We start from the raw sequence: 112490 nt of genomic DNA, 5'->3' as shown, positions 1-112490 counted from the left end.
GACATGGGCCGGCGTGAGCTGTGGAGCGGTGAGCCCGCACCGTGGGTGGGCCTGAAGCAGTTCACCAACATCCTCGGCGACGACGAGTTCTGGTGGGTCACCTTCCGCACCGTGGTCTTCATGGCCATCTGCGTGACCCTGACCATGGCTCTCGGCCTCCTCATCTCCCTGCTGATGCGCCGGCTGTCCACCTGGGTCAGGCTCGTGCTGACCTTCTGCCTGATCGCCGCCTGGTCCATGCCGCTGATGGTCGCGGCGTCGATCTTCCGCTTCATGGCCGACTCCGACTACGGCCTGATCAACACCATGATCGCCAAGGTCGTCGGCGAGGACTTCCTCGGCCACAACTGGTACCTGGACCCGATCCAGGGCTTCACGATCATCGCCATCCTGGTCGTGTGGGGTGCCATCCCCTTCGTCGTCGTCACCCTGTACGCCGCGCTCACCCAGGTCCCCAAGGAACTGGAGGAGGCCGCCTCGCTCGACGGCGCCTCCGGCTACGGCGTCTACAAGTACGTCACCTGGCCGGTCATCAAGCCGGTCTTCACCATGGTGGCCACGCTCTCGGTGATCTGGGACTTCAACGTCTTCGGCCAGATCTGGCTGCTGCGCGGCAACAAGCCCGAGCCGGAGTACGAGACCCTCGGCCTCTACTCCTACTCCAAGGCGTTCGAGTCCACTTCCTTCAGTCAGGGCACCGCGATCGCCCTGATCACGGTGCTGCTGCTGTCCGGCGTGGCCGTGTACTACCTGCGCCAGCTCATGAAGACGGGAGAGGTCGAATGAGCACCACGACCGACACACAGACCCTGCGCCCGGACCGCAAGCAGAGCAGGATCGGCTTCGACATCCTGGGCCTGGGCATCGCCCTGGTCATGGTCTTCCCGGTCTACTGGCTGGTCATCAGCGCCCTGCGGCCCAACCGCGAGATCCGCTCGTACGACCAGACGCTGTGGCCCTCGTCGATCACGTTCGACAACTTCGTACGGGCCACCGAGCAGCCGAACTTCGGCACCGCGATCCAGTCGAGCCTCATCGTCTCGATCACCGCCGTGGTCGGCGGCATGATCATCGCGACCCTGGCGGCACTGGCCATCGGCCGCTTCCGCTTCTTCGGCCGCAAGGCCCTGGTCCTGATCATGATCCTGGTCCAGATGCTGCCGCCGACGGCGATGCTCATCCCGATCTACGCCCAGCTCAACGCCATGGGCGGGATCGACGAGTACTGGGGCCTCATCGTCGTCTACCTGGTCTCCACGCTGCCCTTCGCGACGATCATGATCCGCGGCTTCGTGGTGAACATCCCCGTGGAGCTCGAAGAGTCCGCGATGGTGGACGGCTGCACCCGCTTCGGCGCGTTCCGCCGCGTGATCTTCCCGCTGCTCGCCCCCGGCCTCGCCGCCGCGTCGATCTTCGCGCTGGTCAACGCCTGGAACGAGTACCTCTTCGCGTACATCCTGATCAACGACAACTCCAAGTACACGCTGAACGTCTGGCTGATGACGTTCACGACCGAGCGCGGGACCGACTACGGCGCGCTGATGGCGGCGTCGACCATGATCGCCCTGCCGGTCGTCGTGTTCTTCATGTTCATCCAGCGGAAGATGGCCGCTGGCCTCACTTCCGGCGCCGTGAAGGGATAGTGCGGGCCCCATGACCACCCTCGTTTCCACTACGGACACGCTGACGCGCGACGCGCTCGCCGTCCTCCAGCCCGGGTTCACCGGCACCACCGCCCCGGACTGGGTCCTGCGCCGGGTCGGTGAAGGGCTCGCCGCCGTCGCGCTGTTCGGCCGCAACATCCGGACGCCCGAGCAGGTCGCCGCCCTCACCGCCCAGCTGCGGGCCGAGCGCGAGGACATCCTCGTCGCGATCGACGAGGAGGGTGGTGACGTCACCCGGCTGGAGGTCCGGCAGGGCTCCTCGTTCCCCGGCAACCTCGCCCTCGGCGCGGTCGACGATGTGCACCTGACCCGGGACGTGGCCCAGGAGCTCGGCCGCCGGCTCGCCGAGTGCGGCGTCAACCTCAACTGGGCGCCGTCCGCCGACGCCAACTCCGACCCGGGCAACCCGGTCATCGGCGTCCGCTCCTTCGGGGCCGACCCCCGCCTCGTCGCCCGGCACACGGCCGCGTACATCGAGGGCCTCCAGGCCGCCGGTGTCGCCGCCTGCACCAAGCACTTCCCCGGGCACGGCGACACGGCGGTCGACTCGCACCACGCGATGCCCCGCATCGACGTGGACCTCGAAACGCTGCACGCCCGTGAGCTGGTGCCCTTCCGGGCGGCCATCGCGGCGGGCTCCAAGTCCGTGATGACGGCGCACATCCTGCTGGCCGCGCTCGACGCCGAGCGTCCCGCGACCATCAGCCCGCAGATCCTCACCGGTCTGCTGCGCGAGGAGCTCGGCTACGACGGCCTGATCGTCACCGACGCCGTGGAGATGCAGGCCATCGCCTCGACGTACGGGATAGCCCGCGGCTCCGTCCTCGCGATAGCCGCGGGTGCCGACGCCCTGTGCGTCGGCGGCGGGCTGGAGGACGAGCCCACGGTCCTGCTGCTGCGCGACGCGCTGGTCGAGGCGGTACGCAGCGGTGAACTGCCCGAGGAGCGGCTCGCCGACGCCGCGGCCCGGGTACGCGCACTCGCGTCCTGGACGCGGAGTGCGCGGGGGGCTGTACCGGGGCCGGGCGCGGCAGCGCAGGAGGGGACCGCGCCCGGCACCGGAGTCAGCACCGACATCGGGCTGGTGGCGGCCCGCCGCGCCGTCCAGGTGACGGGCACGGCCGAGCGGCTCACCGGACCGGCCTATGTGGCCGAGTTCAACCCGGCGCCCAACATCGCCGTCGGCAACGAGACCCCGTGGGGCCTCGCCGGCGACCTGGGCCGGCTGCTGCCCGGTACCGAGAGCGGTACCTACGGCAGCGACAGCACGACGGCGGCGGCCGATGTGCTGGCCGCGGCGGGGGAGCGGCGCATCGTCGCCGTCGTCCGCGACGCCCACCGGCACGCCTGGATGGCCGACGCGCTGGACGCGCTGGTGGCGGCACGTCCCGACACGATCGTGGTCGAGATGGGCCTTCCCCAGTCGGAGCCGAGGGGATCGCTGTACGTGGCCACCCACGGTGCCGCACGGGTCTGCGGCCTGGCGGCGGCGGAGGCCATCACCGCCTGACCGCACCACCGGATCCGGCCCGTCCGGCGATCGAGGACCTCACCTCTCGCCGGACGGGCGGCGTACGACGGAGGGCCGGACACCCTGGGGTGTCCGGCCCTCCGTCGTACGTGCGGGTCCTAGATGCCCTGCCACTGCGGCTTCGCCGCGAACGTGGCGCGGAAGTAGTCCGCGAGCTTCAGCTTCGACGCGGCGGCCTCGTCGACCACCACCGTCGCGTGCGGGTGCAGCTGGAGCGCGGAGGCGGGCACGATCGAGGCGACCGGTCCCTCCACCGTCTGCGCGATGGCCTCGGCCTTGCCCTCGCCGGTGGCCAGCAGGATCGGGTGCCGGGAGTCCAGGATGGTGCCGATGCCCTGGGTGATCACGTGGTGCGGCACCTGGGAGATGTCGTTGTCGAAGAAGCGCGCGTTGTCGATGCGGGTCTGCTCGGTCAGCGTCTTGATCCGGGTGCGGGAGGCCAGCGAGGAGCACGGCTCGTTGAAGCCGATGTGGCCGTCGGTGCCGATGCCGAGCAGCTGGAGGTCGACCCCGCCGGCCGCCGCCAGCGCCTTGTCGTACGTCTCGCAGGCGGCCTGGACGTCCTCGGCGGAGCCGTCGGGGCCCATGAAGGACGCCTCGGAGAGCCCGAGCGGCTCGACGACCTCGCGCAGCACCACGGAGCGGTACGACTCCGGGTGGCCCGCGGGCAGGCCGACGTACTCGTCCAGCTGGCAGATGCGGGCACGCGAGGCGTCGACCGCACCGGAGCGGACCCTGGCCGCCAGCGCCTGGTAGATGGGCAGCGGGGTGGAGCCGGTGGCAACGCCGAGCAGGGCGTCGGGCTTGCGGCTCAGCAGGGCGCCGATGGCCTCCGCGATGAGTTCGCCGCCTGCCTTGGCATCCGGGACGATGACAACTTCCACGCTGTGCCTGCCGATCTGAAGTGGTGGAGTCATGTGGTATAGACCAATCAACGTCCCAATCTAGCAGAACCCGGCAACTATCAGGTGAACCGTTCATCCCTTGGTCCTCCCGCCGGTACGGCCGGCGGTCCGCTGGCGGGTCCCCCCGGCGCCGTGGTCGACTTGTCCGAAAGGACGACACCGCAGGGAGGCACCCATGTCCGCCACCTTCCCGGCCGGGCGGAACGGCCGCGGCGAACAGCCCGGCCGGATCATGTCCGGCGAAATGGCCGAGCAGCCCGGGATGCTGCGGCGCATCCTCGACCGTGGGGACGGGATCCGTGAGGTGGCCGCGGAGATCGCCGCCAGGAAGCCCCGCTTCGTCCTGCTCACGGCGCGCGGCACGTCCGACAACGCGGCGCTGTACGCGAAGTACCTGCTGGAGATCCGGCTCGGCCTGCCCTGCGGTCTGACGTCGATGTCCACCACGACGGCGTACGGGGCCAGGCCCGACCTCACCGACGTCCTGGTGATCACCATCAGCCAGTCGGGCGGCTCGCCCGACCTGATGGCCTCCACGAAGGCGGCCCGGGAGGCGGGGGCGCTCACCCTCGCCGTCACCAACAACCCGGACTCCGCGCTGGCCGCGGTCTCCGAGTACCACATCGACATCCTCGCGGGCCCGGAGAAGGCCCTCCCGGCCACGAAGACGTACACCGCCTCCCTGCTGTCCCTCTATCTCTTCGTGGAGGGTCTGCGCGGCGGTGACGGCTCCGCCGCCGCCGTCCTGCCCGAGCTCGCCGAGGCGGTCCTGGGGCGCGGGGACGAGGTCAGGTCACTGGCCGCGCGCTACCGCTTCGCCGAGCGCATGGTCATCACCTCGCGCGGCTACGGCTACCCGACGGCCAAGGAGGCGGCCCTGAAGCTGATGGAGACCAGTTACATCCCCGCGCTCTCCTACTCCGGCGCCGATCTCCTGCACGGTCCGCTCGCGATGGTCGACAACATCTCCCCGGTGATCGCGGTCGTCACCGACGGACGCGGCGGCAAGGCCCTCCAGCCGGTCCTGGACCGGCTGCGCGGACGCGGCGCCGACCTCTTCGTGGTGGGCCCGAAGGCGCAGGTGAACGCGGCCTCGGCGGGCTTCGTGCTGCCGACGGCGGGGGTGGCGGAGGAGCTCCAGCCGATCCTGGAGATCCTGCCGCTCCAGATGCTCGCGTACGAGGTGACCATCGCCCGCGGCCAGGACCCGGACGCGCCACGCGCCCTGGCCAAGGTCACCGAGACCCACTGACGGGGCGCGAGGGCCGCCGGCGGGGGAGGGGCGGGCCGCCGGGGGCGGCGTCCGCCCCCGGGAACACCCGCGGGCCGCGGCGCCGGGACGGGACCCTCAGCCCGTCCGGCACCGCAGCCCGGAGCTGTCTGGCCGGCGGTGTGCGGTGCCTCCGGCCACTGGAGGCACCGGCGCAGTCAGGGCAGAGAGCGCCGGGTGCCTCGTTCCGCTCTCCTGTGCGGGGAGAGCGGAGGACTTGTTGTGAGCATTGTGGACTAGACCAATTGCTTGTGTCTATCCGTAGGACAGACATTTTCCGGCCACACTTCCCCGCCGCATCTCCCTCCCACGGTGGCACGGAGCGGGGGCCGGATCGGTTCGGTGCCTCTCGGTATCCACAGGTACGCTCGCACCCGTGCCCTCCATGAACGACCTCGTCCGCCAGCACACAGCCCTGAGTGACACCGACCTCGAGTGGCTGCATCTGCTGGTCTCGGAGTGGCAGCTGCTCTCCGATCTGTCCTTCGCCGACCTCGTCCTGTGGGTTCCGACCCGCGACGGGACCCGCTATGTCTCCGTGGCGCAGATGCGGCCCAACACCGGCCCCACCTCCTACCAGGACGACATGGTCGGCCATCTGGTGCCGCGCGGGCGCCGTCCGCTGCTGGACGCCGCCCTGGACGAGGGCCGGATCGTGCGCGAGGGTGACCCGGAGTGGCGCGAGGAGGTGCCGGTACGGGTCGAGTCCATCCCCGTACGCCGTGAGGGCCGGGTCCTCGGCGTCATCGCGCGCAACACCAATCTCCTCACCGTCCGCACGCCCTCCCGGCTGGAGCTCACCTACCTCCAGTCCGCCTCCGACCTGGCCCAGATGATCGCCGCCGGGGCCTTCCCCTTCCCCGGCCAGCAGGTCGACATGGACGCGTCCCCGCGCGTCGGTGACGGCCTGATCAGGCTCGACGCCGACGGGGTCGTGCAGTACGCCAGTCCCAACGGCCTTTCCGCTTACCACCGTCTGGGGCTCGCCTCCGACCTCGTCGGCCACCACCTCGGTACCACCACGGCCGAGCTCGCCCCGTCCCGGGGGCCGGTGGACGAGGCCCTGGTCAAGGTGGCCAGCGGCTATGCGCCCCGTGAGTTCGAGGTCGAGTGCGCCGGCGGTGTCATCCAGCTGCGGGCCATTCCGCTCAAACCCAAGGGCGTGCGCATCGGTTCGCTGGTCCTGCTGCGGGACGTCACCGAACTGCGCCGCCGCGAGCGCGAGTTGATCACCAAGGACGCCACCATCCGGGAGATCCACCACCGGGTGAAGAACAACCTCCAGACCGTGGCCGCCCTGTTGCGTCTCCAGGCCCGCCGGATGGACTCGGAGCAGGGCCGCGAGGCGCTCAACGAAGCGGTGCGGAGGGTCGGTTCGATCGCGATCGTCCATGAGACGCTGTCCCAGAATCTGGACGAGCGGGTCGAGTTCGACGAGATCGCCGACCGGGTCATCGCGATGGTCGCCGAGATCTCCCCGGGCAAGGTCACCTGCCGCCGGACGGGGCGCTTCGGCATCCTCGATGCGGAAGTGGCCACTCCGCTCTCGATGGTCCTCACCGAGGTGCTGCAGAACGCCCTGGAGCACGCCTTCGCGGTGGCCGAGCGAGGCACGGTGGAAGTCTCCGCCGTACGGGGCGGATCGCCCACGGAGGGGAGGCTGCTGATCACGGTCACCGACGACGGGCGCGGCCTGCCCGAGGGGTTCGACCCGCAGCGGGCCGGGAATCTGGGACTCCAGATCGTACGGACCCTGGTGGAGGGCGAGTTGGGCGGAACCTTCGGGATGGTTCCGGGGCCCGAGCGCGGCACCCGGGTGGTGCTGGACCTTCCGGTCCGCAACGAGAAGTAGGCGGGCGGGGAGCGGCAGCCGGGGCGACGGACCGGCTGCGCGCCGCCGGCACAGCACAGCGGGCCCGGACCGTGGTAACGGTCCGGGCCCACTGTGTAGTGCTCACGTTGCGATGCGCTTCGGGGGTACTGCGCGCTGCGACTCGAAGGCGGGGCTGTGCGTACGCTCTGTACGCGCCGCCGGGCTGGGGCTCGTCGCGGGGGGTCGGTCAGGCGCTGGCGTTACGCGCCCGGTTGCGAGCGGCGCGGCGCTTCATCGCGCGGCGCTCGTCCTCGCTGAGGCCACCCCAGACGCCGGAGTCCTGGCCGGACTCAAGCGCCCACTGCAGGCACTGCTCCATGACGGGGCAGCGACGGCAGACGGCCTTGGCTTCCTCGATCTGCAGCAGCGCAGGACCGGTGTTGCCGATGGGGAAGAACAGCTCGGGGTCTTCCTCACGACAAACGGCGTTGTGACGCCAGTCCATGGCTGCTACCTCTCCTTGGTATTACATGCTGGTGCTTGTGAATGTGAACGCTTTCACGAATCCCCCCGCAGATGACGGGCCGACCCCCAGGAGAACTGGGTGTGGTCTGTGAGGTGAGGAGGGGTTCTGGCTCTCAGGGAGGCCGGTGTTGCGGGCCGTCCCGATCGCCATGTAGAGATTCGCAAACCTCGGCGACGGATACAACCCCTTCTGGAAAGTTTTTTTTGATTCCTCGGTGTCGGCTAGGTCACAGCCGTACTTCTTAGGGGTGGGGGCCAGCCCAAACGTTCGAGTTAAAGGACTTTAGGCCCTTCCACTCACACAATCACACGCAGTGCACGGCGTACGCCTGTGAACGTCACGCTCGTACGCAGTCCCAGGTGGTCGCCGTCCATCTGGAAGGGCAGTGGCACCTTTGAATGCAAGGTGAAGTCCGTGAGGTCATGCAGTGAAACCGCGTGCTTTCCGTGGGGGCCTTTTTCGGGGCTCGACGTGAGCAGCTGGGTGGCATAGCGGGTGACCGCCGGGGTGGACAGCCGCTTCAGTCCGAGAATGTCCAGGGCGGTGTCGAAGGACGCCTTGGGAGAGGCGTACATCGGGCGATTGCCCAGGTAGGTCCAGGGGGCGGTGTTGCAGATTATGGAGAGGGCGAGGTCGGTGACCGGGTCCTGGCCGGGTACTTCCAGCGTGATCATCCCGTGCCGCCGGTGCGGCTCCTCCAGGAATTGCCGGACCACCTGGCGTACGTACAGCGCATGCGTCGACCGTCTGCCGCGCTCGCGCTGCTGTTCGACCCGGCCGATGACCCCCGCGTCGAATCCGAGTCCGGCGCAGAAGGTGAACCAGCGGTCCGGAACCGACTCGTCCGCCGTGCCAGGAGTGCCGGCCGCCAGACCGAGACCGACCGTCCGCTCGCTGCGCTGCTCCAGCGCGTCCAGAATCGCGCCGGTCGCCTCCACGGCGTCGTTGGGCAGTCCCAGCGCGCGGGCGAAGACATTGGTGGAGCCGCCGGGAACCACCGCGAGCTTCGGCAGGCTGTCCACATCGGGGCCGTTGTGCAGCAGCCCGTTCACGACCTCGTTGACCGTGCCGTCGCCGCCGAGGGCGACCACCAGGTCGATGTCGTCGCTGTCCGCGGCCCTGCGTCCCAGGTCCCGGGCGTGCCCGCGGTACTCGGTGGTCACCGCTTCCAGCTTCATCTCGCTCGCCAGGGCGTGAATGAGCACGTCACGGGTCCGCGCACTGGTGGTGGTAGCAGCTGGATTGACCACGAGGAGTGCGCGCATGTCCGCCAGACTACCTACCGGGCCGTACCGCCCAGTAGTCCTGATCCCCTGCGTCCGCGCCCGGTGACGGAGCGTGAACGGCTGCCGCCATGGCCCCGCCCCGCCGCTCCGTACTCCCGTCTCCCGCGCCGCGTACCCCGCCCCCGTACCCCGGCTTCGCTTTCGCCGCCGGAGGATGCCAGTCTGAGAGGCGTGAGTACTCAGCAGAACACGCCCTCCCCGTCCACCGCGGACGGAGGGGAAGCGCCGGAGCCGAAGAAGCCGGGCAGGATCGCCGTCCTCGCCGGGGTCAACGCCCTGGAAGGGGCGGCACTGGTCATCGGCGGGCTCTACATGCTGGTGATGGGGCTGGTCGGGCGGCCCGAGAGCCCCCAGCAGGCGGAGACGGGCGGGGCCACCCTCATCGCGCTCGGCCTGATTCCGCTGTTCGCGGCCCGCGGGCTGCTGCTGCGCCGCAGCTGGAGCCGGGGACCCGCGCTCATCACCCAGCTGATGGCACTGCCGGTGGCCTGGACCCTGCTGCGGTCGCAGGGCGCGCTGATCCCCGCCGGGATCGTTCTCGCCGTGGTGGCCGTGACCGGTCTTGTGCTGGTCATGAACCCGGCGACCACCCGTGAGCTGGGCATCCGCCGGGGGCCGCGGACCACCCCCGACGCCTGACCCGGCCGTCTCCGGGACCCGGCCCGTCGCTTCTGCTCCGGGCCGGTGTCCGGTGACCGCCCGCTACTCCTCCACGAGCAGCCGCTCGCGCAGCTGGGCGAGCGTGCGGGCCAGCAGCCGCGAGACGTGCATCTGCGAGATGCCGACCTCCTGCGCGATCTGCGACTGGGTCATGTTCCCGAAGAAGCGCAGCAGCAGAATGCGCTTCTCGCGCGGCGGCAGGTCCTCCAGCAGCGGTTTCAGCGACTCCCGGTACTCGACACCCTCCAGCGCCTCGTCCTCGGAGCCGAGCGTGTCCGCGACCGCGGGCGACTCGTCGTCCGTGTCCGGGACGTCCAGGGAGAGCGTGCTGTACGCGTTGGCCGATTCCAGCCCCTCCAGGACCTCTTCCTCGGAGATGCCCAGCCGCTCCGCCAGCTCGTGCACGGTCGGCGAGCGGCCGTGCTGCTGGGAGAGCTCCGCGGTGGCCGTGGTCAGCGAGAGCCGCAGCTCCTGAAGGCGGCGCGGGACCCGCACCGCCCAGCCCTTGTCGCGGAAATGGCGCTTGATCTCGCCGACGACCGTGGGGGTCGCGTACGTCGAGAACTCCACGCCCCGGTCCGGATCGAACCGGTCCACCGACTTGATCAGGCCGATCGTGGCGACCTGGGTCAGGTCGTCCAGCGGCTCGCCGCGGTTGCGGAAGCGGCGCGCCAGATGCTCCACGAGCGGCAGATGCATCCGCACCAGCCGGTTGCGCAGCTCCGCCTTCTCGGGCGAGCCGTCGGGCAGCTCCCGAAGCTCGATGAAGAGTGCGCGCGCCCCGCTGCGGTCATGTGGATCGTGGTGCCCGTGCTCGCTCATCTGGACCGTCCGCTCTGCCTGCGACTGCTCCACCGCGACCGTACGGCTCTCGGGCCCGTCCGCTCCGTCCACCGGATGCGGCCGGGCCTGTTGCTCCGGGATGGCTGCTGGGCGCACCACCCCGGGTCGGATCGTCTCGTCCCGCACAGGACCGTCCCCGTTCCCCTCGCTCACGCCGGCCCGGGGCCCGCGCCGCGTTGCTTGTAGAGGCTGATGCTGACCGTACGGTCGTCGGCGACCGTGGAGTCGACCTTGCCCGCCAGTGCGGAGAGCACCGTCCAGGCGAAGGTGTCACGTTCGGGCGCGCGGCCGTCCGTCGTGGGGGCCGACACCGTCACCTCTAGAGAGTCGTCGACGAGACGGAACACGCAGCTGAGGACGGAGCCGGGCACGGCCTGCTGAAGCAGGATCGCGCAGGCCTCGTCGACCGCGATGCGAAGGTCCTCGATCTCGTCGAGAGTGAAGTCCAAACGCGCTGCGAGACCGGCCGTGGCCGTTCGCAGCACCGACAGGTAGGCACCCGCAGCGGGCAGCCGGACCTCTACGAAGTCCTGATTCCCGGGCTCGCCTGCGATCTGGGACACCCTCACCTCCAAGGTGGCACAAACTCTTTCGAGGTTCCGGGAGAAGTGGCCCGGAGCCATGTGGTCCGTCGTCGGTTCCTGGCTCGGCGACGCTATCGCGACCCATGATGCCGTGTCGCCGGGGCCCCTCGCCCCGGCCATCACTCATGGTAGATCCCCGTGCACGGACAGTGGCTAGAGGTCTGCGGCGGCCAATTGCGAAGAACCGGCGCCGCATTGACGTACCCAGACGTCAGACGATCGAACCGTCCTGGAAGCACCAGCGCCAGCTCTCGCCCGGCTCGAAGCTCCGCATCACGGGATGACCGGACTCCCGGTAGTGCGCCGCGGCATGCCGCAGCGGCGACGAGTCGCAGCAGCCGACATGCCCGCAGGCCAGGCACAGCCGCAGCTGCACGGGGTGGCTGCCCGCCGCCAGGCATTCAGGACAGGTGTCGCTGAGCGGGGCGGGCTCGGGGCGCGGCAGTTCGAGAACATGCGGGCACTCACTCATGATTGCCAGATTACGACGGATGCGAGGACCGTGAGATGGACGCATTGCCGCTGGTGGCCCTGATCGCGGCCAGTGCGGCGGTCGCGGGGGCGGCACGCCGGACCCCGGTGCCCCCGCCGCTGCTGCTGGTCGCCGTGGGCCTGGTGGCCGCGTACCTGCCCGGGGTGCCGTCGTACACCCTGGACGCGCACATCGTGCTGCCGCTGCTGCTCCCGCCGCTGCTCTACACGGCGGCGGTCGACAGCTCGTACCTCGATCTGCGGGCCAACGCGCGGCCGATCGCGCTGCTCTCCGTGGGGTACGTGCTCTTCGCGACCGTGGCGGTGGGCTGGCTGGCCTATCTGCTGGTGCCCGACCTGCCGCTCACCGCGGCGCTGGTCCTCGGGGCGGTGATCGCCCCGCCGGACGCGGTGACGGCCGCCGCCATCGCCCGCCGGGTCGGGCTGCCCGCCCGGGTCACCACGATCCTCCAGGGCGAGTCCCTGGTGAACGACGCCACCGCCATCACCGCCTTCAAGGTGGCGCTGGCCGCCGCGGTCGGTGAGGGGATGAGCTGGGGCGCCGGGATCGGCGAGTTCCTGCTGGCGGCGTTCGGCGGGGTGGGCGTCGGCCTGCTGCTGATGGTGCCGCTGCACTGGCTGCGCACCCACCTCAAGGAACCGCTCCTCCAGAACACGCTGTCCCTCCTCATCCCGTTCGTGGCGTACGCGGCGGCCGAACGGGTGCATGCCTCCGGGGTGCTCGCCGTCGTGGTCGTCGCGCTCTATCTGGGGCACCGCTCCTGGCAGGTCGACTTCGCGACCCGGCTCCAGGAGGCGGCGGTGTGGAAGATGGTCGCCTTCGTCCTGGAGTCCACGGTGTTCGCCCTCATCGGGCTCCAGCTGCCCTTCGTACTGAAGGGGCTCGGCGCGTACGGGGTGGGGGAGGCGCTCGGCTACGCGGTCGCGGTGTTCCTCGCGGTCGTCGTGGTGCGGTTCGTCTGGGTCTACCCGGCCACCTATCTGCCCCGGTGGCTCTCCCGGCGGATCCGGGAACGCGAGCCGGGTACCGACTGGACCGCGCCGCTGATCGTCGGGTGGGCGGGGATGCGCGGCGTCGTCTCGCTCGCCATCGCGTTCTCGATCCCGCTGGTCACGCATGCCGGAGAGGACTTCCCGGCCCGGAACCTGGTGCTGTTCCTGACCTTCACCACGGTCATCGGCACGCTGGTGATCCAGGGCCTGACCCTGCCCCTGCTGGTGCGGGTGCTGAAGCTCCCCGGGCGCGACGCGCAGGCCGAGACGCTGGCCGAGGCGCAGGCGCAGAGCGAGGCGTCCACGGCCGCCGAGGAGCGTCTGGAGGAGCTGCTGTCCCACGAGCACAACAGCCTGCCCCCGCCGCTGGCCGACCGGCTGCGCACCGTGATGGAGCGGCGGCGCAACGCCGTGTGGGAGCGGCTGGGCGCCGCCGACCCGGTCACCGGGGAGTCGGCGGACGACACCTACCGCCGCCTCGCCCGGGAGATGATCGAGGCGGAGCGCGAGGTCTTCGTGCGGCTGCGCGACGAGCGGCGGATCGACGACGAGATGATGCGGACCCTGCTGCGGCGGCTGGACCTGGAGGAGGCGGCGGCCTACCGGGAGTCCGACGACTCGTAGGGCGGCCCGGTCACCACGGCGGTCACCGTCGTCCCCGGCGCGAAGGCGCCCTCCTCGGTGAGGGCCGTCAGCGCGTACAGCATTTTCGCGACGTACATCCGCTCGACGGGCAGCCCGTGCCGGTCCTCGAAGTCCTCGGCGAAGGCGTGCAGCTCCGGCGGTGTACGGGCGTAGCCGCCGAAGTGGAAGCGGTCGTCCAGGGACCACCGTCCGGCGCGACGGCCGAAGGCCTCCTGCTGGAGCCGGGCCACCTCGCCCGCCAGGAAGCCGCCGCGCAGGACCGGGACGCCCAGGGCGCGCTGGCCCGGATCCAGGCCCGCGGCGAGGCCGGCCAGGGTGCCCCCCGTCCCGCAGGCCACGGCGGCCACGTCGGTGCGCCCGCGCAACTCCCGCCCCAGCGCTGTACAGCCCTGTGCGGCCAGGGCGTTGCTGCCGCCCTCCGGGATGACACGGACCTCCCCGAAGAGGCTCAGCAGCCCCTCCAGGACCTCTGGACCGGTCTTCGCCCGGTACGTCGCGCGGTCCACGAAGTGCAGACGCATGCCGTCGGCCGCGCAACGGGCCAGTGAGGGGTTGAGCGGACGGTGGGCCAGTTCGTCGCCGCGTACGACGCCGATCGTGGGGAACCCGAACAGCCGCCCGGCGGCCGCGGTGGCCCGCAGATGGTTGGAGTAGGCGCCACCGAAGGTGAGCAGGGGCGCTCCGGCGGCGGCCGCGAGGTTGAGCGAGAGCTTGCGCCACTTGTTGCCCGGCAGGTCCGGGTGGATCAGGTCGTCGCGCTTGAGCAGCAGCGTGACGCCGTGCCGGGCGAACCGCTCGTCCTCGGCCGGCCGCAGCGGCGAGGGGAGGCGGGGCCGCGGGGCGGGAGCGGGCGCTTCGTGGTGCATGCGCCCATTGTCGCCGCGGGGCGGCCCCGCAGGGTGGCCGCGGGTCAGGCGGCGGCGAGCCAGAGGTCCGGGCCGAACACCTCGTAGTGGATGTCGGACGCCCGGACCCCCGCGGTCAGCAGCTGGGCGCGGACGGCGCGCATGAACGGCAGCGGGCCGCAGAGGTAGGCGTGCGTCCCGGGCGCGACGGTGAGGCCGGTCAGATCGACCGTCCCGGTGCGGCCGGCGGGGTGGCCGGGCTCCGGGTCCTCGTACCAGAAGTGGGCCTCGGCTCCGGGGAGTTTGCCGGTGAGCAGCGTGTGTTCGGCGCGCAGGGCGTGTGCGGCGGGCGAGCGGTCGCCGTGCACGACGGTGACGGGGGTGCGGTGGCCGGTGTCCACCAGGTGCTCCAGCATCGAGAGCATCGGGGTGCAGCCGATGCCCGCGGAGGCGAGCAGCAGGGGCGCGTCCATGTGGTCGAGCACCAGGTCCCCGTAGGGGACGGAGACGCGCAGCCGGTCGCCGGCCCGGGTGTGCTCGTGCAGCTGCCGGGACACCTCGCCGTCCGGAGTCCCCTCCCCGCGGACCCGCTTGACGGTGATCGAGCGCAGCGGGGACCCGGGGGAGCGGGAAAGGCTGTACTGGCGTATCTGCCGGGCCCCGTCGGGCAGTTCCAGCTGTACGGAGACGTACTGGCCGGGCCGGAAGGAGGGAGCGGGGGTTCCGTCCACCGGGCGCAGCCGGAAGGTGGCGACGTCCTCGGTCTCCTCGGTCCGGTCCACCACCTCCCACTCGCGCCACACATCACCGGCGACGACGCCCCGCTGGGCGTACAGGCGCTCCTCGATGGAGATCAGCGCGCCCGCCATCAGCCAGTAGACCTCGTCCCAGGCGGCGGCGACCTCCGGGGTGACGGCGTCGCCCAGCACCTCGGCGATGGCGGCGAACAGATGGGTGTGCACCACCTCGTACTGTCCGGCCGTGATCCCGAGCGAGGCGTGCTTGTGGGCGATGCGGCCGAGCATCACGTCGGGGCGGGTGTCCGGGTGCTCGACCAGCTGCGTCGCGAAGGCGGCGATGGAACCGGCGAGGGCCTGGCGCTGGGCGCCGGAGGCCTGGTTGCCGCGGTTGAAGAGGTCGCGCAGCAGCTCGGGGTGGGCGTCGAAGAGCTTGCGGTAGAAGAGATCCGCTATTTCCCCGATCGCCGCGCCCACGGCGGGGAGGGTGGCACGGACGGTGGCGGTCGACGTCTCGGAGAGCATCGGTGGACTCCTCAGGCTGGTTGACGGCGTAATTAATTGGTATGGGGGATGCGTATTTTTGGCCGCGACGGACCGCTCCGTGCGCTGACCCGCGTGCGGAGCGCGGGGCGACGGAGTGCCGGAACGGGGGTGCGGGGGAGTGCGGCCCGGTGGGTCAGCCCGGTGCGGGGCGGGCGCTGATGCCTACCAGCAGCGGGCCGGTGGGGGAGGCGACGAGTTCGGCGACGGTGACCGGGTCGAGGGTGGCGTAGAAGGCCTCCTCGGCCAGCCGCAGGGCGCCGCGCAGGCGGCAGGCGGAGCGCAGCGGGCACGGAGTGTCGCCCTCGCACTCGACCACCTCGCCCGTACCCTCCAGTTCACGGACGAGCTTGCCGACCGAGGCGCGGTGACCCGCCTCCGTGAGGGTGAGTCCGCCGCCGCGGCCGCGGCGCGCGTCGACCAGGCCGAGGTGCTGGAGCCGGGCGACGACCTTGGCGGTGTGGGTGTACGGCACCCGCATCGTGGCCGCCACCTCCCGGGTGGTCGGCGGATCCTCGTCCCGCGCGACGGCCAGTCGCATGAGCACGCGCAGTGCCACGTCGGTGAATCTCGTCAGCCGCATGGGCGTCAGACTAGATAAGTTGCATCCAGGATGCAACTTAAGCGGAGCGCCGGGCGACGCTGAACACTGTGCCCCGACTTGGGCCCGGTTAGTCACACTCATTTGTGTAATGGCGCTGCGACTCATCGTACTGAAAGGCTTCTTCGCGCAGGTCAGTCCATGATCGAAAGGACGTCAGATGTCCGTTGGTGAAGAGGTTCGCGACACGCAGGGCCCGCCGCAGCAGAGTCTCGGCACGGCCGCTGCGCGGAACCTCGCGACGACCACCAAATCCGCGCCGCAGATGCAGGAGATCACCTCGCGGTGGCTGCTGCGCATGCTGCCGTGGGTGCAGGTGCAGGGCGGTACGTACCGGGTGAACCGTCGGCTCAGCCATGCCGTCGGCGACGGCCGGGTGACCTTTGTGCAGACCGGTGACCAGGTCGCCGTCATCCCCGCCGAGCTCGGGGAACTGCCCGCACTGCGGGACTTCGGCGACCAGGAGGTCCTCGCCGAGCTGGCCCGCCGGTGCGAACAGCGGGAAGTCGCCGCGGGAGAGGTGATCGCCACCGCGGGGGACGCGGCGGACCGGGTCCACCTGCTGGCGCACGGCAAGGTGGAGAAGGTCGGCTCCGGTCCGTACGGGGACGAGGCGGTGCTCGGAGTCCTCGCCGACGGCTCGTACTTCGGCGACCGCAGTCTGGTCGACGGTGACGCCGCCTGGGAGTACACCACCCGCGCCCTCGCCCCCTGCACGCTCCTGACCCTGCGCCGTGCGGACGTGCTCAACCTCGCGGACCGCGCCGATTCGCTCCGGGACCACCTCGCCGGTGTGCTCTCCATCCCGCAGCAGCGGACCAACAACTACGGCGAGGCGGCGATCGATCTCTCCGCGGGACACGTGGGAGAAACGGTTGTCCCGCACACCTTCGTCGACTACGACGCGGCGCCGCGCGAGTACGAACTGAGCGTGGCCCAGACCGTGCTGAAGGTGCACAGCCGGGTCGCCGATCTCTACAACCAGCCGATGAACCAGACCGAGCAGCAGTTGCGGCTCACGGTCGAGGCGCTGCGCGAGCGCCAGGAGCACGAGCTGATCAACAACCGTGAGTTCGGGCTGCTGAACAACTGCGACTACGGGCAGCGGATCCAGCCGCACGACGGGGTTCCCAGCCCCGACGACATGGACGAACTGCTCTCGCGCAGGCGGGGTTCGAAGCTGTTCCTCGCCCATCCGAAGGCCATCGCCGCCTTCGGCCGCGAGTGCAACCGGCGCGGTCTGGTGCCCGAGAGCGTGGACATCGGCGGCCACCATGTGCCGGCCTGGCGCGGGGTGCCGATCTTCCCGTCCAACAAGATCCCGGTCAGCGACACCCGCACCACCTCGATCATCTGCATGAGGACCGGCGAGGCCGAACAGGGCGTCGTCGGACTCCAGCAGAGCGGCATCCCGGACGAGATCGAGCCGAGCCTCTCGGTCCGCTTCATGGGCATCGACGAGCAGGCGATCATCTCCTACCTCGTGACCGCGTACTACTCCGCCGCGATCCTCGTCCCGGACGCTCTCGGCGTACTGGAGAACGTCGAGGTGGGCCGCTGGCACTGACCCCTGCGGCGGGCCGGGCGGCGCGGGCCGCCCGGCCCGCCGCCCCACCCGTATCCACCGCACCCACAGGGGGAGTCCCATGACCATGACGAGTACGGACGCCACGACGGAAGGGCACGAGGCCGCGGTGCTCCTGGAGCGCACCCGGGACCTCGTCGACCCGCACCTGCGAGCGGCGGTGGAATCGCTGCCCGGCGGGATGCGCCGTGTCGCGATGTACCACTTCGGCTGGGAGAACGCGGACGGCACCCCGGCCGACGGGCAGGCCGGCAAGGCCATCAGACCCGCGCTGGTACTGGCCGCCGCCAGGGCGCTGGGTGGTGACCCGGACCAGGCCCTGCGGGCCGCCGTCGCGGTGGAGCTGGCGCACAACTTCACGCTGCTCCACGACGACGTCATCGACGAGGACACCACCCGCAGGCACCGGCCCACGGCCTGGGCGGTCTTCGGCATCCCGGACGCCGTCATCGCGGGTGACGCCCTGCTCGCCCTCGCCCAGCGGCTGCTGGCGGAGGACCCGCACCCGGCGGCCGCCCGCGCCTCGGCGCGGCTCGCCTCGTGCGTGATCGAGCTGTGCGCCGGGCAGCAGGCCGACTGCGCCTTCGAGGAGCGGGGCCCCGAGGAGGTCTCGCTGGACGAGTGCCTCGCCATGGCGACCGCCAAGACCGGCGCCCTGCTCGGCTGCGCGTGCGCGCTGGGCGCGCTCTACGCCGGGGCGGACGAACGGGCGGTCGGCTCGATGGACGGCTTCGGGCGCGAGGCGGGTCTCTCCTTCCAGCTCATCGACGACCTGATCGGCATCTGGGGCGACCCGGCCCGCACGGGCAAGCCGGTCGGGGCGGATCTGGCCGCCCACAAGAAGTCCCTGCCGGTGGTGGCGGCGCTCACCTCCCGTACCCCCGCAGCCGCCGAACTCGCCGTGCTCTACCAGGGGGCCATGAACACCCGCGGCGAAGTGGAGCGGGCCGCCGACGCCGTCGAACTGGCCGGTGGCCGGGACTGGGCGCAGGCCTGCGCGGCCGACCGGATGGCACGCGCGGTGCACCACCTGTCCCGGGCGGTGCCCGACCCCGCCGCGGCGGGCGATCTGCTGTCGCTGGCCGAATTCGTCACGCGCCGGACCCACTGACCGACCTCCCGCGACCGGTTCCCCGGCCCCAACTCTAGGATTCCACGCGTCGGTTGAGGTCGCACGGGAGAAGGGGCGGGAGCCGGTCATGGGTGTACGGACACGACGGGCGGACGCACGGGACAGGGACCTGGTCGTCTCGGTCCTGGAAGAGGCGTTCCATCACGACCCGGTCAGCAGCTGGGTCTTCCCCGAGGAGGAGCACAGGCGCGCGGTGCACGGGAGGTTCCTCGGCGTCTTCGTCGATGTCACGCTCACCGAGGGCCGTATCGACGTGCTGGAGGACGGCACGGCCGTGGCCCTGTGGCTGCCGGTGCCCGCGGGGGAGCCCGAGGAGGAGGACCCCACACCCGCGCTGATGCGGCGGACCGCGGACCCCGGCAACGAACGGTGCGAACTCGTGGGCCGGCTCACCGGCGCCATCCACCCGCACGACCGGGCCCATGAGTATCTGCTCATGATCGGTGTCTCCCCCGGACACCAGGGGGAGGGTCTGGGGGCGGCCCTGATCGGGGAGGTCCTGGAGCGCTGCGACCGCGACGGCGTCCCGGCCTATCTGGAGGCGAGCAGCCCCCGCAGCCGCACCCTCTACGAACGGCTGGGATTCACCTTCATGGGCACCACCGTCGAGCTCCCGGACGGCCCCTCGATGTGGCCGATGTGGCGTGAACCGAACGCGGGTTGAAGCGCAGGTGGAGGGCGCCACGGCGACCCGGCCGGGTACGGGCTACAGTCCCTGCTCATGACAGATGAGTCGTGGGCAGGCTGGTACCGGGACCGCGAGGGTTCCGAGGCCGTCGTACTCACCACGGACGGACGGCAACTCCGCATCCGGATCAGGGGCGTCGACTTCGAGGGCGAAAGCTTCGACGGCCTCGGACCGGTGTCCGGCACACCTCCGGAGACCGACAGTTTCGTCCTGGCGGACGGCATGCTCACCGACTGCGTACTGGAGTGGGATCTGCCGATCCCGGTCCTCTCCGCGGGCACGGTGCGCCAGGCCACGCTCAGTTGCCTGCTGTCGCTGCGCCGCAGCGACCCCGACCTGTACCTCGCCCTGCATCTGGACGGCGCGGTCTACGAATCGGCCCGCGCCGAACGGGACTTCGCGTCGGCGATGGCCACGATCCAGCGCATCCTGCCCTCCGGCACGCAGGTGCAGACGTGCATCGCCTGTGCCTTCTCCGACTACTTCCCGGCCCCCGTCCGCGGCCTCTCCGGCGCGCTCGCCTGCTTCCGCGGGGCGAAGGACGCCTACCGGGGCGCCGCGGGCGAGGGCGATGTGCTGGACCTGTGGGACCGGCGGACGGGATTCGTCCAGGAGATCTGGAGCTGCCGCGAGTTCGAGGCCCGCCCCGCCGAGGGTGCCGGGACCGGCCACCGGGGAGCGTTCCCGCTGGAACTCGCCTGACAGTCGCCTCCGAGTGGGCGGAGGGCCCGGCACCGATGGTGCCGGGCCCTCCGCCGTGCCGCGCGCATCTCCTGCCGGAGCCGCCGGGGCGCAGGGCCGCCGACACCCCCCGGGCCCTGCCGGAGCCGCTGACGTACCCGGCCCTGCGCGGAGCCGCTGACGTACCCGCGCCCGCTGATCCGGGGGCCCGGCCCGCGCCCACTGCCCGTTGCTGTGCGCGTATTGTTCTACTAACATGCGAACAACGGAGGTTTTCATGAGACGTAAGAACCCTGGCCGCGTCACCCTCGTGGCCCTGCCCTTTCTGATCGCCCTGCTGGCCGACCTGATCCTGTTCGCTGTTCTCAGTGACCGGCTGCCCGACCGGCTGGCGAGCCACTTCGACGCCGCCGGGGACGCCGACGGCCACATCGGGCGTACCTGGTACGCCCTCGCCATCGTGCTGGTGCTCGGTCCGCTCGGCGCGCTGTGGACCTGGACGGTGGCGAAGGGCACGTTCCACGGCCCGTCCCACCGCCGGATCATCGCCGGGGGATACGCCCTGGCCGCGTTCTTCGGCTATGTGCTCGCGGCGGTGCTGTTCGTCAACCTCGACGCCACCGAGGGCGGTCCGGCCGACGGATTCCCGCTGTGGCAGCTCGCCGCGGCGCTGGGGGCCGGTGTCCTCGGCGGTGGGCTGGGGCTGCTGCTCGCCCGGCTCGTCCCGGCGCCGCAGGACCCGCGAACGGGCCCGGAGGCGCTGCCCGGTGAGCGGATCGCGCTCGCCGACGGGGAGATCGCCGGCTGGGCGCGCTCCACCGGTTCCTGGTGGCTTCCGCTGTCCACGTTCGCGCTCCTGGCCGCGGCGGTCGCCCTCCTGTTCGCCGTCGGGTGGCTCGCCGCCGTGCCGCTGCTGCTCATCGGCCTGGCCGTGCTGACCTTCTCCCGGCCCTCCGTCACCGTGGACCGGCGCGGCCTCACCGTCACCGGGCTGCTGCCCTGGCCGCGCGTCCGCGTGCCCCTGGAGCGCATCGAGTCGGCCGACAGCCGGGAGGTCAACGCCCTGGCCGAGTACGGCGGCTGGGGCTACCGGATGCGTCCCGGCCGGAGCGGGGTCATCATGCGCTCGGGCGAGGCCATCGTGGCCAGACTGGCGGGCGGCCGCGAATTCGCCGTCACAGTCGACGACTCGGCGACCGGGGCCGCGCTGCTGAACACCCTCGCCGACCGGCAGCGGGCGGGGCGCTGACCATGCTCTTCCGGGTCGATCCCACATCCACCGTGCCACTCGGCGATCAGATCGCCGCGTCGGTCCGCCGTGCCGTCGCCGACGGCGCGGTGACCCAGGGGGAACGGCTGCCCGCCGCCCGGGTGCTGGCCGAATCACTGGGCGTCAACGTCCACACGGTGCTCCGCGGCTATCAGCGGCTCCGCGAGGAGGGGCTGATCGAGCTGCGCCGGGGCCGCGGGGCGGTCGTCACGGGCGGAGCCTCGCCGCACCGGGCGCGGCTGCTGGAGCGCGTACGGGAAGTGGTCTCGGACGCACGGGAGCTGGGCATGACGGAGGACGAGCTGCTGGCTCTCGTCCGTACCGAACTGGGCGGGGCCGCCCGGTAGGGCCGAGTGCCCCGGCCCTCGCGGCCGTTCGGCCCACAAGGGGCCACCCCGCGGTGCGGGGTGGCCCCTTGTGGCATGGGGGAACCGGCGGCCGGTGTGCGGCGTTGCCGCCGGGAGCGGTGGCGCCGGGTGCCGTACCCGCCCGTGCGGGTCGCGTCAGGAGGTGGCGCGGGCCAGCGCGGCCGCGAAACCGTTCTGCCACAGGTAGTTCACCTGCGACTTCTCGTTCGCGTTCGGGTAGGGGTTGGTGCAGGACGTGCCGGGGCCGCCGCCCGACATCAGCTCGCTGCACGGACCGGAGTAGTGGTCCGGCAGGCCGAGCACGTGTCCGGTCTCGTGTGCCGTGACCCGGGTCGAGTTGTACTGCTGGTTCTGCGCGTAGTCGAGGAAGATGTACCCGTTGCCGTGCCCGTCGGTGCTCGCGTACGAGCCTCGCGAGTCATTGCCCTCGTAGTAGGTGAAGTCGGCGTTGGAGCCCTGCTGAAGCTTGACGTTGGAGACCGAGCTGTTCCAGATCTGCGCGCTGCTGGCTATCTGGCTGCTGAAGCTCGGGGCGTTGGAGGCGTTGTAGATGACGGTGACCGCCTGCGTGCCCGGGTTGGCGGCACGCTTCTCGGCGACGGACTTCACCACCGCGTCGAAGAACGCCCGGTTGGCCGCGGCGTTCTCGCTGGACCCTTCGTACGCGGCGAAGCTCGCCTGGGTGCCGGCCGCGGAGCCGGTGGGTGCCGGAGCCGAGGCGAGCGCAGGTGCGGTGCCCAGTGCGGCGACGAGCCCGAGGCCGATGCCGGCGACGGCCGAGGCGAAGGCGGTCCTGGAGTGTCTCATGGGGGGTTTCTCCTACTTGTCCGATGAACCCGTGCCGCGGGGGTGTCCGGTGACCGGACTCGGTACGGGTGCGGTACGGGGAGAGTGTGGGGGAGCACCGGTCCCGCGCGGATGATGTCAATCCGCGATAGCGCCGCCCTATCGCCCGGCCGGGCCGCGCTCGGGGTCCGGCCGCGCGCCCCGTGCCGCACGCACCGGAACAGCACGGCATCAGCACGTTTCTGTCGCCCCAACACCCGCTGAATTGACGCCCTTTGGTGGGGTTGCGGCGTCTGGTGCCCGGTGTGCGGGCCGCCATACTCTCGGCTGCATGGAGCTTGAGGTGAGACACCTCAGGGCGCTCTGCGCCATCGCCGAAACGGGAAGCCTGCACCAAGCGGCCCGGCGTCTCGGCGTCAGCCAGCCCTCCCTGACCACCCAGCTGAAGCGGATCGAGAACTCCCTCGGCGCCGAACTGTTCCAGCGTGAACGGACCGGATGCCGGCCGACCCTGCTGGGCCGGGCCGTTCTCAGCAGGGCCCGCCCGCTCGTCGACGGGATGAGCGCACTGGTCACCGACGCGCTGGCGGAGGCCGAGGCGGCCCGCCCGCGCGGGGCGCGGCTGCGCATCGGATCGACCGCGAGCCGCGTCCTCGGCAGCTGGCTGCGCAGGCTGCGGGTCCGGCTGCCCGGCACCGACATCTCGCTGCGGGTCGATGTGTCGGCCCACGCGCTGCTGCGCACCGTCGAGGCGGGCCGCCTCGACGTCGCCTTCGTGCACGAGGTGGAGGGCAGCCCGCTGTCCATACCGGACGGCCTGGAGCAGCGGGTGCTCCTCGACCGTGAACCGCAGTTCATCTCGCTCGCCCGGGACCATCCGGCGGCGGCCCGCTCCGTGGTGGAGCTCGGTGATCTGGCCGGGGACCGGTGGATGGTGGACCCGACGGTGGACGGCGAGTGGGACGGGGTGCGCCGTGTGCTCGGTGCCGCCGGACTCGACCCGCCCGTGCTGCACGGCGACTACCTCACCGCCGCCTCCCTGGTCGTGCTGGGTGAGGCGGTCGCCCCCTGCCAGCCCACCTCGGGGCCGCGCGACGACATGGCGATCCGCCCGCTGCGCGACGACCCGCTCGCCGTGCGGCTGCTGCTGGTCTCGCGCCCGGAGGCCGATACGGAGGCGGTGTACGGGGAGTTGGAGGCCGCCTACATGGAGGCCGCCCGGCAGGTGACCGGCTACCACGCCTGGCTGCTGCGCCACCGCAGCCCGCTGGCGCGCGCACTCTGACACCCGGCACCGGCTTCCCCGCCCGGCCGCGGCTTCCCGGTACGGGGTACGGCCGCGGGTTCCCGGTTCTGCTGACAGCGTGGGTGTGTTCCCGGCCGGGCGTCCGGCGGGCAGAGTGATCACCATGAAGGTACTGATGCTGGGCGGTACGGAGTTCGTCGGACGCGCCGTCACGGAGGCGGCCCTGGCCCGGGACTGGGAGGTCACCGTCTTCCACCGCGGTCACCACGCGCCGCCACCGGGCGTGAGTGCGCTGACCGGCGACCGGACGGGCGGCGCGGGCGGCCTGGCGGCCCTGTCCGAGGGCTCCTGGGACCTGGTCGTCGACACCTGGAGCGGCGCGCCCTCGGCGGTCCGGGACGCCGCCCGGACGCTCACGGGGAGAGCGGGGCACTACACATACGTTTCCAGCCGTTCCGTGTACGAGTACCCGGCCCCGGCCGGACTCGGCGAGGACGGCCCACCGGTTTCCGGTGCCTCCCCCGACGCGGGCGGTGACGTCCCCTACGCCCTGGCCAAACGCGGCGGCGAGCTGGCGGCGCTCGACGCGTTCGGCCACCGTGCGCTGCTGGCCCGCGCGGGCCTGATCATCGGCCCAGGCGAGAACATCGGCAGACTGCCCTGGTGGCTCGGCCGGACGGCCCGCGGCGGACCGGTCATCGCCCCGGGCCCCCGGGACGCGGCGCTCCAGTACATCGACGCCCGCGACCTGGCGAGCTGGCTCCTGGACGCCGCCGCGAGCGGGCTGAACGGCGCGTACAACACGGTCAGCCGCCCCGGTCACAGCACGATGGGCGAGCTGCTGGACTCCTGTGTCCGGGTCACCGGATCCGTCGCGGAACTGCGCTGGACCGACCCCGGGAAACTGCTCGCGGCAGGCGTCGAGCCCTGGAGCGACCTGCCGATGTGGCTGCCCGCCGGGGAGCTCCACGACACGCTCTACGAGGGCGGCCACACCAAGGCGTACGCCGCCGGGCTGCGCTGCCGGCCGGTCGGGGAGACGGTCGCCGACACCTGGACCTGGCTGTGCGGGCGGGGCGGTGTCGCGCCGCAGCGTCCGGACCGGCCCCCGGTCGGCCTCGATCCGCAGGTCGAGGAGAAGCTGCTGGCCGCCTGAGCCCCCGGCGTACCGCTCCCCGGGAGCCCCGTGGTTGAGGGCCCTGTATCCGACGGCTCCCGCACCCAGCCCCGAGGCCCCGTATTCCATGAAACCGGCCATATCCGGCGTGTCATACGGGGTGAATAAGCAGTAAAGCTGCATATTGCCCGGCATGGGAGAACAGGCATACAGGCACGGCAGGCGGATCAGGGCGGCGACCACGGTGGCGACGGCGGTGGCCATGGTGGGCGTGTTCGCGTCCGCCGCGGCGGCGGACCCGCTGCCCGGTGGGCTGGGGCCCTGTCTCGGCAGTGACTGCCCGTCCACCTGGAACGACCCGAACAACGGACCGGTCACCGGGTTCGACAGCAACATCAGCATCTACGTCGGCGGCGACTTCCTGGTCAGGGAGGCCGCCGCCGAGGCCGAGGGGAAGACCGTCACCCTCGGTGTCTTCGACATGGACAAGCGTCCGGGCGCCTCACAGATCTACAACGTCGGTGTGGCCGGGGTCGGTTCGCGCGTGCCGCCGCCGGACGGATCCGACTACCTGACGGTGGGCGGCGAGGTGACCATCGCCCCGGGCGAGCGGCTGCTCGCCGAAGAGGGCTCCCACTCCGGCAGAGTCGCCCACGGCAGCGGCCTCACCGGCACGGTCAGCCCCGCCGGCGCCCCGCACTTCGTCCGGGACGCCACCGCACCGTACGAGGCACTGCGCGCCCGGCTGACCGGGGCGAGCCACTGCTACGCCTACGAGGGCGAGGCCCACCGCGGGGCGACCGGCACCTGGCGTACGACGGGCGACACCACCACCTTCACCGGAGACGGCACCTCGGCCATCCAGATCTTCGACGTGGACGCGGATCTGGTGTCCGCCGCGGGCGGCGACACCGGCTTCGTCTTCGCCGGCATCCCGGCCGGAGCCACGGTCCTGGTCAATGTCTACGGCGGCACCCGCAGGGTCGGCACGCTCATGGACACCCTGCCCGATCCGGGGCTGCGCGAGCACCTGCTGTGGAACTTCCCGGACGCCATCGACCTCACGCTGTCCGGCGCGGGCCAGTTCCAGGGCAGCGTCCTGGCCGGCCGGCCCACCGGCACGACGACGCTCACGATGAGCGGGACCAACGGGCGTTTCTACACAGCCGGTTCGCTCACCCACACCTCGGCCGGTGAATCGGGCGGCCAGGAACTGCACGCGTACCCCTTCGACGGAGACCTTCCGGCCTGCGGCACGGAACCCACGCCGACCCCGACCCCGACGGAACCGACCCCCACCCCGACGGAGCCCACCCCGACCCCGACCGGCCCCACCCCGACCCCGACGGAACCGACTCCCACGCCCACCGAGCCCACGCCCACCGAGCCCACACCCACCCCGGCCGAGCCGACTCCGGCCCCCTCGGAGAGCAGCCCCGACCCCTCGCACGTGCCGGGGCATCCCGGCGGCGAACTCCCGCACACCGGCTCCCGGGGCGGCGAATGGATCATCGGCGGCATCGCCGCGGCACTCGTCGCGGCCGGTGGAGCGGCCCTGGTGGCCGCGCGCAGGGCACGCCGCCGCAACGGCTGATAGCGGCGCGCGGGTCCAGCCCTTAGCGTGGCCGGATGACCGAACCGCTTCTGCACATCACGGAGGCACCCCTGTGGGAGGCGGCGCGCGGGAAGGGCAGGTACGAGATGTCCACCCGCGGCCGCACCCTCACGGAGGAAGGCTTCATCCACTGCTCGCTGCCCCACCAGCTCGCCGGTGTGGCACACATGCTGTACGGGGCCGATGACCAGGGCCTGGTGGTCCTGGTCATCGATCCCGGCCGGCTCACGGACCCCGTGCGGTACGAGGCCCTGAAGCCGGGCGGAGAGAAGTTCCCGCACCTGTACGGACCGCTTCCGGTGGACGCGGTCGTGGAGGTACGGCCCTGGCAACGAGAGGAAGACGAAACCCAGTGATCGGCCCCCTCACCGCGGTGACCGGAGCGAGCGGCGCGGTCGGCGGCCGGGTCGCCCGGCGGCTCGCGCGCACCGGCGTCCCCGTCCGCCTGCTCGGCCGCGACCCGTCCCGGCTGCCGGACCTGCCCGGCGCGGTCCACGCGCCCCCGGCCCCCTACGGCGACGCGGAAGCGATGCGCCGTGCCCTGGACGGGGCACACACCCTGTTCCTGGTCTCCGCGCACGAGAGCCCCGACCGGGTGCGCCAGCACACCACGGTGGTGGACGCGGCCGTCGCCGTGGGCGTCGAGCGGATCGTGTACGTGTCGTTCCTCGGCGCCGCACCGGACGCGACGTTCACCTTCGCCCGCGACCACTGGCACACCGAGGCACACATCCGCACCAGCGGGCTGCGGTACACCTTTCTCCGCGACAGCCTGTACCTCGCCGGTATCCCGGCGATGACCGGCGCCGACGGCATCCTGCGCGGGCCGGGAGGCGACGGCAGGGTCGCGGCCGTCGCGCACGAGGACATCGCCGACTCCGCCACCGCCGTCCTGCTCGACGAGAGCACCGGCCATGACGGCCGGGTGTACGACCTCACCGGACCCGAGGCGTTCACCCTGGCCGAAGCCGCGGAGGAGCTGAGCCGCCGCACCGGACGGACGGTCCGCTACGTCCCCGAGACCCGGGAGGAGGCCTACGCCTCCCGCGCCGGGTACGGAGCCGAGGACTGGGAGGTGGCCGGCTGGGTCACCTCGTACGAGGCCATCGCGACCGGTGAGATGGCAGCCGTCTCGGACGCCGTGCCGGCCCTCACCGGGCATCCGGCCATGAGTCTCGCCACCTATCTGGAGGAGAACCCGGACAGCTTCCGGCACCTGCTCACCGGCTCCTGACGGCACGGGGCCGCCGGTCCGGGACGCCGCCGGCTCCGGCTCAGGACACCGCCGCCCTCAGCGCCACGGAATGTGGCGCCAGGGACTGCCCTCGCTCTCCGCCAGAAGGCGGTGGGCGAGGACGTTCTGCTCGTAGAACGGTCCGTACTCCTCGTCGTCGAAGCGCAGCACCCGGCCCAGCGCGTACGCAGCCGAGAACTCCTCCCACGAGCGGTAGGCCGACTTGCTCAGTGCCCCGGCGTACACGATCGCCTGCTCCGCCTCCGCCTGGGTGCAGTAGCGGGCCGACAGCCCCCAGCGCGCCAGGTTCACGGCGCGCCCGTAGTCGTAGGCGACCGCGGTGCGGATCCGGCCGTCCGGCGGCAGCAGACCGTCCGCCCGGAACCGGGCCTCGTACCGGATGATCCTGCGCACCAGTTCCTCGATGCCCCGCACGTCGTCGGGGGCCGCCCCGATGTCCTGGGCGTGACCCGCGGCGGTCTCCCGCCACAGATCGGCCGAGGGCGGCTCACCGTGCACGACCCGCAGCTGCTCCCGGGCGCGGAGCGCGAAGTCCGGCTCCGGCGGGCTGTTACGGGCGTCCAGCAGGGCGTTCAGCTGCTTCTGCCAGCCCGCGTGATCGGTGATCCCCCAGGAGTCGCGGAGCTGTCCGCGCTCCTGCGTGTAGGCGCGGAAGACCGTGCCGATCTCGTTCCACGGCACCCCGTTACCGATCGCCAGATGCACCCCGCAGGCCAGCCCGTAGGCCAGCGGCCCGTGCAGCGCGCCGTGCCGCAGCGCGAGCAGTCTGCCTCCGTCGGGGCGGTCGTTCTCCGCGTAGCAGCGCAGCCACACGGCCCGGTGCGGGGGTGTGGTGGGCAGCAGGAGCTGGGCGGGCGTACCGACGTTGACGCCGAGCAGCTCCCGGGGGTCCGGCCAGGCGAACTCGGCGATCCACCGCAGCGAGACCCCCCGGAACACCCAGTCCGGATGCCACGGCGGCAGCATCCCGCGGGTGAGCACCGGCATGCAGATCCGTCCCGACGGGTCCTTGTGCGGACGCCAGGTGATCACCCTGGGATCGGCGTCGACCTCGGCCTTCGGCGCGGGGATGTACAGCTCCGCGCCTGCCAGCACCCGCAGTTGGGCCTCCGTGTCACCCCGCAGCCCGGCCTCGTACAGCAGTTGCTCGGTCTCGGACGGCGGGTACCAGGGAGCCGGGTGCGCGGCCGGCGGGTGCGGGTTCATGACCAAGGGATGTTCCGGTAGGGGCTCGTGGGGTCCTGAGTGAGGATGCGGTGCTGGGCCAGCGACTCCTGGACCGTGCGGCCCGTCCTCTCGTCCTCGTCGAAGTGGATCAGCCGGGTCAGGCAGTAGCCGAGCGAGAAGTCCGCCCAGGAGCCGTACGCCTCCCGGGCCGCGACGCCGATCCGCAGGACCGCCCGCTCGGCCTCGGCCGGCTCGCAGAGACGGGCCCCCAGGGCGAGCCGCACCACGTTGACGGCGCGCCCGTGGTCGAAGGCGGCCAGGGTGTCGACGCGCCCGTCCGGCGCGAGGAAGCCCTCGGCCCGGAACAGGTCCTCGTAGCGCACGATCCGCCGCAGCGCTTCGCGTGCCTCCGCGGGATCCTCCGCGTCGGCGCGGAGTGCGGCCGGCGCGCCGGTCACGGCTTCGGACCACTCCTCGTGGGAAGGCGTCCGGCCGAGCCGGGTGGCGAGGGCGGACCGGGTCCGCAGGACGGACTCGTGGACCCGGCCCACCAGCCGGGTCCGTATCAGGGAGTCGAGACGCTCCCGGTAGTCGGCGCGGTGGTGGATGCCCCAGGGGCTGCGCAGCCGGGCCTTGTCCGTCGGGTAGTCCTCGTACACGGCGCCGAGCTGGTTCCAGACGAGGCCGTTGTGCAGGGCGAGATGGGCGCCGAGCGCCAGCCCGTGCGCGAGCGGCCCGTGCAGAGGCCCGCCGCCATGGGTGAGCAGCCGGCCCGCCGCCGGCCCGTCGGACCGCGCGTCGGCCTTCAGCCATGCCCGGTGGTGCCGGGTCCGGGCCTCGACGAGGGCGGCGTACGGAGTGCCGTGGTTGACCGAGAGCCACCGGTGGTCCCGCGGCCAGGCGAGGGCGAGTTCGGCGAGCCGGGTCCGGCGGAACACCCAGTCCGGATGCCAGGGCGGCAGCATGCCCGGGGTCAGCACGGGGACACAGATCCGGCCGGTCGCGGGATCGCGGAACGAGGGGAGCGGGGCGGTGAAGCCGGGGGTGTCGGCGTGCAGCCGGGGGACGAGCACATACAGCCGGGTACGGGCGAGGGCGTCCAGGACGGCGTCCGCGCCGCCGTGTGCCGCGGCCTCGTACAACTGCCGTTCGATGTCCGTGGGCGGCGGTGCGCCGGTCCCGGCCTGCGGTCCCGCCTGCCCCGCGGCGCCGCCGTACGCGTGCGGCCCCGGCCACGCCCCTGTATCCGCCCCGTTCCCCGTGATCACGGGGCGATCCTACGAAACGGGCGCCGGCCCGCGGCGCGGGGGCGGCCGGTCCCGGCCGTTCGCCGCGGGCCGGGCCGGGCCGGTCCCGGCTCCGGCCCGGGAACGGGCGTCCCCGTCAGGCGGCGCAGCTTTTCCAGCCGGTGGCCGTCGTCGCCGGGCCCGTTCCGGCCGGGTGCGCGTCCGCCCAGTGGGGCAGTCCGGCGGGTACGGGTGCGGTGATGACACCGGACGCGAGGGCCTTGGCCACCGCGTCGAGCCGGGAGACGGCGTCCAACTTGCGGAAGGCCGCGTGCAGATGGCGCTTGACGGTACCGGTCGTGATCCCGAGGCGGCGGGCGATCTGCTGGTTGGTCATGGCGGCGGCGGCGCCCCGCACCACCTGTATCTCACGCGGCGAGAGCGGGGTGGCCTCCGGGTCGGCGGAGCCCCCTTCGGGGCGGAGGGCGAGGGCGCGTACGGCGGCGACCAGCGCGTCCCTGCCCGCGTCGAGCGGCAGGCCGGCATGGGCCCCGGCGGCCCGGAGCGCGGCGCGGTCGGCCGAGCCGTAGGGGGGTGCGGCCAGCACCGAGGTCGCGGGGACCGTACGGCGCAGGGCGCGTACGGTGCGGACCGCGGCCCCCGGCGTCTGCATCGGCTCCAGGACGACGACATGGGGTCGCAGCCGGAGGGCCAGCCGCTGGGTCTCGTTCGCATCGGACGCCAGCCCGAGGACGGTGAGGTCCTGCTGGGCGTGGAGGAGGCCCGCGAGGGCGTCCCTGAGCAGTGGGTGCTCGCCTGCGACGATGATGCGGACGGGGGGCATGGTCACCTTCCACCGGTCGAGCGGTACGGGACGGCCCTCGGAGGGACTTTACGGCCTTGCCGAAGATAACAAACGGCATTGCGTGACTGTCAATGCTTTTCTGCAAACGGGAAACGTTAATTCGGATGCCAAAGGGAGAATGTACTTTTCTTTTTGGCTGAAATGAATCGGTGGGTGCGTGGCCGGTATTTATCTCATTTTTAACCGGGGGGAAACCGGACCGCCCATTTGCTTTGTGGCGTGCGTCACCACGGGACGGGGCCGAAATTTCCGACGAAGCCGCCCGTGGGGCTCCCGGCTCCCGCCGTCGCCGTCCGCACGATGATCTCGGCGCCCTCCTCGACCGTCTGGACCCCGGTGTGGCCGTTCAGGTCGGTGGCCGTCCAGCCGGGGTCCACCGCGTTGAAGCGGATCGCCGGGTACGACAGGGCGTACTGCGCGGTGAGCATGTTCAGGGCGGCCTTGGAGGAGTTGTAGCCCAGGCTCGGGTAATAGACGGGCAGGAGAGGGCGGTATCGCTCGGGTGCGGCGGCGATGGCGAGCGAGCCGAGCCCGCTGCTGACGTTCACCACGGCCGGGGAATCGCCGGCCTCCAGGAGCGGCAGGAACGCCTGGGTCACGCGGACGACTCCGAGGACATTGGTCTCGTAGACGGTGAGAACGTCGTCGGCCGTCATCTCGCCGGGCTCCTTGAGGGGGCCCGTGATGCCCGCGTTGTTCACGAGGACGTCGAGGCACCCGCTCCGCTCGCGGACGGCCGCCGCGGCGGCGCGAACCGAGTCGTCGCTGGTCACATCGAGGAGCACGGGGTGCGCGCCGATGGCGGCGGCGACCTCACGCCCGAGGCCGGGGTCCCGCGCGCCCAGATGGACGGTGTGGCCCGCCTCGACCAGGCGCCGGGCCGTTTCCAGCCCCAGTCCCCTGGTGGCACCGGTGATGAGCGTCGTCGTCATGGTCACGCCCTCCCGGCGGAGCGGGCGTCGACGCCGGCGCCGGCCGGCCCGGAGCCGGACGCGGTCCCGCCGTCGCCGGCCTCGGCCGCGGGGGCCGTGGCGTAGGCGTGCAGGAACGTGCTGACCGCCGCCTGTGTCACGTCGCGCAGCTCATCGTCCGGCACCTGCCGGGTACCGAGCCGGGAGCGCGTCTCCACCGGCCCCGTGAGCAGGGCGAGGAACTGCTCCGCCGCCAGGTCCGGGTCGCGGGTCCGCAGCCGTCCGGAGAGCGTCAGCCGCGCCAGCCGGTCCGCGAGGGTGTCCTTGACGCGTTGCGCCCCCTCGCGCTGTACGGCGTCGAGCAGTTCGGGAAATCTGGTGGCCTCGGCGTGCAGGAGCCGGCGCAGGGCCCATGACTCTTCGGTGGAGTACGAGCGCACGAGCCGGTGACCCGTGAGCTCCAGCGCTTCGCGTACATCGTGTCCCGGTTCGCGCAGTCCCTCCAGCGCGGCGAGGTTCTGGCCGGCCACGCGGGCGGCGACGGTCTCCATCGCTTCGCGGAACAGGGATTCCTTGTCGCGGAGGTGGTTGTAGATGGTGGGCTTGGCGACGCCGGCCTCGGCCGCGATCTCCTGCACGCAGGACTGCCCGTACCCCTCACGGGCGAAGACCCGGAAGGCGGCGTCGAGGATCGCCCTCCGCTTGTCGATGCGTCCGCGCGAGGTGTCTCGCCGGGGCGCGGGAGAGGTTCTGGGTTCAGTCACCACTCCATCGTACCGTCGCAGCTCGAATATTGAACCGACAGGTACAACTTCCTGGGCGTCTTGGTTGCGTGGCTACAGCGGCGACCGTTATGTTGAACCGACGGGTTCAAGCGATGTTCCATGTTATTCCCGATGGAGTTGCGACTATGTCCAAAGCGCAGGATGACCGCCTGGATCCCAGGCTGCTGCAACTGATCGGCGTGGTCCTGCTGGGCGGGATCATGGGGATCCTCGACAGCACGATGGTCGCCGTCGCGGCCGAGACGCTCTCCCAGGAGTTCAAGACCTCGCTGACGTCGATCAGCTGGGCCTCGACCGCCTATCTGCTCACGCTGACGGTCACCATCCCGGTCACCAGCTGGGCGATCGGCAGGTTCGGGGCCAAGCGGCTGTGGCTGTTCGGGCTGGTGCTGTTCCTGGTGGGCTCGCTGGCGTCCGCACTGGCCTGGAACCTGAGCAGCCTGATCGCCTTCCGGGTCGTGCAGGGCTTCGGGTCCGGTGTGCTCGATCCGCTCGTCCTGGTGATCCTGGCCCGGGCGGCGGGTCCGAGCCGGGCCGGACGTGTCATGGGCATGATGGGTGTGGTGCTGTCGCTCGGCCCGGTCCTGGGCCCGGTGCTCGGCGGGGTGGTGCTCGAATCCCTGGACTGGCGCTGGATGTTCTACATCAACCTGCCGATCGGGATCGTGGCCTTCCTGCTCGCGATGCGGGTCATTCCGGCCGACCCGGCCGGCGCGCGGTCCGACGCCCGGCTGGATGTCACCGGCTTCGCGCTGATGGCCCCCGGCTTCGCCGCCATGGTGCTCGGCCTGACCCAGGCCGGCGAACACGGCGGATTCGCGGCGCCGTCCGTGCTCGTCCCGCTGGCCATCGGCCTCGTCCTGCTCATCGGTTACGTACTCCACGCGCTGCGCGCCCGCCGCGTCCCGCCGCTGATCGATGTCCGGCTGTTCAGCAGCCGCAGCTTCGCCGCGAGCGTCACCGTCCAGGGGCTCGTCGGACTCGCCACCTACGCGGGCCTGTTCGCACTGCCGCTCTACTACCAGCTGCTGCACGGGCACGGGGCCCGCACGGCCGGGCTGCTCGTGGCACCGCTGGGTCTGGGCTCCGCGCTCGCCATGCCGCTCGCGGGACGCCTCAGCGACCGGATGGGGGCCCGCAGTCTCGCCCAGGGCGGTGCGTTCCTCGCGGCGCTCGGCGCGTTCGGGCTCACCCGCATCGGCGGCGACAGCGGTGAGGTCTGGTCGGCGCTGGGCGCCTTCGCGATCGGCCTCGGCCTAGGTGCCGTCGGTGCGCCCACCATGGGCGCGCTCTACCGGACGCTGCCCCCGGAGAAGGTGCCGCAGGGCAGCTCGGTGCTCTACAACCTCAACCAGCTCGGTGGCGCGCTCGGCGTCGCGCTCGTCACCCTGATCCTCGCGACGGCGGGGGCGGACAACGGGAGCCGGGCCGACGCGGTCAGCGGATTCCAGAACGCCTACTGGTTCGTGACCGCGGTGTGTGTGGTCATCCTGATCGCCACACCACTGCTGCCCGGGAAGCCCGAGCCCCTGCCCGCCGCGGCGGCGGAGCCCGGGGGAACCCCCGCCAAGGAGTCCGTCGGCGGCGCGTGAGAACGGTCCGGGGACGGTCCGGCCGGCCGGAAGCCGGTCCGGCCGGGGGCGGCACGGACCGGACCGGCTCGCTCCGCTCGCAGCGGTAGCACAGTGCCCCGGAACACCGGCCGGGGGCGGGGGGACGACCCCGCCCCCGGCCGGCGCGTCGAGGGCGTGGACGCCCCGGCGGACCGGGGCCCGGCGCCGCTGGCGGGCCGCCGTCCAGCGCACCACGGGCTGTTCCACCACGGTGCGCAGCAGCCACGCCAGTACCAGCGAGACCACGAAGTCGGCCAGGATCACCGCGACGGCCACCGGCGCCGGCCGGCCCTCCCCGGCACCGAGCAGCCGGTGGCCGTACAGCAGGACGAGGCCGTGCACCATGTAGAAGCCGAAGGAGACCTCGCCCAGCCACACCGGGACGCGGGCGCGGAGCCCGCCGCCGCGCGCGGGCCCCGCCAGATCGGCCTGGGTCACGGCCGCCACGAGCAGCGCCAGCGGAACGGCCGGCAGGGCCACCAGGCTGAAGAGATACGGCACCCGGCAGGCCGGCCAGTAGGCGGCCAGCACCAGGGCGGCGGCCGGGAGGACCCGGACGCGGACGAGCAGCCCCTCGCGGACGATGCGCGCGGCCAGGATGCCGAGGACGAACTCCAGGATGCGGGTCGGGGGCAGGACGTACACGAACCAGAACTGCTGGGCACCGGCCGTTCCGTCCGGCATCGCCACCCGCGGCCCGGCCGGCAGCGACTGGGCGAGCAGCGGTACGCACCAGATGGCCAGGGCGGTCGCCGCGGCGCACGCCCACAGCGACGCGGGCCCGATGCGTGACAGGAAGCGCCACAGCAGCGGGAACGCCAGATAGAACAGCAGCTCGCACGCCAGGGACCAGCTCACCGGGTTGCCGCTGAGGAAGATCTCGACCCTGGGGTACCAGGCGTGGACGAGCAGCAGATTGGGCACCGCGCCCGGCAGGGCGAGCGCGCCGCTCACCCCCGCGGCGGCGGTGAGCGCCACGACGGCGGTGACGAGGTGGTTCGGGTAGATCTTGGCCAGGCGCCGCTGCCAGAATCTGCGGGCGGTGTCGTCCGGGCGGGCCGTCCACGCGAGCACGAAGCCGCTCAGCACGAAGAAGAACGAGACTCCGATCCACCCCGCTTTCCGGAAGAGAGCCGCGAATCCGCTCTGGATTCCGGCATCGGAGAAGAACCCTTCGACGGACGCGTGAAAAGCGAAGACCAGCGCGGCTGCGACGAATCGCAGCCCCGTCAGCCTTTCCAGCCGGGCCGCCCCGGTCGTCGCACCGGTTCCTTGTAAAAGCGTCATGGACATCCTCGTGAGGTATTCCGGGTCACCGGTGGGGCCGCGGAGCGAATGGCTGCCGCGCCGGAAAGCGCGGTGACGCGGACAGCGCGCGTGGCCGGGAACCACGCTGTCCCCGGGATGCGCGCGCGGTTCCGGCCGGCCCGAGGGCTGTCCGAAATCCCTGGTGGGCGCGTTGATTCCGCACCGGGCGCGCTGAAGTGGCCGAGTGTCGCAGCCGGTGTTCAAAGAACGGTAAACGTGCCGTTCGGACAGGCGCTTTTCGGCCCGGAAGCGTTCGGTCCGGGTCTGCCGAGGGCCTTGGACGGACTTTGACCGTTCCTTGGTCGGGTACTGCGACGCTCAACCGGAACCCACGCCCCGCCCGGATTCCCCGCGGGCCGGGCAAACCCCTGAGATGTCCCTGGAGGCGCCGCGCATGAACGACCAACACCCCCCAGTGCCGGAAGAACCCTCGGTCGGCCAGGTCATGGGGATCCTGAGCGGCTACTGGCAGACGAAACTGCTGTTCACCGCCGTGGAGTCGGACGTCTTCACCCGGCTGTCGGGAGCCCCGGCCACCGCAGAGGACCTTGCCCGGAGCCTCGGATACCGCATGCCCGGAGCCCGCGACTTCCTGCTCGCCCTCGCGGGCATCGGACTGCTCGACGCGGCGGACGACGGTACGTTCCGCAACTCACCCGCCGCCGAACGCTATCTGGTGAGCGGGCGCCCCGAATTCGTCGGTGGCTATCTGAAGTTCTGCGAGAGCGAACTCAATCCCGCCTGGGAAGGCCTGTCCGCCTCATTGCGTACGGGAGAGCCCCAGAACACCGCCGCACGCGCCGGGAATCCTTACTACTCGCTGTACGAGGACAGGGAGGTGACGCATTCGTTCCTGGAGAGCATGGATATGTTCAACACCCCGCTCTCGCAACGGGTGAGCGACCTGGCCTGGGGAGAACGCCATTCGTTCGTGGACGTCGGCGGAGCCCGGGGGAACCTCGCCCACCATCTGGTGACCACCCACCCCCATCTCAAGGGCGCGGTCTTCGACCTGCCGCAGCTGGAGCAGCCCTTCACCGCGTACATGAAGACGCTCGGTGACCAGGGAGCGGTCTCCTTCCACGGCGGTGACTTCTTCACGGACCCGCTGCCGGAGGCCGATGTCCTCATCTTCGGGCACGTCCTCCACAACTGGGGTGCCGAGGACCGCGTCACGCTGCTGCGCCAGGCGCACCGGGCGATCCGCCCCGGCGGCGCGGTCCTCGTCTACGACCCCATGGTCAGCAACAGCAGGCCGCCGCTCTACGCGACGCTGGCGAGCCTCAGCATGCTGGTCTGGTCGGCGGGCGGCGGCGAGTACTCCGTCGGCGAATGCCACGCCTGGCTGAAGGAAGCCGGCTTCCGCCCCGAGACGATCGGCCCCGAGGACACCCCGGACGACGTCTTCGTGATCGGACACGTGGACCGCTGAGCCCGCCGCGCCGCAACCGGACCGCTGTCGCCGGAGGGCTGCCGCCGCGCACGGCGACGCGCGTGTGCGGGCGTGAGGACATGAGGAGAGGGACATGGACGCTTCAGTCATAGTCGTGGGAGCGGGACCGGCGGGACTCATGCTCGCCGGAGAGCTGCGCCTGGCCGGTACGGACGTGCTGCTCCTGGAGAAACTGCCGCGGCGCACCGGTGAATCCCGCGGCATCGGATTCACCCCCCGTACGAGAGAAGTCTTCGACCAGCGCGGCCTGTTGTACCGCTTCGGCGAGGTGGAGACCAGCGGGCAGGGGCACTTCGGGGGCATCCCGCTGGACTTCGCCGTGCTGGGCGGCGGCGTCCTGGCCGCCCGGTCCGTTCCGCAGTCCGCCACCGAAGCGGTCCTGGAGACCTGGGTCCGCGAACTCGGGGCCGGCATCCGGCGCGACCACGAGTTCCTCGGGCTGACGGACGACGGGGACGGCGTCGACGTGCGGGTGCGGGGACCGGAGGGCGAGAGCGTCCTGCGCACCCGCTATCTGATCGGGTGCGACGGCGGCCGGAGCGCCGTGCGCAAGGCCGCCGGGTTCGACTTCCCCGGCACCGAGGCCACCACCGAACTGTTCCTCGCCGACATCCGCGGTGTCGAACTGGAGCCGCGCATGGTGGCCGACCGGGTCACCGACGGCATGGTCATGGTCGGCCGTCTCGGCGACGGCATCCACCGCATCATCGTCGGTGAACGCGGCGCGCCGCCCCGGCGCAGGAACGGGCCGCCCCCCTTCTCGGAGGTCGCGGACACCTGGAAACGGCTCACCGGCATCGACATATCGACCGCCGAACCGGTGTGGGTCAGCTCCTTCGGCGACGCGACGCGGCAGGCCACCGAGTACCGGCGGGGCCGGGTGCTGCTGGCGGGGGACTCGGCCCACATCCACCTGCCGGCCGGCGGCCAGGGCATGAACACCAGCGTCCAGGACTCCGTGAACCTGGGCTGGAAACTGGGGGCCGTCCTGCGCGGCACGGCGCCCCCCGCGCTGCTGGACACCTATCACGCGGAGCGCCACGAGGTCGGACGGCGCCTGCTCGCCAACACCCGCGCCCAGAGCCTGCTCCTGCTCGGCGGCGAAGAGGTGCAGCCGCTGCGCGAGACGCTGGCCGAACTCGCCCGGTACGACGAGGCGTCCCGCCATCTCGCGGCCAAGGCCGCCGGTCTCGACATCCACTACGACGTCGGCCGCGGCACCCATCCCCTCCTGGGGCTGCGGCTGCCACGGGTGGAACTGCGCCATCGGGGCCGCTCCACCAGCACGGCCGAGCTGCTGAGGTCCGGCCGGGGCGTACTGCTCGACCTGGACGACAACGCGGCGCTCCGGCACCGCGCGGCGCCGTGGCGCGACCGCGTCGACCTCGTCACCCCCGACGCACCGGGGGCCGCCCCGGCCGGTCCGCTGGACGGCACGTACGCGGCCCTGCTGCGCCCCGACGGCCATGTCGCCTGGGCCGCGCCCGGCAGCCATCACGACCTGCCCATGGCCCTGGAGCGCTGGTTCGGTCCCGGCCGGTAGTCCCGGGGGAGACCCCGGGCGATCCCCGGACCGCGGACATCACCCTTCGTACGCACGCGCAGAGAGAAGGAAAGATGCACAGCACCCTGATCGTCGCCCGGATGGAGATCGGCTCCGCCGACGACGTCGCCCGTGTCTTCGGCGATTTCGACGGCACCGACATGCCCCATCTGATGGGGACGCGGCGCAGGCAGCTCTTCTCCTACCGGGGCCTGTACTTCCACCTCCAGGACTTCGACACCGAGGACGGCGGATCGCGGATCGAGGAGGCCAAGGCGGACCCGCGCTTCATCCGGGTCAGCGAGGACCTGAAGCCGTTCATCGGGGCCTACGACCCCGCCACCTGGCGCTCGCCCGCCGACGCGATGGCGCGGCGCTTCTACCACTGGACCAGCCGATGAGCCGCGCGGGCGGCCGCAGGGTGGTGATCACCGGCATCGGTGTCACCGCACCCGGCGGGCCGGGCACGAAGAGCTTCTGGCAGCTGCTGACCGACGGACGCACGGCCACCCGGCGGATCTCGCTGTTCGACCCCTCGGCCTTCCGGTCCCAGACGGCCGCCGAGGTGGACTTCGACGCCGCAGCGCTCGGTCTCGGCCCGCAGGAGATCCGGCGCATGGACCGCGCGGCCCAGTTCGCGGTGGTCACCGCACGCGAGGCGGCCGTCGACAGCGGGCTGGAGTTCCACGCGGTGGATCCCGGCCGGATGGGCGTGACCCTCGGTACAGCCGTGGGGGCCACCATGGGGCTGGACGAGGAGTACCGCACGGTCAGCGACGGCGGACGGCTCGAACTCGTCGACCACACCTACGCCGTGCCCCACCTCTACCGCTATATGGTCCCCAGCTCCTTCGCCGCCGAGGTCGCCTGGGCGGTCGGGGCCGAGGGCCCCGCCACCGTCGTCTCGACCGGCTGCACGTCCGGACTCGACGCGGTGGGCTACGCCTCCGAGGTCATCCGGGAAGGCTCGGCCGACGTCATGATCGCGGGCGCGGCCGAGGCACCGATCTCGCCCATCACCGTGGCCTGCTTCGACGCCATCAAGGCGACCACACCCCGCAACGACGACCCGGAACACGCCTCGCGCCCCTTCGACGCCAGCCGCAACGGCTTCGTCCTCGGCGAGGGTTCGGCGGTGTTCGTCCTGGAGGAGCGGGAGAGCGCCCGTCGGCGCGGCGCCCATGTCTACGCGGAGGTGGCGGGCTACGCGACCCGGTCCAACGCCTTCCACATGACCGGACTGCGCCCGGACGGGCAGGAGATGGCGGAGGCGATACGGGTGGCCATGGCCGAGGCCCGGGTGAACGCCTAGGACATCGACTACATCAACGCGCACGGCTCCGGCACCAAGCAGAACGACCGCCACGAGACCGCGGCCTTCAAGCGGAGCCTGGGCGAGCGGGCCTACCGGGCCCCCATCAGCTCGATCAAGTCGATGATCGGCCACTCGCTGGGCGCCGTGGGCTCCATCGAACTCGCCGCGTCGGCCCTGGCCATGGAGCACGGTGTCGTACCGCCCACCGCCAATCTGCACACGCCCGACCCCGAGTGCGACCTCGACTACACCCCGCTGACCGCTCGCGAACAGCGGACGGACACCGTGCTGTCCTTGGGCAGCGGGTTCGGCGGCTTCCAGAGCGCGGTGGTGCTGGCCCGCCCGGACAGGAGCGAACGGTGAGCGCCAGGACGGTGGTGACGGGTCTGGGCATCGCGGCACCCAACGGGCTCGGCATCGAGGAGTACTGGTCCGCCACCCTCGCGGGGCGCGGGGCGATCGGCCCGGTCACCCGGTTCGACGCCTCCGCCTACCCGGCGCGGCTGGCGGGCGAGATCCGCGGATTCACGGCCGGGGAGCACCTGCCCGGCAGGCTGCTGCCGCAGACCGACCGCATGACCCGGCTCGCCCTGGTCAGTGCCGGCTGGGCGCTGGACGACGCCGGGGTCGTACCGCAGGAGCTGCCCCCGTACGACATGGGAGTGATCACGGCCAGCCACGCGGGCGGCTTCGAGTTCGGCCAGAACGAACTGAAGGCGCTGTGGAGCAAGGGCGGCAAGTACGTCAGCGCGTACCAGTCCTTCGCGTGGTTCTACGCCGTCAACAGCGGCCAGATATCCATCCGCAACGGCATGCGCGGCCCGAGCGGTGTCGTCGTCAGCGATCAGGCCGGTGGTCTGGACGCGGTCGCCCAGGCCCGCCGCCAGATCCGCAAGGGCACCCCCTTGATCGTCTCGGGCGCCGTCGACGCCTCCATCTGCACCTGGGGCTGGGTGGCCCAGCTCGCGGGCGGCCGGCTCAGCCGGAGCGACGACCCCGGCCACGCCTATGTGCCCTTCGACGACGCGGCCGTCGGCCATGTGCCGGGCGAGGGCGGGGCGTTGCTGATCCTGGAGGACGCCGAGCACGCCGCGTCCCGCGGCGCCCGGCAGGTCTACGGCGAGATCTCCGGACACGCCTCCACCTTCGACCCGCCGCCGTGGAGCGGCCGGGGCCCCGCTGTGCAGCGGGTCATCGAAGAGGCACTGGCCGACGCGGGCACCGTCCCCGACGAGGTGGACGTCGTCTTCGCGGACGCGGCCGCGCTGCCCGAGCTCGACCGGATCGAGGCCGCCGCGATCACCAAGGTCTTCGGGCCGCACGCGGTGCCGGTCACCGCGCCCAAGACCATGACCGGCCGGCTCTACTCGGGTGCCGCGCCGCTCGACGTGGCCGCCGCGTGCCTCGCCATCCGGGACGGGCTGATCCCGCCGACGATCCACAGCTCGCTCTCCGGCCGGTACGAGATCGACCTGGTGACCGGTGCCCCACGCACCGCCCCGGTACGCACCGCGCTGGTGCTGGCCCGCGGCCACGGCGGATTCAACTCCGCGGTGGTGCTGCGCGCCCCGCGCGACTGACAGCGCGCGACTGACAGCGCGCGACCGGCACCGGGCGGCCCGGCCCGGTGAACCTCCCTCCTGTGCAGCTCCGTTGTGACGTATCCAGGAATGGACAGCCATGTCCATCGACACCTCCTTCACCATCGACGACCTCAAGCACATCCTGCGCGAGGGCGCCGGAGCCGACGAGAGCGTGGACCTCGACGGCGACATCCTCGACGCGGGCTTCGACGCCCTGGGCTACGAGTCCCTCGCGATGCTGGAGACCGCCGGCCGTATCGAGCGCGAGTTCGGGATCAGCCTCGACGAGGAGGCGTTCAGCGCCGCCGCCACGCCCCGTGCCCTGATCGAGCTGGTCAACACCCATCTGTCGGCGGCCGAGACCGTCTGACGTCCCGGCCGGCCGGCATCCGCCGGGGCCGTGTCCGCAGTACAGGAGAGGCACACATGACGCACGACGTATCCAGGGTCGCCCTCGTCACCGGCGGGACCAGCGGCATCGGTCTGGCGGTCACCCGGCTGCTGGCCCGGCAGGGCCACCAGGTCTTCCTCTGCGCACGGAGCGCGGACTCCGTGGCCCGCACGGTCAAGGAACTCCGGGCCGAGGGCCTGGACGTGGACGGGACCGCCGCGGACGTGGGGTCCAGGGACGATGTCGTCACGTTCGTGGAGGCGGCCGTCGCCCGCTACGGCACCGTGGACGTCCTCGTGAACAACGCGGGCCGCAGCGGCGGCGGGGTGACCGCCGACATCGCCGACGAGCTGTGGCTGGACGTGATCAACACCAACCTCAACAGCGTCTTCTTCATGACCCGGGAGGTACTCACCACCGGGGGCATGCGGGAGAAGGACCGCGGCCGGATCATCAGCATCGCCTCCACCGCGGGCAAACAGGGCGTCGTCCTGGGCGCCCCGTACTCGGCCTCCAAGCACGGGGTCGTCGGCTTCACCAAGGCGCTCGGCAATGAGCTCGCGCCCTCCGGTATCACCGTCAACGCGGTCTGCCCCGGCTATGTGGAGACCCCGATGGCCCAACGGGTGCGCCAGGGGTACGCCGCCGCGTACGACACCGGCGAGGAGCAGATCATGCAGAAGTTCACGGCCAAGATCCCGCTCGGCCGCTACTCCACCCCCGAGGAGGTCGCCGGGCTCGTCGGCTATCTGGCCTCCGACACCGCGGCCTCCATCACCGCCCAGGCGCTGAACGTCTGCGGCGGCCTGGGCAACTTCTGAGCCCGGCCGCCCCAGTGCGGCAGCCCGGCCGCCCCACCCGAGGAAGAGGAGAGGGACAGAGATGACGCAGCAGGCGCCCCGCGAGGTCGAACACGAGATCACCGTGGCGGCACCCGCCACGGAGGTGTACCGCCTCCTGGCGGAGGTGGAGAACTGGCCCAGGCTCTTCCCGCCGTCGGTGTACGTCGACTACGCGGAGAGGAACGGCAACGAGGAACGCATCCGGATCTGGGCCACCGCCAACGGCGAGGCCAAGAACTGGACATCACGCCGCACCCTCGACCCGGAGGGCCTGCGCATCACCTTCCGGCAGGAGGTCTCCGCCCCGCCGGTGGCCGAGATGAGCGGCACCTGGATCATCGAGTCGCTCGGGGCGGCCGGGACACGGGTCCGCCTGCTGCACACCTACCGGGCCATCGACGACGATCCGGAGGGCCTGGACTGGATCGACAAGGCGGTGGACCGCAACAGCAGGGCCGAACTCCCGGCGCTGAAGGAGAACCTGGAGCTGGCCACCGAGTCCGCCGGGCTCACGCTCTCCTTCGAGGACAGCGTCCGGATCGACGGCTCGGCCAAGGACGTCTTCGACTTCGTCAACGAGGCCCAGCTGTGGACGGAGCGGCTGCCGCACGTCCACGAGGTGCGCCTGAGCGAGGACAGCCCCGGCGTCCAGACCCTGCGGATGGACACCGTCGCCAAGGACGGCTCCACGCACACCACGGAGTCGGTCAGGATCTGCTTCCCGCACCACCGGATCGCGTACAAGCAGACCACCCTTCCGGCCCTGATGACCCTGCACACCGGCTACTGGCAGTTCGACGAGCAGGAAGACGGAAGCACCGTCGCGACCTCCCAGCACACCGTGGTGGTCAACACCGCGAACATCACGGCGGTCCTCGGCCCGGACGCCGGTGTCTCCGAGGCCCGCACGTTCCTGCGGGAGGCTCTGGGCACCAACAGCCGGGCCACCCTGGGCCATGCCAAGGCGTTCGCGGAAGCGCGGCGCTGAGGCGATGGGCGGCGAGCCGGAGGTGGAAGAGGCGGTGGACGTGGTCGTCGTCGGCGCCGGTCCCGTGGGCCTGCTGCTCGCGGGTGAACTCGCCGGGGGCGGCGCCCGGGTGTCCGTACTGGAGCGGCTGGAGCGGCCGACCGCCGAGTCCCGGGCCTCCATCCTGCACACCAGGACCATGGAGATCTTCGCGGACCGGGGCATCCTCGACCGGCTGGGACCCCTGCCGGACGGCGGGCGCGGCCACTTCGGCGGGATGCCGCTCGACCCCGCTGCCGCGGACCCGGCCCACCCGTACGCCGGCCAGTGGGAGTGCCTGCAGAGCCGCCTCGAACCCGTGCTCCAGCGCTGGGCCGAGGACCTGGGTGCCCAGGTGCGCCGAGGCCTCACCGTCACCGGCCTGACCGTCACCGGGCCGGACGGGCCGGCGGACGGGGTACGGGTGGAAGCGGCCGGTCCCGATGGGCGCAGGCACACCCTCACGGCCTCCTACGTCGTCGGATGCGACGGCGAGCACAGCTCCGTACGGCGGCTCGCCGGGTTCGGAACCGAGGGCCGGGAAGCCACCCGGGAGATGCTCCGGGCCGATGTGCTGGACATCTCCGTCCCGGACCGGCGGCTGCGGCGCTACCCGAACGGCACCGCCACCGCCTACCGCAGGGCCGACGGCAGCACCCGCCTGATGGTCCACGACCGCACCCGCGCGCCCGGCGGGCACACCGGTGAGCCGGAGTTCGAGGAGGTCGTGGCGGCCTGGGCGCGGGTGGCCGGCGAGGACATCGGCCACGGCCGGCCCCGCTGGCTCAACCGGTTCGACAACACCCGCCTCCAGGCGACCCGTTACCGGTCGGGCCGCGTCCTGCTGGCGGGCGACGCGGCACATGTCCAGATGCCCGTCGGCGGCCAGGCGCTCAACCTGGGGCTCCAGGACGCGGCCGCCCTGGGCCCCGGGCTCGCCGCGCTGGTCACCGGCCGGGCCGGTGAGGAGGTGCTGGACGCCTACGACGCGGAGCGCCGCCACGCCGGAGCCCGCACTCTGACCAGCATCCAGGCCCAGGCGCTGCTGCTGTTCGGCGGCCCGGAGGCGGACGGCGCCCGGGAGGTGTTCGCCGGACTGCTGGGGCAGGACGCCGTACGCCGTCACCTCGCCCGGTCCATCAGCGGCCTGGACACCCCGCGGACCCCCAGGACCCCGCCGCCGGCGCGGACCTCCCGCGCACACAACCCCACCCCCTCCATCGGGAAAAGGAGTTCACCCATGAGCAGGCTCACGGGAAAGACCGCGCTCGTCACCGGTTCCAGCCGGGGCATCGGCCGCGCCACCGCTGTGCGACTGGCCAGGGAAGGCGCGCTGGTCGCCGTGCACTACGCGAGCAACGGGGAAGCGGCGCGGGAGACGGTCACCCGCATCGAGAAGGAGGGCGGCAGGGCCTTCCCCGTACGGGCGGAACTCGGCGTCCCCGGCGATGTGCACGAGCTCTTCCTCGGCCTGGAACAGGGCCTCAAGGAGCGCACCGGCGAGACCACCCTCGACATCCTCGTGAACAACGCGGCCGTCACCGGCAACGACGGGATCCAGCCCGAGGACGTCACCGCGGAAGACCTCGACCGGTACTTCGCGGTGAACGCCAGGGCGCCGTTCCTCCTCGCGCAGCGCGCCGTACGGAACATGCCGGAAGGCGGCCGGATCATCAACATCTCCTCCGGCCTCACCCGGTGCGCGGTGCCCGAGCAGATCGCCTACTCGATGACCAAGGGCGCCCTGGAACAGATCACCCTGCACCTCGCCAGGCACCTGGCCCCCCGCGGCATCACCGTGAACAGCGTGGCTCCCGGCATCACCAACAACGGCGCGCCCGTCTTCGACATCCCGGAGGCGGTGGAGCAGATGGCACAGACCTCCGCCTTCAACCGGGTCGGTGAGGCGGCCGACATCGCGGACGTCGTGGCCTTCGTCGCGAGCGAGGAGTCCCGGTGGATCACCGGCTCCTGCATCGACGCCAGCGGCGGGACCCTGCTCGGATGAGCGCCACCGGTGTGTGGGTGGCGCTGGTCACCGGCGTGAACAAGGGCATCGGACGAGCCGTGGCCCGTCGCCTCGGCGAGCTGGGCATGTGCGTGTACCTGGGCGCCCGCGACGAGGCGCGCGGCCGCGCCGCCGAGCGTGAGCTGCGCGCGGACGGCCTCGACATCCGATGCGTACGACTCGATGTGACGGACGAGGACTTCGTGACGCTCGCCGCCAAGCGCGTCGGGGCCGAGTGGGGCCACCTGGACGTCCTGGTGAACAACGCGGGCACCGGCGGCCCGGTGGGCGCCCCCAGCGAGACGCCGCTCGCCGAGGTCCGCAGGACCTACGAGACCAACGTCTTCGGCGTCATCACGGTGACCAACGCGATGATCCCGCTGCTGCGCCGCTCCACCGCCGCACGCATCGTGAACGTCAGCAGCGTGCTCGGGTCCCTGACCCACGCGGCGCGCCGGCACGACCCCTCCGGGGTCTTCCCGGCGGGCGTCTTCCCCGCGGTGCTGGACTACAACACCTCCAAAGCGGCGCTGAACGCCCTCACCGTCACCTACGCCAATGAGCTGCGGGAGGAGGGGATCCTGGTCAACGCGGTCTCGCCCGGATTCGTGGCGACCGACATCAACGGCCACCGCGGGGACCTCACACCGGAGCAGGGGGCGCGGATCCCCGTACTGCTGGCCACCCTCGGCGCGGACGGCCCGACGGCCTCCTTCGTCGGCGAGGACGGCACCCCGACCGGTCAGGAACTCTCCTGGTGAGCGCCGCGAAGCGGACGGACACGCGGGACACCCGGGCAGAGCTGGCCGCGCTGAGGGAACTGGCCCTCGGCGGACCGGACCCCGCGGCCACCGAACGGCAGCACGCCAAGGGCAAGCTCACCGCCCGTGAACGCATCGGGCTGCTGCTCGACAAGGGCAGCTTCACCGAGGTCGAGACGCTGCGGCGGCACCGGGCGACCGGCTTCGGCCTGGAGGCCAAACGCCCGTACACCGACGGTGTGGTGACCGGCTGGGGCACGGTGGAGGGCCGGACGGTCTTCGTCTACGCCCATGACTTCCGGATCTTCGGCGGCGCGCTCGGCGAAGCACACGCGCAGAAGATCCACAAGCTCATGGACCTGGCCGTGTCGGTGGGCGCGCCGCTGGTCTCCCTCAACGACGGGGCCGGGGCCCGTATCCAGGAAGGGGTCCTGGCGCTGGCCGGGTACGGCGGCATCTTCAGCCGGAACACCCGCGCCTCGGGCGTCGTCCCGCAGATCAGCGTGATGCTGGGACCGTGCGCGGGAGGCGCCGCGTACTCGCCCGCCCTCACCGACTTCGTCTTCGCGGTCCGCGAGGTCTCCCAGATGTTCATCACCGGCCCCGACGTCGTCAGGACGGTCACCGGCGAGGAGATATCGCAGGACGGGCTGGGCGGGGCGGACGTCCACGGCAAGGTCTCCGGGGTGGCCCACTTCGTCCACGACGACGAGGAGTCCTGCCTGGCCGAGGTGCGCTACCTGCTCTCCCTCCTGCCGTCCAACAACCGTGAACTGCCTCCCGCCGCACCGGTGTCGGACGCCCCGGACCGGCGCTGCGACGCACTGGCCGACCTCGTTCCGGCCGACGGCAGCCAGTCCTACGACATCCGTGCGGTGATCGAGGAGATCGTCGACGACGCGGAGCACATGGAGGTCCACGCCGGGTGGGCGCCCAACCTGGTGTGCTCACTGGCCCGGCTCGACGGCCAGGCCGTCGGCATCGTCGCCAACCAGCCCGCGGTGACGGCGGGCGTACTGGACATCAAGGCGTCCGAGAAGGGCGCGAGGTTCGTCCAGTTCTGCGACGCCTTCAACATCCCGCTCGTCACCCTGATCGACGTGCCCGGCTTTCTGCCCGGCGTGGAGCAGGAGCACAACGGCATCATCCGGCACGGCGCGAAGCTGCTCTACGCCTACTGCAACGCCACCGTGCCCCGGGTCTCGCTCGTGCTGCGCAAGGCGTACGGCGGCGCGTACATCGTGATGGACTCGCGCTCGATCGGCGCCGACATCGCCCTGGCCTGGCCCGGCAACGAGATCGCCGTCATGGGCGCGGAGGGCGCGGCCAACGTGGTCTTCCGCCGGGAGATCGCCGCCGCCCCGGACCCCGAGGAGGTGCGCCGCCGGAAGATCGCCGAGTACAAGGACCAGCTCGCGCACCCCTATTACGCGGCCGAGCGCGGGCTCATCGACGACATCATCGACCCGGGAGAGACCCGCTCGGTACTCATCCGCTCGCTCGCCATGCTGCGGGCCAAGGATTCCGACCTGCCCCGCCGCAAGCACGGCAATCCGCCGCAGTGAGAGGGAGCCCGACGATGAGTGGACAGAGCGCGCCCGCCGGCCCGCCGCAGGAGCTGCTGCGGGTGGAGCGGGGCGCCCCGAACGCGGAGGAACTGGCCGCGCTCACCGCCGTGCTGATCGCCCGCGCGGAGGCGGCGTGCGAGGGCGGACCGGCCGGCGCCGCGCGGGGTGCCCGGCCGCGGGACGGGGCCCGCTGGCGCAGGCCGGAGCGGGCACTGCCCTTCGCGGACCCGCGCACCTGGCGACGCGACACCGACTGAGGGGAAGGAACATGACGATCCGGCAAACAGTCCGTGCCCCCGGGGACCGGCCCGGACCGGGGCCCTGGGGAGCACGCGGCTGGGCCCTGCTGTTCGTGCTGTCGGGGAACATGGTCCTGGACGCCATCGAGGTGTCCGTGGTCCTCGTGGCCCTGCCGACGATCGGCACCGGCCTCGGCATGGGCCTGATGACGGTGCAGTGGCTGATGAGCGGCTTCGCCCTCGGCTTCGCCGCACTGCTGCTCCTCGGCCCCCGCGTCCACGCGCGCTGGGGCAGACGCCGGGCCTACCTCGGCGCGATGCTCCTCTTCGCCGTCGCCTCGGTGGTGGGCGGTCTGACCGACAGCGAGGGGCTGCTGATCGCCACCCGCGTCGTCAAGGGCTTCTGCGCCGCGCTGACGGCACCGACCGGGCTGGCCATCATCAGCACCACGTTCCGGGAGGGGCCGCAGCGGCGCCGGGCCGTGTCGGTCTACTCCCTGTTCGGCGCGGCCGGGTTCACGGCCGGGGTGCTCCTCTCGGCGGCGCTCCTCGAATCGGGCTGGCGCTGGACGTTCCTCTTCCCGGCGCCGGTCGCGGTCGTGCTGCTGCTCATGGGGACACGGCTCATCCCCGAGGACACCGTGTCCGGAGCCCCGGGCCGCGTACCGGACCGGACACCGGACCCGGAGCGGAAGTCCGGGGTGAGGGCGCTGCTGCGCGACGGCCCGCTGGTCAGGTCGGCCCTCGGCGCGGCCAGCCTCAACGGCACCTACGCGGGTCTGCTGCTGCTGATCACCTTCCAGATCCAGCGCGAGCTGGACTGGTCCCCCTGGCAGTGCGCGCTGGCCCTGCTCCCCGCCTGTGTGCCCCTGGCGGTGGCCGTCCCCTTCGCGGGGCGGCTCGTCGGCCGGTTCGGTACGGCCGAGCTCATCGCGTGGGGAGCGCTCGCGCCCTTCCTCGGCCATCTGCTCTACCTGTGGCGCGCGGACGCGGGCGCCTACTGGACCGGGATGCTGCCGGTGCTGCTGCTGGTCGAGACCGGCTTCGTCCTCTCCTTCGCGGCACTGAACATGCAGTCCACGGAGACGGTCCGGCCCGCCGACCGGGGGCTGGCCGTGCCGCTCTACCAGACAGGTGTCCAGCTCGGGGCCGTACTCACGCTGCCCCTGGTCGCGCTCCTGATGACCTCGTACGACAGCTACCGGCCCGCGGTCGCGCTGATCGCGGCCGTCGGGGCCGGGGGCCTGCTCACCGCGCTCACCGGCCTCGCGCCCCGCCACCACCGACCCGTACCACCGGACGGAAAGGCCCGCACATGACCGAGCACGCTCTTCGCCCGAGGTCCGGGGAGATGCCGCGGGTGCGGCGTACGGATGCCGCGTCCGTCTTCGTCGGTCAGCTGTTCGTACCGGATGGGCAGCAGGGGACCGCCGTCCTGGAGCGGACGGCCGAGCGCTGGGCCGGCACTCCGTGGCCCCCGTCGATGCTCTCCTTCAGCTGCTATTTACCTGCCCGCCCCGCTGCGCGCATGTGACGATGCAGCAGCTGAAAGGCGATGGCGAGGACACGTCGTGAAGCTCCGGGAGACGCCCATGACTCAGGAGGTCATCCAGGTGTCCGAGTTCCGGCCCGACGCACGGCAGCGGTCCGAGGGGCGTGGGGATGTCGCGTGACGGACGCGTGGAAGGTGCTCGTGGTCGAGGGTGACGAAGGCGCGGCGCTGGCCCTCGTGAACGACCTGCGCTGGCACGGCCACACCGCCAGTGCCGTCAGCACCGGGGCCGCGGCGCTGGAGGAGCACCACACCGCCGACCTGATCCTGCTCGACCTGGACCTGCCGGACATCGACGGTCTGGAGATCTGCCGGTCGATCTCCATGCTGTGCGACACCCCGCTCATCGCGGTCACCGCCCGGGACAGCGAGCTGGACCGGGTGCTGGGGCTCCAGGCGGGGGCGGACGACTATCTGGCCAAGCCGTACGGCGTCCGCGAACTGCTGGCCCGGATGGCCGCGGTGATGCGCCGGTCCCGGGCCGGTCGGGCGGCGGCCCAGGGGGTGGACCTGGGGCCCCTGGTCATCGAGCAGGAGACTCGCGAGGTACGGCTGCACGGGCGTTCCGTACCCCTCACCCGCAAGGAGTTCGACCTGCTGCGTCTGCTGTCGTCCAGGCCGGGGACGGTCTTCACGAGGCGGCAGATCCTTCAGCAGGTCTGGCACGACACGGACATCAGGCGCAGCCGCACCATCGACACGCATGTCAGCAGCCTGCGCCGCAAGCTCGGTTCGGGCGACTGGGTCGTCACGGTCCGGGGTGTCGGGTTCAAGATGGTCCGCAGATGAGCCGGTGGACGACGCCGGCGGCGGTGCCCCCGGCGGGGGCGGCGGTGTCATCCGCGCCCTCGCACGTGCACCGGCCTCCGCGAGAGCGCCAAGCACTCCTCCAGGAAGGCGAGGACGCGCAGGTGGTAACCGCGGGCCGCCAGACCGAGGCTGATGTTGTGTCCGGCGTCCGCCAGGTGCTCGGTACGCACCAGGGATGAGCCGAGCCGCGCGGTCATCGCCGCCACGGTCGGCGGATCGACGTGCCACCAGCGCTCGTGCTCCGCGAACGTGAAGCGCACCGGGACCCGTACCGAGGGGGCCAGTTCGGCGTACGCCGCGGGCCAGCGCACCGCCTCCGCCGCCTCGTCCGGGGGGAACGGCGCGATCAGCGGCCGGGCCAGCCGGAACGTGTCGGGTGGGTAGAGCGAGGGCGGCCCCCAGTGCAGCGTGCTCCGCCGCCGCCCGTCCGTTCCGGCCGGCTGCCCGGGGTCGACGGCCCACCGGTCGCTGATGCCGGAGACGTCCACCCCGAGGAGCCCGTCCCTGCTCCAGCCCGCCGCGGTGGCCAGCGCGACCTTCCCGCCCAGCGAGTGCCCCAGCAGGAAGAAGCCCGCCCCGGTGGGGTGCTCACGCCCGTACGCCGCCATCGCCGCCCGCACCCGGTCCGCCTGTCCGGCCAGCCCCATTCCGCCGGGGACCTCGGACGCCGACCGTCCGTAGCCGGGCCGGTCGAGCGCGAGGGCCGCGTAGCCGCAGTCGGCGGCGAGGGAGAGCAGCGAGGTGGCCGGATCGGCCCGCCCGTGGAAGTACCCGGCCCGCATCCCGCCGCCGTGCAGGGCGATGACCACCGCTCTGGGCTCGGCCGTACGGGGGAGGGCGAGCAGCCCGGAGAGGGCGAGCCCGTCCGCGTCCAGCTCGATCCCGACGGCGGTGTCCTCGGGCGCGTCGGGCGCGTCGGGCGCGTCGGAAGCGGCCGGACCGCCGGAGGTGCCGGGGCCGGTCACCGGGGGCGGGGACGTGAGGGGCTGGACCACGGGAAGCTCCGATTCGGTGAGGGGGACGCGGACCTCCGGCCGGAGGTTCCGCTTCTCCGGTCAGCGTGCCAGCAGTTCCCGGGTCAGGGCGGCGAGCCGCTTCGCGTCGTGCGGGTCGAAGGACTTGTCCGTCAGCGGCATCCGCCGGCCTTCGACGAAGGCACTCACCGGTTCGGCGGGCGGGGCGTCGAGGACGGTGAGGATCGGCGCGATGCCCGCCGCCACCGGCTTCGCCGTCCTCTTCATCCCCTCGACGTGGGCCTTCGTGGCGGGGTCGTACTCGCCGGAGAAGCTGGTGGACACGCTGCCCGGGTTGAACAGCACGTAGCGGACGGCGCCCGTCCCGTACTCCTCCGCGAACGCGACACCGAGGAGGTCGTTCGCCTTGCCGCCCTGCATCTGGGCGACGAGCCCGTGGTAGTCGCGCTTCATTTCCAGGTCGGACCAGTGGATCTCGCCCATCGGGCTTCCCGGGCCCGCCACGTTCATGATGACCGGCTGCTCGCCCTTCTCCAGCAGCGGGCGCAGACCGTGGCCGAGCAGGAACCGGCTCAGATAGAACAGGGCGAAGGTGCCCTCGATGCCCTCCGCCGTCTCACGGCGTGCCGAGAGGTAGTGCCGCGCGCACAGCACGAGGGCGTCCAGGGCGGGGAACCGCTCCGAGACGATGTCGATGACCCGCTGGTTCTCGCTGATCAGGCTCAGCTCCGCCCGGACGAACGCGGCCCGCTCCCCGGCGCCCATGGCCTGCGCCTCGGAGAGGAAGGACGCCCCCTTCGCGGCGTCGCGCCCGATGATGAGGACGGAGTCGCCACGGTGCAGGCGGGCGAGCCCCAGGGCCCGGCCCATCCCGTCCGTGCCGCCCTGAATCACGATGTTCTTCACCAGGAGTCTCCTTGCCAGGGGTTGAACCACTCAGTTCAATCTAGTGGTCCAGTGTGACCCATGCAACAGACGCGGTCGTACGGGCCGAAAGGGCGGGCGCGCCGGGACGGCTCACTGCGGCGCCCCGGCGAGCACGGGCGAACCCGGAGCGGCGCGGCCCCCGCCTCCCCTCGTGCCGGTGGCTGCCTCGCGCGGGGGGTGCCGCCGGGCCGGCCTCGACCGGCGGGGCAGCGCCAGCCGGGTCAGGACCGGCACCGCGAACACCGAGCCGCCGCGGCTGTTGCGGAACTCCAGGAAGTGGGAGGCGACGAGGGGCTCCACCAACTGGCTGAAATCCCCCGGGCGCAGGCCCAGCAGCGACGCCGTCCGCCAGAGGTCCCGCTCCAGGATGGGCTGGGGGAGGCCGGACAGCAGGAACAGCAGATTCTGTTCCGCCTCCGCGAGCCGGAGATGGGCCCGGCCGAGCCTCGACAGACAGTCGTCCTGCGGCCCCTGGAGAATCGCGAGCCGCCCGCCGTGGCCGCGCGCGCAGTGCAACTGGTCGCGCAGGGCCAGGTTCGGCCAGGCGGTCAGCCGCCGCCCCAGTGCCCGGAGCGCCAGCGGCAGCCCCCCGTACAGCTCGACCAGCTCCCGTGCGGCCGCTCGTTCCCGCGCGACGCGCGGTGCGCCGACGATCCCGCCGAGGAGCGCCACCCCCTCGTCCGGCGACATTCCCCGCAGCGGGACCGTGGTGACGGTGCCGGGCAGGCCCTCCAGCCGCCGGCGCGAGGTGATGACCACCGAACAGCCCGGACTGCTCGGCAGCAGGGGGATCACCTGCTCGCCGGAAGAGGCGTCGTCGAGCACCACCAGCATCTGGCGCTCCGAGGTCCAGCTGCGAAAGAGCCTGGCCATGTCCTCCGCCGCGTCCGGCAGCCGCTCGGCGGCGTACCCCGAGGACAGCAGCAGCGACGCCAGTGCGTCACGCGCGGGGACGGGAGTGCCGTCCGGACGGTGGAGCGTGGTGAAGAGCTGGCCGCCGGGATAGTGCGACCGGAGCCGGTGGGCGGCCTGCACCGCCGTCGCCGTCTTCCCGGTGCCCACGGCCCCCGTCACCAGGGCGATCCGTACGGCGGTCGGGCCGTCCGCACCCGCGCCGGCCGGCCCGACCGCCGCCACGATGCCCGAGACGTCCTGCTGCCGGGCCACGCAGTCGGCCATCTTGGGCGGGAGTTCGGCCGGGGAGGCGGGCGCCGCCCAGGTGCCCGTCGGCGCCGCGGCCCCGCCGCCGGGGGGTCCGGCGTCCTCCAGGATGTTCTGCTGCAGACTCCTGAGCCCGGCCGAGGGTTCCAGGCCGAGTTCGGCGATCATCGCCGCCCGCAGCCTGCTGTAGGCGTCGAGGGCCACCTGCCGCTGGCCCGAGCGCGTCGCCGCGGTCATGAGCTGACCGCAGATCACCTCGCTCAACGGGTGGTCGATCGCCAGCCCCCTGAGTTCGCTCAGCAGCTCACGGTGGTGCCCGAGCGCCATGTCGGCCTCGACGCGACGCTCCAGGGCGCTCATCCGGAGGTCCTCCAGCCGGGCCTGCTGCGCCGAGAGCAGCACACCCGCCGCCGAGCCGGAGAACGGCCGCCCCCGCCACAGGGAGAGCGCTTCGCGGTACGCCCCGGACGTGGCGCGGGCGTCCCCCCTGCTCTGCGCGGCCTGCCCGGCCGCGCAGAGCTCCTCGAAGCGCCAGAGGTCGAGGTGGCCCTTCGGTACGCGCAGCCGGTACCCGCGCGACTCCGTCTCCAGCCGTACCGGTTCCTGGTCCTCCGCGCCGTCCGCGGCGGCGGTGCCGTCCGCCGGAACCGTGCCTTCCGTGCCTTCCGCGCCTTCCCGCAGTGCTTTGCGCACGTGGTAGATGTACGTCTGCACCGTCTTACGCGCGAGCCTCGGGGGCGCATCCCCCCAGAGCTCTTCCACCAGGCTCTCCAGCGTCACGACGTGATTGGCATGGGCGAGCAGCAGCGACAGGACCTGGCGGCTCATGGGCGAGGCGGGTTCGCACGTACCCCGGGCCCCGTGCATCTCCACCGGTCCGAGAATGGCGAAATACATGAACTCCCCGTTCGTGGTTACCTTTGCGGCGCGCGAATAATCCGTGATCTCCGCCGCGCTCAAGCCCCATGTATTTCGGGCGCTTCGAGGGTCAGGCAATGGGCGTACAGGGCGCCGGGGTCGCCGCCGCCCGCCTGATCCAGCAATGGCTGGATCACTTCCTGGATATGATCGGCCGCCTCTTTCTCCGAAACCCATTCCGAGAGGACGAGAACGCTGCCGTCGTCCAGACCGATGTGGAAATTGGCGGCAATGGCACCGGGGTAGTCCCGGTCCGCGCCCTCCGTCTCCTCCTCCGAGGCCAGCAGCCCGTCGATCCAGCCGCGGGCGGCCTCCTCGCCGCCCATCGGGAACACCGCCGCCGGGAAGCACTCGGGGAGCGGGTCCGCTTCGGTGACCGCGCCGCCGCGCACCACCCGGTACAGCCGGAACGGCACAGCCCCGGTCGGCCGCGCGCCGACCGATTCCCACACCGGCCCCCCGCGCGAGACGCCCTTCTCCTGGCGCAGGGAGTCACGCATCGCCGCGTCGGAGGACCACTGCGCGTAGGTCAGCACCCAGGCGCCGTCGGTGCTCGCATAACAGCTGAGGGACACCAGATCCGCGGGCCACGCGCCGGACCGCCAGTGCGCGGATATCGCGTCCGTCGCGGCGCGCTGCACATCCCGGTCATCGACCGCCACCACCTCGACCAGTGCGACGGTCGCATCGGGACGGTCGATGACCGGAAGACCTGCAGATTCGAAGGCCATACTCGACTCCTCGTAAAGAGATGTATCTGTGTGCGTGCTCCGGATTCCCATGCTCGATGACGCCGTTGCAGTTTCGCATGCATACAGGTAAACGCTGCAATAAGAAGATGAAATTCGACAGCCGTCTCTTTGCGGAATGTCAGAGCTATGTCAGAGGAGTTGCGGAGAAACGTCAGAGAATCTGCGTGGTGCGGACCCCGGGCAGGTCCCGGGGTCCGCCGGGTTGACGGCCGCTCGGAGGGCGGGGCGTACGCCGGAGCGTTCGAGGATGGGCGACCGGAGCGGCGCGGTGTCGGCAGTGGAGGCGGCCGCGCCCCTTCGCGGCCTCTTGCCCGCCCTGCGGCCGTCCCGCCGAATTCACCCGGATGGCGCCGTCCGGGTGGCCGCACCCGCCCGGACGGCGGAACGTCGAGGTTCGTGGACCGCACCCCGCATACCAGGGTTGTCGATCGAGCTACGGAGGCCCCCCATGAGCAACGCGGCGCAGCATCACCGGACACCGACGGGAACGGGCACGGCGAACTCCTGGGCCACCGGTGGCCTCGTCTTCGCGGGGGTCCTGATGGTCATCGAGGGAATCCTCGGCATCTTCCAGGGCATAGCCGCCATCGCCGAGGACGACGTCTACACGCGGTTCGGCGACTACGTCTTCAAGTTCAACCTGACCGGCTGGGGCTGGCTCCACCTGGCCCTCGGTGTCGTCCTGTTCATCACCGGGTTCGGGCTGCTCAGGGAGTCCACCTGGGCGCGCGGCGTGGGCATCGGGCTGGCCGCACTGAGCATCCTCGCCAACTTCATGTTCCTGCCGTACCAGCCCATCTGGGCCCTGATCATCATCGCCATCGGGATCTTCGTCATCTGGTCCCTCAGCACCGTCAAGCCCGACGAGAAGATCTGAGCGGGCACCACGGCCACCGCCGCCCGGGGACCGGGGCGGCGGTGGCCGCGTACGCCATGGTGACCAGCGGGAAGGCCGGCCGGGCCGCTCGCCGGGGACGGCACCGCGGAGGGTTCAGCGGACGGCGCCGCGTACGGTTCAGCGGGCTTCGGCCGCCTCGTCGAAGCTCCGGCCCTGGGCACCGGGCCAGGTCGTCGCGCGGGCGCCCGCCGCGACGGCGGCGCTCAGGGCGTCGGCCGGGGAGTCCCCGGCGGCGAGCCGGGCGGCGAGGGTTCCGGCGAAACAGTCACCGGCACCGGTGGTGTCGACGGCGTCCACCGCCGGCGGCACGGCCTCGTGCTCGCCCCAGCGGGCGCCCCGTGCGCCGAGAGTCACGCACACCGACCGCGCGCCCTCGCCGAGCGCCTCGTACTCGTGCTCGTTGACGACAGCGGGGTCGGCCAGCCGCAGCAGCTCCGTGGGCACCTCGGCGGTGGGTGAGGCGTTGAGCACGACCCGTACCCCCGCCCGGTCGGCGAGCCGGGCGGCCCGTACGACGGCGGGCAGCGGGGTCTCCAGCTGGAGCAGCAGCACCTGGGCCCCCTCCAGGGCCCCGGCGGCCTGATCGACGTCGGCCTCGGTGACGGCCCCGTTGGCGCCGGGGATCACGATGATCGTGTTCTCGCCCAGGTCGTCGACGGCGATGTGGGCCTGCCCCGTGGGTTCGCCCGGGGTGGGGACGACGCCCGCGGTGTCGATGCCGTCGGCGTCGAGCGCCGCGAGGTACCGGCGGCCTCCGTCGTCGTCGCCGACCCGGCCGGTCATTCTGACCCGCGCCCCGGCGCGTGCCGCGGCCACCGCCTGGTTGGCGCCCTTGCCGCCGGGCAGCACGGTCAGGCCGCGGCCGAGCACCGTTTCGCCGGCGCCGGGATGCCGGGCCACCTGGGTCACCAGGTCGATGTTGAGTGACCCGAGCACCACCACGGTGGGCCGCCGCTCGTGCATGGTCAGACCTTTCGAGAAGGGAGAACAAGGCATTTCGGCCATCTGCGCCTCCCGCCCACCGGCCGCGCCTGGTTCTGGGAGGCGCTGATCGAGATCGACGGAGAGCCCGCCGGGTTCGCGCACGAATGGGCGGCCGACGCGCCGACACTCGCCGACCTCGGCCCGGACTTCCTCGACGCGATCGGTGAACCGGCTCCGGGGCGCCGCCCACCAGCATGCTCGCGCTCCTGCTCGCGACCGTCGAGGACCGTACGCTCGGAGCCAGGAGCACCATGGGCGCCACGATCCTCGGCAAGGAGCGCGGCAGGGCGATGGGCCGGCCGCCGGAGACCCCGGCGATCCTGATCACCCAGGTCGTGACCGCGGACGCCCACCCGGTCCTCGCCGCGAAGTACCTGCTCCCGGCGGGCGCGCCGCTGATCCACCTGACCCAGCGTCACTGACGCGTCCACCGGCCCCGGGAGGGGCGGCCGGGCCCGGCCGGAGCCGGGTCGCACCAGGCGCTACCGGGGCCCGTCGTACCAGGCGAACGCCGAGATCCGCCAGCCCTCCGGGGTGCGGACGAACTGGATCGTCTTGGTCCCGCCGCCCTCGAACGGCTCACCGTCCAGGACCCCGGACTTGCGGTACTCGCCGAACCGCGACGCGATGTCGCCGGTGACGTCGGTCCGTTCGGAGGTCTCCCACTCGGAGAACTCGGCCAGCCGGCCGTCCGTCAGCAGCCTCTCGCGAGGCGCGATGAACTCCTCCACGGTGTAGGCCGTGAACTCCGGACCGGTCTTGACGATCACGCCGCCGGGAAGAACCAGCCGGCGGATCCGCCCCACGTCGGCGGCCCTGCCGCCCCGGTTGTCGAAAGCACCGAAGAACTCGGCCGTGACGGCGTCGAGTTCGGCCTTGGGGGTGGCAGGGGCCCCGGACGTGCTGGTGGCCTTGGACGTGCTGGAGTCCTTGGATGTGCTGGGGTCCTTGGGCATGGCGGGACGGTAGCACTGGGCCGGGTACGGCCGACAGCCTCGCTCACGCCTCCGCTGCGACGTACCGGAACTCCGGACCGTAGGTCGATCCGCTGTTGTCGGGCAGCGGAATCTGCATCAGCTGCTGCGCCGGTGCCTGGAGCTGGAACATCTGTCCGACAGCCTTGTTCAGCAGTTGCGAGGCCGCGGCCGGTGTCGCCGCCTGCCAGGCCTGCTCGATGAATCGCAGCATCGAGCTGTAGTGCTGGATGAACGTGTCGAGGAGCTGCCGCACCTCGTCGGGCACCGCCACCGGCCCCTGGGCCCAGCCGCCCTTCGGGACCGTTCCCATGGGGAAGGTCTGCGGCATGGGGATCACATCGCCCTGGAAATCGAATTTCGTCGGGTCACCCGGCACCGGGATCAGCTTGCGACCGTGGAAGATCTCCCGGAAGGAGTAGAAGTGGGCCAATTCGCCGGGCGCACCGGGGAAGGGATTGTCCGGCGAGGCGGCAGTTCCTTCGCCCTGCTCCTTGATGGTCGTGACAGCCTTCTCGACATCGTCGAACGAGGTGAGTGGGACGACGTCGTTCCCTTTTCCGTGGGACGACATGTTCCTGGTGACCTGTCGCGTTCCCGCGATCAGATTCTGATGTTTCCGAAACGCTTCCAGAATCGCCGTGTAGAAAGCCCCGATCGACGTATGGATCTCCCTGGCCTCGACGATGGGGTCGTCCGGCTTCTCGATCTGCGAGTACATGTCCAGCGATTGCTTGGAAAGCCCCGAGAGGGAAACGGACAATTCGGGACGCACGCCGCCGGGAAGCGAGCCGGGATATTTCGGCACCAGTTTCTCGTCGGCGAGAAGCGGGGTTCCTCCGATGGTGGTGAGCATGTTGCAGGCCAGTCCCATGTGGGACATCTCGTCGAAGACGATTTCCTGAACCATCGCGAAGGCGTCGGCGCTCTCGCCCGGATCCTTGATCGACCAGAGGCCGCACAAATAAGGCGGAAGTGTTGCGAGTTCAAGCATGATGGCCTGCTGCAACGAGTCCTTGAGCCACTGCTCGTCGTGCGCCTCGGCTGGCACCTCCATGAGCTCGGCGATTCTGGTGCTTTCGTAGTTGAGAGCGGTCGTGGTCATGGCGGACCCCTTGGTGGTGGTTTTTTGTCCATCGTGGACGAAGCGTGCTCGGTGAATCAACGGCGCGCGGGCGCGGGCTCCCGGATTGCACCCGCACAGGTGATGCGTGACGAGAATTGACTGAACGTCGAATCGCCGGGTCCGGTTTTCCCGGGGGTCGTGGCCCTGCCCGGATTCCGGCGCCCCGGACACCGCCGGGAGGAGCCCTCGTTGCCGAGACATGCCGAAGGGTTGGTGGGAGACTGAGGGCGTGAGATCTTCGCCGGGCCGGTCATGCGGACCGTATGGCCCGTCCCCGCTTCAAAGATTGACACATCAATAACTGCCCTCACGCGGGGGTGGGTAGGAGAAGAGGTGACGACATGTCACTGATCATTGATGAGTTCGATCTCGATATGCGGATCGAACCGTCGCAAACGCAGCCGCTCGGGGACTGTGATGATCCGCCTCCCTCGGAGCCGGGAAGCACCTGCAATTTCTCCTGTTTCGAAACCTGCGGTGGAACGTGCGGATGCCATTGACGTTTCCCGGACTGTCGCGATCCCAAGACCGGGGTGAATCAACCGGAGTGAACCAACCGGGGTGAATGATGAACACCACGAACAACGAGAGCGAGCGCGGACGGCTCATCACCCGCTACTCGCTGACCACGTCCCCGCTGTACCAGCCGGTGCACGCCTATCTGGCGCCACTCAGCCTGCCGCCGTCGTCGGCCGAGATGGAGGACAAGGCACACGACACTTTTGAGAATCTGAAGACCTCGGTGACGCATCGGATGGAGAAGGACGCGGGGCTCCAGGAGGCCCTGCGCAAGATTGCCGGTCTGCCGCTGGGCAACGTCAGCGATGTCTATCTGGCGGCGTTCGAGGACGTCCGGCAACCGGACAGCGACTTCACCCGCACCTATGTCTCCGTTCTCTATGCCAGGGCCCTGCAGCACCTGGGGCGCGACGTGGAGAGGGACAAGAGCACGTTCCTCGCCACCGCCCAGCGGTTGTTCGAGGACTCGCGGGGGACGCTGTCCGGGACGCTGTCGTATCTGGAATCACTGCATCCGGACTTCGTCGGACATCTGGTCCTGGAGGCCGAGGCCAGACGGGGCGAGAATCCCTTCTTCCGGGCGCGGCTCGAACGCGCTGCTGAGCTGTTCGACCGCTACGGTGACGGCGCATCGGGCTGGCTGGGTGCGAAGGACCAGCCGCCGACCGTGATGGGCGTCGATAATCTCCAGAGCAGTGCCGCTCTGCCGGCGCACATGGCCATGGCGATGACGCTGCATGCCTGACGCTTCGACGGCCGCTCCGGTCACCGCAGGGGCGCCGGCCGATCCGCTCGACGTGGCACTGCGGATCGCCCGGCGCCTCGCCCCGGTCGACGACGTGGTGCGGGCCGTGCGCGGCGACAGCCTGGTGAGCAGGAGCTGGAACGACCACGGCACAGCCTCCGGGTTCGCCGGTCTGGCACTGCTCTTCGGCTGCCTGGACCGGTGCCGGGAGGGCGAGGGATGGGACAGGTCGGCGCACGAGCACCTGTCGGTGGCGGTCGAGGCGGCCCAACAGGTTCCGTATCTGCCGCCGGGGCTCTCCTCGGGGACGGCCGGCCTCGGATTCGTGGCCCTGTGCCTGGCCAGGGGCGATCAGCGCTACCGACGGCTCCGACGGACGCTCGACACGCGTCTCGCGGAGTATGTCGCGGCCTGGATCGAAGGGCCGGAGCCCGGTGACGGGCGGCGGTCACGCCGCGCCCTGGACGTCATCACGGGCGCCGCGGGCATCGCCGCCTATCTCGTGTGCCGTCCGGAAACCGACGCGCTGTCGTCGCTGCGAGGGCCGCTGCTGACCTGGCTGGCGGCGCACATCATCGATGGGCGGCTGCCCCTGCGGCCCGGAAGCGACGCGGCCGACTGCGGGCTCGCGCACGGTCTGCCGGGCCCGGTGTCCGCACTGGCGCTGGCCCGGCTCAGGGGGATCACGGTGCCCGGCACCGAAACGGCGCTGCGGACGGGCACGGCCTGGATCCTGGACCGGCGGGTGGCCGACCGCTGGGGGACCAACTGGCCCATGGACGACTCCGGTTCCGTACCGCCGCGAGCAGCCGGGTCCGTACCGCAGGGAGCGACCGGTTCCCCACCACCGCGAACAGCCGGGTCCGTACCGCCGCGAACGCCCGGCGATGAGCCGCCCACCCATGCGGCCTGGTGCTACGGTGCGCCGGGAGTGGCCCGTTCGCTGCTTCTGACAGGGCGCGCCCTGGGCGATCCGGCGATGGTCCGTACCGCCCTGAACGCCGTCGAGGCGATACGCCGACGGCCCGACCGGCAACGACGCCTCGTCGCCCCCACCTTCTGCCATGGCGAGGCAGGACTCGCCCACCTGTTCCACCGCACCGCCGTCGAGACGGGAATCGGCGGATTCGCGGCCGAGGCAGACCGGCTGCACCGGCGTCTGGCCGGATCGTTCGACCCCTCCGCCCGCTTCGGATACCGGGCAGTCCAGGTACGGGGCGCTCTCACGGACAGCCCGGGGCTCCTCGACGGAGCGGCAGGAGTGGCCGCCGTCCTGCTGTCCGCGGCTGTCGACGACCCGCCGGACTGGGACCGGCTGTTCCTCGTCCGATGAGCGGCAAAGGCCGGGGCAACAACAGTCGGAGCAACAACGGCCGGGACAGCTGGAGTTACCGTCCACTGGACGGATTCACGGTCAGGCTCCCGCTCCTCCCGGCCGACTCCGGCGCGCGGCTGCGGGAAACGTCGGCGATCGATCTGCTGAGTACGCCCATGACCAGCCTCGCCCTGTGGATCGGCAGCGACGCGATGTGGGACTCCCTGCATCGCGAAGGGCCCGACAGCGCACCGTCCGCCCGCAGCGTCAGAAAGGCACGCCGCTACATCGACCGCATGTCCTGCCGCCCGACGCCGTACGGCCTGTTCGCGGGTGTCTCGCTCGGCGACTGGGGCCGCGCGACCGATCTCGCCGTGCGGCGGATACCGGACCGGGTGGAGACACGTCTGGACATGGGCTGGCTCACGGCCCTGATCGAACAGCTGGAGGCGGACCCCCGCATTCTTCGTCAGCTGACCTTCACCCTCCACCCGGCGGTGTTCGTCTCGGCCGGGCGGCTCCATCTGGTCGATCCACTGGGCGCCTCGGGGAACGGCAGCCCCCACTGCGTCTCTCTGCGGGCGACCGGCCCGGTCACCCGGATCCTCGGAACGGCACGCGGCCCCGTGTCCTACCGGCGGCTGGTCGAGACGGTCCGCTCCGCCGTACCCGGAACGGCCGACGCGGTGTGCGAGCGGCTCATCGGCCGGCTGCACGAGGCGGGTGTGCTGCTGAGCAGTCTGCGCCCCCCGCTGACCGTGCCGGATCCGGCACGGTACGTGCTGCACGAGTTGGCCGGACTGAGCGACGCATCCGGCAGGGCCGAACGGCTGCGGGACCTGGTCGAGCAGCTGAACCGCTGCGACGCGATGGCCCCGGCCGAGAGCCTTCCCGCGCGCCGGGCGCTGGCCGTAAGCGCCCGGGAACTCGCGCCGGACGCCTCTCCTCCCCTTCCTCCCTTCCGGACGGACGCGACAGCGGATCTGTCCGGCACCACACTCAACCGGGCTGTCGGCCGGGAGGCCGCGAAGGCGGTGGAACTCCTGCTGCGCACCTCGCCGCGGCCGGACCGGCCGCCCGAAGCCGTCGCCTACCGAACGGCCTTTCACCGACGCTACGGAACCCGTCGCAGGGTCCCCCTGCTGGAAGTGGTCAATCCCCATGTGGGGCAGGGGCTTCCGGAGGACCTCACCGCTACCGTGCCGGCGGACGGATCCGCCGCCCGGGCCGAGCGGGACGAGACGCTGCTCGCGCTCGCCGCGGAAGCCCTCCGGACCGGCAACCGGACCGTGTCGCTCGACGACCGGACCCTGGAGCGGATCGAGCGGCGGCCGGACCCTCCGCGCCTGCCCGGGACGCTGGAGCTGGTGGTGGCGGTGGCCGCGTCCTCACCGGCGGACATCGACGCCGGCGCCTTCGGGATCGTCGTCTCGCCGATCGTGGGGGCCGGGGAGGCCGGCTGCACACTGGGGCGCTTCGCCTTCCTCCTCGGGGACGAGGCGGCGGGCCTGATCCGGTCCTCGCGATCCGCGGGCCACGGGCCGTCCCGCGATGTCATCGACGCCGACATCGTGTACCAGCCCCTGCGGCCCCGCTCGGCCAATGTGGCGGTGTGCCCGCCCGCGCACGACCACGTACTCCCGGTCGGCGTCGGAACGCGGCCGGGCGATCCGCCCGCTCTCCGACTCGCCGACCTCACCGTCTCGCTGGAGGACGACGCCCTCGTCGTGCGGTGGGCCGTCACCGGTCAGCGCGTACGGTTCCACTCGCCGCACATGCTCAATCCCTCGGCCGCGCCCCGCGTGGTCCGCTTCCTGCGGCAGATCGACGAGACCCATAGGCTTCAGCCCTTCGACTGGGGAGCCGCATCCCAACTCCCTTTCCTTCCCCGTCTGGAACGCGGACGCGTCGTTCTCGCACCCGCCCGGTGGCGCCTGGACCGACAGCTGATGCGGCCGGCGGAGCCCGGGGACTTCCGGAACGCCTTCGAGGCGTTCCGACAGCTGTGGCAGGTGCCGGACCTGGTCTACCTCGCCGAGGGCGACCACCGTGTCACCGTCGACCTGGACTCCGCGGACGACATGGAGGAGCTCCGCCGCAGCCTCCGGAGAAGCAGCCATGTCTTCCTCCACGAGCGCCACCCCGACCCCGGACAGGCCTGGCTCCCCGGCCCGGCCGGGAACCACGCCGCCGAGATCGTCGTACCCGTCGCCCTCGACGCCGCCCCCGACCGGGGGAAGAGCCCGCGCGCGCGGGGGAACACGGACCGGGAGACGGTCCGGTACGCACCCGTCGACCGGCGCACACGGCTGGCCGAACCCGGTTCGGAGTGGGTGTTCGCGAAGATCTACGCGCCGACCGTCAGCCAGGACGATCTCCTCGCCGGGCCGATCCACGACCTGGTGCAGCAGATTTCGGGGACCGGAAGGAGTATCCAGTGGCACTTCCTGCGGTACGCGGATCCACTCCACCACCTCCGGCTCCGATTCAAACTGGGGGAGGGGGAAGACTGGTCCGACCTGGCCACCGATGTCACCCGCGCACTGCGCGCGCACCTTGCCGCAGGAGATGTGGAACGACTCGTGTTCGACACCTATGACCGGGAGATCGAACGGTTCGGGGGAGTGCGGGGTATCGACCTCGCCGAAGGGGTGTTCACCGCCGACAGCACGGCGGTGCTCTCCCTGGTCCATGACGTCGTACGAGGGCGGGTGCCGCTCGACCGCACCCTGCTCGCGGTGGCCACGGTCGACGACCTCCTGGCCGCGCTGGGGCTGGCGGCAGCGGACCGTGAGGCTCTCGCCACCACGATGGCGGGCGAGCGGACCGAGTCGGCCGCGGCCTTCAGGGAGTCCGGCACCACGCTCCGCACGCTCCTCGACGGCGGCTCCCCTCCCGAGGAGGTGCGCAACAGCCTTCGGTGCCGTCGACGGGCGATCACCTCGCTGGTCACGCCGGCCTCACAGCCCGCCGCCTGGTCCGCGCCGAGCAGCGGCGTACTGGAGTCCCTGGCGCACCTGCACTGCAATCGGCTGCTCGGAACGGACCGCCCCCTGGAACGTGTGGTGTACGGGCTTCTGGCGCGGACGAGACACAGCATCGCCCGGTGGCCGGCGGCCTGATCCGCCGACAGCCCGATCAGGGGACGGCCCGGTCGGACAGCTGGGCCGCGTGTCTCCTCGACGAACTGCCACGACTGACAGAGCTGCCACGCCGATGCAACTGCCACGACCGACGCAACCGCCATGACCGACACAACCGCCATGACCGACACAACCGCCATGACCGACACAACTGCCACGACCGAACGAACCGCCACGACCGGGAGGTCCCCATGGATCCGCTGGAACTGAACGCCGCCGCAACGCCGACGAAGCTCGGCGGCTACCTGAGCGGTCTGCCGCAGCCGCCGACGGTCCACCACCACGGCCCCGCGAGGAACGTCCGTACGGACCTGTACCAGGGCCATCGGATCGTCGTCACGACCACCTACGAGATCACCGTCGACGGGATGCCCGTACCGGCGCACGTCGGGGTGGACAACAACGGCCGCGTGCACTGCCACGCGCTGCCCGCCTACCATTTCCTCTCCGCCGTCGACACGGTCCGGACGCTGATCGACAACTACCCCGACGAGTACCCGGCACCGCCCGACTCCCCGGCACCGCCCGATTTCCCGGAAGACCGGCCGCCCCCCGGCGACGGGGGGCACCACCACGACCACGGAGGTGGTTGAGATGGCGGTCGTACGGAGGAACATCCTCACCGACACGGCCGTGCGGGACGCCTACCTCGACGGCGTCAACCTGCTCAAGCGGGAACACTCGACGTTCACCACCGCCGATCTCGGCATCGACGGCAACCCGGTCCCGGTACGCACCTACGACCTGTTCGTGATCTGGCACGTCCGGGCCATGCGCACGGCCGTCCCTCCGGCGGGCGACGCCAATGTGCGCAACGCCGCGCACATGGGTCCGATCTTCCTCCCCTGGCACCGGGTGATGCTCGGGCTGCTGGAGGCCAACATCCAGCGGATCCTGGGCGATCCCGGCTTCGCCCTGCCCTACTGGGACTGGTCGGCGGACGGCGCCCTGGACCGGCCCGAGAACGCCGCGCTCTGGCAGCCCGACTGCCTGGGCGGAACCGGAATGCCGGTCACCGACGGTCCGTTCGCCTACCGGCCGGCCGACCCGGACAGCTTCCGCGTACGGATCTCCACCAGCCAGAACCTGGCACTCATCCAGACCGACCGGGGCTTGAGACGGGCACTCGGCGACAGTACGGCTGCGCTGCCCACGGCCGAGGACGTGGCGATGGCCTTCAATACGACGCCACCGGTGGGCGACCCGAATCTGGCCACCTACGACTTCGACCCGTGGGATGCGACCTCGGTGGGTTTCCGCAACTGCCTGGAAGGATTCGAGCCGTACGGCCTGCACAACGAGGTGCACGTGTGGATCGGCCGTGACATGGGTCTGGCCTCCTCACCCAATGACCCGGTGTTCTTCCTGCACCACTGCAACGTGGACAGGATCTGGGAGGGATGGATGGGCCGCAACGGGCGCGACTACCTGCCCGACATGACCGCGCCGCCCACCCTGGAGGGGCATCGCATCGACGATCCGATCATCTCCCCGCTCGGCGCGGGGGCGACCCCCAGGGCTGTCCTGGACCCGACGAGCGTGTACACGTACGACGTCGTGCCCTGAGCGCGGACGATTCGCCGCCCGGTGCGGGGCCCGTGCGGCACAGCCCCGTACTGCCTCCCGGTGCGGCCCCCGGCCCGGGAAACGCTCCGGGTGCGCTGTTCGCATGAAAAGAGGATGGCTTTCGCACGTTCGGAGTCCGTATAGCTGTGCGGAATGACGGGAGGCCGCACAGTGGGCAGGGCCGGAAGGAAACGGGACCCGGATTCACCGTGCAGGCCCGGGGCCGTAACCGGTGATCCAGAGACAGGCGGTCAGCCGATTTCGGGGAGTGTGACATGGCTGCCCTTCAGCTGACGGTCGTGGTGCCGTGCTTCAACGAGGCCGAAGCGATCGAGACGTTTCACACCGCGTTGCTCGCCGCGCTCGATCCCTTGGGCGGCAACCTGGAAATCTGCTATGTGGACGACGGCAGCACCGACGGGACGCGGCTGCTGCTGGGCGGCCTCGCGGCACTCGACAAGCGCGTCCGGTACACCGCCTTCAGCCGGAATTTCGGCAAGGAGGCGGCCATGCTCGCCGGGCTCCGTATGTCCCGGGGTTCCGCGGTGGTACTGATGGACGCCGACCTCCAGCATCCGCCCGAACTCATTCCCCGCATGCTGGAACTGCACCGGCACGGATACGACCAGGTGATTCCCCGGCGTGACCGGACCGGCGAGGGGGTGCTGCGCAACGCGCTCAGCCACACCTACTACGCACTGGTCCGCCACTGTATGGACGTGGAGGTCATCGACGGCTCCGGAGACTTCCGGCTGCTGTCACGACGTGCGGTGAACAGCGTGCTGTCGCTCCCGGAGAGCAATCGGTTCTCGAAGGGGATCTTCTCCTGGATCGGCTTCGATACGGTCAGCTTCCGGTACCGGAACCGGGAGCGCGCGGCCGGGCAGTCGAAATGGGGAAGCAGGAGACTGCTGAACTACGGAATCGACGGACTGCTCTCCTTCAACAACCGTCCACTGCGCCTGGCCATCTACACCGGATTCTGGGTCTTCGTCTCGGCGCTCGTCTATGCCTCGTGGACCGTGCTGAATGTGCTGCTGAACGGTGCGGAGACCCCCGGCTACGCCACTCTGCTCACGGCGGTCGTGGCGCTCAGCGGAATTCAGCTGGTCACCCTCGGAGTCATCGGGGAGTACGTAGGGCGCATTTACCACGAGGCGAAACACCGCCCGCCCTATGTCGTACGGGAGACCGACGAGACATGTCCGTCGCCGCCGGGAGGGCCGGAACCGGTCGCCACGGGCGAGTTGAGCGGGATCGCGGCCGACCGGTCGCGCACGATACGGCAGTTCGCGTCCTTCGTGCTGATCGGCTGTGTGAATACGGCGGTGTATCTGGCCGTCTACTACGTGCTGAACCAATGGATTCCGTATCTGGCCGCCCACGCGGTGGGTTTCACGGTCAGCTTCGTCGGCTCCTTCCTGCTCAACTCCTACATCACGGTAGGGACGAAGCCCACCTGGCGCGGGTTCGCACGGTATCCCCTGTCGAGCGTCATCAACCTCGTGGCATCGGGCGCACTGCTGCATCTGGCGGTCAGCGGTCTGGGCCTGGACAAGAACCTCGCCGCCCTGGCCGCGGGCGTACTCGTCACCCCGTTCTCCTTCCTGCTGGCCCGGTGGGCGATCACCTCGGGCCGGGGCGCTCCCGCGCCGCCCGACCGGCCCGACGACACCCGCGCCGAGCCGTCGGTGATCAAGTCGGACAGCCACTGAACGACACCGTCGGGCCACGCCGTCGATCCACAGCGGAGACACGGCACCCGTCCTTACCCGGAGACGAAAGGCACCCGCACATGGTCGGCAGCGTCCCGGGAACCGCTGTTCCGGAACAACCGGACGAAAAGGGGCGGCCGGACGGCAAGGGGCAGCCGGACGGCGAGGGGCGGCCCGACGGGAAGGCGCGGCGGGCCACGACGGGCGCACCGTCCGACGAGCGGGCTGCCCGGTCGTCGCGAACCGGGCCTCGGGCGGACCGCTGGGTACCGGCCCTCGCGCTCGTACCGCTCGGTCTGCTCGCCGCGGCGTCCTGGTCCGGGCGCTGGGTCCGCCCCAGCGCCGACGACTGGTGCTTCCTGCCGCTCGTACGGGACGAGGGTGTCGCCGGCATCGTCGGCAAGTTCTACCTCGACGACAACGGGCGGATCGCCAACGGGCTGCTGGTCGGGGCCTACGCGAAGTTCGGTGTCGCCGGACACCAGTGGTTCGCCCTGGCCAGCGGCGTACTGATGCTGGGCATCCTGTGGGCGGTGGCCGCCGCGGCGCTGCGCAGAGCGGGACCGACCGTGCCCCGCGGCACCGCGCTCCTGATCGCGTCCATGGTCACCGTGCTCTTCCTGTTCGTGACGACCAACACCTACAAGACGTTCTACTGGCCCGCCGCCTCGGTGTCGCACACCCTGCCCCCCGTGCTCGCCTGCGCCGCGACGATTCCGCTCCTGCTGGCCCGCTCACGCACGGGCAGGACCGTGGCCCTGGCCACCGTCGCACTCATGGGCCTGGTCATCGGCACCCTGTCGGAGGAGACCACGGTCGTCGTCGTGGTCGTCCTGTTCGCCGGTCTGCTGACCGGCCACCGGCTCTTCCCGGCACACGCCCGGACCTACGGGTGGGCGTGGTGCGCGGCGGGCATCGCCGGGACGGGCATCGGGGCCCTGATCCTGCTCGCCTCACCGGGCTCCCGGACCCGGCGCGAGCGGTACGGCGCGCGGAACGCGGACCTGCTCGCCCCCGACTCGCTCATCGCGTCGCTGCGCGGGTTCGGCGAGATCATCGTCACGGTGGCCACGACGTGGCAGTACGCCGGGGCGGTCGCGGCGGGACTCCTGCTGGGCCTGGTCGCCCGGCGAGCCGACGGCGGCCCGCCCCGCCCTCCCGCGCACCGGCCCCTGCTCGCCGTCACCGGCACGCTCGCGCTGCTCGTGTCCGGGTACCTCTGTACCGTCATCACCTACCCCGCGTTCGGTGAGCGCGTCGCGACGGCCAACCGGCTCTGGAACGACTACCTGTTGCTGTACGTCGCGCTGCTCGTCGGCGCGGGCCTGCTCCTCGGACAGACCGTCCGGCGGCTCGTCCGGCACACGGGCCCGGCCAAGGCCCTCTGCGCCGTGCTCTGCGTCCTGGTGTGCGTCGGCCCGGCCGTTTCGCTCATGCGCCTCGACACCAATATGCGGGCACGGGCCGAGCGGTGGGACCACCAGGACCGATGGCTGCGGGAGCGGGCGGCGGCGGGCGCCGAGGTCCTCCCGTACAAGGCGGTCACGGTCAGCGGGATGCTGGAGCCGTTCGGCCGGCAGGGGCGAAACATCTGGCCGGCCGGTTGCGTGGCCGACTACTACCACCTCGACCGCGTCACCTACTCGACCGAGCTCCCCTGACCCACGCCCGCGGGGCCCGATGCCGGTGCCACGGAAGCCCGCCGGTGAGCGGCTGTCCCCGGCGGTGGCGGTGGTGTGGTCACCGGCAGGCCGCCCGCCACGCGCGGCCGAGCCGTATGGCGGTGGCGCAGCGGGTGCCCGACCGGCAGGTGGAGCACGCCAGGGTGTGCCCGAGGTAGGAGAGGTACGCGGAGTCCGGCGGCGGGCAGACGGATTGCCGCTGTGCCGGTGTCATCACCGGGCCGCCCTCCGTCCCGCGCATGCGCGGGCGTCCAGGCACTCGCGGGGGAACCAGGAGTACGCGGCTCGGGTGCGGGGCCGGACCCGTTGCTCGCCGAGGCCGACACCCAGGCTGGTACAGAGCGGAGCGGCGCACCACACGCACGCCGTACCACGCTGCTGCCGCTCCGACAGTTCGCCGACTGGCGGCAGATCCCTCACGGTCATGGTGGTGTCCCCGGCTCGTCGCTGTTCAGGTGAGACCAGCCTGGCTCGCAGGGAAGGGCTCAACGCTCACAGTTCTGTGAGCGTCGGCAGGTCGGCGGGTGAGTGTCCTACAGGCCGATCCACGCGGCCATGTGGCCGAGGGTGTCCGGCGTGCGACGGGAGAGGTGCACCAGGCCCGTGATCGTTTCTCTTGCGCCTGGGTGGTACCGAGTCTGCTCAGGTGCGGCGTGGCGAGCGTCGATGATGCTGCCGAGGGCGGCTTCGGTCCGTCCGGGGGGCCTTTCATGCGTACTGGCTGGCCGGCGCCCAGCTCCAGCTGGGCAAACTCGACGAGGCATGCACCAGCGCCGGCCTCGGCCTTGCCCTCGACCTCACGGCGGCCATCGACTCGCCACGAGTGAGCGGCCCCGTCCAGGAACTTCACCGTCGGATGCTGCCCTACGCACGCGAGGCCCCCGTTCTCGCCTTCGAGCAACGCATGCGCGACGCCCTCCGCTGACCCCTTACGAGCTGCCGGTCGCTTCGTCCAGCAGCAGGTACAGCAGGCCGACCAGGCTGCCACTGCTGACGACCTCGCGGCGGTCGATCATCCCTCGGATCTCCGAGATCGGGATCCACTCGATCCGGTCGGACTCGTTCACCTCGGCCGGTGGGCCCGCATACGAGGCGGCCCCGGCGCGGAAGACGAAGTGCTCGGAATCCGTGATGCCGTTCGCGGGTTGCGCGTACACCAGCGGCTTGACGCCCTCCACACGCCAGCCGGTCTCCTCCTCGACCTCGCGGGCAGCAGCCTGCTCCGGGGTCTCGTCGGCCTCGATGAGGCCCATCGGAAGTTCCCAGCCCCAGGTGTCGGTGATGAACCGGTGCCGCCACATCATCAGCACGCGCTTTTGGTCGTCGACCACGGCCGCTACGGCCAGGTGCCGCATCCGGACCACATGGTGTTCCCACCGCCGGCCGTCAGGCTGCTGGACGTCCACGAGCCAGAGGTTCACCCACGGGTTGTTGTAGATCTGCCGCTCGCCATGGACGGTCCACTGCATGAGCCCAACTCCCTTGCCTCAGTTCAGCATTCATCATGTCACTTTGACGGGAATCCGTCCGCCCAGGCGCCTGGACAGGGCGGTGAAGAGGGGCTGGTAGAGGGCGGTGACGAGGCCGAGCAGGGCCTGCTCGCCGAGGGCCTGGGCGTAGGGGCGCTGGTAGCGGTGGCCGCTGCCGGGGTCGGTGGCGAGCTCGTACGGGGCGTTGTCGAGGGCGCTGAAAAGCACCTCGGTGGGGAGGCCGAAGCGGTCGCGCAGTCGGGCGGCCATGGCGAAGGCCAGGGACCGTACGAGCGAGGTGCCGATGTGCGGGGCGCCGTTGATCTGGGTGCCGACGACCAGCGCGATCCGCTCGGGCGGGGCAGCCAGGATGCGCGGCGTCAGGATGTCCTCGGCGCTGTGGAGGGCGTTGGCGAGGACGGTGTTCGGCGAGACGGGGTGTGTGGTCACGAGGTGTCTCCCTGGGGGCCGGTGGTGTGGGTCGGCATGGGCACGGCCCCGCTGTTGGCACGGTCGAATGCGGCCCAGACGCACTTTCCGGGGCCCGTCCGCTCCTGCACGCCCCAGCTGTCGGCGGTCGCGGCGACGATCAGCAGACCGCGGCCGTCGACGGCGGACTCCTCGGGAACGCGCTTCGTCGGCCTGTTCTCGCCGCTGTCGTGGATTTCGATCCGCAGCTCCGCGTCGAGGGACTCGACCCGTACCAGGACCAGTCGGCCCACGGGCGCGCCGTGCAGCACCGCGTTGGTGACGAGCTCCGAGGTGCACAGCCGCAGGTCGTCGAGGCGGCTCGTCTCACCCCATTCGGTCAGCGTGGCGGCGACGAAGTCGCGAGCGGTACGCGGTGTGGTCCGGCGGCGGGGGAAGAGCATGGTGCGGTGCCGACCCGTGCCCGGAAGGAGGTCTGGGGCGGCGTCGGTTGCCTCGTTGGTGAGTGTGCTTGCCATGGTCAACAGCAAAGCGACTTAACTCATTTGGGTCGGGAGCCAGCACGGGGGCCAGCACGGGGGCCAAGGCGGGGGCCACTATGGGGGCCAGAGGTCACGCGTTCCTGGGGGACGGCACGGGCGACACCGGGATCGGCGCCTTGCTCGTCCGGCTGCGCATCGAGCGCGGCTGGAGCCAGCAGAGGGTTGCCGACGAGTACAACGCCCTGGAGGGGCGCTCCGCGAAGACCGGCAAGGAGATCGGGAGGTACGAGCGCGAAGCGCGAGCCCCTGTTCCCTACACCCGGAAGTACCTGGCGCAGGTCTTCAGTGTCGATGTCGCCGTGCTCGACCAAGCTGTTGCCATCAGCAAGGGGCAGCGGGACGGGTCCGATGCCGCCGAGGTCGAGATTGTGCCGCCAGTGCTGCCGCCCGAAGACCCCCACGTCCGTGGTGACCCACTCTCTGAGGACGCGGTGCGGTCGGCGGACCTCGCCCGTTTCATCGCGCAGCGGAACGCCGACGAGTTCGTCGTGGAGCAGCTGGAGGCAGACGTCGGCCGGCTCGCCCGTACGTACGTCAGCCACCCGTTGATGGAGCAGTACGTCGAGATCAGGCGGTTACGGGACGGGGCCTTCGAGCTGCTGCGCGGGCGCCAGCACCCCCGGCAGACCACTGACCTCTACCTCTCTGCTTCTCGCCTTTGCGGCCTGTCCGCGCACGTCTGCCTCGACCTCGGCGACTACGACTCCGCCGCCACCCATGCCCGTACCGCACGCGCCTGTGCCGAAGCGGCTGGGCACGAGGGCATGCTGGCCTGGGTACGGTCCGTGGAGTCATTGATTGCGTACTGGACCGGGCGGTACGAGCAGGCGGCTCGGCTGGCGCAGGTCGGCCGTCGGCACAGGGCGAGCGGCAGCATCGGTGCACGGCTGGCGAGTCTGGAGGCGCGGGCGTTGGCGATAGTCGGCGACACGGCAGGCGCGCTCGCTGCCTTGTCGGATGCCGAACGATCGCGCGAGGCGATCTCGGGTGGGGACGAGGTACTGGGAGTCTTCGACTTCCCCGCGGCCAAGCAGTTCGCATACGCCGGAACGACCCTCTTGGCCGTGGCCGGGCAGGAGCACGTCCACCGGGCCATCGTCAGCGCGGAGATGGCGATCCGCCTCTATCGCAGCGCGGACGGAGATGATCAGTCGGTCGGCGACCTGTTCGCCGCGCACCTCGACCTCGCCCGCGGGCACCTGCTCCTGGGCGACCTGGATGGCACGGAGGAGGTGCTCGGCTTCGTTCTCCAGTCCTCGCCGGAGCGCATGTCGGCCAGTATCGTGCGCCGGCTCACCGTTCTCGGGCGGGAGCTGGAAGGGCCGCAGTACGGTGGAGCCGCGCAGGCGGTGCACCTGCGCGAACGACTCCAACACACGGCCGTCCGTGCGTCCCTGCCCGCCGCCCACCCTCCGGAGTTGCCGACGTGACCGACCTGTCCGCCGCCCACGACGCCGCCGTCACCGACCGGACCCGCCTGGCTGGCAGCGCCTACAACGGAGACCGGGACCTGGCTGCCCGGCAGTCGATCTACCAGTGGCAGACACCCCGGTACGACCTGCCCGGCCTCGTCGCTGAGCGGCTGGGCGACGTACGCGGGCGAGTAGTCGACATCGGCTGCGGCAACGGCAAGTTCATCCAGCGGCTGCGCCAGGACCGCCCGGACCTGTCCCTGCTCGGCCTCGACATCGCTCCCGGCATCCTTGCCGGCGTCCCAGGCCCGGTCGCCGTGGCGGACGCCACGCGGCTTCCGCTGGCGGCGGGCAGCGTCGACGCCGCTCTCGCGCTCCACATGCTGTACCACGTACCCGACATCCCCCAGGCGGTCAGGGAACTGGCCAGAGTCGTCGCTCGTGATGGGCTGGTGGTCGCCTCCACCAACAGCGACCGCGACAAGGCCGAACTCGACGACCTCTGGCAGCGGGCCGCCGGCGACGTCCTCGGCATCGACCGAGGCCCGGCCCGGATCTCGCTCAGTGCCCGCTTCTCCCTGGAAAAAGCCCCGGCTTTCTTCGGCGAGGAGTTCAGCCGCGTGGAGGTGGTCGAGCTGCCAGGGACCATCACCGTCCCCGTCCCCGACACCGTCATCGCGCACATGACTTCGTATCGAGCCTGGGCGGATCAGCACGATGTCCCGTTCGACGCGACCATCGACCGCGCCCGCACCCTCGTCGCCGACCACATCGCCCGCCATGGCGCGTACGAGATCACGTGCCTGGGAGGCATCCTCGTCTGCAGCCGGTGACGGGGCGCGAGTCGCTACAGCTCGTCGGTCACACTGCCGTCGGGGTGATGGCGGTAGAAGTACACGCGGCGCTCGTCCGAGGGCTTTTGCTGTTCGGCTTTGTACCAGGGAACCAGGCGGGCCCACGCTTCCTTTTGTTGACGGACGTTCGTTTCCAACCAGTCCGTGAAGCGGATGTAGACCCGAGACGGTTCGGCGTCACCCTCGGAGTAGGTCCACACCTCTGGGTCAGGTCCTTCGCCGCGCAGGAACTCGAATTGGTAGCCCTGGTGCATGAAGATCACGCGATCGGGACTGGGCCTGAAGGTGTCGGACATCGACTTCAAAGCCGGCAGCATTCGCGTGGAGCGGCAGCGGCTCCAGTCGGGGAGGGTCGGTCCGCCGAAGACCGCGAAGTCCCGGCGTACGGTCCCAGTCGGAGAGGTCGTCGCCGACGCCCTCCTCGTGCACCTCGCCGCACGCCCCTCCAAGGAGTGGCTGTTCACCATGGAGGAGGGCGAGCCGCTCAACTACCGCCGGTGGAAGACCGAGTGGAATGGCGCCCGCAAGGCGACCGCCCGTTCGCCGGGGGTGCTCGGCGGACGGGCGGCCGTCTAGGGCATGATCACAAAATGCGACACGTGAGTCGCTGACACGAGATCACGCAGGTCACGGGTTTGTCGAGTGCCCCGAGACCTGTCAGACCGGACCTCTGTAGAACTGCGCGCGCTTGGGGACCGCGTCCGTCATCTACGTATGCAGGCCAACTGCACGCAGGAGGCTTTCGCGGAGATGACCAATATCAATCGGCGCACCCTCCAGCGAATTGAACGCGGTGTCAGTGATCCCCGGTACACCGATCTTGTCCGCATCGCCGACGCGATCGGGGTCCCGCTCGCCGACCTCGTACGCGAGTAGCAGGTCACCGCGGGTGGCAGGCGCATGCGGAGTCGGTCCGCCGGCAGTACGCGTGCCCGTCGGCCAGGTGCGGCTGCTGGGCTGCCCGGCACGAGGTGCTGTGGTCGTCGGCGCGGAGCCGCTCGGCCACGTCCAGTGCGTCATCGAGCCGGGACAGTGCGGCTGCGGCGGCGGCCAGCTCGGCGGCGGTGATGGGGTCGCCGTGCCACAGGAGCGTGATCCCATGCTCGTCGCACCGGGCCATGGTGTCGGTCTCGACGGCGAAGTCGTGAACACCGTCGGCGTGGTGGCACTTCACTCCGGGGCCCCCTCGGAGTGGGGGTTGGTGTCCGGGTCGGCGTTGGGCCAGTGCCGGCGCTCGCTCGGCGCCCGCCAGTCGTAGTGGGGGCCCGAGTGTCCGAGCGGCTGAGTACAGCGGGCGTAGCTGCCGAAGTTCTCCGCCCCGCAGTACCCGTCTGTGTTCATCATCGTGCCGCCCGCCACGCGCGGCCGAGCCGTATCACCGTGGCACACCGGGCTCCTCCACGGCAGGCGGCGCAGACGAGGGTGTGCTTGAGGTAGGCCTGGTACGCGAACTCCGGGGGCGGGCAGGCCGTTCGCTGCTGCGATGCGGTCACCGGGCCACCCTCCGCCCCGCGCAGGCCAGCGCGTCCAGACACTCGCGGGGGAACCACGAGTACGCGGCACCGGTGGCGGGCCGGACTCGCTGCTCACCACAGTCGATACCCAAGTCGGTCCCGAGTGGTGCGGCGCACCGCACGCACGCGGCACCGCGCTGCTGAGCATCGGACAGAGACTCAGGAGCGGGCAGGTGTATGGCATGGCGCGGCACAGTCATGGGTGGTTCTCCATGTCAGGGGCTGATGGGCTGCACCCGCAGGAGACGATCGGCCACACTCGGCCTTGGCCCGGCAGGATTACGGCTCCAGCCGGGACAAGACCGCGGGTGACGGCGCCGCAGTGCCAGCAGGCCGCGCCGTGAAGGCGGGCGATGCTCACCGGCCCTTCGACGAGCACGGGTGCGGTCATCGGGCCCTCCTCTACCTGTGTGTGCGAACAGGTAGATCGTGGCCCCTGGGAAGAGCTACAACTGCTACATCGTGTAGCAGCTTTCAGACGGCGCCGATCCAGTGAGCGAAACGCGACAGGCTCTCGGCATCGGACCGGTGGTAGCGCCGAAGCGCCCCCGCGACGTCACGGGCCCACGGATGCTCGCGGGTGTGCTGCGGAGCTGCGGCACGGGCCACCTTCAGGCTCTCGAACGCGTCCTCGTGAAGCCCGGCCCAGTCCTGCGCGCGGGCCAGCTCAATGTAAAACCCGCTGCGGCGCTCGGCCGGGAGGGACGCGGGAGGCTTCCACTCGGTAGCCACTCGGTAGCCACGCGGAGAGCGCGGTCGACGTGCTCAGGGCCGAGACCGACCGCGACGGAGACCTCATGGATTCGGACCGAATCAGGGCCGAACGTGGTCCCCAGGTACGCACCCTCCACAGCCACCTGATCCCCAAGTGCGCGGGCGTGCCGCAGATGCGTGTCCGCCGCCGACGCGTCTCCCGCGCGGCCAGCAACGACGGCCGCCCGCATGTGCAGCGCACCGCGGGCCGCCGATGCCGCCCGGCTCGTCGGGGCCGGAGCAACGTCCACGGCCTGCTCCAGTGCGGCAAGGCCCAGCGGGTAGGCACGAGCGGCGAGGAAGACCTCAGTGCGTACGTAGGCGGCGACGGCCTGGACGAGCGGGTCGGCAGTGCGGTCAGCTGCCCAGCGCATCAGGTCGATCAGACGAGCCGACAGATCGTGGGCGCCGAATTTGAATGCCACCGCGTCAGCGGTGCGTGCTGCGGCGACCAGCATTCTGGCTGCCTCCTGCTGGTCGGCGCCCCGCACGGTGTGGACGTACCGGATGGCGTCGCCGAGCAGCCTGGGAATCGCCTCCGCGATCTGTCCGTACTGCGCTCCGAGCCGCCAGGCGACAGCTGCACTGATCGCCTCGGCCAGCTCCTCGGCACTCCGGGTAGGAGGGCCCTGCGGAATGTCGTACCCGGCGATCACCTGCGAGAGCGCGGGCAGAGCGTGATGGACCCGACGCTCGGTGCCGACGTACCCGGTCCGCAGCTGTGTCGCGTCCACCTCCAGGGCGGCGGCGACTGCTTCGAGCACGTCGTCACTCGGCCGACGCGCGCCACGCTCGACGGCTCGGATCGTGGCGTAGGAGACATGGGCGGCAGTGGCGAGGCCGGTCTGAGTGAGGCGGCGGGCGCGGCGGCGAGCGGCGATCCGCTCGCCGACCTCGCGCGGACTGTCGGCGCGCATATATCGACCGTACCCGCACCGTGACGGTACGCGTACGGAGTTGACTACCCGTTGATCAGCGAGGGCAGGTCCATGAGGGAGTCGACCACCCAGTCCGCTGTGTCTCGTACCTCTGGGTCGTCCGCCCACAGGTGCCCCCACGGGCCACGGCGAAGGTGGACTGTGCGAAGCCCGGCCCGAGCCGCAGGGAAGGTGTCGTTCTGGGGATGGTCACCGACGTACACGGTGTCCCGCCCCAGAGAGCCCGCTGCGGCAAGGGTGCGTGCGAAGAACTCCGAGTCGGGCTTCGCAACCCCCCACTCCCCGGACGTTGCGATGAAATCGGCGGGCAGATCCAACGCCCGCAGCAACTCCCCGGCCCGTACCGTCTGGTTGCCCGCGATGACGACGCGCACCCCCAGGGAACGGAGCTCGGCGAGCGCGGGCCGCACGTCGTCGTACAGGTCGGACTCGTCGAGCCGCTCGCCCTGCCCAGCCGCTTCACGGGCGGCATACTCGGCCGGAATGTCGATGCCCGGCCGGAGCAGGCGGAGTGCCTCGGCGTTGTCGAGGCCCCGTGCTGTGACCGCCCCGACGAGCGCGGACACGGTGTGTCTGGGGACGCCAAGCCAGTTGGCCCAGGACGCCCAGCAGCGGTCGTCGCGGACGAGGGTTTCACCGATGTCGAACACGATCGTTTCAATCACATTCCGAGCCTACGGCTGTCGTACGATCCGACTCGTGGCAGATATCGAACTCACTGACGACCTGATCGCACTGGAGCGCGCGGCTTGGGCCGAGAGCAGGAGAACCGCCTCACCGTGGCACCGCTGCCGCCGTACAGCAGGCCATCGCCGCCCACGCCGCAGCCACCGGGCAGGACCGGTACAAAGTCGAGCAGGCGGTGAAGAAGTTGGTTCGGGACCCGAGCCCCCAGCCGATGCCTGACCCCAGACGCACGAAACAGCCCCCTTCGCCCGAAGGCGAAGGGGGCACCCCCGCAACGCGGGGACAACATGCGGCCATTGGTCAGGATCGCCTCGGCGAGCGGACCATCCCGCGCGTACGGGGACCACGTGAATTACCGGTACTGGCCACAACCATCCGCGGGAGCAACCCCGCGCGTGCGGGGACCACTCGTCGACGGTGGTGTCGGAGACCTTCTCGGTGGGAGCATCCCCGCGCGTGCGGGGACCACCCGCGGGTCGCGGTCGAGGAGCGGATGGGGCACAAGCTGCAAGGTGTCGAGGGAACGTACTCGCACACCTCGCCGGAGATGGAGCTCGGTATCGCCGGGGGTCTTCAGGAGGCGTGGGAGAAGTCGTTGACGGACAAGGTGGATCAGACGGCTGAGTGGCGGGAGAGGCGCTCTTCCTGACCTCGTCTCCCAAACGTCTCCCAAACGATCTTTGGGGTGCAGAGAGGCCCGGCTGCTTGAAGCGGCCGGGCCTCTCTCATTCCTGCTCTGACCTGCTGTCCAGCCCGAGGGAAGAAGGCGGGCGGATCAGGCCTGCTTGGTCTCCCAGAAGATCTTGTCGATCTGGGCGATCAGGTCCAGGGCCTTCTGGCCGGTCGCCGGGTCGTTCGAGCCCTTGGCCGCCGAGAGCGCCTTCAGGGTGTCGTTGACCAGCTGGTGCAGCTCCGGGTACTTCTCGAAGTGCGGGGGCTTGAAGTAGTCGCTCCAGAGCACCGAGACATGGTGCTTCGCGAGCTCCGCGCGCTGTTCCTTGATCAGCACGGCGCGGGTGCGGAAGTCCGCGTCCTCGTTGGCCTGGTACTTCTCCTGAACGGCCTTGACGGACTCCGCCTCGATGCGGGCCTGGGCCGGGTCGTACACACCGCAGGGCAGGTCGCAGTGGGCGCTGACCTTCACCTTGGGGGCAAACAGGCGGGAAAGCATGGGGCTGTCCTCCTCGTGATCGTCTTCTCAGGTGGGACATTACTCCGTGAGCGACCGGATTCAGCGGCTGCCCCATGGGCTTAGGCCAAAAGTCCAGGGCGAGTATCGGACCGGTGGCCGAATGTACGTAGTGGTACGCGGGAGGGTGTACTGGAGGACGGACCGGGGAGGTACGGGAGATGCAGGAGCTGACACAGGAGCCCGGACGCGGGCGCGCCGCGCGGGTGCCGTTCCAGGTCGTGGAGGTGACGGGGCCGTCGATGGTGCCCACGCTCTACCACGGGGATCTGCTGCTCGTGAGGTACGGGGCGCCTGTGCGGCCGGGGGACGTGGTGATTCTGCGCCATCCGTTCCAGCAGGATCTGCTGGTGGTGAAACGGGCCGTCGAGCGCCGGGCGGGCGGCTGGTGGGTGCGGGGCGACAACACGTACGCGGGCGGGGACAGCACGGACTACGGGACCGTGCCCGAGGAGCTCGTGCTGGCCCGGGTCCGGGCTCGCTACCGGCCGTTGAAGAAGGGTCAGAGGTCCGTGCTCGGTGTGCTCGGCTGGGCCTTCTCCGCGCTGCGGCCGGTCTCGGCGGCGCGCTCCGCCTCCAGACGCTTGCGGGCCCGGTAGGCGGCGACGTTCGCCCGGGTCGCGCAGCGGTCCGAGCAGTAGCGCCGGGACCGGTTGGTCGAGGTGTCGAGGTACGCGTTGCGGCAGGGCGCGGCCTCGCACAGGCCGAGCCGGTCCACCCCGTGGGAGGTGAGGTGGAAGGCGAGGCCCATCGCCGCGATCGCGGCGTACCCGGCGGTCGCGTTCGAGGGGTGGTCGGCCAGATGCATGTGCCAGTCCGGCTTGCCGTCCTCGTCCCGGGTGTCGTGGCCGGAGATCTGCGGGCTCACGGGGAACTCCAGCAGCAGGGAGTTGAGCAGGTCGACCGCGAGGGTCTCGTCGCCGAGGTCGGCCGCCTCGAAGACCGCGCGCAGCCGTCCCCGTACGGACCGGAAGCGGGTCACGTCCGCGTCGGTCGCACGGCGGGCCGCCTGGCCGTTGGCGCCGAACAGGTCCCGGACGGCCTCGACCGTGGTGAGGATGTCCTTGTTGCGGGCCGGCTCCTCGGTGTTGACCAGGCGCACGGCGTAGTCCGAGTAATAGGCCAGTTCCACTTGTAGTCCTTACGGTGTCGGTCTAAAGTCGATGCGTCGACCAGTGTAATGGGCAGCATCGGCAATCGGGTATTACGTGGAGGATGGCATGGCGGAGACGGCAGGCACTGACTGGCAGTCCTGGCAGGAGAGCTGGGACCGGCAGCAGGAGTGGTACATGCCGGACCGCGAGGAGCGGTTCCGGGTGATGCTGGACATGGTCGAGGCCGTGGTGGGGCCGGAGCCCAGGGTGCTCGACCTCGCGTGCGGTACGGGAAGTATTACGGACCGGCTCCTCCGCCGGTTCCCGAAGGCCACGAGCACGGGCGTCGACCTCGATCCCGCGCTGCTCGCCATCGCCCGCGGCACCTTCGACGGCGACGACCGGGTCACCTTCGTCACCGCCGATCTCAAGGACCCCGACTGGACCGGGCTGCTGCCGCACGACTCCTACGATGCCGTGCTCACCGCCACCGCACTGCACTGGCTGCACAGTGAGCCGCTCACCGCACTGTACGGGCAGATCGGCCAACTCGTGCGGGACGGAGGCGTGTTCATGAACGCCGACCACATGATCGACACCGACACCCCCCGTATCAACGCCGCCGAACGCGCCCACCGGCACGCCGCCATGGACCGTGCCAAGGCCGCGGGTGCCCTCGACTGGGCGGAATGGTGGGCCCTCGCCGCCGAGGACCCGGCCCTCGCCGCGCCCACCGCCGAGCGGTACCGGATCTACGGCGAGCACGCGGACGGTGACATGCCCTCCCCGCAGTGGCACGCCCGTACGCTGCGCGCGGCCGGGTTCGGCGAGGCGCGCCCCGTCTGGGCCTCGCCCTCGGACACCCTGGTGCTCGCGGTGAAGTGACCCCGCGTCGGGAGGAAACGCAACGGGGGGAAAAGAAGGAAGGGCGGTACGGGCCGATGCCCGTACCGCCCTTCCCCGTAGGCGTGCCCCTACAGCACCTTGGACAGGAACGACTTCGTCCGGTCGTGCTGAGGGTTCGTCAGTACGTCGCGCGGGTGACCCGCTTCGACCACCACGCCGTCGTCCATGAAGACCAGCGCGTCGCCCACCTCACGGGCGAAGCCCATCTCATGGGTGACGACAATCATCGTCATGCCGTCCTCGGCCAGCCCGCGCATGACGTCCAGGACGTCCCCGACCAGCTCCGGGTCGAGCGCGGAGGTCGGCTCGTCGAAGAGCATCAGCTTCGGCTCCATGGCCAGCGCACGGGCGATGGCCACCCGCTGCTGCTGACCGCCGGAGAGCTGTGACGGGTAGTTCTTCGCCTTGTCGGCGAGCCCGACCCGGTCCAGCAGCCGTTCGGCGCGCGCGTGCGCGACGGCCCGTGTCTCGCCCTTGACCTGGACCGGGGCCTCCATGACGTTCTCGATGGCCGTCATGTGCGGGAACAGGTTGAAGCGCTGGAAGACCATGCCGATGTCCCGGCGCTTGCGGGCGACCTCGCTGTCCTTGAGCTCGTAGAGCTTGTCGCCCTTCTGGCGGTAGCCGACCAGTTCGCCGTCGACCGAGAGCCGGCCGGCGCTGACCTTCTCCAGGTGGTTGATGCACCGCAGGAAGGTCGACTTGCCGGAACCGGACGGGCCGATCAGACAGAAGACCTCGCGCGGGGCGACCTCCAGGTCGATGCCCTTGAGGATGTGCGCGGAGCCGAAGGACTTGTGGACGCCCTCGGCCTTCACCATGGGGTTCACATCGAGCCTCCGTTCGGACGTCCCAGCGACAGCACTCCGGCCTTGACCTTCTGGAACGGCGTGGCCGCCAGGCTCCGGCTGGAGCCCCGGGCGTAGTGACGCTCCAGGTAGAACTGGCCGATGCTCAGGATCGAGGTGAGGATCATGTACCAGGCCGCGGCCAGGAACAGCATCTCCACCGTCGCCCCCGAGGTCTGCGAGACGTTCTGGGTCGAACGCAGCAGCTCGGTGTACTGGACGGCCACCGCCAGGGACGAGGTCTTGAGCATGTTGATGACCTCGTTGCCCGTCGGCGGCACGATCACGCGCATCGCCTGGGGGACCACGATCCGGCTCAGGGTCTTGCCGTGGCTCATGCCCAGCGCGTGGGCCGCCTCGGTCTGCCCCTCGTCGACGGACTGGAGCCCGGCCCGGCAGATCTCCGCCATGTACGCGGCCTCATTGAGTCCGAGGCCCAGCAGCGCACAGAGGAACGGGGTCATGAAGGACGACCACTCGTCCTTGTAGACCGGCCCGAGGTTGATGTACTCGAACACGATGCCGAGGTTGAACCAGACCAGGAGCTGTACGTAGACCGGGGTGCCGCGGAAGAACCAGATGTAGCCCCATGCGATCGAGGACGTCACCGGGTTCTTCGAGAGCCGCATCACCGCGAGCACGACGCCCAGCACCACACCGATGATCATCGCCAGCACGGTGATGATGACGGTGTTCTTCACGCCCTGGAGGATCTGGTCGTCGAAGAAGTAGTCCGGGATCGCGCTCCAGTTGATCTTCCCCTGGGCGAAGGCGTACACGAGCGTGGCCAGAGCCGCGATGGCGGCGACGGCCGAGACGTACCGGCCGTAGTGCCGCACCGGGACGGCCTTGATGGCCATGGGCATGGACGAGGGAAGGGGCGGCGTGTCGGCCGGCCCTGTCTTCTTGATGTCAGTCACAGGTGCTGCCTCTCAGCGCCGGTCTCGCTCAGGACCCACCGTTGATCTTGGCCTCGCTGACCGCTCCGGCCTCCACGCCCCACTTGGCGATGATCTTCTCGTACTCGCCGCTCTTGATGATCGCGTCGAGCGCGGCCTGCACGGCCTTGGTCAGTTCCTTGTTGTCCTTGGCGACGGCGATGCCGTACGGGGCCGCCTCGACCTGCTCGCCGACCAGCTGGAAGTCGTTGCCGCCGCCCGAGGTCTTCACCGCGTACGCGGCCACCGGGAAGTCGGAGGAGCCGGCGTCCGCGCCGCCGCCGCGCAGGCGGGTCTGCGCCTCCAGGTCGTTGTCGAACGCCTCGATGGAGATCCTGCCCTTGCTGCCGCACTTCTCGTTCTCGGTCTTGGCCAGATCGTGCGAGACCGTGCCGCGCTGGACCACGATCTTCTTGCCGCAGAGGTCCGACCAGGTCTTGATGCCCCTGTCGTCGCCCTTCTTGGTGTAGATCGAGACACCGGCGGTGAAGTAGTCGACGAAGTCGACGCCCTCGCCGACCTTCTTCCCGGTCTCGGAGTCGATGCCCTCCTGGCGGTCCTTGGTGTCGGTCATCGAGGACATCGCCAGGTCGTAGCGCTTGGAGCGCAGCCCGGTGAGCAGCGTGTCGAAAGTGCCGTTCTCGAAGGTGAACTTCACCCCGAGCTGCTTGCCGAGCGCGTCGCCGATGTCGGGGTCGATGCCGACGGTCTTGCCGGACTTGTCCTTGAATTCGACCGGAGGGTAGGCGATGTCCGAACCGACCTTGATTTCGCCCTTGTCCCGGATCGCCTGCGGAAGCAGGTCGGCGAGCGGGGCGTTCTCGGTGGCGTTCGTGTCGCTGCGCTTCTTGGTGGCGGAGTCGGTCTGGTCGCCACAGGCGGTCAGCAGCATGGTGCCGGCGACCGCGATGGCGCAAACCGCTGCAATCCGGGACTTCGCGGTCGTACGACAGGTCGTGCTTGCGGTCATGTCGGAGTCCTCCGGCAGGTGAAGGGGGGTGCTGAAAGGTGGACGCGCGCACAACTTCGAGTGTCGCCACCTTGTGTGATTACGGCATCTTGCCATTCGGATTACCCCATTCAGGGAGCCAGTCATGTCAAAATCGGGTAACGGGCGACCCCCGAACCTCAACTGGCCGGTACGTCAAGGCCGGACCATCTGTGGGAATTGCATCCTCCGGCCGGAGAATCTCCGGCAGGTCTCGACCGGCGGACGACTTTTATGCCGCTTAGCGGACTTGTCCCGATATTCGACTATGAGTCACGTCACCGCGTCGATATGGACTCGTCCGAGGCACTGTTCGTCAGGTAAAAAAGACGTTTACACCCCTCATCCGGGGCTCAGGGCGCGTGTGCGGCGCGCCCGCGCGTAGGTAATCCCCCCTGCGGGAGCGGGCCAACCACTCCCCGCAGGCACGTACGCGGTGCCCGCCCACCCCTCCTCAACCAGGAGTGGCCACCCTCAAACGATGAAGACTTAAGGGGTCAACACCATGGCAGCGGAGATCGTCAATCCTCGCAGCGACAGCACTACTGACAGTGACATCCATCACGTGGACACCACAGCCGACGAGCCCTTCGATCCGGCCTTCGCCCTTCACCGCGGCGGGAAGATGGCCGTGCGGTCCACCGTCCCGATCCGCGACAAGGACGACCTCTCCCTCGCGTACACACCCGGCGTCGCCAAGGTGTGCAGCGCCATCGCCGAGAATCCCGAGCTCGTCCACGACTACACCTGGAAATCGCAGGTCGTGGCCGTCGTGACGGACGGCACCGCCGTTCTCGGTCTCGGCGACATCGGTCCCGAGGCGTCCCTCCCGGTGATGGAGGGCAAGGCGATCCTGTTCAAGCAGTTCGGTGGGGTCGACGCGGTGCCGATCGCGCTCGCCACCACCGACGCGGACGAGATCGTCGACACCGTCGTCCGGCTCGCGCCCTCCTTCGGCGGCGTGAACCTGGAGGACATCTCGGCCCCCCGGTGCTTCGAGATCGAGCGCAAGCTCCAGGAGCGCCTGGACATCCCCGTCTTCCACGACGACCAGCACGGCACCGCCGTCGTGACCCTCGCGGCCCTGCGGAACGCCGCGAAGCTGTCCGGGCGGACGCTCGGCGATCTGCGCGGGGTCATCTCCGGCGCCGGGGCGGCAGGGGTGGCCATCGCCAAGTTCCTGCTGGAGGCCGGGATCGGCGATGTCGCCGTGGCCGACCGCAAGGGCATCGTCAGCCGGGACCGCGAGGACCTGACCGACGTCAAGCGGGAACTGGCCGCGATCACCAACAGGGCGGGCATCTCCGGACCGTTGGAGTCGGCCCTGGCCGGCGCCGATGTGTTCATCGGTGTCTCCGGCGGTACGGTCCCGGAGGCGGCCGTCGCCTCGATGGCCCCGGGGGCGTACGTCTTCGCCATGGCCAACCCGAACCCCGAGGTCCACCCCGACATCGCGCACAAGTACGCGGCGGTGGTGGCGACCGGGCGTTCGGACTTCCCGAACCAGATCAACAACGTGCTGGCCTTCCCCGGCATCTTCGCCGGCGCACTCCAGGTCCGGGCCTCCCGGATCACCGAGGGCATGAAGATCGCGGCGGCGAACGCGCTGGCCGACGTGGTCGGTGACGAGCTGGCGGCGGACTATGTGATCCCGTCCCCGTTCGACGAGCGGGTCGCCCCGGCGGTCACGGCGGCAGTGGCCGCCGCCGCGCGGGCGGAGGGCGTCGCGCGCCGCTGACGTGGTGACAGGGGGTGGGGCGGGCCGCGGTACGGGGCTGCTCCACCCCTTCCGTGTCCGTGGCCCGGCCTTCTCCCCGGCTTCGTCCCTGGCCTTGTCCCTGGCCTTGTGCCTGGCCTTGTGCGTGCCGATGCCGGTGCCCCGGTCCGTGCCGCCGCCCGTGCACAGGTCCGGGACCGTGACCGGACGGCGTGCGGCGGTCCGGGGGTGGGTTGGCGTGTGTCACACCGCCGGCCGGTTACGCCGGCGGACTCCCCGCCCTATCGTCGAGCCATGTTCGCCGCCTACGCAGCCCGCATCGACCCCGACCAGCCCCTGAACGGCCTTGAGCTGGGTGAACGCCCGGCGCCCGAGGCGCGTCCCGGCTGGACCACCGTCAACGTCAGGGCCGCCTCCCTCAACCATCACGACCTCTGGTCCCTGCGCGGGGTGGGCCTCGCCGAGGACAAGCTGCCGATGATCCTCGGCTGTGACGCCGCCGGGGTCGACCAGGACGGCAACGAGGTCGTCCTGCACTCGGTGATCGGCCAGACGGGGCACGGGGTCGGCCCCGGCGAGACGCGGTCCATCCTCACCGAGCGCTACCAGGGCACCTTCGCCGAGCAGGTGACCGTGCCCAGCTGGAACGTGCTGCCCAAACCGAAGGAGCTCAGCTTCGAGCAGGCGGCCTGCCTGCCGACCGCCTGGCTCACCGCGTACCGGATGCTGTTCACCAACGCCGGAGTGCGCCCCGGCGATTCCGTGCTCGTCCAGGGCGCCGGCGGGGGCGTCGCCACCGCCGCCATCGTGCTCGGCAGGGCGGCCGGACTGAGGATGTTCGCCACCAGCCGGGACGAGGGCAGGCGCGGGCGGGCCGTCGAGCTCGGCGCCGTGGAGGCGTACGAGTCCGGCGCCCGGCTTCCCCACCGTATGGACGCGGTCATCGAGACGGTCGGTGCCGCCACCTGGTCCCACTCGGTGAAGGCGCTGCGCCCCGGAGGCACGGTCGTCATCTCCGGCGCCACCAGCGGTGACCGCCCCTCGCATGCCGAACTCACCCGCATCTTCTTCCTCGAACTGAAGGTCGTCGGCTCCACGATGGGCTCCCGGGACGAGCTGGAGGACCTGCTCTCGTTCTGCGCGGCGACCGGGGTGCGGCCCGTCATCGACGAGGTGCTGCCGCTGGACCGGGCCCGGGAGGGTTTCGAGCGGATGGAGTCGGGAGAGCAGTTCGGGAAGATCGTGCTCACCTCGTCCTGAGGGCCGTCCCGGCGGGGCCGGCGGGGCAGTGCTCAGGAACGGCCCGCGACGTCCTGGCCGGCCCGCGTCAGTTCCACCGCCGCCCCCGCCACCGGGCTCATCCGGCGCCTGCGGAGGTCCAGGACGGGGTCCGGGTTCGAGAGGCCGTGTGATGCGAGCAGATTCATCAGGGACCAGATCACGTCGGGGCGCCCCGCCAGGGGGAGCTCCCGGCCCTCGGGGGTGATGACCGCCGCGGCGGTGGTGCCGGCGAGGAGATTGGTGCGGGGCCAGTCGACGACGTACGACCTGCCGGCCGGGTCCGCGTACAGGACGACCTCCCTGGTGCGGTGCAGCACCGCCAGATAGGTCATCGGGACCGTCAGCCTCCGGGCGGCCTCGAACGGCGGTGTGCCGTCCGCCGGATGGACGCGCAGCACCGTGTCCAGGACCGGGCCGTGGTCCTGGAAGCTGTGCGTGGAACGCATCTTCAGGAACCGGCCCCGCACCAGAACGCCACCGCGGCGCGACCACCGCCGGCCGACGGATCCGAACGCCGCCCGTTCGCCGGGGAGCTCGTCCACGATCCACCGGGCCTCCTCACCCGGCTCGGTCACCGGTGCCCGGTCCTCGGGGAAGGAACGGTCCCGCTCGACCACGGCGGTGTAGCGCGCCGCCGTGTGCGCGTCCAGGCGCCCGAGATCGATCGTGTCGCCGGTCATCTCGACGCCTCCCGCCGCCCGCGAGATCCGCATCTGCCGCAGCAGCCGGCCGGGGCGCCGGGTCGCATCGCTCAGCCCGCCTTCGAGGTCGGCCACCCGGCAGGTCCGTGTCCCTGCCAGCAGGGTGCTGCTGGGCCACAGGGGTGTGACCCTTCCGTGGGGCTGCGGTCCGGCGGGTCCGGCGGATCCGGAAGGTCCGGCCGGGGCGACGAGGACGGCGAGGCGGCCCGCCGTGACCGCCGACAGACACACGGACGGGACCCGCCATTCGCCCGTGATCTCGAACGACCCCGCCGGGCCCCCGGCCCCGGCTTCCTCCGCCTCGTACACCCGCAGCCTCAGTGCGACCAGCGGGGTGAACTCGCCGGGGGTGTAGTTGCCCGGGTACGACGTGACGCCCGTCCCGCCCTCGGGGTCGTACCGCGCGAGTGACGCCTCCAGCACGTCCGCGCGCACCAGCCGTGCCTGCGGATGGCCCTTCGGGGACTGCGGAGCCCACATCACGAAGGTCTCCTCGCCGTAGGTGACGCCGCCGTGCTTCAACCGGTCGGCGCGCGTGACCCGGGGGAATCCGCGACGCGTGAGCCTGGAGGCCAGGATCAGGACCATGCCCGAGCCGGCCACGGCGATCAGCAGCGGGATCCAGGCCCAGTCCTCGCCCTCGGACCAGGCGAGGCAGGCCACGACGTAGGCCAGCGGAACCGGGAAACAGCAGACCGTGGCGAAGAGGAAGTTGCCGACCACCGCACCGGCATAGCTACGCATGACCCCGCCTCACTTCTTTCCCGCGCCCCGGCGGCACGGATCGTGGCCCGGGGATTGCTGTTCCGGCCCATGGTTCCGCCGCCCCCGCCCCAGCGCCACCCTTCGGGAGGAACCGGTCCGTGTCCAGCCCCGGCCGGTCCGCGTCCATCCCGGCCCGGAGCGCGTCCGTCCCAGGCCCGGAGCGGTCGCACGGCCCGGTACCGTCCGCCGACCGTCCCCGCCCCAGGCACTCTTGATGGAGCGTCAGGTTTGCTGATGGGATCTGCCCATGCGTATCGGCAGAGCACTCGTGGCAGTCGTCGTCTCCTCCGTGCTGGCGGCCGGGGCCCTCGCCCCCGCCGCGTCCGCGCGTCCCGCCCCCGACCGGCCGGAGGCCGGCGTCCCGCGGCTGACCGACGACCGCGGCAGAACCCTCACCCTGCGCGGCTGGAACGTCGAGGACAAGGCGAACCGCGGCGAGGCGGCGCTGACGGCCGTGACCGAGAGGCACTTCCGCGACCTGCGGGCCAAGGGGTTCAACTTCGCCCGGCTGCTGGTCTTCTGGGACGATCTGGAGCCGGAACGGGGCCGGTACAGCGAACGGTATCTGCGCCGGATCGAACGGATCCTGGACTGGGCGCGGAAGTATCGCGTCCACGTCCTCCTCGACGCCCACCAGGACGTCTTCGGACCGGCCTTCGGCCACCGCGGCATCCCCGCCTGGGCCACCCGTACCGACGGGCTGCCGTTCACCCCGCACCCCGACGACTGGTTCGCCGAGTACTTCGAGCCGGCCGTCCAGCGGGCCTTCACCCACCTGTACGAGGACCCGGACCTGCGGCGCGCCCAGGCCGACATGTGGCGGGTCCTCGCGGGCCGGTTCGCGGACCATCCGGCGGTCATCGGCTACGACCTGATCAACGAGCCGATGGGGGAGCTGCGGGAGGGCGAGGACCTGCTCGCGGCCGCCCGCCGGATCGAGGCCGAGCAGCTCACCCCGATGTACAACAGGCTGGCCCGCGCGGTGCGTTCGGCCGACCGCGACACCTGGGTCTTCGTCGAACCCACGCCGATCGTGGGCGAGGGCGTACCCACCGGGCTGGGGCGGATCGAGGACCGCAGGACCGTGTACGCGCCGCACTTCTACAACACGGCGATGGAGGCGGGCGCCGACTACGACCCCGGCGCGGGCTGGATCGAGTCGTACGAGGCCGCCGTGACCGCGTACCCGAAGGAGCAGCGCATTCCGGTCGTCGTCGGTGAATGGGGGCCGCTGAACAACGGGCTCCCGCTGATGAACCGCTTCTACCGCGAGGCGGTGGCCTCCCTGAACCGCTACAGCTCCGGCTGGGCGGGCTATGTGTGGTGCTACGGGGGCGGCTACTGCGCCGTCGACGAGCAGGGCCGCTTCCGTACGAACAAGGAGCTGACCGCCACCCCGTACGCCCCGGCGGTCGCGGGCGCGGTCCGCTCCGACACGTACGACGCGGATGCCCGGGTCTACCGGCTCACCTACACGGCGGCCCGGCGCGGTACGACGGAGATCTCGCTGCCGCCCTCGGCGCGGGGCTGGCGGGTCTCGGTGGACGGGCACGCCGTGGTCCGGGGGGACGCGCGGCACGGGGGAGAGCTGCGGGTCGTGGCGAGGGGCGGGGCGCGGGTCGGGGTGACGGTGCGCGAGAGTGGCGCCCATGGCTGAGTTGAAGACCCCTGAGGGGCTGGTTCTGCGTTCCTGGCGGCCGGACGACGCCCCGGCCGTGCTGCGTGCCTTCGCGCCCGCCGTGATGTCGCGCCAGACGGCCCGTCCCGTCACGACCCCGGCCGAGGCCCGGGACTGGGTGGCGGACCGGGAGCGGGAGCGCGCGGCCGGCACCGGGTACGCCTGGGCCGTCGTGGGGGAGGGCGAGGTGCTCGGGTGCGTGGCCGTGGGCGCGGTGAACCGCGGCCATGACACGGGCTGGGTCTCGTACTGGACGGCCGGCCCCGCCCGGGGCCGGGGCGTCGCCGGGGCGGGCGTGCGGGCGCTCGCCCGCTGGGCCTTCGGCGACCTCGGCCTGTTCCGGCTCGAACTGGGGCACCGGACGGACAACCCGGCCTCCTGTCGGGTCGCCGTGCGGGCCGGGTTCGCGGCGGAGGGGGTCGAGCGGGGGAAGCTGCGGTACGGCGAGGAGCGGTTCGACGTGGAGCGGCATGCCCGTCTCGCGACCGATTCTGTCAACGAGGGTTGACGAGGGGGCTGTGTCAACGTAGGTTGACGTCATGACCGAAGCAACGGATCTGGCCGCACGTGCCGGTGACCGTGACCCGCGTGTCGGGCTGCGGGCCGTCGCCGCGCTGCGGCGTCTGCTGGAACAGCTCGAAGCCGTACAAGTCGGAAGCGCCCGCGCCCAGGGCTGGTCGTGGCAGGAGATCGCGGCCGAGCTGGGCGTCAGCCGCCAGGCCGTGCACAAGAAGTACGGGAGGCATTGATGTTCGAGCGATTCACCAAGGGCGCCCGAGCCGTCGTGGCCGGTGCCGTCGTCCAGGCCGAACGGGCCGGTGCCGGCTCGGTCGCCGAGGAGCATCTGCTTCTTGCCCTGCTGGAACAGAAGGGCAGCAGGGCCTCCTTCGCCGTCGCGGCACTCGGCCTCGCCGACCGCCGTGACGGGCTGGAGTCCTCGCTCACCGATGCCCGTCGGCGCGGAGGCCTGACCAGGGCCGACCGGGACGCGCTCGCCGGGATCGGGATCGATGTCGACGAGATCGTGTCCCGCGTGGAAGGAGTGCACGGCGAGGGCGCGCTCGCCGGTGACCGGACGAGCCGCCGGTGGTGGTCCGGGCGCCGCCCGTTCACCCCGGGCGCGAAGACCGTCCTGGAGAAGTCGCTGCGGGTCGCCCTCGGGCGCGGCGACCGCTTCATCGGCGAGGAGCACCTGCTGCTGGCGCTCACCGCCGCCCCGGGCACGGTCGCGGACGTCCTTGCCGAGCACGGGGCGACCTACGCCACCGTGGAGCGTGCCCTGTACGGGGGCGGGGGAGCGGGCCGGTGGGGCGGAGGGCCGCAGGCGGAGGCGGGCTGACCCGTACCCCGCCCGGCCCGTACCCCGCCCGGCCCGTACCCCGCCCGGCCCGTACCCCGCCTGACCCGTACCCCGCCTGACCCGTACCCCGCCCGGCCCGTACCTCGCCTGCCCGTACCTCGCCCGGGGGCCGGGTCGGGCGGGGTACGGGCAGGCCCTCGGCCGTCAGCCCTTGTCGCCGTCGCCGTCGCCGTCGCCGGCGTCCCCGCCCGTGGAGCCGCCCTTGCGCAGCAGCGAGTCGATGTGCGCCGCCGCCGAACCCAGGTGGCGGCGCGCATCGGTCAGCTGCTCCTCCGTGACGCCGTGGTCCCGTGCCGCGTCGCGGATGTCGTCACGGAAGCGGTCCAGGAGGCGGTCCAGGTCGCGAGCGGGGTCGCCGGTGGTGGCCGTGTCCCGGCCCCACTCGGGGTCCGCCCCGGCTGCTCCGGCCCTCCCGGTGTCCCCGGCGGCCCCGGTGTCCTCGGCGGCCCCGGTGTCCTCGGGCTTGCCGAAGGGGGGCCAGCTGCCCGTCCTGGCGAATCCGCCGAGCTGGCCGGTGATCTCGGCCAGGCCCTCGCGCACACCGGCGGGCCAGTCGCCCCGCGCGAAGTGCTCCTGGACCTGGCGTGCGGCGTTCTGCATCTGGTCGCGTGCCTTCTCGTGGGCCTCCTGGGCCTGGCGGCGGGCCTGCTGGGCGTCCTCGCGGGCGCGCCGGGACTCGTCCTTCGCCCGGCGGGCCTGCTCCTTCCACTCCTGCTTGGCCTTGCGCAGCTCTTCCTTCGCCGTGCGCCATGCCTCGCTGTCACCCAGGTCGCCCAGGTCGCCGAAGTCGCCGAACGGGTAGGGGCGGGACCCCTTCGCGCCCTTGGTGCCCTTGCCGTCCGGCGCTCCGCCGCCCGGGGTGTGCCGGGACTCGGACGCGGCGGCCCGCATCTCGCTGCGCAGCTTGCCCGCCGCTCCGCGGACGTCGTCGCGGATCTCGGCGGCCAGCTCGGAGACGGAGTCGCGGATCTCCAGCTCCAGATCCGCCAGTTCGCCGCCGCGGCCCGCCAGCTCGGCGCGGCCCGCGTCGGTGATCGAGTAGACCTTGCGGCCGCCCTCGGTGGCGTGGGTGACCAGACCCTCGGCCTCCAGCTTGGCCAGGCGCGGGTAGACGGTGCCCGCCGAGGGCGCGTACAGGCCCTGGAAACGTTCCTCCAGGAGCCGGATCACCTCGTAGCCGTGGCGCGGGGCCTCGTCCAGCAGCTTCAGCAGGTAGAGGCGCAGACGGCCGTGGGCGAATACGGGGGGCATGTCAGAGAACCTTTCCGGTCGGCTCGGCGTCGTACGTTTCTTCCTCGGCCTGCGGGCGGCGCAGCAGGGCGATCGATCCGGACGCGGTCATCGCCCGCAGTGTCCCGGTCCCGGCGCCGAGGGTGCCGGTGATCTTCTTCGCCCCCCACTGTCCGCTGACCCGCAGATCCTCGAAGGCGCTGGACAGGGTGCCGCTCGCGGTGTTCGCCTCGACCGTCGCGTCCGCCGGGTGCGGCAGCCGGATGGCGATCTCGCCGGAGACCGTGGTCAGCCGGATGTCGGTGGGCCGTCCGGACGGGTCGAGGTCCAGGATCATGCCGCCGCTGACTGACTCGGCGCGTACGGAGGTCCCGGCGCCGTCGACCACGGTCAGATCGCCGGAGACGGACTGGAAGCGGAGGTCGCCGGTGACGTCCTGGGCCTCCAGATTCCCGGACACCGTCTCGGCGGTCACCTTGCCGGTGAGACCCGACACGCTGGTGTCACCGCTGACGCCGCGCACTTCGGTACGTCCCCGGATCCCGGAGACGACGGCCTCGGCGCCCACCACGCCGACCTCCACGGCACAGTCGGCGGGCACGACGACGGAGACGACGGCCCTGCGGCGCCAGCCCTTGTCCTCCAGCCACTTGTGGAGGCTCTTCCAGTGCAGGTCCTCATAGGCGACGGTCAGGGTGCCGTCCTGCTGGGTCACCACGAGCGGCGGGCCCTCCACCGCGGAGATCTCCAGCCGGGCGGCCGGGTCCTCGCTGCCGACCACGTTGACGGTGCCGTTGACGATGCGCACCTGGAGCGTGGTCACCGGTTCGTCGAAGGTGAGCTTCTGCGGCTCGGCGACGGCCCACGTCGACACAGGCATGGATATGACCTCCCGGAGAGCGTGGTGACGCAACATATCGCGTCTCGTGTCGAACACGATATATCGCGGATTGATGAAGTCAAGCGTGATCGGGGGAGCCGTCGATCGCCCGAACGCCAGGGGTGTCGCTCAAACAGCGTCATACATGGGCAAATTGCCCTAGCGTGTGAGGCATGAACGCGACATCCGTGGGGGCGCTGCTGCTGTGCCGGGCCGACCCCGAGGCCGTGCGGCCCCTGGCTCACCTCCTGCGCGAGCCGATGCTGCTCACCGCGGCGGGTGACGAGTGGAGCGCACTCGTACCGGAGGGGAAGCCCTGGAAGGGCGCGGCGCAGGCCGGGCCGGGGCGGGCGGGGACGGACGCCGCGGCGGACGGGGCGGCCGAGCCCGTCGAGCGGGTGCTCGGCGGCTGGGCCACCGCGCTCGCGGTCGGCTCCGCCTGGCCGGTGCTGGCCCTGTGGTGGGACGGCGACCGGGCCGGCTGCACACTGGCCGCCGGGTTCCGCCGCCCCGTCGGCTACATCTGGCTCGCCGACGGCACCCCGGCGGGCGAGGGCGAGGCCATGCGCACCATCGCCGCACGGCTCGGCCTCGACCCTGTCCTGGACCTCCAGGCGCTGGACGCACTGACCCTTCCGGACCCCGACGCGGACGCCGACGCCCGGCTGACCGGACTGCTCGCCGTGCTCACCCGCACCGGACTGACCCTGCCGCCCGGCCTCGGCCCCGGCGAATCCGCCGACCGGCTGCGCGGTGTGGCCGCGGTGCTGCCGGGGACGCAGCGCGTCGAGTGGGCGGGCTGGCGCGATGCCGTACGCGTGGAACTGGACGCGGTCGAGAACAGCAGCCTCGGCACGTGGGTACGCGGCCCCAGGGCCCGAGCGGTGGCCGTGGCCGAGGTCGTGGCCGGGCTGCCGCTCCTGCTGTGGGGCGCACGCCGGCGCAGCGGAGGCTGGGCCGCGGCCGGGGCGGTGCTGCTGGCGCAGGGCGCGCTGGGTATCGCGTACCACCGCGTCCGCGGGACCCGGCCGCCCCGGAGTCAGGGACCGGAATAGCCCTGGGGGCACGGTCGGCGCCCGGGGCCGGGACGGGGTATGGAGCCGGAGCCGGAGCCCGGGGCCGGGACGGGGTACGGGGCCGAGGCCGGACCGGGCCCGGGGGGTACGGAGCCGGAGCGCGGTACGGGGCCGGCGCCCGGGGCGGTGGGCGGGGCGGAGGGCGAGGGCCCCCGTTACTCGTCCTCGTCGTCCTCGTCGTCCAGCCGCGCCAGCCAGGTCGCGAGGCGCTCGACGGGCACCTCGAAGTCGGGGTTGAGGTCGACGAACGTACGCAGCTGCTCGGCGAGCCACTCGAAGGTGACCTCCTCCTCGCCGCGCCGCTTCTCCAGTTCCTCGATGCCACGGTCGGTGAAGTACAAGACGTGCTCCTGTTGCGTACGGAAGTTCTCCCCTCAGGGTATGGGGTCGCCGGAGCGGCCGGATCTCGACTGTGCGAAGCCGTTCCCCCTCGCCTGCCGGGGTGCCGGACAGTAATCTTGTCGGCCGGATCAAGTCAGCGCCGGGGCACCTGCCTTGACGTGCGGATCGGGGGAGCCGTGAGTGGTCGTGTCCGTCGTATCGATCTAGGTGACGGCAAGATCGTCTATGCCAGGGTCAGCGCGGCCGAGGGGTACGGGTCGTCCGACCGGGACGTCGGCGTGGCCGATGCCGCCGCGGCCCGGCTGGAGCAGCTCAACGAGCTGATCGCCCGGGTCGGCGGCACCGTCCTGAACGCCGCGGCCGCGGTCAGGCCGCACGAGGCCTCGGTCACCTTCGGGGTGGAGCTGAGCACCAAGTCCGGCAAGGCGCTCGCCATTCTCGCGGACGGTGAGGCCAAGGCGTCCGTCCAGGTCTCCCTCACCTGGCGGCTGGGCGAGCGGGACCCGGAGGGGCCGGCCGGCACGGATGTCTGACGGCCTTCCCGACCTCGACGCACTCGTCCGGGCGGCCACCGTTCACTTCCTGCCGCCGCAGCCGGGCCAGGACGGGATGTGGGGGAGCGGCTTCTTCGTCGCGCCCGGCTGGATCCTGACCGCCGCGCATGTGCTCCTCCCGCATGTGCGGGAGGAGCGGGACCGGGCCTTCCGGGTGGCCGGCGACCAGCGGCAGCACGGCATCGCCCCGGCGGCGGCGCGGCTGGAGGAGTGGCTCGTCGGCGACCCGTGGAGCGATCACATCCCGGCCCGGCGCGATCTGGCCCTGGTGCGGCTGCTCGACGACACCGTCGAGCACGAGTGCGTCTGGCTCGGTGACCAGATGGTCTCCGGCGGCGGCGACCGGCTGGCGTTCGGTTTCCGGCCGACCCAGGACGAGGCCGACGAGGACAGCAGTCCGTACGGGCTCTGGCGCGGCGCGGTCAAGGCGAACGTCGACGACGGGGCGCTCGCCGTCCGCTTCGAGTCCCTGGCCGAATTTCCCCCAGGTGTCTCGGGCGGACCGGTACTGGATCCCGCCACCGGCGCCGTGCTGGAGATCGTGAAGTCCGGCCGCGCGGAGCAGGACGGCGGACGGGCCGTGTCCGCCGCCGCCCTGCGCCGGTTCGGCGCCCTGTACCGCGAGGTCATGGACGCCCATGACCGCTGGCACCACGGCCGCCGGGCCGACACCGGCAGCTGGACCTCCCACCAGGCCCGGCTCGGCGGCCGGGACTCCGGCGCCGACGCCGAACAGTGGTCCCCCGAGGACCGGGTGAACGCGCTGAACCACCTCGCGGGCCTGGCCCCGCCCCTGGAGGGCGATGTCGCGGGGCTCGCCCGCCACGTACGCAACGAACGGCTGCCGCACACCGGCCCGGCCCCCATGACCTGGCGCGACGGGCACGGGCTGCTCTACCGGGGCGACGGCACCCCGCTCCCGGCGTACGTCTTCATGCACTACCTGCGGCTCGTCGGCGAACTCACCCGCGGCTACGGGGGCGACACGAGCGGGCTCGACGACTGGCTGGAGGGCCGGCTGCGCAGACTGCCCCCGCATCTGCGGCGGCTGGTGGAACAGGCCCGGCTGCCGGAGGGGGAGAGCACGGAACGCGTCGTCATCCCCTACCCCGGTCCCGCCGACCCGGCCCACATCGTCGTCGTCGAACTCGACGAACTGCCCTGGGGGACCCTGCACTGGCAGATCAGGATCGACGACGGCAGCGGCGACCACGAGATCTTCGCCTCGGAGACCGACCCGAACGGCGTGGCGCCCGGCCGGCTCCGCCTCAACCTGCGCGAACACCTCGCCGAGGCCTTCCAGTTCGCCGACACGGCGGGCGGGGTGCCCGCGCCCTGCGAAGTCGTCGTACCCGCCGGGTACTTCGACACCCCCGTACACCGGTGGCAGCTCGCCGACGAAGCGCGCCTGGGCGACCCCGCCCACCTTCCGGTCGGGGTGAGACGGCGGATCGTCCTGCGTAATGTGGACCGGCGCGGGGAGCCGGACGCCCTCTGGTCGGACCGCTGGAGCGCGGCGGCCGGGTGCGGACCGCTCACGGCGAGCCGGGTGCCGCCGGCCGGACAGCCGCCCCGGACCAGGCACTTCGCCGACATACAGCCCTCCGGCATCCCCGTCCTGTGCCATCCCGCGAGTCGGGGCATCGGCCGCAAGGCCATCGAGTTCGCCTTCGACACGGGCCACGGCATCGCCCTGTGGCGCATCGACGGCCATGACCGGGGCCCCTGCGGCAGCGACTGCGAGGACCTCCACAAGGGCGTCGCCGACCTGCTGGCGCACACCGAGTCGATCCCCGAACTCCCCGACCGGCTGCGGCGCATCAGAGAAGAGATCCACGAGACCGGGACGACGGGGCACTGGGCCGAGTCCGTCGCCGTCATGTACGACGACCCCCGCCGCCCGGTGCCGGAGCGGCCCATGGGACCGGTGGACTCACCATGACGACTTGGCCGGAAATCAGCTTTGGCCGGGCCGTGCGGGGGTACATTCCCGTGGGCCCAAGGTGGGCGTTGCCTGCCCCCGTCGGCCAGAGCGCGGGAAGTCACCGACCGCCGACGAGGAGCGAGAAATGAGCAACTGGCTGATTTACCGGGGTGAGGGAGAGCCTGCCCCGGAACGGATCGGCGAGCTTCCGCCCCCGCCGCCCTGGCGCGACTTCACCGGTGAGCCGACCGGTCTCCCGGTCCCCGACCCGGACTCCTCGACGAAGCGGCGCCTCGGCGGGCGTCCCCTGCTCCCCGTCCAGGACGAGGACGCGATCCAGCTCATCAACGCAGCCCTGTATCTGCGCCGGCCGCTCCTGGTGACCGGCGAGCCCGGCTCCGGCAAGAGCACGCTCGCCCACGCCGTCGCCCGGGAGCTGGGCCTGGGCCGGGTCCTGCAGTGGTCCGTCGTCAGCCGTACGGAACTGAAGCAGGGGCTGTACGAGTACGACGCGATCGGCCGGCTCCAGGACGCCCAGCTCTCCCGTGAACGCGGCGCGGGCGAGGGCGGCATCGGCGAGTACATCAAGCTCGGTCCGCTCGGCACGGCGCTCCTCCCGGCGGAACGCCCGCGGGTGCTGCTCATCGACGAGCTCGACAAGAGCGACATCGACCTGCCCAACGACCTGCTGAACGTGCTGGAGGAGGGCGAGTTCCGCATCCCCGAGCTGGAGCGCACCGCCAAGCGCGAGGGACACGCGCCGGTCACCGTCCTGGACGACGACGGCCGCAGTGTGCCCGTCGTCGACGGAAGGGTGCGCTGCCGCGCCTTCCCCTTCGTCGTGATGACGAGCAACGGCGAGCGCGACTTCCCCAAGCCCCTGCTGCGGCGCTGCATCCGGCTCAATCTGGAACCACCGCGCAACGAACGGCTCGCCGCGCTGGTGCACGCCCACTTCGGGGAGGGCGCGCACGAGGCCAACCGGGACCTCCTGGAGAGTTTCAGCCGGGGCGACGACGAGGGGCTGCGGCCGACCGACGAACTGCTCAACGCGATCTTCCTCACCCAGCACACCGCACGGGAGGCAGGCAGCAGGCGGGACAGCATCGCCCGGCTGCTGATGCGTCCCCTGGAACAGCACCCCCAGCAGCGGTGACGCCGCGATGAACTCCGCCTCCCGCAGGGCAGCCGGCGCTGAGCACGGCGTGCTCACCGCACTGGTCGCCCGGCTCCGGGAGGCCGAATTCAGCACCACCGCCGAAGAGGTGGCCGACGCGCTGTGGCTCGCCCGCTGGGTCGGGCCCGCCACCTGGCCGGACGGGCCGCCGGCCCCGGCCGCGGCGGGGCCGGGGCCCGGCGACCCGGCGACCGGGCACATCGCGGCGCCGGATCCGGTGGCACCGCTCGTCCGCGGCCCCGCGGCACCCGCCGAGGGGTTCGCCGCGCTGCGCGCCCCGGCCGCGGACGGCGAGGGAGCCGACGGCACCGGCACCCGGCAGGGGGGCTCCCCCGTACGGGTCCCCACCGCGCCCACCCTGCCCGACCCGCTCGCCCTCCAGCGCGCGCTGCGCCCCCTGCAGCGGTTCCGGCCGCCCGCCCGCCCGGCGGGCGGACTCCTCGACGAGAAGGCCACGGCACAGCGCGCGGCGGAGACCGGCCTGACCGTGCCGGTGCTGCGCCCCGCGCGCCGCCGGGTGGCCCGCGCCCAGCTGCTCATGGACGTCTCCTCCTCGACCATGGTGTGGGAGCAGACCCTCGACGAGCTGCGGGAGGTCCTCGAACGCGCCGGTGCCTTCCGCGAGGTGCGCGTCCACTATCTGCACGAGGACCCGGACGGTGCCCCGGGCGCCGCCACCACGGCCATCGCCGGCCCGGCCGCGCTGCGGCCCCCGGCCCAGTTGACCGACCCCACCGGACGGCAGATCACGCTGCTGTTCAGCGACTGCGCCGGACCGATGTGGCGCAACGGCGCCATGCACCGGCTGCTCCACCGCTGGGCGGCCGCCATGCCGGTCGCCGTCGTCCAGCCGCTGCCGCAGCGGATGTGGCGCAACACCCATCTGCCCGCCCGGCCGGGAATGCTGCGCAGACCCGAAGGCCCCGCGGGGCGGCTGGAGTTCCTGTCACCGGGCGAGGCGCCCCACCGCGCGGTGGCCGTTCCGGTGCTGGCGCCCCACCACCTGCCCCTGGAGACCTGGGCCCGGCTGCTGTCCGGGACCGGCGAGCTGACGCTGCGGGCGGCGGCCGCCTGGGTCGGTCCGGACCCGCGCCCCGCCCCCGCCCCGGCCCGCCGGGCCACCGACGTACCGGCCCGGGAACGGGTCCGGGCGTTCCGCCGCCATGCCTCGCCCGCCGCGGTCCGGCTCGCCCAGTGGCTGACCACCACCCCGCTCGAACTGCCGGTGATGCAGCACCTCCAGCGGGCCATGCTGCCGGACAGCGGTCCCGACGTGCTCGCGGAAGTACTGCTCGGGGGGCTGCTCACCCGTCTCGACGGGGGACCCGGCAGCCCCGCCTACGCGTTCCGCGACGGTGTCTGGGCCGAGCTGTACCAACGGCTGGCGCCCGGCGACCCGGATCTGGCGCTCAAACACCTCTCCCGCTACATCGAGGGGCGCTGGGGGCGCACGGCCCGTAACTTCCCCGCGATGGCGGTGGCCTACCTGGAAGGCAGTGTGGAGCCGCCCCGGCCACCGGGCACTTCCCTGGACGACCCGCTGCTGCGGGAGTTCGCCGTGATCTCCACCCGGGTGCTGCGCCGCTCCCTGCCCCGGCCCGTCACCGCCGCGACGGAGCACACCGACTCGCCCGGCGAGGCGGCGGCGGAGGCACGGGCCCGGCTGGAACGGTTCCGGCAGCAGGGCACCGCCCGGGATCTGGACGCCGGAATCGCGCTGTTCGGCTCGGCGTCCGAGGCCGAGCGCCGCCGCCCGGAACAGGCCGAGCTGTACGCGTCCCTGGCCTCGGCCCTCGTCGAGCGGTGGGAGGCGCGCCGGCTCGGCGAAGACCTCAAGGGCGCCCTGCGGGCCGCGGAGCAGGCCGTGCCCACCGTGTCCCGGGCCTACCGGACCATGGGCGACGTGCTGGTGAGGATGGCCGAGGAGGTGGCGGCGGCCGGGCCGGACACGGACGCGGTGCCCGGCCGGTACCGGGAGCGTGCCGCCGCACCGGGGGAGAGCGCGGACGCGGACTCCGTACGCTTCCTGCTGCTGGACGACGCACAGCGGGCGCTGGCGGAGGCGGTGGCCGGGGGCGGCGTGGTCGCCAGGACGGCCGCGATCGTCCGCGCCCGGGTGCTCCAGGAGCTGGCCGGTGACTTCGCGGAGCAGGCCCTGCGGCTGCACAGCCCGCCGCCCGAAGATCCCCAGGAGTGGTATTCGGCCATGATGCTCCGGTCGATCGGCGTACTGGACACGCTGGTCGAGGCGGACCCCGTACCGCCCTCGTCGCTGTATCTGCGCGGCCGGTCCTACACCATGCTCGCCCGCCGGCTGGCGGGGACGACGGACGGCGGCCCGGCCGGCGCCCCGGAGCGGGTACGGGACGCCGCCCGGCGCGCCCGCGCCGATCTGACCGAGTCCCTGGCCCGGATGGCGCACCTGCTCACGGGCGACCGGGACGGCGAGGAGCCGCGCCGCGACGCCTCCGCGCACTGGCAGCCCGACCCCGCCGACCTCGTCGACGGCTGGGCCGCGCTGGCACAGGCCCATGAGCTGGCCTGGACCGGCCTCGACACGGAGACGGGCCTGGTGCACGCCCTGCGGGCGCTCACCGAGGCGCGGGCCGCCGCCGAGAACCTGCCCGCCGGCTCCCGGCGCGAACTGCTGGTCCTGCGCTGCCTGGAGGCGAAGGCGTCCATCGAGAGCCGGCGCTTCCACGAGGGCATGGACTCCCCGGAAGAGGCGCTCGACCGGGCCGTCGAGGCCTGGGCGGAGGTCTGGTCCCGGACACCGGCCGACAGCCCCTGGGAGCCCGGGAACCTCCAGATATACGGCCTCACCCTGCTGCGCCGGGCACAGCAGAACGCGTCCGAGGAGGATCTGCGCGAGGCGGTCCGGCTGCTGCGCCAGTCCGTGGCGGGGACCTCGGAGAGCAGCCCGGATCTCGCCGCGCGGAGAATGAACCTGGGCCTGGCGCTGCTGTTCCGCTTCCGGCTCGTGGGAGCCCTGGTCGACCTGTACGAGGCCGACTGGATATTGGGAGCGGCGGCCCGCGGGGCCGTCTCGGGCGATGTCGCGGCCTCCGCCCACGCCGTCCGCGGCCAGGTGGCCCTGGAGCTCGGCCGGGCGGTCGGGGCCGAAGTGCGGTTCACCGAGGCCGCGGCGTACTTCAAGCAGGCCGCGGACCGCGCGCTCGCCGCCGGGTCGCCCGTCATGGCCGCCGCCCATCTGATGGACCGGGCCGGCACGCTGGAGCGGATCGCCGGTCCCGACCGGGCGCTCACCGAGTACCGCCGCGCGCTCGCCGTCCTCACCGAGCACGGCGGGGAGCAGGGCCGGGTCGCGGACCGGATCAGGGAGAACGTACAGCGCCTCGAATCGGGTGACGCATGACGGTGCCGCCCGACGACAGCAGCACGCCCCTGCCCTCCTTCGGGTCCCTGGCCGCCCTCGTGGACCGCGGCGGCGCGACCGGGCACCCGGTGCTGGACGCGGTCCTGGCGGGGCTGCGCGACCGGTCCGCCGAGTCCGGACCGTGCGTGGCGTACTACGAGGACGCCCCGTGACGGCGGACACCACGGCGGGCACCGTTCCGCACTGGCCGCACCGGGCGCTGGACGCCTCGGACCTGACCCCGGTCCCGCTGCGGCAGTTCGTGCTCAAGGTGCACAGCCGGTGCAACCTCGCCTGCGACTACTGCTACATCTACCGCAGCCCCGACACCAGCTGGCGCGGGCGCCCGGCCCGGGTGGCGGAGGAGACCATGGCCCGCACCGCGGACCGCATCGGCGAGCACGCCGCCGCCCACGGCCTGGACCGCATCCGGGTCGAACTGCACGGCGGCGAACCCCTGCTGGCGGGCCCCGGGCCGCTGCTCGCCTACACCCGCGCGGTACGCCGGGCCGTGCCAGCCGACTGTGAGGTCCTGCCCACGGTGCAGACCAACGGCACGCTGCTGACCGGCGCCACCCTCGACCGGCTCGGCGACGAGGGCATCCGGGTGGGCCTCAGCCTCGACGGCGGGAACGCCCGGCTCAACGCCCGGCGACCGGGCCACGACGGCCGGCCCTCCTGGCCCGCCGCGTCCCGCGCCGCCGCCCTGCTCGCCCGGCGCGGCGCGCAGTACGCGGGCATCCTCAGCACGATCGACCTCGCCGGTGACCCGCGGGAGGTGTACACCTCGCTGCTCGCGCTGGACCCGCCCGGAATGGACTTCCTGCTGCCGCACGCCAACTGGGGCACGCCCCCGGCGGGGAAGCCTCCCGCCCGCCCCGGACGGCACCGGCCGCACCCGGCACCGTACGGGCAGTGGCTCGCCGAGGTCTTCGACCTGTGGTGGCAGGCGGACGGACTGCGGACGAGGATCCGGCTGTTCACGGAGATACTGGCCCTGCTGCTGGGCAGCCGGAGCACCGCCGAGGCGGTCGGACTCTCCCCGATGGCCGCGATCGTGGTCGACACGGACGGCGCGATCGAGCAGGTCGACTCGCTCAAGAGCGCCTACGCGGGCGCCCCCGAGACCGGCCTGGACGTCTTCGCCAACTCCTTCGACGAGGCGCTGCGCCACCCCGGAGTCGCGGCACGGCAGCTGGGTGAACAGGGGCTCGCGCCGGAGTGCCGCGGCTGCCCGGTGCTCCGGGTGTGCGGCGGCGGCAACTACGCGCACCGGTACGCCCCGAACAGCGGCTTTCTGCACCCCAGCGTCTACTGCGCCGACCTCGAACACCTCATACGGCACATCGCCCGGCGCCTGTGTGACGCGGGAGACAATGGTCACTGTTCGCCAACCTGCCCTCACTGAGCGGAATCTGACGCACAATCGAAGAGCTTGCGCACAAAGTTGCACACTTGCGTCGAGGGAGTACCGGGATGACGGAGGATTCCGACCACGTCACGGTCGTGTTCGCGGGACAGAGTGAGTCCTGGGCCAAATGGGTGGAGGAGGAGTGCGAGACGGCGGGCATCGCCACGAACCTCGTCCGCTGGGACCCGCTGCGCAAGCCGCCGGAGGGCCGGGCCCTCACCGACCTGCTCGCCGCGCCCGGCCGGGTCCTGCTCGTGCTGGACGACTGGTATCTGCGCTTCGACGCGGGCCGCTACCGGGCCTGGGCCGATGTGCTCCGGCAGGTGCTCCCCGCCCACCGGGCACAGATCGCGGCCATCTCCGTCACCCCGCACAGCCTGCCCGAGGCGGCACGTGAGCTGGACCCCGTCGGCCTCTACGGGGTGGGGCGCGAGGAGGCCAAGCAGCGTCTGCTGGCCGCCTGCGGGCTCGTCCTGGACCAGCACTCCGGGGTCGACCTCGACCGGGGACTCCGCTTCCCGGACGAGCCGCCGCCCGTGTCCAACGTGGAGCGCCGCAACCGCCGCTTCACCGGCCGCCGGCAGGTCCTGGACCGGGTGCACCGGCTGCTGCACGACCGTACGGCGCCGGCCGCACAGGCCGCCCCCGCACCGGTGGCGGTGCACGGGGCGGGCGGCATGGGCAAGACCGAGCTGGCGCGGGAGTACGCGCACCGCTACGCCGGCGAGTACGACGCCATCTGGTGGATCAGGGCCCACACCCCGCTCATGGCGCGCGAGGACTTCGCCGCACTCGCCAAGGAGCTGCGCACGGGGGACGGCGACGAACTGCGCGGGCTCATCGCCGCCGCCCAGCGCCGCCTCGCCGCGTCGCGGCAGCGCTGGCTCATCGTGTTCGACGGGGCGGACAGCCCGGAGGAGCTGGCCGAACTGCTGCCCAAGGGCCCCGGCCACGTACTGATCACCACCCGCGATACCTCCTGGTCCTCCCACGGAGCGGAGCTCGTCGAACTGCCCCGCTTCGAACGGGAGGAGAGCATCGCCTTCGCCTGCCGCCGGGCGCCGCGGATCACCGAGGAGGACGCCGACCGGCTGGCCGACGTGGTCGAGGACCTGCCGATCCTCATCGACCAGATGGCCGCCTGGCTGGAGGCGTATCCCCTCACCGACGTCGCGCGCTATGTCCAGGACATCCGCGAGGGCGACCCCAACGTCCTGGACGTCATGCCGTCCGGCGGCGAGGCGCAGCGGTTCCAGGCCGTGTGGTCCACCACGCTGAACACCCTCGGCGAGGACGCGCCGCACGCCCATGAACTCCTCAAGCTGCTGGCCCACTTCTCCGCCGACACCGTGCCGGTCAGGCTGCTGCGGTCGGCCAGGGCCTCCGACCTGCCCGTCCATCTGGCGCGCCTGGTCAGCGAACCCAGCAACTGGAACTCGGCTCTGCGAAGGCTCTCCGAGACCACGTCCATGCGGCTGGAGTACGAGACGGGCCCGCAGGACGACATCCTCACCGTGGGCACCCTGCGCATGCACCGGCTCTTCCACCGCTTCGTCCGCAGCACCCTGTCGGCCCGCGACCGCAAGCAGGCGTCCGAGACCGCCTGCCGGGTCCTGGTCGCCGCCGACCCCCGGGACCCGACGTCCCCCCGCCACTGGCAGCGCTACGCCGATCTGATCCCCCATCTGGAACCCTCGGGCGCACTGAAGTCCGCCGACGAGGACGTACGGAGCCTCGTCCTCAACTGCGTCGAGTACCTCCGGATGCGGGGCGAGTACGGCGACGGATGGACGATCACCAGGAAGGCACTCGACCACTGGCGGGCCGCGTCGGGCCCCACCGACCGCACGGTCCTGGTCGCCACCCACCAGTACGCCAACATGCTGCGCCGGCTGGGACGCTACGCCGATGCCGAGAGCGTCGGACGCGACATCCTCGAACGGCTCTCCGCGGACCCGGACGTGCAGGACATCGAGCTGCTGCGGGCCATGAACGGCCTCGGCGGCACGCTGACGGCCCTCGGCCGGTACGACGAGGCGCGCTCCCTCTACGAGGACGCCACGGCCCGCGCGGTGCGCAAGCTCGGCGACAGCACCGTGCCCCGCACCCTTGCCATCCGCAGCAACCTCGCCCAGGCCATCGCCCTTCAGGGGCGGTACGAGGAGTCCCTGGACCAGCACCGGGCGATCCTGGAGGCGCGCGTCGGGCTGCTCGGCCCCCGCAACGCCCTCACCCTGCTGTCCGCCCTGTACACCGCCTGGACCCTGCGCCTGCTGGGCCGCTACCGCGAGGCGCTGGTGATCCAGGAGCGCAACACCTGGCTGCACGGCCAGGTGCTCGACCGGGAGCACTCCCAGACCCTCCAGGCCCAGCACAACCTCGCCCTGTGCCGGCGCAGGGAGGGCGATCTGCAGTACGCCCACGCGATGATGCGCCGGGTCCGCGACAAGGTGACCGGCCGCCGGGGCGGCCACCACCCCGAGACGCTGCTGATCTCCACCGACTACGCCATGCTGCTGCGGGAGATGGGCCGGTTCGACGAGGCGCTGGAGACCGCCGAGTCGACCGCCCGGCTGTACGCCACCCAGCTCGGTGAGGACCACCCCTACGCCATCGGCAGCCGGGCCAACCGCGGCATCGTCCTGCGCGATCTGGGCTACCACAGCTCCGCCCTGGCGATCGGCGAGGAGACGACGGAGAGCATGGCACGCGTGCTCGGCGACGATCACCCCTGGAGCATCGGCTGCGCCCTGAACGCCACCGCCGCACGGACGGCGACGGGCGACCCGCAGGGGGCGGTGGACCTCGGCCGCGCCGCGCTGGGGCGGGCCCGCGTGGGCGTCGGGCTCGGGCACGCCCTCACGGTCGGCCTGGAGGTGGGGCTGGCCCTCGACCTGCGGGCGGCGGGCCGGACGAAGGAGGCCGGACAGCTGGCCGACGAGACACTGGGCCGGCTCGGTGCCTCCCTCGGGCGGACGCACCGCAAGGTGCGCGCCACGGCCGCGGGGGAGCGCCCGTACTGGGACTTCGAGCCCCAGCCGATCTGATCCCACCCCGGCACAACGGGCTCCGGCCCCCGCCGATGTGTGTCGGCGGGGACCGGAGCCCGTGACGGTGGTGCCGCTGATCAGGCCTCGAAGACCTCGGCGACCAGCTGTGCCTGCTCGGCCTGGTGGCGCTTGGCCGAGCCGACCGCCGGGGACGAGCCGTGCGGCCGCGAGATGCGGCGCAGGCGCTCACCGTGCGGGATGTCGGCGCCGACGGCCAGGTCCAGGTGGTCGATCAGGTTGAGCGCGATGAACGGCCACGCACCCTGGTTCGCCGGCTCCTCCTGGGCCCAGAGGTACTTCTCGGCGTTCGGGTACTTGGCGATCTCGGCCTGGAGCTCCGCACCCGGCAGCGGGTACAGGCGCTCCAGCCGGATGATGGCCGTCTCCGTGTCGCCGCGCTTCTCCCGCTCGGCGTCCAGGTCGTAGTACAGCTTGCCCGCGCAGAAGACGACCTTGCGGACGTCCTCGGGCTTGACCGACGCGTCGCCGATCACCGGACGGAAACCGCCGGTGGTGAACTCCTCGATCTTCGACGCCGCGGCCTTCAGACGCAGCATCGACTTCGGGGTGAAGACGATCAGCGGCTTGTGGTGCGGGTTGTGCACCTGCCAGCGCAGCAGGTGGAAGTAGTTCGACGGCAGGGTCGGCATCGCGACCGTCATGTTGTCCTGCGCGCACATCTGGAGGAAGCGCTCCGGGCGGGCGGACGAGTGGTCCGGGCCCTGGCCCTCGTAGCCGTGCGGCAGCAGCAGCGTGACGCCGGAGGTCTGGCCCCACTTCTGCTCGGCCGAGGAGATGAACTCGTCCACGACGGTCTGCGCGCCGTTGACGAAGTCACCGAACTGGGCCTCCCAGACGACCAGCGACTCGGGACGGGCCAGCGAGTAGCCGTACTCGAAGCCCATCGCCGCGTACTCGGAGAGCAGCGAGTCGTAGACGTTGTACCGGGCCTGGTCGTCGGTGAGGTACAGCAGCGGGGTGTAGTCCTCGCCCGTCACCTGGTCGACCAGCACCGCGTGGCGCTGGCCGAACGTGCCGCGGCGGGTGTCCTGGCCGGCGAGCCGGACCGGGGTGCCCTCCATCAGCAGCGAACCGATGGCCAGCGTCTCGCCCATGCCCCAGTCGATCGTGCCGTTCTCCACCGAGGCCGCGCGGCGCTGCATCTGCGGCATCAGGCGGGGGTGGACGGTGATCGAGTCGGGGATGTTGACCTGCGACTCGGCGATCCGCTTGACGACCTCGGTGGAGACGGCCGTCTCCACGGTCACCGGGAACGCGGCCTGCGGCTCCGGGACATGCGGGGCGGCCGGCTGCGAGGTGGCCTCGCGGACCTCCGCGAACACCTTCTCCAGCTGGCCCTGGAAGTCCTGGAGCGCCTGCTCCGCCTCTTCCAGCGTGATGTCGCCGCGACCGATGAGGGACTCGGTGTACAGCTTGCGCACCGAGCGCTTCTTGTCGACCAGGGTGTACATCTGCGGGTTGGTGAACTCCGGGTTGTCGGTCTCGTTGTGACCGCGGCGCCGGTAGCAGATGAGGTCGATCACGACGTCCTTGTTGAACGCCTGCCGGAACTCGAAGGCGAGCCGCGCGACGCGGACCACGGCCTCCGGGTCGTCGCCGTTGACGTGGATGATCGGCGCCTCGATCATGCGCGCCACGTCGGTGGCGTACATCGAGGAGCGCGAGGACTCCGGGGCGGCGGTGAAGCCGACCTGGTTGTTGATCACCACGTGCACGGTGCCGCCGGTGCGGTAGCCGCGCAGCTGCGACATGTTGAGCGTCTCGGCGACGACGCCCTGGCCCGCGAAGGCCGCGTCGCCGTGGAGCGCGACGGGCAGGACGGTGAAGTCCGTGCCGCCCTTGTTGATGATGTCCTGCTTGGCGCGGGCGATGCCCTCCAGGACCGGGTCGACCGCCTCCAGGTGGGAGGGGTTGGCGGCCAGCGAGACCTTGATCTGCTCGCCGTCCAGACCGGTGAAGGTGCCCTCGGCGCCCAGGTGGTACTTGACGTCGCCGGAGCCGTGCATGGAGCGCGGGTCGAGGTTGCCCTCGAACTCGCGGAAGATCTGCGCGTACGACTTGCCGACGATGTTCGCCAGCACGTTCAGCCGGCCGCGGTGGGCCATGCCGATGACGACCTCGTCGAGGCGGGCCTCGGCGGCGGAGTCGATGACCGCGTCGAGCAGCGGGATGACGGACTCGCCGCCCTCCAGCGAGAACCGCTTCTGGCCGACGTACTTGGTCTGCAGGAACGTCTCGAACGCCTCGGCGGCGTTCAGCCGGCGCAGGATGCGCAGCTGCTCCTCGCGCTCGGGCTGCTGGGCGCGCGGGCGCTCCACCCGGTCCTGGAGCCACTTGCGCTGCTTCGGGTCCTGGATGTGCATGAACTCGATGCCGGTGGTGCGGCAGTACGACTCGCGCAGCACCCCGAGGATGTCGCGGAGCTTCATCATCGACTTGCCGGCGAAGCCGCCGACCGCGAAGTCCCGCTCCAGGTCCCACAGGGTGAGGCCGTGCTCGGTGATGTCGAGGTCGGGGTGCTTGCGCTGGCGGTACTCCAGCGGGTCGGTGTCGGCCATGACGTGGCCGCGGACCCGGTAGGAGTGGATCAGCTCGAAGACGCGGGCGGCCTTGGTGACGTCGCTGTCGTGCGAGGCGTCGATGTCCGTGAGCCAGCGGACCGGCTCGTAGGGGATGCGCAGCGCCTTGAAGATCTCGTCGTAGAACTCGTTCTGGCCGAGCAGCAGCTGGCTCAGGACGCGCAGGAACTCGCCGGAGGCGGCGCCCTGGATGACCCGGTGGTCGTACGTCGAGGTCAGCGTCATGACCTTCGAGATACCGAGCTTGTTGAGGGTGTCCTGCGAGGTGCCCTGGAACTCCGCCGGGTAGTCCATCGCGCCGACGCCCATGATGAGGCCCTGACCGGGCATCAGGCGGGGCACCGAGTGGACGGTGCCGATGCCGCCGGGGTTGGTCAGCGAGGCGGTGACCCCGGTGAAGTCGTCCATGCCGAGCTTGCCGATGCGGGCACGCCGGACGATGTCCTCGTACGCCTGCCAGAACTCGAAGAAGTTGAGCGTCTCGGCCTTCTTGATGGCCGCGACGACGAGCTGGCGGTCACCGTTGGGCTTCACCAGGTCGATGGCCAGGCCGAGGTTGATGTGCTCCGGCTTGACCAGGGTCGGCTTGCCGTCCTTGACCGCGAAGGAGTGGTTCATCGACGGCATGGCCTTGAGGGCCTGCACCATCGCGTACCCGATGAGGTGCGTGAAGGAGATCTTCCCGCCGCGGGCGCGCTTGAGGTGGTTGTTGATGACGATGCGGTTGTCGAAGAGCAGCTTCACCGGGACGGCGCGGACGGACGTGGCCGTCGGCAGCTCCAGCGAGGCGTTCATGTTCTTCGCGACGGCGGCGGAGGGGCCGCGCAGCGTCACGTACTCCGGACCCTCCGGGGCCTCGGTCGCCTCGGCGGCGTTGACCGGGGCCGCGGCGGGCTTCGCGGGGGCGGCCTTCGCCGGGGCCGCCGGAGCGGCGGGGGCGGGGGCGGCCTTCGCGGGCGCCGGAGCGGCGGCGGGCTGGGCGGGGGCGGCGGGCGCGGCGGCCGGAGCCGGTGCCGGTGCCGCGGGCTGGGCCGGGGGGGTGGCGACCGGGGCCGGGGTCACCGCGGCCGCGACGTCGGGAAGGGGCTTGTCCGCCGTGCCGGAGGTACCCGGCTTGTAGTCGGCGAAGAAGTCCCACCAGGCACGGTCGACCGAGCTGGGGTCCTGGAGGTACTGCTGATAGATCTCGTCGACGAGCCACTCATTGGGGCCGAAGGCCACGGCCGGGTTCCCACCCGGGCTGGCTTGGTCGGTCGAGATGCTTGAGTTACTGGGGGACTGAGACGACACGGCGGCAACCGCCCTCTTCCGCTTCACAAGGTGATGGACAGCGGAAATCAAGGCTACGCCTCCTTGGCCATTCCTTGCAGACCGGGCCGGTCTTCGTCGTGCAAGTCACATCGGAAGGCGGGTTTCGGCACAGGAAATGGCGGGAAACAACCTGGGTTCCGCCGCACTTCGGGTACGCAGAGCCGTGGGTACGGCCACCCGACCGTATCCCCTTTATGGAGGACACGGAGAACATGCCCTTCCGGTTCGAACCCTATGTCAACCGCGCGGCTGGGACATTCCCGGAAGAGTGACCTGGATACGGCAGCCGCGTGATGATTCGGCCACCCCGATCCGGCCCCCGTGCAGATCCACCGCCCAGCGGGCGATGGCCAGCCCCAGTCCCGTACCGCCGTCGCTGCCCGGCCCGTGCGGGGACGGCGCCTGCCCCCGGTTGAACCGCTCGAAGACCCGGTGGCGCTCGGCCTCCGGGATGCCCGGACCCTCGTCCATGACCTCCAGCTCCAGCGACTCGGGATGCGCCCCGCGGCGCGCCAGCACCGTGACCCGGCCGTGCGGCGGGCTGTGCTTGACCGCGTTGTCGATCAGGTTGGCGACCACCTGGTGCAGCCGTTCCGCGTCCGCGTGCGCCGTCAGCTCGGGCGGCGACACATCCAGATGCAGATGGACGTCCGTACGGGAGTGGTTGCCGGAACCGGAGGAGAGCCGGCGCTGCGAGGTGGCCAGATTGGCCTCCTTCAGCACACCCGACAGATACGGCCACACCTCGAAGCGGCGGGCCTTGAGCGCCACCACCCCGTTGTCCAGCCGGGAGAGGTCGAGCAGGGTCTCCACCAGCCTGCCGAGCCGCTCCGTCTGCTTCAGGGCCGTGCGCATCGTCTCGGGATCGGCCGGCGACACCCCGTCCACGACGTTCTCCAGCACGGCTCTCAGCGCCGCGATGGGGGTGCGCAGCTCGTGGGAGACATTGGCGACCAGCTCCTTGCGATGCCGGTCCTCCGCCTCCAGGTCGTCCGCCATCCGGTTGATCGTCTGGGCCAGGTCGCCCAGCTCGTCCCGCCGCCCGGCGCCGCTGACCCGGCCGGTGTAGTCGCCGTGCGAGATCGACCGGGCCACGGCTCTCATCTCGTCCAGCGGCGCCGTCAGACCGTGCGCCACGAACTGGGTGATCAGCAGCGTGGCGATCACCGAGAACACCGTGATGAACCGGAACTCGGTCCTGGTGCGCAGGGCGACGATCAGGAGCCCCGTCGTGATGAACACCGACACCACGACGAGCGTGCCGAGCTTGGCCTTGATCGAGAAGGGCCGTAGTCCCGCCCCTGGCCGGGTCATGGCGCGGGGGTCTCCAGGGCGTAGCCGACGCCGTGCACGGTACGGATCCGCTCGGCGCCGATCTTCCGGCGCAGCGCCTTGATGTGACTGTCGACCGTACGGGTGCCCGAGGCGTCCGCCCAGTCCCAGACCTCCGCCAGCAGCTGCTCACGGGAG

The 112490-nt window shown here is 71.5% G+C and carries 103 protein-coding genes and 5 pseudogenes (2 of these 108 cut by a window edge); 64 read left to right on the top strand and 44 right to left on the bottom strand.

Annotated features, from left to right (window positions below):
• The 3 genes in view from ACIGJO_RS05970 to ACIGJO_RS05960 are tightly spaced (at most 10 nt apart) and all read left to right on the top strand, a layout consistent with a single transcriptional unit that may run on beyond the window.
• On the top strand, window positions 1-786 hold the 3' portion of the coding sequence (locus ACIGJO_RS05970; protein WP_351871024.1) for a sugar ABC transporter permease. The gene continues 228 nt to the left of window position 1, outside the view; 786 of the gene's 1014 nt are visible here — the last part of the coding sequence; the start codon falls outside the window, past its left edge; the stop codon is at window positions 784-786.
• Complete coding sequence (locus tag ACIGJO_RS05965) at window positions 783-1643, top strand: carbohydrate ABC transporter permease (RefSeq protein ID WP_266923684.1); 861 nt, start codon at window positions 783-785, stop codon at window positions 1641-1643. Before ACIGJO_RS05970 ends, ACIGJO_RS05965 begins: the two co-directional genes overlap by 4 nt.
• Window positions 1644-1653: 10 nt before the next feature.
• Window positions 1654-3174 (top strand): glycoside hydrolase family 3 protein, encoded by a 1521-nt coding sequence (locus ACIGJO_RS05960; RefSeq protein WP_399952680.1) that lies wholly within the window; start codon window positions 1654-1656, stop codon window positions 3172-3174.
• Between the two features lie 119 nt (window positions 3175-3293).
• Here ACIGJO_RS05960 and nagB read toward each other — a convergent pair whose 3' ends face one another.
• A complete protein-coding gene (gene nagB, locus ACIGJO_RS05955; protein ID WP_399953224.1) occupies window positions 3294-4079 on the bottom strand; it encodes a glucosamine-6-phosphate deaminase in 786 nt (261 codons plus the stop codon).
• Window positions 4080-4275: 196 nt separating this feature from the next.
• Here nagB and ACIGJO_RS05950 point away from each other — a divergent pair, with 196 nt between their 5' ends.
• On the top strand, window positions 4276-5352 hold the full coding sequence (locus ACIGJO_RS05950; protein ID WP_399952678.1) for an SIS domain-containing protein: 1077 nt from the start codon (window positions 4276-4278) through the stop codon (window positions 5350-5352).
• A gap of 403 nt (window positions 5353-5755) precedes the next feature.
• Window positions 5756-7222, top strand: a complete 1467-nt coding sequence (locus ACIGJO_RS05945; RefSeq protein ID WP_399953221.1) for a sensor histidine kinase — start codon at window positions 5756-5758, stop codon at window positions 7220-7222.
• A gap of 208 nt (window positions 7223-7430) precedes the next feature.
• Here the strand turns inward: ACIGJO_RS05945 and ACIGJO_RS05940 are convergent, their stop codons facing one another.
• Window positions 7431-7688 carry a WhiB family transcriptional regulator gene (locus ACIGJO_RS05940; RefSeq protein ID WP_003953983.1) on the bottom strand — a complete coding sequence of 86 codons (258 nt, stop codon included), beginning with the start codon at window positions 7686-7688 and terminating at the stop codon, window positions 7431-7433.
• A 317-nt stretch (window positions 7689-8005) separates the two neighbouring features.
• On the bottom strand, window positions 8006-8974 hold the full coding sequence (locus ACIGJO_RS05935; RefSeq protein ID WP_399952675.1) for a diacylglycerol/lipid kinase family protein: 969 nt from the start codon (window positions 8972-8974) through the stop codon (window positions 8006-8008).
• Window positions 8975-9166: 192 nt separating this feature from the next.
• Between ACIGJO_RS05935 and ACIGJO_RS05930 the strand changes: the two genes are divergently transcribed.
• Entirely contained in the window at window positions 9167-9634 is a 468-nt protein-coding gene (locus ACIGJO_RS05930) for a hypothetical protein (protein WP_399952672.1), read from the top strand.
• Window positions 9635-9697: 63 nt separating this feature from the next.
• Here ACIGJO_RS05930 and ACIGJO_RS05925 read toward each other — a convergent pair whose 3' ends face one another.
• The 3 genes from ACIGJO_RS05925 to ACIGJO_RS05915 form a co-directional block, all read right to left on the bottom strand.
• Window positions 9698-10624: an RNA polymerase sigma factor SigF gene (locus ACIGJO_RS05925; RefSeq protein ID WP_266923695.1), complete on the bottom strand. Its 927-nt coding sequence runs from the start codon at window positions 10622-10624 to the stop codon at window positions 9698-9700.
• Between the two features lie 23 nt (window positions 10625-10647).
• Window positions 10648-11061, bottom strand: coding sequence for an anti-sigma regulatory factor (locus ACIGJO_RS05920; RefSeq protein WP_003966375.1), 414 nt, complete (start codon window positions 11059-11061; stop codon window positions 10648-10650).
• A gap of 232 nt (window positions 11062-11293) precedes the next feature.
• On the bottom strand, window positions 11294-11554 hold the full coding sequence (locus tag ACIGJO_RS05915) for a UBP-type zinc finger domain-containing protein (protein ID WP_399952667.1): 261 nt from the start codon (window positions 11552-11554) through the stop codon (window positions 11294-11296).
• 35 nt (window positions 11555-11589) lie between these two features.
• On the opposite strand from ACIGJO_RS05915, the gene ACIGJO_RS05910 reads away from it, so the two are divergent.
• A complete protein-coding gene (locus tag ACIGJO_RS05910; protein WP_399952665.1) occupies window positions 11590-13191 on the top strand; it encodes a Na+/H+ antiporter in 1602 nt (533 codons plus the stop codon).
• On the opposite strand, the gene ACIGJO_RS05905 is transcribed toward ACIGJO_RS05910, so the two are convergent.
• From ACIGJO_RS05905 to ACIGJO_RS05895, 3 genes are all read right to left on the bottom strand, one after another.
• Window positions 13167-14078 carry a 1-aminocyclopropane-1-carboxylate deaminase/D-cysteine desulfhydrase gene (locus ACIGJO_RS05905; protein WP_399952662.1) on the bottom strand — a complete coding sequence of 304 codons (912 nt, stop codon included), beginning with the start codon at window positions 14076-14078 and terminating at the stop codon, window positions 13167-13169. The genes ACIGJO_RS05910 and ACIGJO_RS05905 overlap by 25 nt on opposite strands.
• A 44-nt stretch (window positions 14079-14122) precedes the next feature.
• A complete protein-coding gene (locus ACIGJO_RS05900; RefSeq protein WP_399952659.1) occupies window positions 14123-15319 on the bottom strand; it encodes a globin domain-containing protein in 1197 nt (398 codons plus the stop codon).
• Between the two features lie 154 nt (window positions 15320-15473).
• Entirely contained in the window at window positions 15474-15920 is a 447-nt protein-coding gene (locus tag ACIGJO_RS05895; protein ID WP_399952656.1) for an RrF2 family transcriptional regulator, read from the bottom strand.
• Window positions 15921-16098: 178 nt separating this feature from the next.
• Between ACIGJO_RS05895 and ACIGJO_RS05890 the strand changes: the two genes are divergently transcribed.
• The 6 genes from ACIGJO_RS05890 (at window position 16099) to ACIGJO_RS05865 (ending at window position 21641) form a co-directional block, all read left to right on the top strand.
• Window positions 16099-17505, top strand: coding sequence for a family 2B encapsulin nanocompartment shell protein (locus ACIGJO_RS05890; RefSeq protein ID WP_399952653.1), 1407 nt, complete (start codon window positions 16099-16101; stop codon window positions 17503-17505).
• An 85-nt stretch (window positions 17506-17590) separates the two neighbouring features.
• Window positions 17591-18634, top strand: coding sequence for a family 2 encapsulin nanocompartment cargo protein polyprenyl transferase (locus tag ACIGJO_RS05885; RefSeq protein ID WP_399953218.1), 1044 nt, complete (start codon window positions 17591-17593; stop codon window positions 18632-18634).
• An 88-nt stretch (window positions 18635-18722) separates the two neighbouring features.
• Window positions 18723-19319, top strand: a complete 597-nt coding sequence (locus ACIGJO_RS05880) for a GNAT family N-acetyltransferase (RefSeq protein ID WP_399952650.1) — start codon at window positions 18723-18725, stop codon at window positions 19317-19319.
• Between the two features lie 57 nt (window positions 19320-19376).
• Window positions 19377-20045 (top strand): DUF6304 family protein, encoded by a 669-nt coding sequence (locus ACIGJO_RS05875; RefSeq protein ID WP_399952648.1) that lies wholly within the window; start codon window positions 19377-19379, stop codon window positions 20043-20045.
• Window positions 20046-20301: 256 nt separating this feature from the next.
• A complete protein-coding gene (locus tag ACIGJO_RS05870; RefSeq protein WP_399952645.1) occupies window positions 20302-21273 on the top strand; it encodes a DUF1648 domain-containing protein in 972 nt (323 codons plus the stop codon).
• A 2-nt stretch (window positions 21274-21275) separates the two neighbouring features.
• The gene (locus ACIGJO_RS05865; protein WP_399952643.1) at window positions 21276-21641 is read left to right on the top strand and encodes a GntR family transcriptional regulator; all 366 of its coding nucleotides are present in this window, start codon (window positions 21276-21278) and stop codon (window positions 21639-21641) included.
• A gap of 156 nt (window positions 21642-21797) precedes the next feature.
• Here ACIGJO_RS05865 and snpA read toward each other — a convergent pair whose 3' ends face one another.
• Window positions 21798-22469: a snapalysin gene (gene snpA / locus ACIGJO_RS05860; protein WP_399952640.1), complete on the bottom strand. Its 672-nt coding sequence runs from the start codon at window positions 22467-22469 to the stop codon at window positions 21798-21800.
• A gap of 310 nt (window positions 22470-22779) precedes the next feature.
• Here snpA and ACIGJO_RS05855 point away from each other — a divergent pair, with 310 nt between their 5' ends.
• The 5 genes from ACIGJO_RS05855 (at window position 22780) to ACIGJO_RS05835 (ending at window position 27660) form a co-directional block, all read left to right on the top strand.
• The gene (locus tag ACIGJO_RS05855; protein WP_399952637.1) at window positions 22780-23733 is read left to right on the top strand and encodes a LysR family transcriptional regulator; all 954 of its coding nucleotides are present in this window, start codon (window positions 22780-22782) and stop codon (window positions 23731-23733) included.
• 124 nt (window positions 23734-23857) lie between these two features.
• On the top strand, window positions 23858-24850 hold the full coding sequence (locus ACIGJO_RS05850; RefSeq protein WP_399952634.1) for an NAD-dependent epimerase/dehydratase family protein: 993 nt from the start codon (window positions 23858-23860) through the stop codon (window positions 24848-24850).
• A gap of 154 nt (window positions 24851-25004) precedes the next feature.
• Window positions 25005-26405 carry a choice-of-anchor A family protein gene (locus tag ACIGJO_RS05845; protein WP_399952631.1) on the top strand — a complete coding sequence of 467 codons (1401 nt, stop codon included), beginning with the start codon at window positions 25005-25007 and terminating at the stop codon, window positions 26403-26405.
• 35 nt (window positions 26406-26440) lie between these two features.
• Entirely contained in the window at window positions 26441-26782 is a 342-nt protein-coding gene (locus tag ACIGJO_RS05840; protein WP_399952628.1) for a DUF952 domain-containing protein, read from the top strand.
• Window positions 26779-27660, top strand: a complete 882-nt coding sequence (locus ACIGJO_RS05835; RefSeq protein WP_399952625.1) for an SDR family oxidoreductase — start codon at window positions 26779-26781, stop codon at window positions 27658-27660. Before ACIGJO_RS05840 ends, ACIGJO_RS05835 begins: the two co-directional genes overlap by 4 nt.
• A 57-nt stretch (window positions 27661-27717) precedes the next feature.
• Here the strand turns inward: ACIGJO_RS05835 and ACIGJO_RS05830 are convergent, their stop codons facing one another.
• From ACIGJO_RS05830 to ACIGJO_RS05810, 5 genes are all read right to left on the bottom strand, one after another.
• A complete protein-coding gene (locus tag ACIGJO_RS05830) occupies window positions 27718-28887 on the bottom strand; it encodes a DUF1266 domain-containing protein (protein WP_399952622.1) in 1170 nt (389 codons plus the stop codon).
• Window positions 28884-30002, bottom strand: coding sequence for a DUF1266 domain-containing protein (locus ACIGJO_RS05825; RefSeq protein WP_399953215.1), 1119 nt, complete (start codon window positions 30000-30002; stop codon window positions 28884-28886). The genes ACIGJO_RS05830 and ACIGJO_RS05825 overlap by 4 nt, the downstream gene beginning before the upstream one ends.
• A gap of 229 nt (window positions 30003-30231) precedes the next feature.
• Complete coding sequence (locus ACIGJO_RS05820) at window positions 30232-30918, bottom strand: response regulator transcription factor (protein WP_399952619.1); 687 nt, start codon at window positions 30916-30918, stop codon at window positions 30232-30234.
• 245 nt (window positions 30919-31163) lie between these two features.
• Complete coding sequence (locus ACIGJO_RS05815; protein WP_399952617.1) at window positions 31164-31871, bottom strand: SDR family NAD(P)-dependent oxidoreductase; 708 nt, start codon at window positions 31869-31871, stop codon at window positions 31164-31166.
• A gap of 2 nt (window positions 31872-31873) precedes the next feature.
• Complete coding sequence (locus ACIGJO_RS05810) at window positions 31874-32614, bottom strand: TetR/AcrR family transcriptional regulator (protein ID WP_399952615.1); 741 nt, start codon at window positions 32612-32614, stop codon at window positions 31874-31876.
• Between the two features lie 146 nt (window positions 32615-32760).
• On the opposite strand from ACIGJO_RS05810, the gene ACIGJO_RS05805 reads away from it, so the two are divergent.
• A complete protein-coding gene (locus ACIGJO_RS05805) occupies window positions 32761-34227 on the top strand; it encodes a DHA2 family efflux MFS transporter permease subunit (RefSeq protein WP_399952613.1) in 1467 nt (488 codons plus the stop codon).
• Between the two features lie 303 nt (window positions 34228-34530).
• Here ACIGJO_RS05805 and ACIGJO_RS05800 read toward each other — a convergent pair.
• Window positions 34531-35535: pseudogene (locus ACIGJO_RS05800) on the bottom strand (acyltransferase family protein); the annotation flags it as partial.
• A gap of 415 nt (window positions 35536-35950) precedes the next feature.
• On the opposite strand from ACIGJO_RS05800, the gene ACIGJO_RS05795 reads away from it, so the two are divergent.
• The 15 genes and pseudogenes from ACIGJO_RS05795 to ACIGJO_RS05725 all read left to right on the top strand — a co-directional run bounded on the left by ACIGJO_RS05795 (window position 35951) and on the right by ACIGJO_RS05725 (window position 50606).
• Window positions 35951-36988, top strand: coding sequence for a methyltransferase (locus ACIGJO_RS05795; protein ID WP_399952611.1), 1038 nt, complete (start codon window positions 35951-35953; stop codon window positions 36986-36988).
• Between the two features lie 94 nt (window positions 36989-37082).
• A complete protein-coding gene (locus ACIGJO_RS05790; RefSeq protein ID WP_399952609.1) occupies window positions 37083-38552 on the top strand; it encodes an FAD-dependent monooxygenase in 1470 nt (489 codons plus the stop codon).
• A 74-nt stretch (window positions 38553-38626) separates the two neighbouring features.
• A complete protein-coding gene (locus ACIGJO_RS05785; RefSeq protein ID WP_399952607.1) occupies window positions 38627-38953 on the top strand; it encodes a TcmI family type II polyketide cyclase in 327 nt (108 codons plus the stop codon).
• Window positions 38950-40230 (top strand): annotated as a pseudogene (locus ACIGJO_RS05780) (beta-ketoacyl-[acyl-carrier-protein] synthase family protein). The gene ACIGJO_RS05785 and the pseudogene ACIGJO_RS05780 overlap by 4 nt, the downstream one beginning before the upstream one ends.
• Window positions 40227-41447 (top strand): ketosynthase chain-length factor, encoded by a 1221-nt coding sequence (locus ACIGJO_RS05775; protein WP_399952605.1) that lies wholly within the window; start codon window positions 40227-40229, stop codon window positions 41445-41447. Before ACIGJO_RS05780 ends, ACIGJO_RS05775 begins: the two are co-directional and overlap by 4 nt.
• Window positions 41448-41547: 100 nt before the next feature.
• Complete coding sequence (locus tag ACIGJO_RS05770) at window positions 41548-41820, top strand: acyl carrier protein (protein ID WP_399952603.1); 273 nt, start codon at window positions 41548-41550, stop codon at window positions 41818-41820.
• A 56-nt stretch (window positions 41821-41876) separates the two neighbouring features.
• Window positions 41877-42662: a 3-oxoacyl-ACP reductase FabG gene (gene fabG, locus ACIGJO_RS05765; RefSeq protein ID WP_399952601.1), complete on the top strand. Its 786-nt coding sequence runs from the start codon at window positions 41877-41879 to the stop codon at window positions 42660-42662.
• A gap of 61 nt (window positions 42663-42723) precedes the next feature.
• A complete protein-coding gene (locus ACIGJO_RS05760) occupies window positions 42724-43671 on the top strand; it encodes an aromatase/cyclase (RefSeq protein WP_399952599.1) in 948 nt (315 codons plus the stop codon).
• 4 nt (window positions 43672-43675) lie between these two features.
• Window positions 43676-45697 (top strand): SDR family oxidoreductase, encoded by a 2022-nt coding sequence (locus ACIGJO_RS05755; protein ID WP_399953212.1) that lies wholly within the window; start codon window positions 43676-43678, stop codon window positions 45695-45697.
• Complete coding sequence (locus ACIGJO_RS05750) at window positions 45694-46458, top strand: SDR family oxidoreductase (RefSeq protein ID WP_399952597.1); 765 nt, start codon at window positions 45694-45696, stop codon at window positions 46456-46458. The genes ACIGJO_RS05755 and ACIGJO_RS05750 overlap by 4 nt, the downstream gene beginning before the upstream one ends.
• On the top strand, window positions 46455-48023 hold the full coding sequence (locus ACIGJO_RS05745; protein WP_399952595.1) for an acyl-CoA carboxylase subunit beta: 1569 nt from the start codon (window positions 46455-46457) through the stop codon (window positions 48021-48023). Before ACIGJO_RS05750 ends, ACIGJO_RS05745 begins: the two co-directional genes overlap by 4 nt.
• 14 nt (window positions 48024-48037) lie before the next feature.
• Entirely contained in the window at window positions 48038-48283 is a 246-nt protein-coding gene (locus ACIGJO_RS05740) for an acyl-CoA carboxylase subunit epsilon (protein WP_399952593.1), read from the top strand.
• Window positions 48284-48294: 11 nt separating this feature from the next.
• Window positions 48295-49584 (top strand): MFS transporter, encoded by a 1290-nt coding sequence (locus tag ACIGJO_RS05735; RefSeq protein ID WP_399952591.1) that lies wholly within the window; start codon window positions 48295-48297, stop codon window positions 49582-49584.
• Complete coding sequence (locus ACIGJO_RS05730; protein WP_399952589.1) at window positions 49581-49799, top strand: hypothetical protein; 219 nt, start codon at window positions 49581-49583, stop codon at window positions 49797-49799. The genes ACIGJO_RS05735 and ACIGJO_RS05730 overlap by 4 nt, the downstream gene beginning before the upstream one ends.
• A 135-nt stretch (window positions 49800-49934) precedes the next feature.
• A complete protein-coding gene (locus ACIGJO_RS05725) occupies window positions 49935-50606 on the top strand; it encodes a response regulator transcription factor (protein ID WP_399952587.1) in 672 nt (223 codons plus the stop codon).
• Window positions 50607-50653: 47 nt separating this feature from the next.
• Here ACIGJO_RS05725 and ACIGJO_RS05720 read toward each other — a convergent pair whose 3' ends face one another.
• The 4 genes from ACIGJO_RS05720 to ACIGJO_RS05705 all read right to left on the bottom strand — a co-directional run bounded on the left by ACIGJO_RS05720 (window position 50654) and on the right by ACIGJO_RS05705 (window position 55338).
• A complete protein-coding gene (locus ACIGJO_RS05720) occupies window positions 50654-51622 on the bottom strand; it encodes an alpha/beta hydrolase (protein WP_399952584.1) in 969 nt (322 codons plus the stop codon).
• 60 nt (window positions 51623-51682) lie between these two features.
• The gene (locus ACIGJO_RS05715; protein ID WP_399952581.1) at window positions 51683-52507 is read right to left on the bottom strand and encodes an SDR family NAD(P)-dependent oxidoreductase; all 825 of its coding nucleotides are present in this window, start codon (window positions 52505-52507) and stop codon (window positions 51683-51685) included.
• 111 nt (window positions 52508-52618) lie between these two features.
• Entirely contained in the window at window positions 52619-54586 is a 1968-nt protein-coding gene (locus ACIGJO_RS05710; RefSeq protein ID WP_399952578.1) for a BTAD domain-containing putative transcriptional regulator, read from the bottom strand.
• A gap of 59 nt (window positions 54587-54645) precedes the next feature.
• Window positions 54646-55338, bottom strand: a complete 693-nt coding sequence (locus ACIGJO_RS05705) for a hypothetical protein (RefSeq protein WP_399952575.1) — start codon at window positions 55336-55338, stop codon at window positions 54646-54648.
• A gap of 469 nt (window positions 55339-55807) precedes the next feature.
• Between ACIGJO_RS05705 and ACIGJO_RS05700 the strand changes: the two genes are divergently transcribed.
• Entirely contained in the window at window positions 55808-56236 is a 429-nt protein-coding gene (locus ACIGJO_RS05700; protein ID WP_399952572.1) for a hypothetical protein, read from the top strand.
• Between the two features lie 138 nt (window positions 56237-56374).
• On the opposite strand, the gene ACIGJO_RS05695 is transcribed toward ACIGJO_RS05700, so the two are convergent.
• A complete protein-coding gene (locus ACIGJO_RS05695) occupies window positions 56375-57220 on the bottom strand; it encodes a ribokinase (protein WP_399952569.1) in 846 nt (281 codons plus the stop codon).
• 215 nt (window positions 57221-57435) lie between these two features.
• On the opposite strand from ACIGJO_RS05695, the gene ACIGJO_RS05690 reads away from it, so the two are divergent.
• A complete protein-coding gene (locus tag ACIGJO_RS05690) occupies window positions 57436-57663 on the top strand; it encodes a hypothetical protein (RefSeq protein ID WP_399952566.1) in 228 nt (75 codons plus the stop codon).
• 60 nt (window positions 57664-57723) lie between these two features.
• On the opposite strand, the gene ACIGJO_RS05685 is transcribed toward ACIGJO_RS05690, so the two are convergent.
• Entirely contained in the window at window positions 57724-58197 is a 474-nt protein-coding gene (locus ACIGJO_RS05685) for a DUF4440 domain-containing protein (protein ID WP_399952563.1), read from the bottom strand.
• 43 nt (window positions 58198-58240) lie between these two features.
• Entirely contained in the window at window positions 58241-59320 is a 1080-nt protein-coding gene (locus ACIGJO_RS05680; RefSeq protein WP_399952560.1) for a ferritin-like protein, read from the bottom strand.
• A 589-nt stretch (window positions 59321-59909) separates the two neighbouring features.
• Between ACIGJO_RS05680 and ACIGJO_RS05675 the strand changes: the two genes are divergently transcribed.
• The 7 genes from ACIGJO_RS05675 (at window position 59910) to ACIGJO_RS05645 (ending at window position 70005) form a co-directional block, all read left to right on the top strand.
• Window positions 59910-60605, top strand: a complete 696-nt coding sequence (locus tag ACIGJO_RS05675) for a hypothetical protein (protein WP_399952557.1) — start codon at window positions 59910-59912, stop codon at window positions 60603-60605.
• Window positions 60598-61938: a lanthionine synthetase C family protein gene (locus ACIGJO_RS05670; protein ID WP_399952554.1), complete on the top strand. Its 1341-nt coding sequence runs from the start codon at window positions 60598-60600 to the stop codon at window positions 61936-61938. The genes ACIGJO_RS05675 and ACIGJO_RS05670 overlap by 8 nt, the downstream gene beginning before the upstream one ends.
• Window positions 61935-65042, top strand: coding sequence for a lantibiotic dehydratase (locus ACIGJO_RS05665; protein ID WP_399952551.1), 3108 nt, complete (start codon window positions 61935-61937; stop codon window positions 65040-65042). The genes ACIGJO_RS05670 and ACIGJO_RS05665 overlap by 4 nt, the downstream gene beginning before the upstream one ends.
• Before the next feature lie 212 nt (window positions 65043-65254).
• Window positions 65255-65656 (top strand): hypothetical protein, encoded by a 402-nt coding sequence (locus ACIGJO_RS05660; protein WP_399952548.1) that lies wholly within the window; start codon window positions 65255-65257, stop codon window positions 65654-65656.
• Window position 65657: 1 nt separating this feature from the next.
• A complete protein-coding gene (locus tag ACIGJO_RS05655) occupies window positions 65658-66629 on the top strand; it encodes a tyrosinase family protein (RefSeq protein WP_399952545.1) in 972 nt (323 codons plus the stop codon).
• Between the two features lie 275 nt (window positions 66630-66904).
• The gene (locus ACIGJO_RS05650; protein ID WP_399952542.1) at window positions 66905-68344 is read left to right on the top strand and encodes a glycosyltransferase; all 1440 of its coding nucleotides are present in this window, start codon (window positions 66905-66907) and stop codon (window positions 68342-68344) included.
• Between the two features lie 80 nt (window positions 68345-68424).
• Window positions 68425-70005 (top strand): DUF6056 family protein, encoded by a 1581-nt coding sequence (locus ACIGJO_RS05645; RefSeq protein WP_399952539.1) that lies wholly within the window; start codon window positions 68425-68427, stop codon window positions 70003-70005.
• A 554-nt stretch (window positions 70006-70559) separates the two neighbouring features.
• On the opposite strand, the pseudogene ACIGJO_RS05640 reads toward ACIGJO_RS05645, so the two are convergent.
• The 4 genes and pseudogenes from ACIGJO_RS05640 to ACIGJO_RS05625 all read right to left on the bottom strand — a co-directional run.
• Window positions 70560-70736 (bottom strand): annotated as a pseudogene (locus tag ACIGJO_RS05640) (transcriptional regulator); the annotation flags it as partial.
• Between the two features lie 219 nt (window positions 70737-70955).
• Window positions 70956-71495, bottom strand: coding sequence for an NUDIX hydrolase (locus ACIGJO_RS05635; RefSeq protein ID WP_399952537.1), 540 nt, complete (start codon window positions 71493-71495; stop codon window positions 70956-70958).
• Window positions 71496-71555: 60 nt separating this feature from the next.
• A pseudogene (locus ACIGJO_RS05630) lies at window positions 71556-71945 on the bottom strand (hypothetical protein); the annotation flags it as partial.
• Window positions 71942-72442, bottom strand: coding sequence for an ATP-binding protein (locus ACIGJO_RS05625; RefSeq protein ID WP_399952534.1), 501 nt, complete (start codon window positions 72440-72442; stop codon window positions 71942-71944). The gene ACIGJO_RS05625 and the pseudogene ACIGJO_RS05630, both read right to left, overlap by 4 nt.
• Window positions 72443-72522: 80 nt before the next feature.
• Between ACIGJO_RS05625 and ACIGJO_RS05620 the strand changes: the two genes are divergently transcribed.
• Together ACIGJO_RS05620 and ACIGJO_RS05615 are read left to right on the top strand one after the other, a co-directional pair.
• Complete coding sequence (locus tag ACIGJO_RS05620) at window positions 72523-73896, top strand: XRE family transcriptional regulator (RefSeq protein ID WP_399952531.1); 1374 nt, start codon at window positions 72523-72525, stop codon at window positions 73894-73896.
• The gene (locus ACIGJO_RS05615; RefSeq protein ID WP_399952528.1) at window positions 73893-74711 is read left to right on the top strand and encodes a class I SAM-dependent methyltransferase; all 819 of its coding nucleotides are present in this window, start codon (window positions 73893-73895) and stop codon (window positions 74709-74711) included. The genes ACIGJO_RS05620 and ACIGJO_RS05615 overlap by 4 nt, the downstream gene beginning before the upstream one ends.
• Before the next feature lie 14 nt (window positions 74712-74725).
• Here ACIGJO_RS05615 and ACIGJO_RS05610 read toward each other — a convergent pair whose 3' ends face one another.
• Window positions 74726-74995: a hypothetical protein gene (locus ACIGJO_RS05610; RefSeq protein WP_399952525.1), complete on the bottom strand. Its 270-nt coding sequence runs from the start codon at window positions 74993-74995 to the stop codon at window positions 74726-74728.
• A gap of 10 nt (window positions 74996-75005) precedes the next feature.
• Between ACIGJO_RS05610 and ACIGJO_RS05605 the strand changes: the two are divergent.
• A pseudogene (locus tag ACIGJO_RS05605) lies at window positions 75006-75260 on the top strand (tyrosine-type recombinase/integrase); the annotation flags it as partial.
• A gap of 114 nt (window positions 75261-75374) precedes the next feature.
• Entirely contained in the window at window positions 75375-75608 is a 234-nt protein-coding gene (locus tag ACIGJO_RS05600) for a helix-turn-helix domain-containing protein (RefSeq protein WP_399952522.1), read from the top strand.
• 4 nt (window positions 75609-75612) lie between these two features.
• Here the strand turns inward: ACIGJO_RS05600 and ACIGJO_RS05595 are convergent, their stop codons facing one another.
• The 4 genes from ACIGJO_RS05595 to ACIGJO_RS05580 form a co-directional block, all read right to left on the bottom strand.
• A complete protein-coding gene (locus ACIGJO_RS05595; protein ID WP_399952519.1) occupies window positions 75613-75906 on the bottom strand; it encodes a hypothetical protein in 294 nt (97 codons plus the stop codon).
• Window positions 75903-76073 (bottom strand): hypothetical protein, encoded by a 171-nt coding sequence (locus ACIGJO_RS05590; RefSeq protein ID WP_399952516.1) that lies wholly within the window; start codon window positions 76071-76073, stop codon window positions 75903-75905. The genes ACIGJO_RS05595 and ACIGJO_RS05590 overlap by 4 nt, the downstream gene beginning before the upstream one ends.
• A 784-nt stretch (window positions 76074-76857) precedes the next feature.
• Window positions 76858-77916 (bottom strand): helix-turn-helix domain-containing protein, encoded by a 1059-nt coding sequence (locus ACIGJO_RS05585; protein WP_399952513.1) that lies wholly within the window; start codon window positions 77914-77916, stop codon window positions 76858-76860.
• Between the two features lie 44 nt (window positions 77917-77960).
• Window positions 77961-78599, bottom strand: coding sequence for an HAD family hydrolase (locus ACIGJO_RS05580; RefSeq protein ID WP_399953209.1), 639 nt, complete (start codon window positions 78597-78599; stop codon window positions 77961-77963).
• 518 nt (window positions 78600-79117) lie between these two features.
• Here ACIGJO_RS05580 and ACIGJO_RS05575 point away from each other — a divergent pair.
• Window positions 79118-79273 carry a hypothetical protein gene (locus tag ACIGJO_RS05575; RefSeq protein WP_399952510.1) on the top strand — a complete coding sequence of 52 codons (156 nt, stop codon included), beginning with the start codon at window positions 79118-79120 and terminating at the stop codon, window positions 79271-79273.
• 126 nt (window positions 79274-79399) lie between these two features.
• Here the strand turns inward: ACIGJO_RS05575 and sodN are convergent, their stop codons facing one another.
• Complete coding sequence (sodN, locus tag ACIGJO_RS05570) at window positions 79400-79795, bottom strand: superoxide dismutase, Ni (protein ID WP_150487741.1); 396 nt, start codon at window positions 79793-79795, stop codon at window positions 79400-79402.
• Window positions 79796-79974: 179 nt separating this feature from the next.
• Here sodN and sodX point away from each other — a divergent pair, with 179 nt between their 5' ends.
• Complete coding sequence (gene sodX / locus ACIGJO_RS05565) at window positions 79975-80412, top strand: nickel-type superoxide dismutase maturation protease (RefSeq protein WP_399952507.1); 438 nt, start codon at window positions 79975-79977, stop codon at window positions 80410-80412.
• Here sodX and ACIGJO_RS05560 read toward each other — a convergent pair.
• Window positions 80316-80945: a CGNR zinc finger domain-containing protein gene (locus tag ACIGJO_RS05560; RefSeq protein WP_399952503.1), complete on the bottom strand. Its 630-nt coding sequence runs from the start codon at window positions 80943-80945 to the stop codon at window positions 80316-80318. The genes sodX and ACIGJO_RS05560 overlap by 97 nt on opposite strands.
• Window positions 80946-81033: 88 nt before the next feature.
• Here ACIGJO_RS05560 and ACIGJO_RS05555 point away from each other — a divergent pair, with 88 nt between their 5' ends.
• Window positions 81034-81792, top strand: a complete 759-nt coding sequence (locus ACIGJO_RS05555; RefSeq protein WP_399952500.1) for a class I SAM-dependent methyltransferase — start codon at window positions 81034-81036, stop codon at window positions 81790-81792.
• A gap of 89 nt (window positions 81793-81881) precedes the next feature.
• Here ACIGJO_RS05555 and ACIGJO_RS05550 read toward each other — a convergent pair whose 3' ends face one another.
• Genes ACIGJO_RS05550 through ACIGJO_RS05540 form a run of 3 tightly spaced genes read right to left on the bottom strand, consistent with a single transcriptional unit; the run spans window position 81882 to window position 84569 of the window.
• Entirely contained in the window at window positions 81882-82634 is a 753-nt protein-coding gene (locus tag ACIGJO_RS05550) for an amino acid ABC transporter ATP-binding protein (RefSeq protein ID WP_399953206.1), read from the bottom strand.
• A 5-nt stretch (window positions 82635-82639) separates the two neighbouring features.
• The gene (locus tag ACIGJO_RS05545) at window positions 82640-83581 is read right to left on the bottom strand and encodes an amino acid ABC transporter permease (RefSeq protein ID WP_399952497.1); all 942 of its coding nucleotides are present in this window, start codon (window positions 83579-83581) and stop codon (window positions 82640-82642) included.
• Between the two features lie 28 nt (window positions 83582-83609).
• Entirely contained in the window at window positions 83610-84569 is a 960-nt protein-coding gene (locus ACIGJO_RS05540; protein ID WP_399952494.1) for an ABC transporter substrate-binding protein, read from the bottom strand.
• Between the two features lie 523 nt (window positions 84570-85092).
• On the opposite strand from ACIGJO_RS05540, the gene ACIGJO_RS05535 reads away from it, so the two are divergent.
• Together ACIGJO_RS05535 and ACIGJO_RS05530 are read left to right on the top strand one after the other, a co-directional pair.
• A complete protein-coding gene (locus tag ACIGJO_RS05535; protein ID WP_399952491.1) occupies window positions 85093-86325 on the top strand; it encodes an NADP-dependent malic enzyme in 1233 nt (410 codons plus the stop codon).
• 273 nt (window positions 86326-86598) lie between these two features.
• Window positions 86599-87564 carry a zinc-binding dehydrogenase gene (locus ACIGJO_RS05530; RefSeq protein WP_399952488.1) on the top strand — a complete coding sequence of 322 codons (966 nt, stop codon included), beginning with the start codon at window positions 86599-86601 and terminating at the stop codon, window positions 87562-87564.
• Window positions 87565-87596: 32 nt separating this feature from the next.
• On the opposite strand, the gene ACIGJO_RS05525 is transcribed toward ACIGJO_RS05530, so the two are convergent.
• A complete protein-coding gene (locus ACIGJO_RS05525; protein ID WP_399952485.1) occupies window positions 87597-89030 on the bottom strand; it encodes a hypothetical protein in 1434 nt (477 codons plus the stop codon).
• Between the two features lie 268 nt (window positions 89031-89298).
• On the opposite strand from ACIGJO_RS05525, the gene ACIGJO_RS05520 reads away from it, so the two are divergent.
• From ACIGJO_RS05520 to ACIGJO_RS05505, 4 genes are read left to right on the top strand one after another with little or no spacing between them, the layout of a single operon-like run.
• Window positions 89299-90708 carry a cellulase family glycosylhydrolase gene (locus ACIGJO_RS05520; RefSeq protein WP_399952483.1) on the top strand — a complete coding sequence of 470 codons (1410 nt, stop codon included), beginning with the start codon at window positions 89299-89301 and terminating at the stop codon, window positions 90706-90708.
• Window positions 90701-91237 (top strand): GNAT family N-acetyltransferase, encoded by a 537-nt coding sequence (locus ACIGJO_RS05515; protein ID WP_399952480.1) that lies wholly within the window; start codon window positions 90701-90703, stop codon window positions 91235-91237. Before ACIGJO_RS05520 ends, ACIGJO_RS05515 begins: the two co-directional genes overlap by 8 nt.
• A gap of 31 nt (window positions 91238-91268) precedes the next feature.
• The gene (locus tag ACIGJO_RS05510) at window positions 91269-91478 is read left to right on the top strand and encodes a helix-turn-helix domain-containing protein (RefSeq protein WP_365353667.1); all 210 of its coding nucleotides are present in this window, start codon (window positions 91269-91271) and stop codon (window positions 91476-91478) included.
• Complete coding sequence (locus tag ACIGJO_RS05505) at window positions 91478-92068, top strand: Clp protease N-terminal domain-containing protein (RefSeq protein WP_399952476.1); 591 nt, start codon at window positions 91478-91480, stop codon at window positions 92066-92068. Before ACIGJO_RS05510 ends, ACIGJO_RS05505 begins: the two co-directional genes overlap by 1 nt.
• Window positions 92069-92233: 165 nt before the next feature.
• On the opposite strand, the gene ACIGJO_RS05500 is transcribed toward ACIGJO_RS05505, so the two are convergent.
• Both ACIGJO_RS05500 and ACIGJO_RS05495 read right to left on the bottom strand, forming a co-directional pair.
• Window positions 92234-93340: a helix-turn-helix transcriptional regulator gene (locus tag ACIGJO_RS05500; protein ID WP_399952473.1), complete on the bottom strand. Its 1107-nt coding sequence runs from the start codon at window positions 93338-93340 to the stop codon at window positions 92234-92236.
• A 1-nt stretch (window position 93341) separates the two neighbouring features.
• The gene (locus ACIGJO_RS05495; protein WP_399952470.1) at window positions 93342-94199 is read right to left on the bottom strand and encodes a DUF4097 family beta strand repeat-containing protein; all 858 of its coding nucleotides are present in this window, start codon (window positions 94197-94199) and stop codon (window positions 93342-93344) included.
• A 173-nt stretch (window positions 94200-94372) separates the two neighbouring features.
• Here ACIGJO_RS05495 and ACIGJO_RS05490 point away from each other — a divergent pair, with 173 nt between their 5' ends.
• Complete coding sequence (locus ACIGJO_RS05490) at window positions 94373-95254, top strand: hypothetical protein (protein WP_399952467.1); 882 nt, start codon at window positions 94373-94375, stop codon at window positions 95252-95254.
• A 176-nt stretch (window positions 95255-95430) separates the two neighbouring features.
• Here the strand turns inward: ACIGJO_RS05490 and ACIGJO_RS05485 are convergent, their stop codons facing one another.
• The gene (locus ACIGJO_RS05485) at window positions 95431-95616 is read right to left on the bottom strand and encodes a DUF6104 family protein (protein WP_010061466.1); all 186 of its coding nucleotides are present in this window, start codon (window positions 95614-95616) and stop codon (window positions 95431-95433) included.
• 177 nt (window positions 95617-95793) lie between these two features.
• On the opposite strand from ACIGJO_RS05485, the gene ACIGJO_RS05480 reads away from it, so the two are divergent.
• From ACIGJO_RS05480 to fxsT, 7 genes are all read left to right on the top strand, one after another.
• Complete coding sequence (locus ACIGJO_RS05480) at window positions 95794-96150, top strand: CU044_2847 family protein (protein WP_399952464.1); 357 nt, start codon at window positions 95794-95796, stop codon at window positions 96148-96150.
• Entirely contained in the window at window positions 96143-98113 is a 1971-nt protein-coding gene (locus tag ACIGJO_RS05475) for a trypsin-like peptidase domain-containing protein (protein ID WP_399952461.1), read from the top strand. Before ACIGJO_RS05480 ends, ACIGJO_RS05475 begins: the two co-directional genes overlap by 8 nt.
• A 127-nt stretch (window positions 98114-98240) precedes the next feature.
• Window positions 98241-99251 (top strand): AAA family ATPase, encoded by a 1011-nt coding sequence (locus ACIGJO_RS05470; protein WP_399952458.1) that lies wholly within the window; start codon window positions 98241-98243, stop codon window positions 99249-99251.
• A 7-nt stretch (window positions 99252-99258) separates the two neighbouring features.
• Window positions 99259-102648: an SAV_2336 N-terminal domain-related protein gene (locus ACIGJO_RS05465; protein ID WP_399952455.1), complete on the top strand. Its 3390-nt coding sequence runs from the start codon at window positions 99259-99261 to the stop codon at window positions 102646-102648.
• The gene (locus tag ACIGJO_RS05460) at window positions 102645-102821 is read left to right on the top strand and encodes a YxD-tail cyclophane-containing RiPP peptide (protein WP_399952452.1); all 177 of its coding nucleotides are present in this window, start codon (window positions 102645-102647) and stop codon (window positions 102819-102821) included. The genes ACIGJO_RS05465 and ACIGJO_RS05460 overlap by 4 nt, the downstream gene beginning before the upstream one ends.
• Window positions 102818-104056 carry an FxsB family cyclophane-forming radical SAM/SPASM peptide maturase gene (locus tag ACIGJO_RS05455; RefSeq protein ID WP_399952449.1) on the top strand — a complete coding sequence of 413 codons (1239 nt, stop codon included), beginning with the start codon at window positions 102818-102820 and terminating at the stop codon, window positions 104054-104056. The genes ACIGJO_RS05460 and ACIGJO_RS05455 overlap by 4 nt, the downstream gene beginning before the upstream one ends.
• Before the next feature lie 68 nt (window positions 104057-104124).
• Window positions 104125-107106, top strand: coding sequence for an FxSxx-COOH system tetratricopeptide repeat protein (gene fxsT / locus ACIGJO_RS05450; protein WP_399952446.1), 2982 nt, complete (start codon window positions 104125-104127; stop codon window positions 107104-107106).
• An 80-nt stretch (window positions 107107-107186) separates the two neighbouring features.
• On the opposite strand, the gene ACIGJO_RS05445 is transcribed toward fxsT, so the two are convergent.
• The 3 genes from ACIGJO_RS05445 to ACIGJO_RS05435 form a co-directional block, all read right to left on the bottom strand.
• Entirely contained in the window at window positions 107187-110999 is a 3813-nt protein-coding gene (locus ACIGJO_RS05445; RefSeq protein WP_399952443.1) for a multifunctional oxoglutarate decarboxylase/oxoglutarate dehydrogenase thiamine pyrophosphate-binding subunit/dihydrolipoyllysine-residue succinyltransferase subunit, read from the bottom strand.
• A 258-nt stretch (window positions 111000-111257) separates the two neighbouring features.
• Window positions 111258-112334, bottom strand: a complete 1077-nt coding sequence (locus ACIGJO_RS05440) for an ATP-binding protein (RefSeq protein ID WP_399952440.1) — start codon at window positions 112332-112334, stop codon at window positions 111258-111260.
• Window positions 112331-112490, bottom strand: partial view of a response regulator transcription factor gene (locus tag ACIGJO_RS05435; RefSeq protein WP_028438790.1) — the 3' portion only. Its footprint extends 578 nt past the window's final position; 160 of the gene's 738 nt are visible here — the last part of the coding sequence; its start codon lies off the right edge, out of view; the stop codon is at window positions 112331-112333. The genes ACIGJO_RS05440 and ACIGJO_RS05435 overlap by 4 nt, the downstream gene beginning before the upstream one ends.

The organism is Streptomyces sp. NPDC079020, from assembly GCF_044542225.1.
GTDB lineage: Bacteria > Actinomycetota > Actinomycetes > Streptomycetales > Streptomycetaceae > Streptomyces.
The sequence above is the reverse complement of the archived record's forward strand: the minus strand, read 5'-3'. Positions and strand labels throughout refer to the sequence as shown.

What these genes read in the sequence shown, in the direction of transcription:
- ACIGJO_RS05650 (WP_399952542.1), top strand. Translation starts at nt 66,905, where the DNA reads ATGGCTGCCCTTCAGCTGACGGTCGTGGTGCCGTGCTTCAACGAGGCC.
- ACIGJO_RS05740 (WP_399952593.1), top strand. Translation starts at nt 48,038, where the DNA reads ATGAGTGGACAGAGCGCGCCCGCCGGCCCGCCGCAGGAGCTGCTGCGG.
- ACIGJO_RS05470 (WP_399952458.1), top strand. Translation starts at nt 98,241, where the DNA reads ATGAGCAACTGGCTGATTTACCGGGGTGAGGGAGAGCCTGCCCCGGAA.
- ACIGJO_RS05540 (WP_399952494.1), bottom strand. Translation starts at nt 84,569, where the DNA reads ATGACCGCAAGCACGACCTGTCGTACGACCGCGAAGTCCCGGATTGCA.
- ACIGJO_RS05700 (WP_399952572.1), top strand. Translation starts at nt 55,808, where the DNA reads ATGAGCAACGCGGCGCAGCATCACCGGACACCGACGGGAACGGGCACG.
- ACIGJO_RS05865 (WP_399952643.1), top strand. Translation starts at nt 21,276, where the DNA reads ATGCTCTTCCGGGTCGATCCCACATCCACCGTGCCACTCGGCGATCAG.
- ACIGJO_RS05790 (WP_399952609.1), top strand. Translation starts at nt 37,083, where the DNA reads ATGGACGCTTCAGTCATAGTCGTGGGAGCGGGACCGGCGGGACTCATG.
- ACIGJO_RS05785 (WP_399952607.1), top strand. Translation starts at nt 38,627, where the DNA reads ATGCACAGCACCCTGATCGTCGCCCGGATGGAGATCGGCTCCGCCGAC.
- ACIGJO_RS05530 (WP_399952488.1), top strand. Translation starts at nt 86,599, where the DNA reads ATGTTCGCCGCCTACGCAGCCCGCATCGACCCCGACCAGCCCCTGAAC.
- ACIGJO_RS05660 (WP_399952548.1), top strand. Translation starts at nt 65,255, where the DNA reads ATGGATCCGCTGGAACTGAACGCCGCCGCAACGCCGACGAAGCTCGGC.
- ACIGJO_RS05850 (WP_399952634.1), top strand. Translation starts at nt 23,858, where the DNA reads ATGAAGGTACTGATGCTGGGCGGTACGGAGTTCGTCGGACGCGCCGTC.
- ACIGJO_RS05620 (WP_399952531.1), top strand. Translation starts at nt 72,523, where the DNA reads ATGGGGGCCAGAGGTCACGCGTTCCTGGGGGACGGCACGGGCGACACC.
- ACIGJO_RS05550 (WP_399953206.1), bottom strand. Translation starts at nt 82,634, where the DNA reads ATGGTGAAGGCCGAGGGCGTCCACAAGTCCTTCGGCTCCGCGCACATC.
- ACIGJO_RS05870 (WP_399952645.1), top strand. Translation starts at nt 20,302, where the DNA reads ATGAGACGTAAGAACCCTGGCCGCGTCACCCTCGTGGCCCTGCCCTTT.
- ACIGJO_RS05935 (WP_399952675.1), bottom strand. Translation starts at nt 8,974, where the DNA reads ATGCGCGCACTCCTCGTGGTCAATCCAGCTGCTACCACCACCAGTGCG.
- ACIGJO_RS05845 (WP_399952631.1), top strand. Translation starts at nt 25,005, where the DNA reads ATGGGAGAACAGGCATACAGGCACGGCAGGCGGATCAGGGCGGCGACC.
- ACIGJO_RS05690 (WP_399952566.1), top strand. Translation starts at nt 57,436, where the DNA reads ATGCTCGCGCTCCTGCTCGCGACCGTCGAGGACCGTACGCTCGGAGCC.
- ACIGJO_RS05625 (WP_399952534.1), bottom strand. Translation starts at nt 72,442, where the DNA reads ATGGCAAGCACACTCACCAACGAGGCAACCGACGCCGCCCCAGACCTC.
- ACIGJO_RS05755 (WP_399953212.1), top strand. Translation starts at nt 43,676, where the DNA reads ATGGGCGGCGAGCCGGAGGTGGAAGAGGCGGTGGACGTGGTCGTCGTC.
- ACIGJO_RS05665 (WP_399952551.1), top strand. Translation starts at nt 61,935, where the DNA reads ATGAGCGGCAAAGGCCGGGGCAACAACAGTCGGAGCAACAACGGCCGG.
- sodN (WP_150487741.1), bottom strand. Translation starts at nt 79,795, where the DNA reads ATGCTTTCCCGCCTGTTTGCCCCCAAGGTGAAGGTCAGCGCCCACTGC.
- ACIGJO_RS05855 (WP_399952637.1), top strand. Translation starts at nt 22,780, where the DNA reads ATGGAGCTTGAGGTGAGACACCTCAGGGCGCTCTGCGCCATCGCCGAA.
- ACIGJO_RS05890 (WP_399952653.1), top strand. Translation starts at nt 16,099, where the DNA reads ATGTCCGTTGGTGAAGAGGTTCGCGACACGCAGGGCCCGCCGCAGCAG.
- ACIGJO_RS05880 (WP_399952650.1), top strand. Translation starts at nt 18,723, where the DNA reads ATGGGTGTACGGACACGACGGGCGGACGCACGGGACAGGGACCTGGTC.
- ACIGJO_RS05465 (WP_399952455.1), top strand. Translation starts at nt 99,259, where the DNA reads ATGAACTCCGCCTCCCGCAGGGCAGCCGGCGCTGAGCACGGCGTGCTC.
- fabG (WP_399952601.1), top strand. Translation starts at nt 41,877, where the DNA reads ATGACGCACGACGTATCCAGGGTCGCCCTCGTCACCGGCGGGACCAGC.
- ACIGJO_RS05910 (WP_399952665.1), top strand. Translation starts at nt 11,590, where the DNA reads ATGGACGCATTGCCGCTGGTGGCCCTGATCGCGGCCAGTGCGGCGGTC.
- ACIGJO_RS05675 (WP_399952557.1), top strand. Translation starts at nt 59,910, where the DNA reads ATGAACACCACGAACAACGAGAGCGAGCGCGGACGGCTCATCACCCGC.
- ACIGJO_RS05460 (WP_399952452.1), top strand. Translation starts at nt 102,645, where the DNA reads ATGACGGTGCCGCCCGACGACAGCAGCACGCCCCTGCCCTCCTTCGGG.
- ACIGJO_RS05685 (WP_399952563.1), bottom strand. Translation starts at nt 58,197, where the DNA reads ATGCCCAAGGACCCCAGCACATCCAAGGACTCCAGCACGTCCAAGGCC.
- ACIGJO_RS05520 (WP_399952483.1), top strand. Translation starts at nt 89,299, where the DNA reads ATGCGTATCGGCAGAGCACTCGTGGCAGTCGTCGTCTCCTCCGTGCTG.
- ACIGJO_RS05490 (WP_399952467.1), top strand. Translation starts at nt 94,373, where the DNA reads ATGAACGCGACATCCGTGGGGGCGCTGCTGCTGTGCCGGGCCGACCCC.
- ACIGJO_RS05535 (WP_399952491.1), top strand. Translation starts at nt 85,093, where the DNA reads ATGGCAGCGGAGATCGTCAATCCTCGCAGCGACAGCACTACTGACAGT.
- ACIGJO_RS05730 (WP_399952589.1), top strand. Translation starts at nt 49,581, where the DNA reads ATGACCGAGCACGCTCTTCGCCCGAGGTCCGGGGAGATGCCGCGGGTG.
- ACIGJO_RS05770 (WP_399952603.1), top strand. Translation starts at nt 41,548, where the DNA reads ATGTCCATCGACACCTCCTTCACCATCGACGACCTCAAGCACATCCTG.
- ACIGJO_RS05950 (WP_399952678.1), top strand. Translation starts at nt 4,276, where the DNA reads ATGTCCGCCACCTTCCCGGCCGGGCGGAACGGCCGCGGCGAACAGCCC.
- ACIGJO_RS05750 (WP_399952597.1), top strand. Translation starts at nt 45,694, where the DNA reads ATGAGCGCCACCGGTGTGTGGGTGGCGCTGGTCACCGGCGTGAACAAG.
- ACIGJO_RS05575 (WP_399952510.1), top strand. Translation starts at nt 79,118, where the DNA reads ATGGGGCACAAGCTGCAAGGTGTCGAGGGAACGTACTCGCACACCTCG.
- ACIGJO_RS05645 (WP_399952539.1), top strand. Translation starts at nt 68,425, where the DNA reads ATGGTCGGCAGCGTCCCGGGAACCGCTGTTCCGGAACAACCGGACGAA.
- ACIGJO_RS05900 (WP_399952659.1), bottom strand. Translation starts at nt 15,319, where the DNA reads ATGCTCTCCGAGACGTCGACCGCCACCGTCCGTGCCACCCTCCCCGCC.
- ACIGJO_RS05735 (WP_399952591.1), top strand. Translation starts at nt 48,295, where the DNA reads ATGACGATCCGGCAAACAGTCCGTGCCCCCGGGGACCGGCCCGGACCG.
- ACIGJO_RS05945 (WP_399953221.1), top strand. Translation starts at nt 5,756, where the DNA reads ATGAACGACCTCGTCCGCCAGCACACAGCCCTGAGTGACACCGACCTC.
- ACIGJO_RS05475 (WP_399952461.1), top strand. Translation starts at nt 96,143, where the DNA reads ATGTCTGACGGCCTTCCCGACCTCGACGCACTCGTCCGGGCGGCCACC.
- ACIGJO_RS05695 (WP_399952569.1), bottom strand. Translation starts at nt 57,220, where the DNA reads ATGCACGAGCGGCGGCCCACCGTGGTGGTGCTCGGGTCACTCAACATC.
- ACIGJO_RS05875 (WP_399952648.1), top strand. Translation starts at nt 19,377, where the DNA reads ATGACAGATGAGTCGTGGGCAGGCTGGTACCGGGACCGCGAGGGTTCC.
- ACIGJO_RS05840 (WP_399952628.1), top strand. Translation starts at nt 26,441, where the DNA reads ATGACCGAACCGCTTCTGCACATCACGGAGGCACCCCTGTGGGAGGCG.
- sodX (WP_399952507.1), top strand. Translation starts at nt 79,975, where the DNA reads ATGCAGGAGCTGACACAGGAGCCCGGACGCGGGCGCGCCGCGCGGGTG.
- ACIGJO_RS05795 (WP_399952611.1), top strand. Translation starts at nt 35,951, where the DNA reads ATGAACGACCAACACCCCCCAGTGCCGGAAGAACCCTCGGTCGGCCAG.
- ACIGJO_RS05525 (WP_399952485.1), bottom strand. Translation starts at nt 89,030, where the DNA reads ATGCGTAGCTATGCCGGTGCGGTGGTCGGCAACTTCCTCTTCGCCACG.
- ACIGJO_RS05500 (WP_399952473.1), bottom strand. Translation starts at nt 93,340, where the DNA reads ATGCCCCCCGTATTCGCCCACGGCCGTCTGCGCCTCTACCTGCTGAAG.
- ACIGJO_RS05965 (WP_266923684.1), top strand. Translation starts at nt 783, where the DNA reads ATGAGCACCACGACCGACACACAGACCCTGCGCCCGGACCGCAAGCAG.
- ACIGJO_RS05815 (WP_399952617.1), bottom strand. Translation starts at nt 31,871, where the DNA reads ATGACGACGACGCTCATCACCGGTGCCACCAGGGGACTGGGGCTGGAA.
- ACIGJO_RS05820 (WP_399952619.1), bottom strand. Translation starts at nt 30,918, where the DNA reads ATGCCCCCCGTCCGCATCATCGTCGCAGGCGAGCACCCACTGCTCAGG.
- ACIGJO_RS05915 (WP_399952667.1), bottom strand. Translation starts at nt 11,554, where the DNA reads ATGAGTGAGTGCCCGCATGTTCTCGAACTGCCGCGCCCCGAGCCCGCC.
- ACIGJO_RS05440 (WP_399952440.1), bottom strand. Translation starts at nt 112,334, where the DNA reads ATGACCCGGCCAGGGGCGGGACTACGGCCCTTCTCGATCAAGGCCAAG.
- ACIGJO_RS05680 (WP_399952560.1), bottom strand. Translation starts at nt 59,320, where the DNA reads ATGACCACGACCGCTCTCAACTACGAAAGCACCAGAATCGCCGAGCTC.
- ACIGJO_RS05635 (WP_399952537.1), bottom strand. Translation starts at nt 71,495, where the DNA reads ATGCAGTGGACCGTCCATGGCGAGCGGCAGATCTACAACAACCCGTGG.
- ACIGJO_RS05510 (WP_365353667.1), top strand. Translation starts at nt 91,269, where the DNA reads ATGACCGAAGCAACGGATCTGGCCGCACGTGCCGGTGACCGTGACCCG.
- ACIGJO_RS05960 (WP_399952680.1), top strand. Translation starts at nt 1,654, where the DNA reads ATGACCACCCTCGTTTCCACTACGGACACGCTGACGCGCGACGCGCTC.
- ACIGJO_RS05905 (WP_399952662.1), bottom strand. Translation starts at nt 14,078, where the DNA reads ATGCACCACGAAGCGCCCGCTCCCGCCCCGCGGCCCCGCCTCCCCTCG.
- snpA (WP_399952640.1), bottom strand. Translation starts at nt 22,469, where the DNA reads ATGAGACACTCCAGGACCGCCTTCGCCTCGGCCGTCGCCGGCATCGGC.
- ACIGJO_RS05940 (WP_003953983.1), bottom strand. Translation starts at nt 7,688, where the DNA reads ATGGACTGGCGTCACAACGCCGTTTGTCGTGAGGAAGACCCCGAGCTG.
- ACIGJO_RS05885 (WP_399953218.1), top strand. Translation starts at nt 17,591, where the DNA reads ATGACGAGTACGGACGCCACGACGGAAGGGCACGAGGCCGCGGTGCTC.
- ACIGJO_RS05655 (WP_399952545.1), top strand. Translation starts at nt 65,658, where the DNA reads ATGGCGGTCGTACGGAGGAACATCCTCACCGACACGGCCGTGCGGGAC.
- ACIGJO_RS05515 (WP_399952480.1), top strand. Translation starts at nt 90,701, where the DNA reads ATGGCTGAGTTGAAGACCCCTGAGGGGCTGGTTCTGCGTTCCTGGCGG.
- ACIGJO_RS05590 (WP_399952516.1), bottom strand. Translation starts at nt 76,073, where the DNA reads ATGAACACAGACGGGTACTGCGGGGCGGAGAACTTCGGCAGCTACGCC.
- ACIGJO_RS05895 (WP_399952656.1), bottom strand. Translation starts at nt 15,920, where the DNA reads ATGCGGCTGACGAGATTCACCGACGTGGCACTGCGCGTGCTCATGCGA.
- ACIGJO_RS05760 (WP_399952599.1), top strand. Translation starts at nt 42,724, where the DNA reads ATGACGCAGCAGGCGCCCCGCGAGGTCGAACACGAGATCACCGTGGCG.
- ACIGJO_RS05555 (WP_399952500.1), top strand. Translation starts at nt 81,034, where the DNA reads ATGGCGGAGACGGCAGGCACTGACTGGCAGTCCTGGCAGGAGAGCTGG.
- ACIGJO_RS05805 (WP_399952613.1), top strand. Translation starts at nt 32,761, where the DNA reads ATGTCCAAAGCGCAGGATGACCGCCTGGATCCCAGGCTGCTGCAACTG.
- ACIGJO_RS05830 (WP_399952622.1), bottom strand. Translation starts at nt 28,887, where the DNA reads ATGAACCCGCACCCGCCGGCCGCGCACCCGGCTCCCTGGTACCCGCCG.
- ACIGJO_RS05505 (WP_399952476.1), top strand. Translation starts at nt 91,478, where the DNA reads ATGTTCGAGCGATTCACCAAGGGCGCCCGAGCCGTCGTGGCCGGTGCC.
- ACIGJO_RS05705 (WP_399952575.1), bottom strand. Translation starts at nt 55,338, where the DNA reads ATGGCCTTCGAATCTGCAGGTCTTCCGGTCATCGACCGTCCCGATGCG.
- ACIGJO_RS05495 (WP_399952470.1), bottom strand. Translation starts at nt 94,199, where the DNA reads ATGCCTGTGTCGACGTGGGCCGTCGCCGAGCCGCAGAAGCTCACCTTC.
- ACIGJO_RS05585 (WP_399952513.1), bottom strand. Translation starts at nt 77,916, where the DNA reads ATGCGCGCCGACAGTCCGCGCGAGGTCGGCGAGCGGATCGCCGCTCGC.
- fxsT (WP_399952446.1), top strand. Translation starts at nt 104,125, where the DNA reads ATGACGGAGGATTCCGACCACGTCACGGTCGTGTTCGCGGGACAGAGT.
- ACIGJO_RS05670 (WP_399952554.1), top strand. Translation starts at nt 60,598, where the DNA reads ATGCCTGACGCTTCGACGGCCGCTCCGGTCACCGCAGGGGCGCCGGCC.
- ACIGJO_RS05710 (WP_399952578.1), bottom strand. Translation starts at nt 54,586, where the DNA reads ATGTATTTCGCCATTCTCGGACCGGTGGAGATGCACGGGGCCCGGGGT.